At 68.6% G+C, this 87,828-nt stretch carries 124 protein-coding genes; 24 read left to right on the plus strand and 100 right to left on the minus strand.

Annotated elements, in window-relative coordinates:
• The 25 genes from ACFVS9_RS27950 to ACFVS9_RS28070 all read right to left on the minus strand — a co-directional run.
• The coding region (locus tag ACFVS9_RS27950; RefSeq protein ID WP_389936571.1) for a hypothetical protein at window positions 1-267 on the minus strand (267 nt) is incomplete at its 3' end.
• Window positions 264-401, minus strand: coding sequence for a hypothetical protein (locus ACFVS9_RS27955; RefSeq protein WP_389936574.1), 138 nt, complete (start codon window positions 399-401; stop codon window positions 264-266). The genes ACFVS9_RS27950 and ACFVS9_RS27955, both read right to left, overlap by 4 nt.
• Window positions 398-853 carry a hypothetical protein gene (locus ACFVS9_RS27960; RefSeq protein WP_389936577.1) on the minus strand — a complete coding sequence of 152 codons (456 nt, stop codon included), beginning with the start codon at window positions 851-853 and terminating at the stop codon, window positions 398-400. Before ACFVS9_RS27960 ends, ACFVS9_RS27955 begins: the two co-directional genes overlap by 4 nt.
• Window positions 850-987, minus strand: a complete 138-nt coding sequence (locus ACFVS9_RS27965) for a hypothetical protein (RefSeq protein ID WP_389936580.1) — start codon at window positions 985-987, stop codon at window positions 850-852. The genes ACFVS9_RS27960 and ACFVS9_RS27965 overlap by 4 nt, the downstream gene beginning before the upstream one ends.
• Window positions 984-1,259 (minus strand): hypothetical protein, encoded by a 276-nt coding sequence (locus tag ACFVS9_RS27970; protein WP_389936583.1) that lies wholly within the window; start codon window positions 1,257-1,259, stop codon window positions 984-986. The genes ACFVS9_RS27965 and ACFVS9_RS27970 overlap by 4 nt, the downstream gene beginning before the upstream one ends.
• 29 nt (window positions 1,260-1,288) lie before the next feature.
• Window positions 1,289-1,942, minus strand: a complete 654-nt coding sequence (locus ACFVS9_RS27975) for a hypothetical protein (protein ID WP_389936586.1) — start codon at window positions 1,940-1,942, stop codon at window positions 1,289-1,291.
• Between the two features lie 147 nt (window positions 1,943-2,089).
• Window positions 2,090-2,437, minus strand: coding sequence for a hypothetical protein (locus ACFVS9_RS27980; RefSeq protein ID WP_389936589.1), 348 nt, complete (start codon window positions 2,435-2,437; stop codon window positions 2,090-2,092).
• Window positions 2,438-2,622: 185 nt separating this feature from the next.
• A complete protein-coding gene (locus ACFVS9_RS27985) occupies window positions 2,623-2,850 on the minus strand; it encodes a hypothetical protein (protein ID WP_389936592.1) in 228 nt (75 codons plus the stop codon).
• 139 nt (window positions 2,851-2,989) lie between these two features.
• Complete coding sequence (locus ACFVS9_RS27990; protein ID WP_389936595.1) at window positions 2,990-3,529, minus strand: hypothetical protein; 540 nt, start codon at window positions 3,527-3,529, stop codon at window positions 2,990-2,992.
• Window positions 3,530-3,749: 220 nt separating this feature from the next.
• On the minus strand, window positions 3,750-3,977 hold the full coding sequence (locus ACFVS9_RS27995) for a hypothetical protein (protein ID WP_389936597.1): 228 nt from the start codon (window positions 3,975-3,977) through the stop codon (window positions 3,750-3,752).
• A gap of 816 nt (window positions 3,978-4,793) precedes the next feature.
• A complete protein-coding gene (locus ACFVS9_RS28000) occupies window positions 4,794-5,933 on the minus strand; it encodes a hypothetical protein (RefSeq protein WP_389936600.1) in 1,140 nt (379 codons plus the stop codon).
• A complete protein-coding gene (locus ACFVS9_RS28005) occupies window positions 5,933-6,646 on the minus strand; it encodes a ParA family protein (protein ID WP_389936603.1) in 714 nt (237 codons plus the stop codon). Before ACFVS9_RS28005 ends, ACFVS9_RS28000 begins: the two co-directional genes overlap by 1 nt.
• A gap of 223 nt (window positions 6,647-6,869) precedes the next feature.
• The gene (locus ACFVS9_RS28010) at window positions 6,870-7,643 is read right to left on the minus strand and encodes a DciA family protein (RefSeq protein WP_389936606.1); all 774 of its coding nucleotides are present in this window, start codon (window positions 7,641-7,643) and stop codon (window positions 6,870-6,872) included.
• A complete protein-coding gene (locus ACFVS9_RS28015) occupies window positions 7,636-7,872 on the minus strand; it encodes a hypothetical protein (protein ID WP_389936609.1) in 237 nt (78 codons plus the stop codon). The genes ACFVS9_RS28010 and ACFVS9_RS28015 overlap by 8 nt, the downstream gene beginning before the upstream one ends.
• Window positions 7,873-7,884: 12 nt before the next feature.
• Complete coding sequence (locus ACFVS9_RS28020; RefSeq protein ID WP_389936612.1) at window positions 7,885-9,285, minus strand: winged helix-turn-helix domain-containing protein; 1,401 nt, start codon at window positions 9,283-9,285, stop codon at window positions 7,885-7,887.
• 250 nt (window positions 9,286-9,535) lie between these two features.
• Window positions 9,536-9,910 (minus strand): hypothetical protein, encoded by a 375-nt coding sequence (locus tag ACFVS9_RS28025; protein ID WP_389936615.1) that lies wholly within the window; start codon window positions 9,908-9,910, stop codon window positions 9,536-9,538.
• The gene (locus ACFVS9_RS28030) at window positions 9,907-10,197 is read right to left on the minus strand and encodes a hypothetical protein (protein ID WP_389936618.1); all 291 of its coding nucleotides are present in this window, start codon (window positions 10,195-10,197) and stop codon (window positions 9,907-9,909) included. Before ACFVS9_RS28030 ends, ACFVS9_RS28025 begins: the two co-directional genes overlap by 4 nt.
• Before the next feature lie 424 nt (window positions 10,198-10,621).
• Window positions 10,622-10,987, minus strand: coding sequence for a hypothetical protein (locus tag ACFVS9_RS28035; RefSeq protein ID WP_389936620.1), 366 nt, complete (start codon window positions 10,985-10,987; stop codon window positions 10,622-10,624).
• 62 nt (window positions 10,988-11,049) lie between these two features.
• The gene (locus ACFVS9_RS28040) at window positions 11,050-11,472 is read right to left on the minus strand and encodes a hypothetical protein (protein WP_389936622.1); all 423 of its coding nucleotides are present in this window, start codon (window positions 11,470-11,472) and stop codon (window positions 11,050-11,052) included.
• Complete coding sequence (locus ACFVS9_RS28045; protein ID WP_389936625.1) at window positions 11,469-12,332, minus strand: hypothetical protein; 864 nt, start codon at window positions 12,330-12,332, stop codon at window positions 11,469-11,471. Before ACFVS9_RS28045 ends, ACFVS9_RS28040 begins: the two co-directional genes overlap by 4 nt.
• A complete protein-coding gene (locus ACFVS9_RS28050) occupies window positions 12,329-12,676 on the minus strand; it encodes a hypothetical protein (protein ID WP_389936627.1) in 348 nt (115 codons plus the stop codon). The genes ACFVS9_RS28045 and ACFVS9_RS28050 overlap by 4 nt, the downstream gene beginning before the upstream one ends.
• Window positions 12,673-12,816, minus strand: a complete 144-nt coding sequence (locus ACFVS9_RS28055; protein WP_389936630.1) for a hypothetical protein — start codon at window positions 12,814-12,816, stop codon at window positions 12,673-12,675. Before ACFVS9_RS28055 ends, ACFVS9_RS28050 begins: the two co-directional genes overlap by 4 nt.
• 84 nt (window positions 12,817-12,900) lie before the next feature.
• The gene (locus ACFVS9_RS28060; RefSeq protein WP_389936633.1) at window positions 12,901-13,794 is read right to left on the minus strand and encodes a DNA cytosine methyltransferase; all 894 of its coding nucleotides are present in this window, start codon (window positions 13,792-13,794) and stop codon (window positions 12,901-12,903) included.
• Window positions 13,794-14,759: an ATP-binding protein gene (locus tag ACFVS9_RS28065; protein ID WP_389936636.1), complete on the minus strand. Its 966-nt coding sequence runs from the start codon at window positions 14,757-14,759 to the stop codon at window positions 13,794-13,796. The genes ACFVS9_RS28060 and ACFVS9_RS28065 overlap by 1 nt, the downstream gene beginning before the upstream one ends.
• A gap of 84 nt (window positions 14,760-14,843) precedes the next feature.
• Window positions 14,844-15,611 (minus strand): hypothetical protein, encoded by a 768-nt coding sequence (locus tag ACFVS9_RS28070; RefSeq protein ID WP_389936639.1) that lies wholly within the window; start codon window positions 15,609-15,611, stop codon window positions 14,844-14,846.
• 229 nt (window positions 15,612-15,840) lie between these two features.
• Between ACFVS9_RS28070 and ACFVS9_RS28075 the strand changes: the two genes are divergently transcribed.
• Together ACFVS9_RS28075 and ACFVS9_RS28080 are read left to right on the plus strand one after the other, a co-directional pair.
• Window positions 15,841-16,284 carry a hypothetical protein gene (locus ACFVS9_RS28075; protein ID WP_389936642.1) on the plus strand — a complete coding sequence of 148 codons (444 nt, stop codon included), beginning with the start codon at window positions 15,841-15,843 and terminating at the stop codon, window positions 16,282-16,284.
• Window positions 16,285-16,655: 371 nt separating this feature from the next.
• Window positions 16,656-16,859, plus strand: a complete 204-nt coding sequence (locus tag ACFVS9_RS28080) for a DUF6011 domain-containing protein (protein ID WP_389936645.1) — start codon at window positions 16,656-16,658, stop codon at window positions 16,857-16,859.
• Window positions 16,860-16,861: 2 nt separating this feature from the next.
• Here ACFVS9_RS28080 and ACFVS9_RS28085 read toward each other — a convergent pair whose 3' ends face one another.
• The 4 genes from ACFVS9_RS28085 to ACFVS9_RS28100 form a co-directional block, all read right to left on the minus strand.
• Window positions 16,862-17,941: a hypothetical protein gene (locus tag ACFVS9_RS28085; RefSeq protein ID WP_389936648.1), complete on the minus strand. Its 1,080-nt coding sequence runs from the start codon at window positions 17,939-17,941 to the stop codon at window positions 16,862-16,864.
• Window positions 17,938-19,086 carry an integrase gene (locus ACFVS9_RS28090; RefSeq protein ID WP_389936650.1) on the minus strand — a complete coding sequence of 383 codons (1,149 nt, stop codon included), beginning with the start codon at window positions 19,084-19,086 and terminating at the stop codon, window positions 17,938-17,940. Before ACFVS9_RS28090 ends, ACFVS9_RS28085 begins: the two co-directional genes overlap by 4 nt.
• 567 nt (window positions 19,087-19,653) lie before the next feature.
• Window positions 19,654-19,878, minus strand: coding sequence for a hypothetical protein (locus ACFVS9_RS28095; RefSeq protein ID WP_389936653.1), 225 nt, complete (start codon window positions 19,876-19,878; stop codon window positions 19,654-19,656).
• 172 nt (window positions 19,879-20,050) lie between these two features.
• Complete coding sequence (locus ACFVS9_RS28100) at window positions 20,051-20,203, minus strand: hypothetical protein (protein WP_389936656.1); 153 nt, start codon at window positions 20,201-20,203, stop codon at window positions 20,051-20,053.
• Between the two features lie 117 nt (window positions 20,204-20,320).
• Here ACFVS9_RS28100 and ACFVS9_RS28105 point away from each other — a divergent pair, with 117 nt between their 5' ends.
• Both ACFVS9_RS28105 and ACFVS9_RS28110 read left to right on the plus strand, forming a co-directional pair.
• Entirely contained in the window at window positions 20,321-21,037 is a 717-nt protein-coding gene (locus ACFVS9_RS28105) for a hypothetical protein (protein WP_389936659.1), read from the plus strand.
• 11 nt (window positions 21,038-21,048) lie between these two features.
• On the plus strand, window positions 21,049-21,273 hold the full coding sequence (locus ACFVS9_RS28110; protein WP_389936661.1) for a hypothetical protein: 225 nt from the start codon (window positions 21,049-21,051) through the stop codon (window positions 21,271-21,273).
• A gap of 183 nt (window positions 21,274-21,456) precedes the next feature.
• On the opposite strand, the gene ACFVS9_RS28115 is transcribed toward ACFVS9_RS28110, so the two are convergent.
• The 3 genes from ACFVS9_RS28115 to ACFVS9_RS28125 form a co-directional block, all read right to left on the minus strand.
• Window positions 21,457-21,657 (minus strand): hypothetical protein, encoded by a 201-nt coding sequence (locus ACFVS9_RS28115; RefSeq protein WP_389936664.1) that lies wholly within the window; start codon window positions 21,655-21,657, stop codon window positions 21,457-21,459.
• A gap of 20 nt (window positions 21,658-21,677) precedes the next feature.
• Window positions 21,678-21,821 carry a hypothetical protein gene (locus ACFVS9_RS28120; RefSeq protein ID WP_389936667.1) on the minus strand — a complete coding sequence of 48 codons (144 nt, stop codon included), beginning with the start codon at window positions 21,819-21,821 and terminating at the stop codon, window positions 21,678-21,680.
• A gap of 1,472 nt (window positions 21,822-23,293) precedes the next feature.
• Window positions 23,294-23,635, minus strand: coding sequence for a hypothetical protein (locus ACFVS9_RS28125; protein WP_389936670.1), 342 nt, complete (start codon window positions 23,633-23,635; stop codon window positions 23,294-23,296).
• Between the two features lie 41 nt (window positions 23,636-23,676).
• Between ACFVS9_RS28125 and ACFVS9_RS28130 the strand changes: the two genes are divergently transcribed.
• Window positions 23,677-23,808, plus strand: a complete 132-nt coding sequence (locus ACFVS9_RS28130) for a hypothetical protein (protein WP_389936673.1) — start codon at window positions 23,677-23,679, stop codon at window positions 23,806-23,808.
• Between the two features lie 38 nt (window positions 23,809-23,846).
• Here ACFVS9_RS28130 and ACFVS9_RS28135 read toward each other — a convergent pair whose 3' ends face one another.
• The 27 genes from ACFVS9_RS28135 to ACFVS9_RS28265 all read right to left on the minus strand — a co-directional run bounded on the left by ACFVS9_RS28135 (window position 23,847) and on the right by ACFVS9_RS28265 (window position 50,154).
• A complete protein-coding gene (locus ACFVS9_RS28135; protein WP_389936676.1) occupies window positions 23,847-24,137 on the minus strand; it encodes a hypothetical protein in 291 nt (96 codons plus the stop codon).
• Between the two features lie 36 nt (window positions 24,138-24,173).
• Window positions 24,174-24,530: a hypothetical protein gene (locus ACFVS9_RS28140; RefSeq protein ID WP_389936679.1), complete on the minus strand. Its 357-nt coding sequence runs from the start codon at window positions 24,528-24,530 to the stop codon at window positions 24,174-24,176.
• A 46-nt stretch (window positions 24,531-24,576) separates the two neighbouring features.
• Window positions 24,577-25,563 carry a peptidoglycan-binding protein gene (locus ACFVS9_RS28145; protein ID WP_389936915.1) on the minus strand — a complete coding sequence of 329 codons (987 nt, stop codon included), beginning with the start codon at window positions 25,561-25,563 and terminating at the stop codon, window positions 24,577-24,579.
• Between the two features lie 416 nt (window positions 25,564-25,979).
• Window positions 25,980-26,804 (minus strand): hypothetical protein, encoded by an 825-nt coding sequence (locus ACFVS9_RS28150; RefSeq protein ID WP_389936681.1) that lies wholly within the window; start codon window positions 26,802-26,804, stop codon window positions 25,980-25,982.
• Between the two features lie 116 nt (window positions 26,805-26,920).
• Window positions 26,921-27,310: a hypothetical protein gene (locus ACFVS9_RS28155; RefSeq protein WP_389936683.1), complete on the minus strand. Its 390-nt coding sequence runs from the start codon at window positions 27,308-27,310 to the stop codon at window positions 26,921-26,923.
• Between the two features lie 15 nt (window positions 27,311-27,325).
• A complete protein-coding gene (locus ACFVS9_RS28160) occupies window positions 27,326-29,026 on the minus strand; it encodes a hypothetical protein (RefSeq protein WP_389936686.1) in 1,701 nt (566 codons plus the stop codon).
• A gap of 2 nt (window positions 29,027-29,028) precedes the next feature.
• The gene (locus ACFVS9_RS28165; RefSeq protein WP_389936688.1) at window positions 29,029-30,132 is read right to left on the minus strand and encodes a hypothetical protein; all 1,104 of its coding nucleotides are present in this window, start codon (window positions 30,130-30,132) and stop codon (window positions 29,029-29,031) included.
• Window positions 30,129-31,064 carry a hypothetical protein gene (locus ACFVS9_RS28170; RefSeq protein WP_389936691.1) on the minus strand — a complete coding sequence of 312 codons (936 nt, stop codon included), beginning with the start codon at window positions 31,062-31,064 and terminating at the stop codon, window positions 30,129-30,131. The genes ACFVS9_RS28165 and ACFVS9_RS28170 overlap by 4 nt, the downstream gene beginning before the upstream one ends.
• A 13-nt stretch (window positions 31,065-31,077) precedes the next feature.
• On the minus strand, window positions 31,078-31,986 hold the full coding sequence (locus tag ACFVS9_RS28175) for a hypothetical protein (protein ID WP_389936694.1): 909 nt from the start codon (window positions 31,984-31,986) through the stop codon (window positions 31,078-31,080).
• Entirely contained in the window at window positions 31,967-36,898 is a 4,932-nt protein-coding gene (locus ACFVS9_RS28180; RefSeq protein ID WP_389936697.1) for a phage tail tape measure protein, read from the minus strand. The genes ACFVS9_RS28175 and ACFVS9_RS28180 overlap by 20 nt, the downstream gene beginning before the upstream one ends.
• Before the next feature lie 486 nt (window positions 36,899-37,384).
• Window positions 37,385-37,633, minus strand: coding sequence for a hypothetical protein (locus ACFVS9_RS28185; protein WP_389936700.1), 249 nt, complete (start codon window positions 37,631-37,633; stop codon window positions 37,385-37,387).
• A 143-nt stretch (window positions 37,634-37,776) separates the two neighbouring features.
• Complete coding sequence (locus ACFVS9_RS28190; protein ID WP_389936703.1) at window positions 37,777-38,334, minus strand: hypothetical protein; 558 nt, start codon at window positions 38,332-38,334, stop codon at window positions 37,777-37,779.
• 100 nt (window positions 38,335-38,434) lie between these two features.
• Complete coding sequence (locus ACFVS9_RS28195) at window positions 38,435-38,908, minus strand: hypothetical protein (RefSeq protein WP_389936706.1); 474 nt, start codon at window positions 38,906-38,908, stop codon at window positions 38,435-38,437.
• Window positions 38,909-39,037: 129 nt separating this feature from the next.
• The gene (locus ACFVS9_RS28200; RefSeq protein WP_389936709.1) at window positions 39,038-39,487 is read right to left on the minus strand and encodes a hypothetical protein; all 450 of its coding nucleotides are present in this window, start codon (window positions 39,485-39,487) and stop codon (window positions 39,038-39,040) included.
• A complete protein-coding gene (locus ACFVS9_RS28205) occupies window positions 39,484-39,873 on the minus strand; it encodes an HK97 gp10 family phage protein (RefSeq protein WP_389936712.1) in 390 nt (129 codons plus the stop codon). Before ACFVS9_RS28205 ends, ACFVS9_RS28200 begins: the two co-directional genes overlap by 4 nt.
• A 4-nt stretch (window positions 39,874-39,877) precedes the next feature.
• Window positions 39,878-40,315, minus strand: a complete 438-nt coding sequence (locus ACFVS9_RS28210) for a DUF6093 family protein (RefSeq protein ID WP_389936715.1) — start codon at window positions 40,313-40,315, stop codon at window positions 39,878-39,880.
• Window positions 40,315-40,695 (minus strand): hypothetical protein, encoded by a 381-nt coding sequence (locus ACFVS9_RS28215; protein WP_389936718.1) that lies wholly within the window; start codon window positions 40,693-40,695, stop codon window positions 40,315-40,317. Before ACFVS9_RS28215 ends, ACFVS9_RS28210 begins: the two co-directional genes overlap by 1 nt.
• Window positions 40,692-40,967: a hypothetical protein gene (locus ACFVS9_RS28220; RefSeq protein ID WP_389936720.1), complete on the minus strand. Its 276-nt coding sequence runs from the start codon at window positions 40,965-40,967 to the stop codon at window positions 40,692-40,694. Before ACFVS9_RS28220 ends, ACFVS9_RS28215 begins: the two co-directional genes overlap by 4 nt.
• A 313-nt stretch (window positions 40,968-41,280) precedes the next feature.
• Window positions 41,281-42,126: a hypothetical protein gene (locus tag ACFVS9_RS28225; RefSeq protein ID WP_389936723.1), complete on the minus strand. Its 846-nt coding sequence runs from the start codon at window positions 42,124-42,126 to the stop codon at window positions 41,281-41,283.
• Window positions 42,123-42,452 (minus strand): hypothetical protein, encoded by a 330-nt coding sequence (locus ACFVS9_RS28230; RefSeq protein ID WP_389936726.1) that lies wholly within the window; start codon window positions 42,450-42,452, stop codon window positions 42,123-42,125. The genes ACFVS9_RS28225 and ACFVS9_RS28230 overlap by 4 nt, the downstream gene beginning before the upstream one ends.
• Window positions 42,453-42,537: 85 nt before the next feature.
• Window positions 42,538-42,831: a hypothetical protein gene (locus ACFVS9_RS28235; RefSeq protein WP_389936729.1), complete on the minus strand. Its 294-nt coding sequence runs from the start codon at window positions 42,829-42,831 to the stop codon at window positions 42,538-42,540.
• A gap of 5 nt (window positions 42,832-42,836) precedes the next feature.
• Window positions 42,837-43,889, minus strand: coding sequence for a major capsid protein (locus tag ACFVS9_RS28240; RefSeq protein WP_389936732.1), 1,053 nt, complete (start codon window positions 43,887-43,889; stop codon window positions 42,837-42,839).
• Between the two features lie 15 nt (window positions 43,890-43,904).
• A complete protein-coding gene (locus ACFVS9_RS28245) occupies window positions 43,905-44,657 on the minus strand; it encodes a hypothetical protein (protein WP_389936734.1) in 753 nt (250 codons plus the stop codon).
• 109 nt (window positions 44,658-44,766) lie between these two features.
• On the minus strand, window positions 44,767-45,435 hold the full coding sequence (locus ACFVS9_RS28250) for a hypothetical protein (RefSeq protein ID WP_389936737.1): 669 nt from the start codon (window positions 45,433-45,435) through the stop codon (window positions 44,767-44,769).
• 149 nt (window positions 45,436-45,584) lie between these two features.
• The gene (locus ACFVS9_RS28255) at window positions 45,585-47,492 is read right to left on the minus strand and encodes a hypothetical protein (RefSeq protein WP_389936740.1); all 1,908 of its coding nucleotides are present in this window, start codon (window positions 47,490-47,492) and stop codon (window positions 45,585-45,587) included.
• A 567-nt stretch (window positions 47,493-48,059) separates the two neighbouring features.
• On the minus strand, window positions 48,060-49,625 hold the full coding sequence (locus ACFVS9_RS28260; RefSeq protein ID WP_389936743.1) for a terminase large subunit domain-containing protein: 1,566 nt from the start codon (window positions 49,623-49,625) through the stop codon (window positions 48,060-48,062).
• Window positions 49,606-50,154 (minus strand): hypothetical protein, encoded by a 549-nt coding sequence (locus tag ACFVS9_RS28265; RefSeq protein WP_389936745.1) that lies wholly within the window; start codon window positions 50,152-50,154, stop codon window positions 49,606-49,608. The genes ACFVS9_RS28260 and ACFVS9_RS28265 overlap by 20 nt, the downstream gene beginning before the upstream one ends.
• Before the next feature lie 115 nt (window positions 50,155-50,269).
• Here ACFVS9_RS28265 and ACFVS9_RS28270 point away from each other — a divergent pair, with 115 nt between their 5' ends.
• Window positions 50,270-50,980 (plus strand): hypothetical protein, encoded by a 711-nt coding sequence (locus tag ACFVS9_RS28270; protein WP_389936748.1) that lies wholly within the window; start codon window positions 50,270-50,272, stop codon window positions 50,978-50,980.
• Window positions 50,981-51,379: 399 nt separating this feature from the next.
• Here ACFVS9_RS28270 and ACFVS9_RS28275 read toward each other — a convergent pair whose 3' ends face one another.
• The 16 genes from ACFVS9_RS28275 to ACFVS9_RS28350 all read right to left on the minus strand — a co-directional run bounded on the left by ACFVS9_RS28275 (window position 51,380) and on the right by ACFVS9_RS28350 (window position 61,312).
• Entirely contained in the window at window positions 51,380-51,880 is a 501-nt protein-coding gene (locus ACFVS9_RS28275) for a hypothetical protein (RefSeq protein ID WP_389936750.1), read from the minus strand.
• A 91-nt stretch (window positions 51,881-51,971) separates the two neighbouring features.
• Window positions 51,972-52,094 carry a hypothetical protein gene (locus ACFVS9_RS28280; protein ID WP_389936753.1) on the minus strand — a complete coding sequence of 41 codons (123 nt, stop codon included), beginning with the start codon at window positions 52,092-52,094 and terminating at the stop codon, window positions 51,972-51,974.
• Window positions 52,078-54,252, minus strand: a complete 2,175-nt coding sequence (locus ACFVS9_RS28285) for a hypothetical protein (RefSeq protein WP_389936756.1) — start codon at window positions 54,250-54,252, stop codon at window positions 52,078-52,080. The genes ACFVS9_RS28280 and ACFVS9_RS28285 overlap by 17 nt, the downstream gene beginning before the upstream one ends.
• Before the next feature lie 23 nt (window positions 54,253-54,275).
• Window positions 54,276-56,465 carry a hypothetical protein gene (locus ACFVS9_RS28290; protein WP_389936758.1) on the minus strand — a complete coding sequence of 730 codons (2,190 nt, stop codon included), beginning with the start codon at window positions 56,463-56,465 and terminating at the stop codon, window positions 54,276-54,278.
• A gap of 29 nt (window positions 56,466-56,494) precedes the next feature.
• Window positions 56,495-56,701 (minus strand): hypothetical protein, encoded by a 207-nt coding sequence (locus tag ACFVS9_RS28295; protein ID WP_389936761.1) that lies wholly within the window; start codon window positions 56,699-56,701, stop codon window positions 56,495-56,497.
• Entirely contained in the window at window positions 56,701-57,891 is a 1,191-nt protein-coding gene (locus ACFVS9_RS28300) for a hypothetical protein (protein WP_389936764.1), read from the minus strand. The genes ACFVS9_RS28295 and ACFVS9_RS28300 overlap by 1 nt, the downstream gene beginning before the upstream one ends.
• Window positions 57,892-57,918: 27 nt before the next feature.
• Window positions 57,919-58,092 (minus strand): hypothetical protein, encoded by a 174-nt coding sequence (locus ACFVS9_RS28305; protein WP_389936767.1) that lies wholly within the window; start codon window positions 58,090-58,092, stop codon window positions 57,919-57,921.
• Between the two features lie 21 nt (window positions 58,093-58,113).
• Window positions 58,114-58,368: a hypothetical protein gene (locus tag ACFVS9_RS28310; protein ID WP_389936769.1), complete on the minus strand. Its 255-nt coding sequence runs from the start codon at window positions 58,366-58,368 to the stop codon at window positions 58,114-58,116.
• A 212-nt stretch (window positions 58,369-58,580) separates the two neighbouring features.
• Window positions 58,581-58,760: a hypothetical protein gene (locus ACFVS9_RS28315; protein ID WP_389936772.1), complete on the minus strand. Its 180-nt coding sequence runs from the start codon at window positions 58,758-58,760 to the stop codon at window positions 58,581-58,583.
• Between the two features lie 16 nt (window positions 58,761-58,776).
• Window positions 58,777-59,166 (minus strand): hypothetical protein, encoded by a 390-nt coding sequence (locus tag ACFVS9_RS28320; RefSeq protein ID WP_389936775.1) that lies wholly within the window; start codon window positions 59,164-59,166, stop codon window positions 58,777-58,779.
• Window positions 59,163-59,285, minus strand: coding sequence for a hypothetical protein (locus ACFVS9_RS28325; protein ID WP_389936778.1), 123 nt, complete (start codon window positions 59,283-59,285; stop codon window positions 59,163-59,165). The genes ACFVS9_RS28320 and ACFVS9_RS28325 overlap by 4 nt, the downstream gene beginning before the upstream one ends.
• A complete protein-coding gene (locus ACFVS9_RS28330; protein ID WP_389936780.1) occupies window positions 59,285-59,698 on the minus strand; it encodes a hypothetical protein in 414 nt (137 codons plus the stop codon). The genes ACFVS9_RS28325 and ACFVS9_RS28330 overlap by 1 nt, the downstream gene beginning before the upstream one ends.
• Complete coding sequence (locus ACFVS9_RS28335) at window positions 59,695-59,958, minus strand: hypothetical protein (protein ID WP_389936783.1); 264 nt, start codon at window positions 59,956-59,958, stop codon at window positions 59,695-59,697. The genes ACFVS9_RS28330 and ACFVS9_RS28335 overlap by 4 nt, the downstream gene beginning before the upstream one ends.
• Window positions 59,958-60,092, minus strand: a complete 135-nt coding sequence (locus tag ACFVS9_RS28340; RefSeq protein ID WP_389936786.1) for a hypothetical protein — start codon at window positions 60,090-60,092, stop codon at window positions 59,958-59,960. Before ACFVS9_RS28340 ends, ACFVS9_RS28335 begins: the two co-directional genes overlap by 1 nt.
• A 94-nt stretch (window positions 60,093-60,186) precedes the next feature.
• Window positions 60,187-60,381: a helix-turn-helix domain-containing protein gene (locus ACFVS9_RS28345; protein ID WP_389936789.1), complete on the minus strand. Its 195-nt coding sequence runs from the start codon at window positions 60,379-60,381 to the stop codon at window positions 60,187-60,189.
• A 163-nt stretch (window positions 60,382-60,544) separates the two neighbouring features.
• Entirely contained in the window at window positions 60,545-61,312 is a 768-nt protein-coding gene (locus tag ACFVS9_RS28350) for a GntR family transcriptional regulator (RefSeq protein WP_389936792.1), read from the minus strand.
• Window positions 61,313-61,749: 437 nt separating this feature from the next.
• Between ACFVS9_RS28350 and ACFVS9_RS28355 the strand changes: the two genes are divergently transcribed.
• The 7 genes from ACFVS9_RS28355 (at window position 61,750) to ACFVS9_RS28385 (ending at window position 66,665) form a co-directional block, all read left to right on the plus strand.
• Window positions 61,750-61,938 (plus strand): hypothetical protein, encoded by a 189-nt coding sequence (locus tag ACFVS9_RS28355; RefSeq protein WP_389936795.1) that lies wholly within the window; start codon window positions 61,750-61,752, stop codon window positions 61,936-61,938.
• 215 nt (window positions 61,939-62,153) lie between these two features.
• Window positions 62,154-62,291 carry a hypothetical protein gene (locus tag ACFVS9_RS28360; RefSeq protein ID WP_389936798.1) on the plus strand — a complete coding sequence of 46 codons (138 nt, stop codon included), beginning with the start codon at window positions 62,154-62,156 and terminating at the stop codon, window positions 62,289-62,291.
• Window positions 62,288-63,772 carry a hypothetical protein gene (locus tag ACFVS9_RS28365; protein ID WP_389936801.1) on the plus strand — a complete coding sequence of 495 codons (1,485 nt, stop codon included), beginning with the start codon at window positions 62,288-62,290 and terminating at the stop codon, window positions 63,770-63,772. The genes ACFVS9_RS28360 and ACFVS9_RS28365 overlap by 4 nt, the downstream gene beginning before the upstream one ends.
• Before the next feature lie 152 nt (window positions 63,773-63,924).
• Window positions 63,925-65,274 carry a hypothetical protein gene (locus ACFVS9_RS28370; RefSeq protein WP_389936804.1) on the plus strand — a complete coding sequence of 450 codons (1,350 nt, stop codon included), beginning with the start codon at window positions 63,925-63,927 and terminating at the stop codon, window positions 65,272-65,274.
• Between the two features lie 104 nt (window positions 65,275-65,378).
• Window positions 65,379-65,921, plus strand: coding sequence for a hypothetical protein (locus ACFVS9_RS28375; protein ID WP_389936807.1), 543 nt, complete (start codon window positions 65,379-65,381; stop codon window positions 65,919-65,921).
• Between the two features lie 29 nt (window positions 65,922-65,950).
• On the plus strand, window positions 65,951-66,226 hold the full coding sequence (locus tag ACFVS9_RS28380; RefSeq protein ID WP_389936810.1) for a hypothetical protein: 276 nt from the start codon (window positions 65,951-65,953) through the stop codon (window positions 66,224-66,226).
• A gap of 121 nt (window positions 66,227-66,347) precedes the next feature.
• The gene (locus ACFVS9_RS28385) at window positions 66,348-66,665 is read left to right on the plus strand and encodes a hypothetical protein (RefSeq protein WP_389936813.1); all 318 of its coding nucleotides are present in this window, start codon (window positions 66,348-66,350) and stop codon (window positions 66,663-66,665) included.
• Between the two features lie 71 nt (window positions 66,666-66,736).
• Here ACFVS9_RS28385 and ACFVS9_RS28390 read toward each other — a convergent pair whose 3' ends face one another.
• On the minus strand, window positions 66,737-67,132 hold the full coding sequence (locus ACFVS9_RS28390) for a hypothetical protein (protein WP_389936816.1): 396 nt from the start codon (window positions 67,130-67,132) through the stop codon (window positions 66,737-66,739).
• Window positions 67,133-67,543: 411 nt separating this feature from the next.
• On the opposite strand from ACFVS9_RS28390, the gene ACFVS9_RS28395 reads away from it, so the two are divergent.
• The 8 genes from ACFVS9_RS28395 (at window position 67,544) to ACFVS9_RS28430 (ending at window position 73,641) form a co-directional block, all read left to right on the plus strand.
• Window positions 67,544-67,873 (plus strand): hypothetical protein, encoded by a 330-nt coding sequence (locus ACFVS9_RS28395; RefSeq protein ID WP_389936819.1) that lies wholly within the window; start codon window positions 67,544-67,546, stop codon window positions 67,871-67,873.
• 90 nt (window positions 67,874-67,963) lie between these two features.
• Entirely contained in the window at window positions 67,964-69,238 is a 1,275-nt protein-coding gene (locus ACFVS9_RS28400; RefSeq protein ID WP_389936822.1) for a DNA-methyltransferase, read from the plus strand.
• A gap of 64 nt (window positions 69,239-69,302) precedes the next feature.
• Window positions 69,303-70,034 (plus strand): hypothetical protein, encoded by a 732-nt coding sequence (locus ACFVS9_RS28405; protein WP_389936825.1) that lies wholly within the window; start codon window positions 69,303-69,305, stop codon window positions 70,032-70,034.
• Window positions 70,031-70,366 (plus strand): hypothetical protein, encoded by a 336-nt coding sequence (locus tag ACFVS9_RS28410; protein ID WP_389936828.1) that lies wholly within the window; start codon window positions 70,031-70,033, stop codon window positions 70,364-70,366. Before ACFVS9_RS28405 ends, ACFVS9_RS28410 begins: the two co-directional genes overlap by 4 nt.
• Before the next feature lie 123 nt (window positions 70,367-70,489).
• Entirely contained in the window at window positions 70,490-70,714 is a 225-nt protein-coding gene (locus ACFVS9_RS28415; protein WP_389936829.1) for a hypothetical protein, read from the plus strand.
• Complete coding sequence (locus tag ACFVS9_RS28420; RefSeq protein WP_389936832.1) at window positions 70,711-71,172, plus strand: hypothetical protein; 462 nt, start codon at window positions 70,711-70,713, stop codon at window positions 71,170-71,172. The genes ACFVS9_RS28415 and ACFVS9_RS28420 overlap by 4 nt, the downstream gene beginning before the upstream one ends.
• A 462-nt stretch (window positions 71,173-71,634) precedes the next feature.
• Window positions 71,635-72,462 carry a helix-turn-helix domain-containing protein gene (locus ACFVS9_RS28425; protein WP_389936834.1) on the plus strand — a complete coding sequence of 276 codons (828 nt, stop codon included), beginning with the start codon at window positions 71,635-71,637 and terminating at the stop codon, window positions 72,460-72,462.
• A gap of 126 nt (window positions 72,463-72,588) precedes the next feature.
• Complete coding sequence (locus tag ACFVS9_RS28430) at window positions 72,589-73,641, plus strand: PhlD (RefSeq protein WP_389936837.1); 1,053 nt, start codon at window positions 72,589-72,591, stop codon at window positions 73,639-73,641.
• A 30-nt stretch (window positions 73,642-73,671) separates the two neighbouring features.
• Here the strand turns inward: ACFVS9_RS28430 and ACFVS9_RS28435 are convergent, their stop codons facing one another.
• Window positions 73,672-73,848, minus strand: coding sequence for an Arc family DNA-binding protein (locus ACFVS9_RS28435; RefSeq protein WP_389936839.1), 177 nt, complete (start codon window positions 73,846-73,848; stop codon window positions 73,672-73,674).
• Between the two features lie 37 nt (window positions 73,849-73,885).
• Here ACFVS9_RS28435 and ACFVS9_RS28440 point away from each other — a divergent pair, with 37 nt between their 5' ends.
• Both ACFVS9_RS28440 and ACFVS9_RS28445 read left to right on the plus strand, forming a co-directional pair.
• The gene (locus tag ACFVS9_RS28440; protein ID WP_389936842.1) at window positions 73,886-75,121 is read left to right on the plus strand and encodes an RNA-guided endonuclease InsQ/TnpB family protein; all 1,236 of its coding nucleotides are present in this window, start codon (window positions 73,886-73,888) and stop codon (window positions 75,119-75,121) included.
• A gap of 106 nt (window positions 75,122-75,227) precedes the next feature.
• Window positions 75,228-75,725 (plus strand): hypothetical protein, encoded by a 498-nt coding sequence (locus tag ACFVS9_RS28445; protein WP_389936845.1) that lies wholly within the window; start codon window positions 75,228-75,230, stop codon window positions 75,723-75,725.
• A gap of 67 nt (window positions 75,726-75,792) precedes the next feature.
• On the opposite strand, the gene ACFVS9_RS28450 is transcribed toward ACFVS9_RS28445, so the two are convergent.
• From ACFVS9_RS28450 to ACFVS9_RS28470, 5 genes are all read right to left on the minus strand, one after another.
• Complete coding sequence (locus tag ACFVS9_RS28450) at window positions 75,793-76,311, minus strand: hypothetical protein (protein ID WP_389936848.1); 519 nt, start codon at window positions 76,309-76,311, stop codon at window positions 75,793-75,795.
• Window positions 76,312-76,420: 109 nt separating this feature from the next.
• Window positions 76,421-77,248, minus strand: a complete 828-nt coding sequence (locus ACFVS9_RS28455) for a hypothetical protein (protein ID WP_389936851.1) — start codon at window positions 77,246-77,248, stop codon at window positions 76,421-76,423.
• Window positions 77,249-77,267: 19 nt separating this feature from the next.
• Entirely contained in the window at window positions 77,268-77,825 is a 558-nt protein-coding gene (locus ACFVS9_RS28460; RefSeq protein ID WP_389936854.1) for a hypothetical protein, read from the minus strand.
• A 109-nt stretch (window positions 77,826-77,934) separates the two neighbouring features.
• Window positions 77,935-78,273, minus strand: coding sequence for a DUF6233 domain-containing protein (locus ACFVS9_RS28465; protein ID WP_389936856.1), 339 nt, complete (start codon window positions 78,271-78,273; stop codon window positions 77,935-77,937).
• A 2-nt stretch (window positions 78,274-78,275) separates the two neighbouring features.
• Window positions 78,276-78,626, minus strand: a complete 351-nt coding sequence (locus ACFVS9_RS28470) for a hypothetical protein (protein WP_389936858.1) — start codon at window positions 78,624-78,626, stop codon at window positions 78,276-78,278.
• 562 nt (window positions 78,627-79,188) lie between these two features.
• Here ACFVS9_RS28470 and ACFVS9_RS28475 point away from each other — a divergent pair.
• Entirely contained in the window at window positions 79,189-79,821 is a 633-nt protein-coding gene (locus tag ACFVS9_RS28475; RefSeq protein ID WP_389936860.1) for a hypothetical protein, read from the plus strand.
• A gap of 79 nt (window positions 79,822-79,900) precedes the next feature.
• Here ACFVS9_RS28475 and ACFVS9_RS28480 read toward each other — a convergent pair whose 3' ends face one another.
• The 18 genes from ACFVS9_RS28480 to ACFVS9_RS28565 form a co-directional block, all read right to left on the minus strand.
• Window positions 79,901-80,437, minus strand: a complete 537-nt coding sequence (locus ACFVS9_RS28480) for a nuclease-related domain-containing protein (protein WP_389936862.1) — start codon at window positions 80,435-80,437, stop codon at window positions 79,901-79,903.
• A gap of 101 nt (window positions 80,438-80,538) precedes the next feature.
• The gene (locus ACFVS9_RS28485) at window positions 80,539-81,087 is read right to left on the minus strand and encodes a hypothetical protein (RefSeq protein ID WP_389936865.1); all 549 of its coding nucleotides are present in this window, start codon (window positions 81,085-81,087) and stop codon (window positions 80,539-80,541) included.
• On the minus strand, window positions 81,084-81,305 hold the full coding sequence (locus ACFVS9_RS28490) for a hypothetical protein (protein ID WP_389936867.1): 222 nt from the start codon (window positions 81,303-81,305) through the stop codon (window positions 81,084-81,086). The genes ACFVS9_RS28485 and ACFVS9_RS28490 overlap by 4 nt, the downstream gene beginning before the upstream one ends.
• Window positions 81,302-81,520, minus strand: coding sequence for a hypothetical protein (locus tag ACFVS9_RS28495; RefSeq protein ID WP_389936870.1), 219 nt, complete (start codon window positions 81,518-81,520; stop codon window positions 81,302-81,304). Before ACFVS9_RS28495 ends, ACFVS9_RS28490 begins: the two co-directional genes overlap by 4 nt.
• Before the next feature lie 97 nt (window positions 81,521-81,617).
• Window positions 81,618-82,010, minus strand: coding sequence for a response regulator transcription factor (locus ACFVS9_RS28500; protein ID WP_389936873.1), 393 nt, complete (start codon window positions 82,008-82,010; stop codon window positions 81,618-81,620).
• Window positions 82,007-82,240: a hypothetical protein gene (locus ACFVS9_RS28505; RefSeq protein WP_389936876.1), complete on the minus strand. Its 234-nt coding sequence runs from the start codon at window positions 82,238-82,240 to the stop codon at window positions 82,007-82,009. The genes ACFVS9_RS28500 and ACFVS9_RS28505 overlap by 4 nt, the downstream gene beginning before the upstream one ends.
• Window positions 82,241-82,242: 2 nt before the next feature.
• Window positions 82,243-82,683: a hypothetical protein gene (locus ACFVS9_RS28510; protein WP_389936879.1), complete on the minus strand. Its 441-nt coding sequence runs from the start codon at window positions 82,681-82,683 to the stop codon at window positions 82,243-82,245.
• A gap of 2 nt (window positions 82,684-82,685) precedes the next feature.
• Entirely contained in the window at window positions 82,686-83,003 is a 318-nt protein-coding gene (locus tag ACFVS9_RS28515) for a hypothetical protein (RefSeq protein WP_389936883.1), read from the minus strand.
• Window positions 83,004-83,044: 41 nt separating this feature from the next.
• Complete coding sequence (locus ACFVS9_RS28520; RefSeq protein WP_389936886.1) at window positions 83,045-83,224, minus strand: hypothetical protein; 180 nt, start codon at window positions 83,222-83,224, stop codon at window positions 83,045-83,047.
• Between the two features lie 9 nt (window positions 83,225-83,233).
• Entirely contained in the window at window positions 83,234-83,422 is a 189-nt protein-coding gene (locus ACFVS9_RS28525) for a hypothetical protein (RefSeq protein WP_389936889.1), read from the minus strand.
• Window positions 83,423-83,596: 174 nt separating this feature from the next.
• Entirely contained in the window at window positions 83,597-84,136 is a 540-nt protein-coding gene (locus tag ACFVS9_RS28530) for a single-stranded DNA-binding protein (RefSeq protein WP_389936891.1), read from the minus strand.
• Window positions 84,133-85,029, minus strand: a complete 897-nt coding sequence (locus ACFVS9_RS28535; protein ID WP_389936894.1) for a WhiB family transcriptional regulator — start codon at window positions 85,027-85,029, stop codon at window positions 84,133-84,135. Before ACFVS9_RS28535 ends, ACFVS9_RS28530 begins: the two co-directional genes overlap by 4 nt.
• Window positions 85,026-85,775, minus strand: a complete 750-nt coding sequence (locus ACFVS9_RS28540; RefSeq protein ID WP_389936897.1) for a WhiB family transcriptional regulator — start codon at window positions 85,773-85,775, stop codon at window positions 85,026-85,028. The genes ACFVS9_RS28535 and ACFVS9_RS28540 overlap by 4 nt, the downstream gene beginning before the upstream one ends.
• Window positions 85,772-86,305 (minus strand): RusA family crossover junction endodeoxyribonuclease, encoded by a 534-nt coding sequence (locus ACFVS9_RS28545; protein ID WP_389936900.1) that lies wholly within the window; start codon window positions 86,303-86,305, stop codon window positions 85,772-85,774. The genes ACFVS9_RS28540 and ACFVS9_RS28545 overlap by 4 nt, the downstream gene beginning before the upstream one ends.
• On the minus strand, window positions 86,302-86,697 hold the full coding sequence (locus ACFVS9_RS28550) for a hypothetical protein (RefSeq protein WP_389936903.1): 396 nt from the start codon (window positions 86,695-86,697) through the stop codon (window positions 86,302-86,304). The genes ACFVS9_RS28545 and ACFVS9_RS28550 overlap by 4 nt, the downstream gene beginning before the upstream one ends.
• A gap of 210 nt (window positions 86,698-86,907) precedes the next feature.
• Window positions 86,908-87,252, minus strand: a complete 345-nt coding sequence (locus ACFVS9_RS28555; protein WP_389936906.1) for a hypothetical protein — start codon at window positions 87,250-87,252, stop codon at window positions 86,908-86,910.
• On the minus strand, window positions 87,249-87,512 hold the full coding sequence (locus ACFVS9_RS28560) for a hypothetical protein (RefSeq protein WP_389936909.1): 264 nt from the start codon (window positions 87,510-87,512) through the stop codon (window positions 87,249-87,251). The genes ACFVS9_RS28555 and ACFVS9_RS28560 overlap by 4 nt, the downstream gene beginning before the upstream one ends.
• Window positions 87,509-87,828 (minus strand): hypothetical protein (locus ACFVS9_RS28565; protein ID WP_389936912.1); only part of this gene is annotated, 320 nt, incomplete at its 5' end. The genes ACFVS9_RS28565 and ACFVS9_RS28560, both read right to left, overlap by 4 nt.

The following is an 87,828-nucleotide window of genomic DNA, read 5'->3' on the forward strand; positions in this document are numbered from 1 at the left end:
GGGGGTGTGGGCGGTGAAGACCTGCGTGCCGGCGGTGTGGGTGAGGCGGGCGCCGGACGGGAAGCGGATCTGGGCGGTGCCGTTGGGGAGGGGGGTCCAGGCGGTTATGGGGGTGTGGGGGAGGCCTGCGAGTTGGGCTTCGTAGTGGGCGCGTATTTGGGTGTCGGTGATGAACTCGGGGGCGGGGGCTGTCCGGGCGGGGAGGGCGGCGCGCGGGGTGGGCTTGGTGGTGGTCTTGCGCGTGCGGGTCTTCGTGCTGCGGCTCACGGGTGGTCTCCGTCCGGTGGGTCGTGCGGGTCAGTGCTGGTGGTGCCGTGGCCGTGCTGGGAGGCGCAGATCATGGCGAGCGCGATGACTCCCAGCACGGCGGCGATGAGCGCGGGGGCGGTAGGCCAGGTCACGTGGTGGCGGCCCTGCCGGTGTCGTTGAGTTCAGGGGCCAGCCACCGGGCGACTTTCGACCGGGCTTCCATGTCGAGGACCAGGGCTACAGGGCGTCCGTCCTCGTCGATGCAGCCGATGGTGAGGATCTGCTCCTCTTCCGGGGCGGGTTCCATGGCGACGTCGAACCGGGAGACGACGAGCGGGTTCGGGCCCTTCGAGAGCGGTGGCCGGACCGCGCCCCGGCTGAGCTTGTCGGCCATGCGGGCGAGGACGTCGCGGGCCGACTCCCATCCAAGGGCGTCGCGGCCGGAGGCGGCACGGCGTTGTTCGCGGTCTCCTACTGCGTCGATGGCCTCGTGCAGCACCTCGACGCAGTAGGCGTCGACCAGTTCCTCGGGGGTGCTGCCCGCGTTCGCAGCGTCGTTGAAGCTGATCGCGGCGAGCAGGTTGTAGCGGGCGTTCTCGTTCATCGGGTGTTCCTGTCTGTGTCGGTGGTGCTGGGGGCGATGGCTGCGCCGATTGCGGCGCCGATCGCGGCCATGACGATGAGGTAGGCGATCCAGGTGATGGAGCCGAGCAGCAAGATGACGACAGATGTGCTCATCGGGCCGTCTCCCAGGCGTTGTGGGTGGTGGCGACGCGCTGGGCCCAGTCGTAGGCCCGCCAGTCGGTGATCTGGGCGCGGTACCCGGACAGGTAGGCGGCCGAGTAGGTGGTGCCGGAGACGGTGGGGTCGGTCATCCACTCCAGGCGGGCTTCGAGGGTGTCGAGGGAGTCCCCGTCGTGGAGGGCGTCGTAGGCGACGGCCCGGCCGTGGGCGTGGTCGGGGTCGCCCGGGTTGTCGAGGGTGTCGAGGGCGATGGTGAGGATGCTCATGGCGGTGGGGTCCTGTTCCGGGTCGGTGGTCAGGCGGCGGATTCGGCGGCCTGCTCGGCAGCGGCCGTAGCGCGGTCCTGCCCGTCGCAGTACGGGCACGGGGCGGTGATGTCGCGGTGGAACCTGTGTCCGGCGGCGTATCCCTGCTGGCGGCGCAGGCTCAGGTCTTCGAAGGGGATCTCTTTGGTGCCGGTCGTGAGGCTGCCGTGGCCGTGGCAGGTGAGGCAGAAGCCGTTGGCGTCGGTGCAGCCGAAGCGGCGCTCGCGGCTGTCGGCGGTCTGCGCGGCGCGAAGGAGCGCGCCGATGACCTCCGAGGTGGTCGGCGGGCGCTCCCCGAAGACGGGGGTGGTGGTGGCCCAGTTGGAGACGTGCTCGATGTAGTCCGGGACCTCGTGGCCGTCGGCGATCTCCGTGTACGACGGCGGGGTCGGAAGGCTGTCGGACAGGATGCGGATCGCGGTCATGGTCGGGGCGGAGGCGCCGATGATGGCGAGCGAGGTGACCTCGTCGTTGTAGAACGCGTCGGGGATGCCGCCTTCGGCCATGAGGTAGATGGCGGCGGCGACGTCGACGGCGCCGGTGGTTCGGTTGATGAACTGGTCGCCGGTGTGGAGGCCGTCGGTGTGGATGAGGTCGGCGGCGCGGCGCAGGGCAACCCCGGCGGCGAAAGTGGTGGCGGTCATGGGTGTCTCCCGGTTTGGCGGTGGTGGAGGGGGCTGTTCACCCGGCCCCGAGGGGCTACTGCGCACCCTGTGGGTGTGGTGCTCGACTCGGGGCCGGGGTGTTCCCGCCCCTGCCTCCTCGCGAAAGGCAGGGACGAGAGTTGGGGGTCAGTCCTCGACGGGCCGGGGGTGTTCGTCGGCGCAGTCGGGGCACTGGAGGCGGCCGAGGTTGTAGCCGTCGGATTCCTCGGTGACGAGGGCGTCGGGGGCGTCGGCGTCGAAGATGCGGGTGCAGTAGCAGGCCTGGCAGGCGCACTTGCGGATGTCGTTGTGCCGGACGCCGGTGATGCCGGTGATGGCGATCAGGGAGGCCATGAGGGTTTCGTACTCGTTGGCGTTGGCGGTGTTGTCGGCCTGGGCGAGGAGGTAGTCGACGAGGTCCTGCGTGCCGGTGGGGAGGGTGTCGTAGTTGACGGTGGACCGGTTTTGGGTGTGCGTCATCACGGCGTGGCCCATGGCGGACTCCTGGTGTGGGTACTCCGGGAGGGTGTGTGCCGTCCCGTTGTCGGTGAAACCACAGTACCCTTTAACGTCTGGCATACGCAAGACGTTGCGCGGTATTCGGGCATGCAAAAGCCCCCCACCTACGGGCTGGGGGCCCAAGATGAGGGGCAGTCAGGGGTGCGGCCGCAGCCGGCGGGTCAGGTCGCGGCAGGCTTGCGGGCGACGCGATCACCGTGCGCCATGAGGATGTCGGAGTACGACACGTAGACCTTGCGCCGGTAGTGCTCGGTGTACAGCCCGTCCGCTTCGATCCATCCGGCGATGTCATCGAGGGTCACGGGATAGCCGGTCTCGGCGAGCTGCCCTCGCACGTCCTGGAGGGTCATCATGTCGCTGGCAACGGAGTACGGAACGATGACTTGCATGGCCACGGGCGCTCCCGGCGTCGGCTTGGCCGTCGTTCGCAGCTCCGGCGGCCGATACAGGGGTTGGACTCAGAGAGTCCGGTTGTGCTTGTGATGTGCGTGATGTGTGGTGCTAGTAGGTAGACAGCTAAAGGGCCCGTCAGGTTGCACGAACTGACAGGGCACTTTTCGATGCGATGTAGTGGTGCGCCAGCTGCTGGAGCGTCCAGGAGTGGGAGACGCCATCGTCATCTACGCAGTAGTGGTTCACGCAGGACGCCTTCCCCGATTCGTCCCGCCAATACAGGCCGAAGCACCGGCACTGGGGGCAGGGGTGCTTACGGATGACGGCGGTGTCGCCCATGGCGATGGCGTGCTCAAGGCCTTGCCGGTAGATGAGGGCCTCGCGGGCCTGCTGGCGTTCCTCGTCGAGGTCGGCGGTGCGTTCCCGCGCCCATTCGTAGACCCGGTCGACGGACCCGCGGTAGGGGCCGGCAGCAGGGTCGGCGGCCCGGGTGTGCTGCTCGACTTCGGCGACGGCGGCGCGCATGTAGTCGAGGGTGCCGAGGTTGATGGGTGCGGGGGGTTCGGCTTGGGTGGCGGTGCGCCCGGTGGGGTCGGGGCTGCGGCGTTGATGCTGGGTGAACTCCGCCGCGAGGAGGCGGAGCCTGCGTCCTGTGGTGTCGTCGTCTCCCGGCATTGGTGTCCCCGTCCCCTCGATTCCGGCCAGGGGCGCGGTGCGTGACGGTGTGTGAGCCGGGCGCGCGCCGGTGGCCGGAGGTTGTCACTCCGGGTTATTCCGGACGCCTCAGTGTGCCACGATCCGGTCGGTTGTTGAACGGAAAGTTTTAGATGATCAACACTGCGTGGGGGTCCGGATCACGTCTGCCCAGCTCATCCGTGCAATTGCAGGGGCATATTCACAGACTGTTTGGTGCGTTCCGCAGCCCCTCGATCATGCCCGTAAGGTGCTGGAACTCGTCCTGCCCGATGAGACCTTCGGCGAGGGATCCCTCGAGCATGAGGCGGGTGAGGTCCAGGGTGGCCCGGTACGTGTCGGCGGCGGCCGGGTCGGTGAGCGTCATCTGCTGGGCAAGGAACCATGCTTCGGCGGTTTCGGCGAGGCGTTGCTGCGGGGTGTCGGCCACCGTCGCGGGTTCGTCGGATGGCTGGGGTTGTGGGGTGCGCCTGCCGGCCCCGGTCCGCAAAGTGCGCTGCGCGAAGTGAAGGACTTTGCCTGGGGGTCCCGTGATGGTGGGCTCGGGGTGTGCGGGCTCTGCTGCTGAGGGCATGAGGGCGTGGTCCGCTCCCTGGCAGTGGGGAAGGGTTCCTGTGGCCCGTCGGCTCCCTGTCCCCGGGCACAGACCCCCGGGGCGGCTGCCAGTTCCGTTTCCGGGGGAGATCTACTGTGACACCGATTTCACCGGGTGGGTAAGGCGGACCCGAGTTTTGATGCCGTCGTGATCGGGGTGGGGGTATCGTCCCGGCCATTCCGTGCTGTGGCCGGGTGGGGGTGTGAGGAAGCCCCCGGGGTTCGGGGGCCGGAGTTACCGACAACAGCCCGTCGAACCGGCCGGGGGCTCGAGACCTCGCGGGCATACCCGCCAGATGACGGTGATTGTAGGCCGGGGAGTGTCCTACGGGCCAGCGTTTGCCGGGATGTGGTGGTGGCGGTGCGTGTCGGGTGTGGGTGGGGGCAGAGGCGCTGCGATCCCTGGGTGGGGTGTCCTCTGCCCCCGGTGGCCGTCGTCCCGTGCAAGGCGGCGGCAGGACCACTCAAGGCCGCAGGTGGGCGGTGGGGAAGGGGTAGGCCGGGCGGCCACTCGAAGGGGTGAGCGAAAAACCCCGGCATCCTGCCGTTTCCGACCGAAATCCGACCCCTGCAACAAGAGCGGCCCCGCTCCCTCATGGCTGGGGGTGCGGGGCCGTGGTCGTGCTGGGTCAGGCCGGCGGGGGCGGACTGGTCAGTCGCCTGCCGGTGCCCGGCCGAGTTCCTTGTCCATCACCTTGACGAGCTTCCTCGTCAGCATGTGACGGTCGAACTCCCCCATCTGCGCGAGCACCATGTTGAACGTGGCCTCCCAGCCCCCAGGGGGGAGCTGCCAGGTGGCAGCCGGGGGGTGTACTGCGGACTCGTCCGCCACCGCGGGTTCAGAGGCGCGCGTCCCCCGGGGTTCAGGTAGAGAGGGCCCAGCCGGAGTGGCCTTCGGCGTCGGGCTGACCGGATCGGCGGGCCGAGCTTCGACCTGGGGTGCTGCCGGAGCCTGGGTCGGTGAAGGGTCGGCCGGCACGGATGGGGTCTCCTCCGTTTTTACGGCCGTAAAAACAGGGCCGGGAGCCAGAGGCCCGACAGATGCCGCGACTGGCACCTGCTCCTTACGCGCCACCTTGACAGCCTTCCTTGCCGCTGCCGCATCGGCCCGGCCACGCTGCTGCTCCTCCCACCATGCCAGTTGGTCCGCAGAGTCCCACCCGTTGTCCTTGACGAGCTTGCCGAGCTTCCGGGCAGGCTCGAGGGGCATGTCTCGGCGTCGCACAAGGGCCTGCGCCTCGGGGGCGAGACGCAGCAGGATGCGACGCTGGGACACCCAGCCGTCGCCGCGCTCGTAGTGCTTCGCGACAGCCCCCGCGGTCCCGAAGGCCTGCACGAGTGCTTCAACTGCGGTGGCCTCTTCGATCGCGTCAAAGTTTTGCCGGTCGATGTTCTCGGACACAACAGCATCGAGGAACGTTTTCCTTGATGCGGCTACCTCGTCGTTGATGACGCACTCGAGCGCCGGCAGGTCCACGGCTGTCGCACCGCGGAACCGGCGCTCACCGCTGACGATGACGACATCAACGTTCCCGATGACCTCCCTGTGCTCTGGCCACAGGTCCAGGTACGCCTTGCGTGAGACAACAGGCACGGCATGGAGCTGGCGACGCTTGAGGCTTCGGCCGAAGTCCTCGAGTTCCTCCTTCGTGCCGAACTCGGTTCGGGGGTTCACGAGGTTCGGGGCGATGCGGTTCAGGGGTACGCGCAGGAGTCGGCCAGCAGCCTTGGTGTCGATGACGTCGTTGGGTTCTTCCTCGCCGAAGAAGTCATCGAACTCGTCGCGTGCCATCAGAGTGCCGCCTGCTTCTGTCGGCGGATCTGGTGCTCAAGGGCCAGTGCGACGAAGTCCTGTTTGGCTTTGGTGGCCGTGTGGTTGGACTCGTACTGGGTACAGAACCGTCCGTTGACGATGCCGCGGGTGTGCGGCTTGTAGTGGCGAATTGTCGTGTTGTAGAGGTTCCAGCCGCGGCGGTTCACGAGGCTGGTGGTCCGCTCGAGGTCGGCTTGTCCGTCGCGGGGGTCCCAGTTGTTGATGAGGACCCCGTACGGGATCTGGCGGGGGATGAGGACCCGTTCGATGGTCGTCTTGGTGGGCCTGAATGCTGCTCCCTCGGCTTCGAGGGGGACGATGACGTCGTCAGCTACGTCGAGGATGGCGCGCAGGGCGTCACCGACGGTGCCGTCGCCGAGCGGATCGATCGATTCGTCGTTCTCGTCTTCTTCGTTGAGGGGCATGAAGCCGGGGGTGTCGACGATGATGAAGTCGGCTTTGGCGTGTCGGAGCCGGCGTAGTTGGTCGACGTTCTTGCTGGCGTTGACGACGCGGAAGGGTACGGTGCGGCCTTGCTGCTTGACCTTCTCGGCGTGTTCGACGCTGGTGGCCTGGGGGTCTATTGAGACCACGGCTACGGACTGGTCATCGCGGACGATCTCGGCGATGACGGCGGCAAGGTTGACGGAGATGAGGGACTTGCCCACTCCGCCTTTCCTGTTCAAGAGCACGGTGATGTGCGGCATGGTGATGTGGTCTCCGAATACTTCCCGATGTTCCGGTACTCCGGACGAACGGGGAGCAGTCTCTCAGACGAGCAGAGCCGGGTTCGAGAGGCACGGGGGCCGGGTGGTTTTTACGGCCGTAAAAACTCGGAGGCCTGTCCGCAGGGTGGGCGGTGTGGGCTGGAGTCCAGTGCCATATTTTTACGGCCGTAAAAAATCCTGCTGGCTGTCACGCCGCCCCGAAGATGGTCCGCACCGTCTGGTCGCCCGCCCCGTACTTCCGGTCGACGGCAGCCAGTCGTGCCCGCTCGGAGTCCCGGATCGCCGCGGGGACGGTCTCCTCCATGGCGGCAACCGTTGCGGCGAACGCGGCCTCCGGCTCCCGGGCGGCGTCCTGGTCTTGGCGTGCGATGGCCTCGAGGACGTGGGGGTCAACGGTGCGGGGCTCGGGGCGGCGCACCGCGGCGAGCGCGGCCCGGTATCCGGGGGACGCGGTCTCGCGGGTCTTCACTGGGCCTGGGTCAACGTCGGCCGCGGGCGTCACGGCTGCGGGCCGGCTCGGGGATTCCACGCCCGGCAGGGCACCCACAGGCAGGACCCGGATGGAGCGGACGAGGTCGCTGCCCAGCTTGTCGTTGATCTGCTTGCACAGCTGGCCGCCGAGGAGGCGGAGCTGGGTGGCGTACGCGGGCGAGGAGGGGCGGAGGTCGAGACGCCCAGCCCGCGTGTCGTAGTGGGCGGGCTCGACGCGACCGACGTACTGGGGGCACAGGTCGGGCCACTGGGTGAGGAGGTCGCCGCCCTGGACGCCGGTCTGCCAGCCGAGTTCGGTGGTGAGGTTGCCGAGGATGTTGCCGAGGCCTGCGGGGTCGCGGCGTTCGCCGCGGGCGGGTCGGGCGGTGCGGAGCTTCGGCTGGGTGGTGGGTCGGGTCTTCGCTGCGGCGCGGGCGGCTTGGAAGGCGAGGCGGGCCAGGTCGGCACCGGACGCGCGATGCTCAGGCATGCGGAGCCTCCTCCTGCTCCACAGTGGCTTCGTCCCACTGATGGCCGCAGCGTCCGCATTCGCGGTGAAGGCGCGGGTTGGGGGCGAAGCCGATGACCTCGGAAGCACGGCTGTGAATGCACTCCCCGGAGGCCATGTACTCGGTGTAAGCGCCCGTGCTGCCGCACTTGGTGCAGCGGGTCTCGGGTCCGGTGTACGGCGGGTGCATGTTGGTGGGGGCGTTGCTCATGGTGATCTCCTGTCAGAAGGTGGGTGCAAGGGTGGGCGAGGCGTTCAGGCGCAGCAGGGTGAGGGCCTGGTCGACGATGCGGTGGGTCAGCAGCCGGCGGGTGTCGCGGTCGCCGAGGCCCTCGAGAAGGTTCCGTACGTACGTCGGGTCAGCGGCAGCGAACTCGCGGTGCTCGAGGACCTCGTCGCGGGTGAGCGCTTCGATGTCGACGTCCCCCGCGGGGTGTTCGGTGGCACCCTCCACGTCGGCAGGGGCCGGGGCGGCGAGGACGGTCCGGATGTGTCCCATTGCGGCAGCAGCGGTGTTGGTGGCCTGGGCGGGGATGAACGCCGGGGTGTCCCAGCCCTGGTGGCGGATGTGCTCGCGGAGGCGGGAGTCTTCCCACGCGGTGAGCATGGCGTGCCGGGCGGTCTCGGTGGCGTACAGCTGGTGGACGCCCTTGAGGCGGTAGGCGAGCAGCCCGGACGGGCGGTGGGAGTCCACCTCGCCGATGGGCCCGCGCTCTTCGGCGGCGGCCTGGACTTCCTGCCACTGCCAGCCGGCGTCGGCGCAGTGACGGGCGATCCACGAGATGCGGGGTGCGGATGCCCTGGAGAGCCACGGCACGTTCTGGATGAGCTCCTGGGCGAGCTGGTAGCGGCGCCCGACCCGGTTGAGCGTCCTCGGCCCGTTGGTGGCGTTCTTCGGGGTGGGGTGGCTGTGGTCCCCGCTGGCGAGTTTTGTCTCAGAGGGGGGGATAGAACGACCTGTGGAGGAAGACCCAGAAGAACCACCCTCCATTAGGGTGCAACGGCCTTCCCCGGAAACGGGGGTGCGGCGGCGGGGGCGGCGCACCTTCCGGGCGGCCTTCCGGGCGAGCTTCCCGAGAGACTTCCGGGCCTCTTCGGCGGCACCGACCGGGCGGCGTTGCACCCCTTCGCCGATGGTGCGGATCCCGTGTGCCTCGTCGAACGCGGCGGGGATGATGCGCTCGTAGACGGAGGCTTCGTCGCGGCCCTGGACGACACGGCCGCCCTTGGACCGGTAGGCGAGGAGTCCGGCTTCGCGGAGCATTCCGAGGTGGTACTCGACGGTGCGCTCGGACACCTTGAGCTTGCGGGCGAGGTAGGCGATCCCGGGCCGGCACTCCTTGAGGTTGGCGATCTCTTGGGCGAGGAGGAGCGTGGTGACGTTCATGCTGCGGGGCCCGTGGGTGCGGGTGGGGGTGTAGCGCTTCGTCTTGGGGTCGGCGGCCCAGTGGATGGCGGTGAGCCAGGAGTGTCCGTCGGTGGCGATGCGGCCGGTTGTGGTGGTGAGCCACTGGCCTGCGGGGGCGACGAGAAGGCACTGGGTGCCCTGTTCGGCGCAGGACTTTTGCCGCGAAACGCCCTTCTGGGCGTGCTCAAGCTGACAAGCGGTGTGCGCGTACGGCACTATGGACCTGCTTTCACGTTGTGCGGAAAAGCCGAAGGGCCTCTTCGCGGTGAAGGTGGTTCGCGCAGAACCTGTAGTCGCTCGACCTGCTCGGCCTCGGTCGCCAAACCGGATCTGAGAGTCGGGCCTTAGCTCGGTCGCCAAACCGAGCCGTGAAAGTGGGCCGCGCACGGTGTCGCCAAACACCAGCGGCCAGCGGTAGAGGAAGAGCCCCCGCCAAGGGGCCCAGGACCTCCCGCTCAGAACGTCGCTACGTCACCTGATCCCCCTTGCTGGGCGAGGTCTGCCGTGGCCAGTCCGCCACGGAAATCTGAGAACGCTGCCGGAGGGCGCTCGTTTCCTCGGCGCGCTCGCGGGCTACTGCCTGCCTCTCGGCCAGGACAGCTCCGGAGGCGATCCGCTGCGCCGTCTCGGCCAGGCAGTCGACACAGCAGAGTTCGGGCGAGCCCTCGGGGTTGTCGCCGTTCCGGGTGCCGACGGGGAAGAACCACATGCGGCTCTCGGTGTACGTGACGACGCCGATGACGGGTCCTCGGTCGCACTGGCAGTAGTCGACAGCATCGAAGACTGCGCGCAACGGCGGTGCCTGTGTGGGCTGGTGGAGCAGGAGGAGGTTGTCGCTCATCGCTCGCCCTCCGTCCAGCCGTACTTCCAGCACGATGGTGTGCAGTCTTTCGCCTCATGCCACGGCGTCGGCTTCCCGGACAGAAACGACCCGGCGTCGAAGTGCACACCGCGTTCCTGGAGTTCGGCGACCTTCGGGCTCTGCCAGAAGTGGCCACCCCCGTGTCCCTCGTCGGCAGTCCAGCCGGGAGGGATCTTCTTTGTGCAGGGGTGTCCGTTCACCGGGTCAGGCACGGGGCACGGCATGGTTCCGTTGGAGACGGCAGCAGCGCCGTCCCGGGCGGTCACGCGATGAGTGAAGTTGAAGTGACAGGGCCCCTGCGCTGCGTCGGCGGTGTGATCTTCACGCCGGATAGCGGGGTCCTACTGTCATGAGGGGCTGGGCCCCGGGTACTCTTCTGCATGTCGGCGCCTTCGTAGTGGCTGTGTGTCGACCCGGCCCCGCGCCAGATGCGGCAAACATCTGGGTAACCGTGGGGCCATCGACTTGTCTGGGTGCACTTTCCGGCCGGACCTGAATCTGAGTAGCCGTCTGGTGCAAGGCACAGCCTACCTTTCGGGGTGTCCACTTGTCCCCCTCCTTCGCGATCGTGTTGTGGGCCCTGCTTCTTGTCGGTTCATCAGGTCATCGCACGCCCGTACGGGGGCCGAGGCTTGTCCTATACTTTTGCGACAGTAATAACGTGATCTTGCAAGGCTGGCTCGGCACCCCTCAAGACGCCCTGGCCAGCAAAAAGGAAGGTACAGACTCGGCCACCACCGGCCGGATGGGGCGGACTTGGCCCCCGTCCTCACCCGGCGGCGGGTCCTCGGAGGCACGGCGGTTCGCCCGGCCCACAGCAGCAGCCCGGGTGCACTTCGGGCAGCGGCAGCCCAGCAGGTTGTACCGGTACTCGCCGTGCGGCACCCCCTCCCGCCGCACCTTCTGCCCCACCACCCGCGCCTCCGCCAACGCCGCAGCGAACTCCCGGTCGATGCGGGTCTGACGGGTCGGGGTGACACGGTTGATGCCCAACTGGGTGGCAGCGTCACCGAGACGCACACCGTGCCGGATCAGGTCCAGGTACGCGGCCCGCATCGGCTCATCAAAGACGGGCGGCTGACCACGGCCACGAGTGGACCGGCGGGAAGGGGACTGGGTCACGGGTGGCCCCCGTCCCGCACCAAACTGTCCACGGCCGGGGCTTCCGCGTCGGCAGGATGCCGGGGCGGGTGAATGGAGGCGGACCGGCCGGCGAGACGCCCCATGGCCACATACCCGGCCGTCTCCAGCTCGGCGCGGAGCCGGTGCAGGGCCTCCGGTGTCCACGTAGGGCGCACGGACAGCTTCCCGGCCTGGAACCCCACGGGCAGGGCGGCCGCCCACACCGCTTCGACCATGACCGGGTCCCAGTCGGGGAACAGGTCGGCGGGCAGTTTCCGGACGGTGCCGGCGGCTTCGAGGTGTCCGGCGGCGATGAGCCCGGCGAGGTAATCCCCGGAGGTCTGGCACCGGTCGGCGAGGGCCTGGTCGACGGCAGTGACGTCCGGGGTGGCCGCAGGGGCGGTGGGTTGTGTGGTCATGCTGCAGGCTCCAGAACAGGGGTCGGGGCGGCCAGGGCGGCGGCCGGGAACAGGGCGCGAGGGTGAAGCAGGCGGGTCAGGATGCTGGCCCGCCGGGGCCGGCGTCGGGCCCGGGGCTGCGGGACGAGGAGTGCCGCGGGGATACCGGGCGCTATGCGGCGCTGACGGGCCCCATCCGTCGTGGGGGCCGCGGCGACCGGCCACAGCCCGTCCCACACAACCCGGGTCGACGTAGGGATGAGGCCGTGGCGGAGCGCTTCGAGAAGGAGCTCGTCACGGGTCGCGGTCTCCCGATCCAGGCCGAACAGGGAGCACAGGGCGCTGCGGTGCCAGTTGCAGGTCCGCACGTCCATGCTGGCCCGGCGGGCAACTCGCTCGTCGTACAGCTCGACGGCCAGGGCGTCCAGGACGGCGAGCTTCTGCGGGGTGCGGGCGTCGTCAATGTTCCGTACCGGCGGTGCTGCGGGTGCGGTGGCCGTGGTGTCGCCGACTGTCGCGGCGTGCCGGTGGGCGATCAGTGCCCGGTGCCGGGTCAGCGCCAGCTCCCCGCCGAGGATTCCCTCCGGCTCGACGAGGTGCTCCACGCCTGTCTCGTCCACCGTCGTGGTGTTGGCGTACACCCGGCACAGGGCCAGGACCGGGCAGCGGCCACAGATGGCCAGGGCGGCACGCTCCCGGGCCAGACGTACCCGCTGCGGCTCGGCCCCGTCGTCCGTGTACGGGCCCCACGCATTCACAGGCACGTCCGGGTCCCCCGCCGACATCCACGGGTACTCCTCGTCCGGGCCACACCCGCGGAGGTAGTAGTACCGGTCATCCACCAGACGTTGCCGGGCTGCAATCGCGTCGATCCTGCTCATGTCGGGTCCCCCTCGTGCGGGTGGTGCGGGTAGTGCGGTGTGCGGGCCAGTTCTGCGGTGACGATTGCCTCCGCGTCGGCCAGGACCAGGGCGGCCTCCTCGACCGCTTGCTGCTCGGCGACCAGGCGCCGGATGCGGGCCCGGAACGCGTCCATGTCCCGGTGGTCCGCAGCCCGCGTCAGGCGGACCGCGGCCCGCTCCGTGCGGATCGCGTGCTGCAGGCGGCGCAGCTGCCACCACGCGGCGCCCGCCAACGTCAGGGAGCCCACGGCGCCCAGCAGGATCAGGTACATCGGTGTCGCCTCCTCCATGTCGGGGCGCCGGATGGGTGGGATACGGGTCATCGGGGGTACCGGTCGGGGCGGTAGCGGGCGTACTCCTCGGGCAGCGGCGGCATACGGCCTGTCAGATGCCGCCACAGGGCCACACCGAACGGGGCGGCCAGCAGCAGGAACACGACGGCGAAGATGGACACGACGACCACAGCGGGCCTCCCTTAGGGGTGTGGGGAATGGAACGGCCGGCCCCATGGCGGGACCGGCCGGTGGTGCAGTGGGCTGGGCTGGGTTCAGGCGGCGACTGCGAGTGATCGGGTAAGACCGGCCCGTGCGGCAAGAACGCGGAGAGCGGCCTCGACCTGCTGGGGAACAACGCCGTTGCCCAGGGCGTGAAGCTGCTCGCTACGGGTGAGGCCCGGGACGCCGGTGACGTGGCCCGCGGGCAGGCCCATCATCCACTCCACAGCAGCAGTGCTCAGGCGTCCCATAGCGTTGACTGGGTGAGGGGCAGCCCGACCGGCGGCACGCTCCCAGCGTCGGACAGCGGGCTCGTACTTGCCCCAGGCGCCGGCGCTGCTGTCGCACGTTCCGTCAGCAGGTGCTCCACCTCGTCCGCCAGCGTCGGACCATGCCCCCCCGCCTTCCTCTTGTCCGGGTGCTGCGACCCGCCATTCGACCCGAGGTTCGCGGTCGGCGTCTTGAGCAACGGCAAGGAGGATGAGTCGGCGCCGAGGGTGGGGAGCTCCGACGTCCGACGCGCGAAGACACAGCCATTCCGCATCGAACCCGAGGCGGGCAAGGTCGGCGAGGACGGTGTCGAATCCGAGCCGAAGGTGATTCCCGACGTTCTCAAAGACTGCGATGCGGGGTCGTAGTACGCCAAGGGAATGGGCGATGTGGGGCCAGATGTGCCGCTCATCCGCAGTTCCTCTCTTTTCGCCGGCGATGCTGAACGGCTGGCACGGGTAGCCGCCGCAGCAGATGTCCACCGGCTCAACGGCGGACCAGTCGACGGTCTTGATGTCCCCGAGGTTGGGGACCTGGGGCCAGTGGTGGGCGAGGATCTTGTTTGCGCCGGGGTCGATGTCCGACACCCACGCCGTCGTCCCGCCGAACACGCGCTCCACGGCCATGTCGAGACCGCGGTAACCGGAGCAGACCGAACCGATCCGGGGACCGGCCATCAGGCCACGCTCCCGCCAGTGTTGCCGTTCTGCGTGGCCATCCGCATGGCCTTGCCGCGGTCCTGGATGTACGCGCCGAGCGTCGTCGGCTTGCCCTCCGGGTCCATCAGCGGTGCCCCCTCCAGCCGGCGGGCCCGTACCTTCCGCATCAGGGCACCCAGGTCCTCGAACGCCGCGTCCGCGCGGAGCGCCTCCGTGATGAGGTCCTCAATCGGCTCGACCGCGGTCCCGTCCTCCAGCCAGTCCTTAATCTGCTGACCGAACTCGATGCCGGGCTGCTTCACGAACGCGCCGGTCAGTGCACGGGCACGGGATTTCGTGACGTGGAGGTTGTTCTCCCAGTCCAGCGAGCCGACGATGTCGAACTCATACTCCAGACCTTCACGCTGTTCCGGCTTCATGCCGACCTTGCGCGGGACCTGGCGGCCGCGGTCGTTGGTCTCCAGCACGTAGTCCGTCTTCGACCTCATCGTCACGACGACGTGCCCCGGGTACGCGACCAAGGCGTCGACCATGCGGCGCTCCATCGGGCGGGCTTCCTTCCACCCGCCGAAGCTGTTCCCCCCGAACCCCTTCTTCGCCGCGGTGTCGACCTGCTCCAGCATGCCGCCGGAACCGGACCAGAAGTGCGACAGGGAGTCGACGATGACGACGTCGTACCCGGCGGCGCCAGCGGCGGCCAGGGCCTCGACGAGGTCGTCCGGGGAGAAGTACGCCATCTCCAGCACGTCGAACGCGAACTCGTTGGCGTACTTGCGGGCCGAGCCGCGCTCCGTGTCGATGAGGGCGATGCGGGAGCCGAGGGCGGAAGCGATCGTCAGGGCGGTGTACGTCTTCCCGGACCCGGACGGCCCGTCGAGGGCGACGCGGGCCTTCGACTGCTCTTTGGTGGCCGGGGCGAACTGAAAACGGGTGTGCGAGGTCGGGCCGCCCGTGTTGCGGGCAGCCTCGGTGGTCGTAGCCACGAGGTCTCCTATGGGGTTGTTGCGGTGTGCGGCGGGTGCGGGGTCCCAGTTGTCGGTGTCCAGGCCCCACACCCGCCGGGGCGCCTACTCGGCGGCGGTGTCCGGGGCGATGTCGTACTCGGCCAGCAGGTACGCGAGGGCGACCTGCATCGGCGTGATGCCCTCCGCCTTCTCCTTGACCTGCTCGAAGAGGTCGTTGTTCGGGCTGACCTTGAACGGGACCATGTCCGCACCCTTCGGCCAGACCGGGGCGACCGGAGTGAAGTCGCCGGCGAGGAACCGGGTGAAGGCCTCCTCGATCTCCGTGTTCACGTTCTTCCCGGCCTCCGCGACCCGGGCCCGGATCAGGTCCCGGACGGGGCGCGGGATCTGCGGGTTACGGGTCGAACCGGCCGGGAGCAGGGTGTTCTGCCCCGCGGCGTACGGGCCCGTCTCGTACTTCCGCATCAGCCAGTCCGCCGCCACGTGCATCGGCAGGACACCAGTCGCGGCCACCTGCTCCATCAGCGTCTTGTTCGCGCGGACGTTCAGGTTGACCTTGTCCTCAGCGACACCGCGGCGGGCACGGACCGGCTGGTTGAGGGTGAACTCCCCCGCCAGGAACCGGGTGAACGCTTCGTTCACGTCGGCGGTGACAGTGCGGTTGGCTTCTGCGGCGCCGGCCACGATGCGGTCCCGGGCGGTGATCGGAAGCCGAATGGGGAGCTTCTCGTCCTTCCGGGCAGTGACAATCTCGCCTTCCAGCACCGCGAGGGCTTCGTCGACATGGGCGGCGAGGTCGGGAGAGTTGACCTCACGGAGGCGAGCAGATGCGGCAGTGAGGCCGGCGGTGAAGTTGCGGCGGGTGGGCACGGGGCGGGGTCCTCTCGGGGGACGCCCGCTTGTGCGGCTGGTGGGCGGGCGCGTCTTGGGGGCGTTGGCCACGCCAGGTTCCTCCTATCGTATTGCAGACGCCCGCACTGTTAACGGGTATCCGTGCCGGGGCTGTCCCGACACCCAGAACAATACCCGTAAACGTATTGCATAAGCAAGAGCGTTCATGGCATGGTGTTCTCAACACGAAGACGACGCGGGGGACACGATGAAGCACACAGCGACGCAGACCGCCACCAAGACCCTCACCGACCTGTACCGGGCCCTGGACCACCAGCACGTCGTCACCGTGTCCTTCCTCAAGGAAGAGAAGGACGACGCCGGCAAGAAGACCGGCCGCCTCGTCGAGACCGTCCGCAGCCTGGAGCTCTACGAGATCCGCACCACCCGTGACGGCCGCATCGTCTTCGAGGCCATGGACCGGGCGACCGGCGAACCCCGCACCGTCCGGGTCGACCACGTCCTCAGCTACACGGTCCACCGCATGGCGTACGTCCTTGACCGGCCGGCCCCCACCAAGTACGTCCGCCCCACCCCGGCGCCCGTCAACGACGCGCAGGCCCTGTTCTTCTACGAGCTGGCCCGCGACCAGGACGACGCCGACTACACCCCCCGTACCCTCATCCAGACCGATGCCGCGCTTGCCGCATAAGGAGTAGCCCATGCTTGCCGTCTCGGAACGCGTCCCTGGCTACGGCCGCACCCCCGACCAGACCATCTGGCACAAGCCCGCCCCCGGCCACCGGTGCACTGGGGGGTGCGACTTCCACCCCATCGCGTGCAGCGAGGAGGAGGGAATTGTTGCCCCTTCTCCGAACCGGGATGTACCGATCCGACTGGAAGTGAAGAACGAGCGCTGGTGCTCGGAATGCCTCGCCCTCCACTAAGCAGCCTGACCCCGTACACACCGAAGGCCACCCCCCGAACCGGAGGGTGGCCTTCCTTGCGGGCGTACCCGTCAGATAACGGTGATTGTACAAACAGCTGATCCCATCCGCCACCACAACCAGCACACTGGAACCCATGGCCACCGACCGGCACCAACCCCAACTCGACCTCGACGACACCACCACCGGCTACCGGCACCGGTACTGCCGACGCTGCGGGAAGCCCCTCACCGCCCTCGAATCACGTCTGCGGGGCTTCGGCCCCGACTGCGACCCCACCCGGCAACCCCAGGCCGCACCCGCCCGCGACATCGACCAGGACCAGCTCCCCGGCACCTGAACTCAGACCGGTGGCTCCAGCAGCGGCACCACGTCCACGGACCGGCGGATCTGCTCCATCGTCGTCGGCAACGGCTCCCACCCGTACTCCCCGGCCATCACCCAGTTCAACGCTGTGACCCCCCGCGCATACCCCTGCCGCAGGCCCTGAGCGCGCAACGGCAACCCCGCCGGCCCGGCCTTCGACGGCACCAACGACACCCACAACGCCGTCCGCTGCCCCGTCAACGGCACCTGGTCCACCAGGCCCTGCCGAACCTCCAGCCACCGGCGCACCGCCACCCGGGAACCCTCCCGCAGCTCGAACCACTCCACCTCCGGCACCGGCGGCAAGGCGTTCGACGCCTCCAGCACCCGGGTTTCCGTCGCCTCCGACCGGTCGTGACCCTGCCCGGCCAGGATCATTGACACCGTTCGCGGGTGCAGCCCCGTCATCGCCGCGACCTCCGCCGCCCGGTACTCGTCTCGGCGCTGCGACCTGCGGCGCACTCCCACCGCCACCTCACCCGGTGCCAGCTCCGCCAACGACTGCGCGGCCATCTCCCCCGACCGCGGCGCCGCATCCAGCAACACTGCGACCATCGCCAGCACCCGGGCCCGGTCCTCCACCGACAACGCCGTCCCGTCCCGCACCAACGGACCCCGGCCGGCCAGATCCACCATCCCCCGGTACAGGGAGTCCAACGCCCGCCCGCCGACCGTCGCCTTCAGCACCGGCACCTCCAGCTCCGGCAACCGGACCCGCTTCCCCTGCGGCAACACCCGGGCGGCCAGCATCTCCAGACAGTTCCGCACCACCCTCAGCGTCGTCACCGGCAGCGGCTTCCCCAGGTCCTTCTCCCAGTGCCGCAGCTCCCCGGCCGCCGCCAGGTCCCAGAACGGGCGCAGCGCAGCCCACGTGAACAGCTGCTCCGCTGTACGGGAGGACCGTTTTGGCATCTCGTCCCGGCCGACCGCCCGACCGAACATGTCGACGACCATTCGCAGCTGCCGCATCCGCCCCTCCGACACCGAGCCCGCCATGTTGTCGACTACCGCGGACAGCTGTCTGACGGACGGGGTGCTGTACTGCTTGGGGGTCACGTGGGCTCCTCGTGCCGGGCCGCTGCCTTCTTCGCGATCTGGGACAGCGGGTTGCGGTCCCCGGTGCTGTCCTCCTCGTCGATGTACCCGATCAGCGCCTTTGAACGGTCGTCCCACCCGCCGTGCCGGCCAATGTCGACGATGTCCGCCCCTGCGGCCCGCGCGCTCTTGACCAGGCCCCGGCGCAGCGAGTGCGACGTCCACTTTCCGGGAAGGCCGGTGCGGTGGATGGACCGGCTGACGATGTCGGAGGCCCCGTTGATGCTGATCCGCCCGTCCGGGTCCCCGATCGGCTTGCCCTTGCGGTTCATCTCGGCGCCCATGTATCCCCACTGGTCGATCCGTACGAACAGCGGACCCTGGGCGTGCCCTTCATGTGCGAGAGCTTCCACCAGGTCCCGTACAGCGGTGACGGTACACAGGTCCTGGTCCTGCTCGGGGCGCACTTCGACGTTCTGCCACTTTTTCCGCTTCTTCCGGTACACCCGCACGGTGAACCCGCCGTCGGGAAGGTCGGTGAAGCTGGCCGGCCAGTTCAGTGGGGCGAGCTCGCTGCCACGGGAGGCGATGGCGTGCCCAAGGAGCATGAGCGCGGCGTCGCGTTTCCCGACGAGGGCTGTCCGGTCAAGGTGGGACAGGGCTTCGGCGAGGACGGACCGGTCGGCGGCCGTCGCCTTCTTCGGTGCGGCCGCCGGGTCCTGGGCTTCGGACAGCTCCCGCCGGTACCCGGCGACGACCTTGCGGGCGCCCATGGTGTCCGGCGGCTTGTATCCGGCCGCCCGGTGGGAGGAGCGGATCGACGTGATGATGCGGTCCATCGTTGCCGGGCCGTACGGCCGCCCGGTTCGCTTCCGTGGGGTGCGCTTGAGGTACGACAGGTACGCGGTGACGGTCTGTGGAGCAGCGGGGAGGACCCGGCGGCCCACCTGCTCGCACCAGGCGGCGAACTGCTTCATGTCGCCCTCGTACGCCCGGCTGGTGTCCTTCGGGATGCCCGCCCGTACGTCTTCCTCGGCCTCGGGCGGCAGCCACGCGTCGGGGTCTTCCTCCGCCAGCGGAACGGCCGGGGCCCGGTCCTCAGGGATGGCGGGGAGCCGGTCACCTTCTACCAACTCCGCGTCCACCACGTCGTCGTGCTCGCTCATCGCTTCTGCCGCCGCCAGGCGGCCTCCTGCTGCGCACGTACTGGAGACAGAGGGCAGCCTGTGTCGCAGACCACCTCCTCGCACAGGGGGCAGCATGCATCATCGAGCGCAGACTCGACCCGGCTGGCGGTCTCCAGGATGTCAACCCGATCCCGCTCATCCTGGACCTGTTCAGCGACGACTCGAAGCGTCGCAGAGACCACCCCTTGGGTGTAGGTGTCCACGAATCTCAGGGCGTCCTCCATGGGGACACCATGCCTCTTGATGCGCGGACTCCAAACGGGATGAGCGATCCACTCTGCAAGCTCGTCGTGCGTCACTCGCCCTCCTCGGGCCCGCTCAAATCTGCTCTCGGATCTTGACTCCATAGAAGGAACATTATCAACAGTGATCAGCATCACTGCCCCTGCTGGGGATCGGCACGGCGTGGGGAGTTGCATATGAGCTTATCGAGAACCAGCGCGAGTGGTGCCTCCCAACTTAGGAGGCGGTCAGGAGGTGTTCGAGCCGTTCGATTCTGCTGTGAGAGCGATCCTAAGGATCGGGCCGTTTCGCGACGACTGACGCTCAGGGCCCTAGGAGCTTGAGCTCAGCGGGTTCCATGCCGGGGTCCTCGTCCGCGTTGTCCAGCCAGCTGTCCAGATCCTGCTGGCAGAGCATCGTGGTGCCGCCGTGGTGATGCGTGATCCGGGCGGCCGGGGCGTTCGGGCAGTCCGGTTGGCGCTGGCCATTGGCGTCGTAGATGGTGATGCCGTCGTAGATCTGGCACCAGCCGAGGGGAAGAGCGCTCATTGCTCCAGCGTGGCACGGGGTCGACAAAACGCTGCCCCTGCTTCCCGTTGCCAGGCCCGCTTCTCCCGCGCCCGCTGCGTCTTCTTCGACCACGACCGGTCCGGGCAGTCCACCCCCGCCGGGCCACGGCAGTACGGGCACCACGGCGACGACCAGGCGCCCATCATCCGCGTCACGGGTACAGCAGTCGGGACAGCGGTGCGTGTCGGGCGCCGGGTTCGTGCGGGCGTTCCGGTCGCGCGGCCGGCGGGGGTTCGTCCGTGGCCGACGGTTCGGTGTCGGGGGCGGGTGCCTCGGCATCGCGGGGGTCCAGATTGGTGCTCATAAGTCAAGGGTGCGCCTGGTGGCGGGAGTTGTTGCCCCCGAACCATCGAAACAGCTTCCGTGAATCTATGGATTCATGCCAACGCTTCATGTAACGTTGGCATCGATACAGCAATCCATGAAAGGAATCATGCACCCGTACATCTACGCCGTCCTCACCAGCACCGACGGCGGTGCCACCTGGGCCACCACCACCACCGACGTAGACACCGACGGCTACACCGACCCCGCCAAGCTCGCCTCCGACACCCTCGACAGCCACTACCGCGACGCCCTCCTCGGCCCCACCATCCAGCCCGTCCCCCTCCTCTCTGTCCACGTCTACGACGGCCCCACCATCACCGCCCCCGCCATCTCCACCGCCACCATCGGCGAAGAACGCCAGTGGCAGGCCACCGGACGCCTCCTCGCCGAAATCGCCGCCGACCTCCGCCACTTCGAGGACGAGAAGAAGACCCTCGACACCCAGCTCCTCAGCACCCAGACCGCCATCGGCAACGTCCGCACCCGCCTGGAGAACGTCACCAGGTCCGCCGTACGGATGGGCATGCCGCAGATCGACATCGCGCACGCCTCCGGCCGCAGCCGCGAGTGGGTCCGCAAGACCGGAAACCTGCCGGAGGAGTCGGAACAAGGACAGAAGGAAGCCCTGCAGAAGGCCGTCCAGACGGCGGGCGGTACGTGGAACACCCGCCGCGCAGCGAACGCCCTGTCCGAGGCTGGCCACATGGTCACCGACAAGCGTGCCCGCCAGCTCCTGCGCGACCTTGCCGCTGCCGAAGTCATCAGCAAGACCGACCCCAACACCGCCACCTACCGGACCACCGAGCAGTGAGGGGCACGACCATGGACGATCTCTCCCGGGCCCTGGTGCGAAACTTCATCCGCTACACCGCGATCCCATGCACCCTGGGCCTGGCAGCCATGGCCGCCATCGTCCTGCCGGGGCCTGGTGAAGACCTCGGGATGACACGGCTGCTCGTTGGCTGCTCCATGCTGATCCTCTTCCCGGCAGGGGCGGCATGGCTTCTGCCTCGGTTGGAGAGCCAGCCCGCACAACGGCACCAGTAGCCGCACAGCGCGATGCCCCGGCCAGAGCAAGTGGCCGGGGCATCGCCGTGTCAGCCTACGTGTTGCTGGTTGCTTGTTACGACGGGCCGAAGTGAGCAGGTCAGGGGTGCACGGCAGCAGCCGAAGGGCTGAGCAAGATCACGTTATTACTGTCGCAAAAGTATAGGACAAGCCCCCGGGCGGTCAGTCCTCCGAAGGCTCCTCCCCCGGGTCACCACCACCCTCCGGCGGCGGATACACGTACCCCACCGCCAACGCGTCCGCCTCCAACACCAGCCGGAACTGCGGACCCGGGTCGTACTCCGTCTCCCCGTCCCACAACAGCGGGCCCAGCTTGATGACCATGTCGGTCGGGTCGTCGGCGTTCACCGCGACGTACATCATGGGCTCTGCCGCGAGTCCTCCTAGAAATAGGTGATGATGATGGCGATCCCGCCGCCACCCGTACCGCCTGCACCGGACGCGTTGCCGTTCAGGGCGGCACCTCCGCCGCCGCCTCCACCGCCGTACCGGGCACCCGCCGCACCGGACTGAGCTGCGGTGGTCACCGACGCAGCCCCACCCCCGCCCCCACCACCGGAAAGCCCGGAGTCAGCTGCCACGTCGGCGGGCGAAGTGGCAGCCGCATTGTCGACTGTCCCCCCGGATCCGGAGACCACGGCCGAGTTCGTCCCGCCGTTCCCCCCGCTGCCAGGGGCGTTCCCCGACGTGATGCCGCCGCCGGACCCGCCGGACGCCGCACCGAGAACCCCCGGGTTGCCATTCGTGCCCGCCGCCCCGGTCGTGGAAGCCGCGCCGCCGGTAGCGCCGAGCGTTGTACCAGCACCGGATGATCCGGCTGTGCCGTTGGACGCTGTCCCACCGCCGCCTCCGGTCGTCGTTCCGACACGGGCGTACGGGCCGAACGTCGTCGGGCCGCCGGGTCCTCCCGTGCCGCCGTTGGTGTCGTCGGTGGCGACCGCGGTACCACCGGCACCTCCTCCTCCCACGGTGACGGGGACGGTGGTAGTGAGGAGCACTCCCTGGAGAGTGGCGTGGTACGCGGCCCCACCGCCTGCCCCTCCCCCACCGCAGCGGACGGTACCTGCCGCTCCACGACGCCCGGATCCGCCGCCTGCCCCGCCGGCGACCAAGTGAACGAGGACGGCTACGGCCCCTGCGGGTTTGGTCCAGGTGCCGGAGGCGGTGAAAATCTGCACGTCCGGGGGTGGTTGGTTGGTGCCAGCCGGGCCGGTACTGCCTGTCGCCCCGGTCGCGCCGGTTGCCCCCTGAGGCCCTTGCACCCCCTGTGGTCCTGCTTCCCCAGTAGGGCCGGTCAGCCCGGTCGGGCCCTGCGGCCCCGTTTCACCTGCCGGCCCAGGTGCACCCGGGGAGCCATTTGTACCAGGAGCGCCGGTGTCACCCTTCGGCCCTGCGGGGCCTTGAGATCCGGCGGTTCCGGTGTCGCCCTTGGCCCCAGCAGGACCGGTCGCGCCAGGCGACCCTGCCGGCCCGGGGTCTCCCTGAGGGCCGGTCGCCCCCTGCGGTCCCTCCGGCCCGGTCGCACCGGCCACTCCCGGCGCCCCGTCGGCGCCGACGGCTCCCGGGAGCCCCTGCGGGCCAGGATCGCCCTCCGGGCCCGCCGCGCCAGGCGGCCCAACCGGCCCTACGGGGCCCGGCACGTACACGATGGTGCTGCCCCCGGTGGGCGCGTCCCCAAGGTCAACCCGCAGGTCCCCCACCCAGTACGGGCCGCCCGCATCCGGGACGACGATGTACGTCATCACTGGGATACCGTCGAGAGCCCTTCCCTCCATGACCGCCCACACCGTGTCCCCTGCCGCAGCCTCGATTCCCAAGTTCGGGGTGAGCTGCGCCGACCAAGTGCCGTCCTCATGCGGTTTCACAGTGACCGGGCGCACGATCTGCGACTGGTCCCCCGCCACGTAGCCGACCGCAGTGGTGCCGGTGATGTCAACCAGGGTGATCCTGACCTCGGTGCGCTGCGGGGCTCCGCCAACCTGCTTACCCGTGACCGTCGTCATGGCGTCTCTTCCCTGCTGCCGGTGCCGTCGTGGGTCTTGCGGGGGTGCTGGGCGGCCCACACCATCCACGTCCGCTGGGCGATCAGCGCCGCAACGAACATCAAGACCGCGGTGCGGGCGTAGCGCAGGATCGTGGCGGGCGTGCCGTCCAGGCCAGTGAACGTTACGACGATCGTGTACAAGCCCAGCAGCCCAATCGCCCCGGTGAACAGCATCAGATGCCAGCCCATGGCCGTCCTCCGCCACGGGGCGAGGACGTGATACGTCACGATGAACACGGCCGCGAAAAGGGCGACCAGACCACTGGCCGCCAGGTTCAAGATCTGCGCAATGCTCACGCCGATCTCCCCTCAATGGATGCGCGGAACCGCGCTGCGAAATGGTTCTCTTGCCGGATCTGCCGCAGCGCACCGGCAGCCTCGGACACGGCAGACTGCCGCTCCTCGGCCTCCTTCTGGTCTGCCTGAGCCCGTCGCAGCGCGGACTCGGCAGCCTCCTGCCCATCAGGTGAGGTGGACGGCCAGCGCAATCGGCTCAGCCATTTCAGGGTCACCGGACGTCCACCTCCGAATCCTCCTCAAGCCCCATCCGCGGCAGCGCCTGCAAAGCGTGCGCCGACGTCCGGGACAGCTCCAGCAGTTCCTGGGTCTGGGCCCGCTCCGATGTCCGCGCAGCTTCGGACACGGTGTGGGCCTCCCTCCAGGTGTCGCGCTCTTTCAGCAGGTCGTCGTAGGTCCGTCGCGGCACCAGCTTGCCGGTCAGGACCATGAGGACGACGAGGGTGAGGAGTGCGACGGCGCCCCCCTGGGTGATGTTGATCCCCATCAGGTCAGAGGGCACGGGTCATCTCCTCTCGGTAATCGCACGCTCAGGTACTCAGCGCGGCAGGATCGCCTTGGCGGCACCGGCCGGCACGGGTGCCACGATCTGGGTGCGGTCCCACATGGCAACGACCGCGGCGGCCACGGATAGGACGACGGCCTGCTGTTCAGCAGACCAGTCCAGGCCGAAGCCGACGGCGAGGGCGACTGCGGCCTGGATGAGACCGACGAGTGCGGCGCCGGCACCGTCGGACGCCATGACGGCGAGGGCCAGGCCGACCGCCGCGGCGGCGACCGCGTTGATGACGGCCTGCTGCTCGCCAGACACCTCGATGCCGAACGCGGCGACGAGCTTGACGATGACAGCCACGAGACCGAGGAGCGCGGCAGGCTCCCGACCGAGGATCTTCACGATGGTTCTCCTTGCAGGGGTAGAGGTGGAGCAGAGGGGGTTGCAGTCAGGACTTGGGGACCTTGAGGGCATCCCAAGACGCCTTGCCAGGGATGCCGTCCGCCGCGGTACCCGTGTAGCCCAGCTTTCGTTGGTACGCGGCGTAGGACGCCTTGTCCTTGTTGGTCCAGTTCGGTCCGGGTCCGGTGGCATACTTCCCGCAACCCTCGGCGACGAGGCGGCGCCCCATGGCTGTGACGATCGGGCTGTGGCGGCCGCCGTGAAAGAAGCTGGCGCCGGGGAACGGTTCCAGCGGCTGCGCGGACGGCTTGGCTGGCGTTGTGGCCGTGGCGCCCGAGATCTTCAGCCTCTGCCCGACCGTCAGCTTGTCGGCGTCCTTGAGGCTGTTCAGCTTCACGAGCGCGGCCACCGTCGTCTTGTGCGCGGCCGCGATGGCGGAGAGCGTGTCGCCCTTCTTCACCGTGTACGTGGCGCTCGAAGGTTTGGTCGCCGAAGACCCGCCGTCGTCGTCCGTACCGCTGGCGGCCTTGCCGGGAACGATGCTGGTGTCGATGGCGCCCGGATCCCAGTGGTCGTTTCCGGGGACGTGGCAGTGCCCGAAGTGGCCACCCTTACTCTGCCACGTTGTCCGGTTCCGGCTGGTGGCTGCCGACGCGGTGGCCGCAGGCTGCCCTGCTGGCCACACGTCCGGGACACCGTGCGCGCGGGCCGCGGCGATCAGCTTGCGGTAGTTCGGCTTGGCCGCCGGGTCGAAGCCCTTCGTCCACGGCGACGCGGCCTTCCCCAGGACCTCGACCTGAATGTTGACCTTGCCCTCGCGGTTCGTGCGGCGGGCCCCGTCGTTCTTCAGGGCGCGGCCGGACGACGTCAGGGGCCCGAACTGGCCGAGCTGGTCGGTTACCGGGTCGTAGATGACCTGCGGCTCGGCGCCGACACGGATCAGGTACGCGGCGATCGACGTGAAGTACGAGCCGCCGGCCGGGGACTCGGTGGTGTGCCAGGTGACCCGCGGCGGGTTGCCGGGGGTGTCCATGGCGCCGCCGATGGACTGACTGCCGAACCGGGCGGCGTCGGAGATGTAGGCGGGGCCGGACGCGCCGCGCGGCAAGTCTCCTGCCCCGTAGCTCTCGGTTGACTTCGTCTGGACGAACTGTCCGTTCTCCGGCGCGAGGTCCCCGCCCTTGTTCCGGGACTTCGGCAGCGGATCGGGGTCGTAGACCCGGTACTCGGCGGCGTCCGTGGGAACGTACACGTCGAGGTCACCATCGTCGCGCAGGACCATGAACGCACCGGCGAGGCGGGGGTGCTCGAGGACGTGGCGCTCGGAGTCGTCGAGGGCGGCGATGGCGCGGACCTCGCCGACGTGCGCCTGATCGCAGGTTCCGTAGTAGGTGGTGGTCGACTGGAGGGTGTCGGGGTCGATGTGGTCGACCGCGACATGGAAGGAGGTCACAGGATGACTCCGTCTCGGCGGGGCTGCACGACGTCGATCTCGTCGCGGAGGGTCAGGTAAGTGGAGAGGCGGAGCCGGCCGTCGCCGTGGTCGCCCCACGCGCTTCCCCAGGACTGGCGAAAGCGCAGGACGGTGTTGGCGTAGTCGATGGCGCCGTCGTTGAGGGCGATGTCCTCGAGGGCGGTGATACAGATTTCGTGGCCGCCCTCAAGCGGACTGGTGGCCCAGTTGGGGTCGGCGTCGATGAACCCGTACGCGTCCGGCTCGGACATGGCTGCGCGCCAGGGGAGGCCCATGAGGACGGGCCCGGTCTGGAGGAGGGTGCAGAGCTGGGCGCCGGTGGTGGCGTGCCCGTACTGGTCGATCAGGCCGCGGTCACGCATGGCCTTGGCGACGCCGAGGCCGGACGAGCCGACGTCCTGGGTGGGCCAGGCTGCTTCGTCCCACTGGTCGCAGGTGGTGGCGTCCGCGTACAGGCCGATCGCGAAGTGCTCGGCCATCGCCGCGTCGGTGAGGTTGAGGGCGGCGGCGAGGGCCTGTTCGGGGGTGAGGAGGATGGACAGGAGGGTGGTGGCTGCGTTGCCGGTGCAGGAGGCCAGCGCGTCCACGTCCTGGTCGAGGCCGTACGCCTGCGCGGTGCTGATGCCCTGGGAGATCAGCCCGGTCTGGCTGAGGACGGGGACGCGGGGCTCCCACGCGGTGGCGCGCAGGGGCTGCCCGTCGTACGGCCGGCGGTAGGCGAGGCTGCGCGGGTCGAGGACCTGGTGTCGGCCGAGGCGCGGCGTGGTCTCATACGTGCGGATCGTGAGATCGGTGGGCACTCGCCCGTGCTCCTGCACTCCCCGCGCCCAGAGCTGATGGCTGATCTGCTGTGCCGGCCGTAGCCGGGTGGCAGTCCCTCGGGGATGGTGCGTGGGCGGAGGGTCGCCCGTTGATCTCAGGGTATGGGGTCGGGCTCGGGTTGCTGCCCCTGCTCTCCCTCGGCCGGTTCCTCGGCCGGTTCCTCGGCCGGTGGGTCTGGCGGGGCAGGATCGTCCTCCACCGGCACGTCCCGCGGTTGTGCCTCCTGGACGACGGTCAGCATTTCGGCAAGCGGGCCGCTGGGTTCCCAGGTCAGCACCCGGGCAATCTTGTCTGCCGGATACAGGACCTTGAGGCGCGCCTCGACCGCCTCGCCGATCGCGGCAACGTCCTGGTCTTCCAGCGTGTTGCACAGGTCTATGGACAGGGGTAGCGCGAGGTAGGTGTCGGCGCCGTTGACTCGCCAGCTCAGGACGGCTGGAGCGTTGTAGGACACCTGGATGGGAGGTGGATCAGAGATAGGCATGCCGGTTTCCTTCCGTCAGGCTTCGCGGTACCAGCCCTGGATGGTGAAGGTGCTGGTATTGGACAAGTTGGTGCCGCGGTACTGAATGTCGCTGGCGCTTCGGAGCTGGTCGATTTCGGTGCCGCTCCCGGTCGGGTTGATGTTGGCGATGCCAGTTCCGCCGGTGGCCGAGTTGCCGCCCGCGAGGATTCCTCCGGCGTACAGGGGGAGGTACTGGCGGATGTCGCCGGCGCCTCGATAGGGAGTGGAGGGCAGGGTGACGGTGATGCCCGTGTTGCCAGACCCGGCGGCGGAGCAGGCGACGTAAATGTGGACGTATACCAACTTGCCGATCTTGTAGTAGTGGCCGATTCGGGTGGAGTAGGTGGCGCTGCCGCCGTTGGTGACGACTGGGGTGTAGCTGGTGAACGTGGTGTTGGCGACGGAGAGCTGGTCTGCGCTGACCGTTCCAGCGGCCGTCACATTGCCTCCGGCTGACACGCTGAACCGGTCGACGGCGTTGAGCTGGGCGCGGATCAGGTTGCCGGTGTGCCCGGTTGCGGCGGACACGTAGATGCCGCTGTTCGAGGAGGCTGGGGGTGAAACGGACAGGCGCCCGTTGGCCAGCTGGGCGTGCCCGAGGAGCACGGTGAGGAACGTGTTGCTGGCGGCGTCCTCGCTGTCGATGTATGAGATGCGGGCGGCGTCGTCGTCGGCCATGACCTCGCCGCCACGGAAAATGCTCGGATTCGAGTACCTGACTCGCCGGGTCCACGTCCGGTTTCCGCCACTCGTCGTTCCCATGGTGGTCAGCCATCGCCAGTCAGTGATGCCTGCGTCTGAGAACAGGCCGGACGCGATCTGCAGGTTGGGGAGCGCGTCGTTGCCGCTGCCGTAGACCACTCCTGCGGTCGCTCCAGCACTGTCCACGAATCCGAAAGCCGGCGTGTACTGGTGGGTTTCGATGACGGCTTTCCAGCCACTGGCGCCGGTTGCGATGACCGCACCGTTGGCAATGTCGACGAGCCCCCCGGTGCCGTTGTCGGAGTGGAACTCGGCTCCGTTGATGACACCCCCGGTGATCGTCTTCCCGGTGATCGCGTCGGCTTTCAGGGCGACCGCATCGACAGACCCGGCGGCGAGCTTGGCCGTCGTGACTGCGTTCGCGAAAACCTTCGGTGTGGTGATCGCGTTGTCCGCGATGAGCGTTCCGGTGATCTCCCCTATTCCGATCTCCCCTGCCACCGGTTTCGGGGTGTACGGGCCGACCGTCGTTGTGGCTGGGGAGGCTGCCCCGGACGTGTTGCGGGCCAGGAGCGCCACGTACAGGGGGGTGGTGGAGGGGATGTAGACGATGCCGCCCTGCGCGGTCTCGATTGTCGCTTTCAGCGTGTCGGCGGTCGGGGAGAATCCGGCCGCGGGCGAGGCGTGTACCTCGACGCGCGCCCAGTCCATGGGGATGATCGCCCCGTTCGCGAAAGCGCCAGCCCACCCCACGGAAACCCCGCCGAGGGCAGGCGCCGCGGTGGGAGTGGCCGGGGCGGGCGGGGCTGCACCATTGACGATGTTCACGGCGGTGGTGCCGTCGCCCTGCTGCCCCAGGATGCCGCGCAACGACCCGGCACCGTCCTTGACCTGCAACGCAGTATTGTCCAGGGATGCGGAGGACAGTCGGGCGGACCGTTCTACAGTCTCAAGGCGCTTTTTCAGGGCGGCGAGTTCACGGCCGATATCCATGGTCAGACTCCTGCATAGGTGTAGGCATCGGCGGGCTTGAGATCGATGACGGCCTGCGGGCCGCCCGTGGCCTGGGCGCGGATCGTCCAACCGGTGATGCGCCGCCAGCCGACGTAGTCGACCCATGCGTTGTGGACGCGGACGTACACGTCGTCGCCGATCTGCCACGACCCGAAGCGGGCGGCGGATGTGTCACGGATGGTGATCTGGTCGACGGATCCCAGTACCTGGCGGCGTTTCTGCTCTGCCGCGGTCAGGGATGCCAAGGTGTCGTTGGCTTTGATCTCGGGGAAGTCAGCGACGTGCTCAAGGCGGAGGCGGCCGTTACGGACGGCGGAGATCTGCCTGCGTTTCGCGGACCCGTCACCTGCACCCATCCCGATGACGACCTGTGCGTAGTCGTCGCCGGAGAACGGCACCTCGGGGTCCTCGATGATGTTCGTGCCCGAGGAGAACGTGATGTCGGTGCGCCGGGCGCCGAGCCGCGGCCACCCGAGACGGACCCGGCGCACCGTGGTCGTTTTTGCACTGTCCCACGCGGTGGTGCACGTGTAGTCGGGGGTCGCTTCCCCTGACACCAGGTCATCGACCATGTCGCCGATCGACTGGGACTCCCACCAGTTCGACTCGTGCCGCTCCGCGGGCGTCCCGATCGTCGATGTGGACGTGGTCGAGTCGACGACGATGTCCAGGTTGCCGTCGGCGATGGACTGGGCGTAGGCCCACGCGTCGCGGATGACCTGGCAGCGGTCCGCGTTGACCCAGGGGCCGCGGCCGCCGAGCTGCCCGTCGAGGTCGAAGCGTTTCTGGAGGTACGACGACCAGCCGGCTGCTTCGATCTGGAAGACGTCGCCTTGGGGGCGGACGTCCCAGATGATGCCGCCCCACCGGAGCTGGCCGGCGGACTCGACGTAGATGAGGGTGGTGCCCGGGTCCATGAGCGTCGGGTTCTGTGACACCAGGCGGGGCGACAGGCTCCCGGTGAGGGAGCCGGGGCCGTTGAGTTCGTCGCCGTACTCCAGATCCTGCACGGGCAGCGCAAGGGCCTGCCAGGCGCCGGTCAGGGCGTGCTGGGTGAGGATCCGGTCCGGGATGGGGGCGGTCACCGGGGCGCCTCGAAAAACTCGACGTCGGCTTTGAGGGTGGTGGAGGCGTCCACGGCGACGGTGCCCGTGTTCCCTGTGGTGCCGGTGGCCTGGGCCCGGAGGAGCTGGGTGGTGCCGCGGTACGCGTCGGTGATGATCAGGGTGTCGGCGACGAACACGGTGGCCCGGCGGATCGCGGTCTGGTTGTCGTCGAGGATGACGGGCTGCAAGGACAGGGAAGCACCGAACGTGGCACGGAGGCTCCCGATGAAATTCGCGACGCTGTACTTCAGCTGGGCGATGTCGACGCTGATGACGGCGGTACTGGCCCAGGACGGAATGGGGATGTTCCAGCCGGCGGCGGTGGAGAAGTACGCGTAGGAACCGTTGGCGTTGCTGATGCCGGTGGAGGTGGTGGTGGGTGACTGGATCCACTGAGTGCGTTCCCGGCGGGGGTTCGCAATCACCCTGATGTCCTTGATCATGGCGTTGGTGATCGTGGACGTTGATGCGGGGATGTCGATGCGGGCCAGCGGGATGCCGGTACGCCCGTCGGGGATCGCCGTCGCGGACGAGGACACGTTCGAGATGACCTGGAAGTAGTTGACCTGCCCGGTGGCGGGGTCGATGTTCCCCTCGTACTCCTTGTCCTCGACACGCAGGATCAGCATGTCGGAGCGGGCAGAACCCCCCGTTGCGGCGATCGGCACGCTCACCGCGCCGATGTTGCACACCGAGTACGTGCCCTGGTAGGCGTTGACGCGGCCACGCACGACTCCGGACCCGTCACTAACCTGGACGCTGCTGCCGGGGGTGGAAAGCTGGGTGACCTTGAGGTCAGTGCCTTGCGTGATGCCTTCCGCGCCGCGGGCCAGGTCACGGACGAGCATGCGGAACTGCTGGGCTGGGTGCGTGGCGCCGTCGGTGAGGATCGGCCGGGGGAACAGTGCCATGGTGGCGTCTCCTTCAGAGGGCGGTGTAGGCGTCGCGCCAGGTCAGGCGCATGCGGGCGGCGTTCGTGTTGTCGAACCCGGTCCAGCGCATCTCGGACTGGCCCGGCGGCAGGGAGAACAGGTCGATACGGGAGGACGGGGCGAGGAGAGTGGACGCGTTCCCGCCGTTCTCCCTGGTCACCGTCCAGTAGCCGGGCCGGGTATCGATCTCGATCCACTGGCCAGCTGTCAGGCTCAGCGTCGGGAAGGACAGCTGACGCCCGGACTGCACGTGGGTGACGGTGACGGTCGCGACGGGGCCGGTGATCCGGATGATGGGCCAGGCGTTCCCGGTGCCCAGGTTGTACGCCCACCCGGGCCGGTTGGCGGCGACCGTCCCGGACTGCACGTAGATCGGGGCGACGACGGGGGCTGCGAACCCACCACCGGTGAGCCAACCCAACGGAATTTCAGTGGTGGTCAGCGCATCGGCGTAGAACGTTGGGTCGGTGGCCACGAACTCGAGGTCAAGGGGCACGTAGCCGTGGATGACCCGCGCATATTCGGGCTCTTCCATGCGCAGGCGCCCATGCAGCCGTTTCACCGGCCGCCCAGGTCGCTTCAGGCGAAGGGGCATCGTGGCACCACCCACCAGCCGCACTGCCGGGTCATCCGCAGCGGTCTGTAGGGCGGCGACCAGGTCATGGCAGGCCGCCGGATTCCCCGGTATACGGATCGCGGCATCGAACTGGACGGTCCGTGGGGCGTAATAGTCGGGGCCAGCGAATGCCCCGTCCCTCGACGGCTGGTCGGTGTCGTTGTCGCGGACGCCCGGCCGCCCCAGCCCGGTCGTCTCCATGACCTGGATGGGAGTGCCAGCGCCCATCAGGACACCGCCCAGGTCGTACTGCCAGTCCGTGAGCTCAAGCGGTGGCACGGGCATTCACCCCTCCCCTGCGTGCACGCCGGACACTGCGTCCGACCTGCGATCCGATGTCGGAGGCGGATGCCCCGGTGCGTACGGCGGTGACGGTGACGTGGGTGTCGCCGCCCTCGCGGACGACGACGACCTGCCGGGTCGCGGACATGTCAGTGAGGCCCACCCCGAACCGCCCGGCAACATCCCGCAGGACATTCGTGGCGGCGCGGCGTTTGTTCGCCCCGAGGGGGATGAAAGCCTCCCCGCCGGTCTCCGGCTCCGCGAAGGTGACGGCGCCACCGCGGGTGGCGTAGATGCCTTCCCGGATTCCGCCGTTGGCGTAGGACAAGCCCTTGTTGGCGCGGGCCAGGTCGGCAAGGAACTGGGTGGCCCGCGCCCCAAGGCTGCTCTTGATCTGGGCGGTGGCCTTGTTCGCGATGGTCAGGATGTCGTCCTCACCGATACCGGTGGTGTCCGCGACCGCGTGCAAGCCCGTCTTGGACGTCTTCACCGCGGCGATGATGGCGACGAGCTGCCCCAGCTCATCCCCCGACAGGGTTTTCGTGGCGTTCTTCGCCGCGGTGTCCGCGGACGCAGCCTTGAACTTGTTCCCCACGGCTTCCGCGGCGAGCTTCTGCGCGGCTTCGTCGCCCTGCCCGGCCAGCTGCGTGGCCAGGTCCCCGTACCCCATGGACGCGAGCTTCGCGAGATTCGCCTGGAACGCCGTGCTGGTCTTGTTCGACGCGTTGAGCTGCTGCGTGTAGTCCGCCAGCGTCGCCTTCGCGAGAGGACCGAGTTTCCGCAGGTTCGCGACGATGTCGTTGAACTGCTTGTTCGATGCCTTCGCGAGCGCGGCAATCAGCTGGGCGCCCTCTTCGCCAAGGTCTCGCAGCTGATCAATGACATCGGAGCCGCCGCGGGAGGCCACCTTCGCCAGGTTGCGTTCGTACGTGGCGTTCGCCGCCACCGACGTCTTGAGGGTTTTCTGCCAGTCGGACAAGGAGAACGTTTTCTTGTACTGGGCTTCAGCCTTCCGGGCGGCGTCCGTGGCTGTGGCCAGGGTGCGGCGAGCCTTCGCGACCCGGTTCTCCGCGGCCACCATCTGGGCACCGGTGTGCTTCTTGCGGCGCACGGCTGCGAGTGCCGCCTCCGCCGCCCGGAGACTGTCGACCGCGTTCTTCTGCGCCCGGATCTTCTTGTTGTAGGTGTCCTTGTCGATCGGCTGATGCGAGTCGGAGTACGCGGACTGAACGAATGACGTGTCGCGGCGCATCCCGGTCGGGGTGTAGGAGAACCCGCCGGAGTCGAATGCGACGACGGCCCCGTCGGCGTGCCACTGCACGGACTTGGGGTCGCCTCCGAGGCGGCGGATCGTCTCCTCGGTAATGGCCCTCGAGCGGCCCCGCTTCGACGGAGAGAGGGGGATGTACGCCTCCCCGCCGGTCTCCTCCTCGGCCCAGACCCGCCACGCGCCAGCAGGCGCAATCTGCGCGGTGTGGTTCTCGCGGCGGCCGCCCCGGTTGGTGCCGCCGTCGGCGTAGTAGTCGACGAGACCGCCGTTCGCCTGGGCGAGCTGCGTGCCGTGCGATCCGGTGCGGCGGGCTTCCTGGGCGGCGCCCGACCCGGTGATCCGGTAGTGGGTGGTGATCGTGATCGTTTTGTCGGACAGGCTGTCGCGGGCGGACTTGACGGCCTGGAGGCCGGAGATGGCACTGCCGGTGACGGCGGTGACCTTGACCTTCCCGTTGGGGAGAGTTTCGACCTTGTAGCCGAGGCTCTGCAGGAGGCTGATGGCGTCGGCGGTCAGGGCTTTGACTGTGACGGTTTTGCCCTTGGGTGTGTCCTTGAGCTTCGCGATGACGCTGTCGAGACCGTCGATCGCACCCTGGGTCCTGGCATCGACGGTGACGGTCTTCCCGTTCGTCTCGCCCATTTTCGTGATGAGGAGGTCGAGCTCGGCGCGGGCCGCCTTCGTCGGGGCGGTGATCTTGTATTCGCGGGTGCCGGGAATCAGCTGAATCTTGTAGCCGATGTCCTCGAGCTCCTTCTTCGCCTCCGTGCCCAGCGCCTCGACCTTCACGGTCTTCTTGTCCGGGAACCGCTCGAACTCCGCCTGCACCCCCAACAGCTCGGCAAGGGCGGTGTCGACGCCTTCGGTCTGCAGGAGGATCGACACTCGGCCGGGGATGAGACCCATGGCGTCCGCGACGCCGGCCGCCTGGGCTGCGCTCAACCCGTACTGCTGCCCCAGCTTGACGGCCGAGTCCCGGGCGTTCTGCATTTCCTTCGTCGCGGCAGCCACCGACTGGGGGACGGTTTTGCCCTGCGACTGGGCGAAGTCAAACGCGGCCACCGACGCGGACGCGGAACTGTCGGCGATCGTGTCGAGGGTCGAGAACAGCTGCTGCCCGTTTTTCGTGGTGGTGTCCAGGGCCCCGTTCGCGCCGATGAGAGCCTTGCCCCACCCGTCCGCTTTGGTGACACCGTCAGCCATCGCGTCGTTCGCCTGGCTGATCGCCTGATTCACCCGGGCCTGAGCCGCCTGTAGCGACACGGATCCACCGGACAGCAGGTCCAGGGCATCACGCAGGGCGCGGGTGCGGGAGTCAGCGTCCGCTGTCTTGTCCGCGAGGGCGGCAACCGCGTCCTTCAGGCGGTCGTACGCCGTGGCCGTCCCCGCCGTTTTGACAGCCGAGTCGAGGTCCTTCGCGGACTTGCGGGCCTTGTCCATGTCGCCGGACATGCCGCGCAGAGCTTCCGCAGCCTCCTTGTAGACCTTCGCCTTCGGGGCGTCCGAGTCGAACTGCGCCTGGTCGCCGAGGTACTCCATCTTGGACGCGAGCTGCTCAACGGCGTCACCGCCCTTGAGGTAGGCCTCCGTGAGGTCTTTCAGGGGCACACCGGCAGTGGCGAGGACAGACCCCAGTTTCGCCCCGGATCCCGCGAGCTTCTGCGTCTGGAGTTGCTGGGCAACCTGGGCGCGGATGCTGTCATCGACCGCCCCGTTCGATTTCCGCAGTGCGGACGTCAGCCCGTCGACCGCCGCCTCGTGCTCGGCTGCAGCCGCGGCAGCGTTCTGCTGCCGGGACGCGAGCATGCCCAGGCCGACGGTGGCTGCCGCGAGGGCCACACCCCACGGGCCGCCCATGACGCCCATCAGCCCACCCATCGCGGACCGAAGCCCGGAACCGGCCGCGGCCGTAACCCCGCGCAGCGCCCCGGTGAAACCACCGGCCTGACCGGCGGCGGTACGGAACGCTGACCCCATCGCCCCGATCGCGGGGACACGAGTCTGCAGGACAGCTACCGCCGCCCCGTACCGGGTGAGGGACTGACCGGCCGCACTGGCGAGGGTGCGCTGGACGGCCATCTGCTGATTCAGGGACCGGTAGGCGCCGGTGAGGCGTCCTCCGACCTGACCGGCCAGGTTCTGGGCCACAGGGCCGACACGGCGCATGAGGAGCATGGCCAGGACCGCGGACTGGACGGGGCCGGGCAGGGATGCGAATCCTGACACTAGGCCACCAACGAGGTGCCCGATCGGGCCGAGGACACCGGAGAGGGCGGACACGGCGCTCGCCGCAGCATCGAGGGTGAACACGACGATGTCGAGGGTGCTCGCGACACCGTTCCCTTCGCCGGCGACGTCGCTGAGAGCGGCAACGACAGGTTCAGCGCCCTTGGCGAGGTTCGTCAGCACATCGACGACCATCTGGCCGACGGACAGGAGGACGTGGAGGGCGGATGCCGCCGCGTCCCCTCCGATCTCCTTGAACGGTTTGAGGGCGCCGGCGGCGGCGTTCCCGATGTCGTTGAACGTGCTGCGTGCAGCTGCTTTGGCGTCGGGGCCGAACAGGGTGGCGGCGTCGTTGATGTACCGGAAGAAGCCTTCGATCTTCGGTGTGGCGTCGGAGATCCAGCCGGTGACGCCACGGATCATGTACTCCAGGCCGGGTGCCATGCCCGTGTACAGGGCGAGACCTGCCTGCTCCGATTTGGCTTTGAGCTGGACCATCGCACCGGCGAGGCCCTTGCCCTTCGCCTCGGCGATCTCGGAGGCGGCCCCGGTTGTCGACACGGCCCGCATCAGCGCGTCGAAACTGTCGACGCCCTGGTGGGCAAGGGCAATGGCGCCGGACATGGCCGGCTTGCCCATCGACTTCTTGACCGCCTCCGCGAAGTCCTTCTGCGACATTTTGTGCTGGGCTTCGGACAGGCCCTCGATGACGTGCCGCAGACCGAGGAAACGGCCCTGCGCGTCCCACGCCTCGATGCCCATGTCGGCGAGGCCTTCACGCATCTGCTTCGTGGGGGCGGCGAGGTTCGCCATCATGCCGCGCAGCGTCGTACCCGCGGTTTGGCCGAGGATGCCGGCCTTGCCGAGCATGCCGACCGCGGACGCGGCTTCCTGCATGTTCACGCCCAGCCCGTGGGCGACGGGCCCGGCGTACTTCATGGCGTAGTAGATGTCGATGATGTCGCCGGACGCGTTGTTCGCGGTCGCGGCGAGCGTGTCTGCGGCTTTCCCTGCCTGGTCGGCGCCCATCCCGAACTGGTCCATCATGTCGCCGAGGTACCGGGCGGAGTCGGCGGCGGACACGTTCGCTGCGGACGCCAGGGTCAGGGACGCCCGGGTGGCGGTGATCGCCTGATCGGTGCGGAAGCCGGCCTTGGCGAGCTCCACCATCGACTCTGCGGCACCAGCGGCGGTTGCCGCGGGGAGTGTCAGGTCACCGCCGAGCTGGTTCGCGGTCGCGGCGGCCCGCTGCATCTGAATCGCGGTCGCCGAGGTGACAGCCCCGAACGTGTTCATCGACTGCTGGTACTCGTTGCCGTGCTTGAGCATCCCGCCGAATCCCATGACGAGGGCCCCGCCGGACATGAGGGCGGCCAGCCCGGTCAGCTGGTGGCGGAGCCGACCAGACTCGGACGTCATCTGCCGCAGGCTGCGTGTCCCGCCGGCACCGACGGACCGCACGTGGGTGGAGGCCCGCTGTGCGGCGTTCGCGAGACGCAGCAGGTCCCGGACCGCGGTGTCGATCTGCCCCGACATGCGGGCGAGCTGACGGCCGGTGGTGCGGGAGTTGCCGCCGAGGGTGTTGACGTGCCGGTTCGCGGTGCGGGCGGCGTCCCCGTACCGGTTGAGCTGACGCCCGGCGGTGCGGGCGTTGTTCCCGAACGTGTTGAGGTGTCGGCCGGCGGAACGGGCGGCGCTGCCGAGGGTCCGGATGTGGCGGGAGGCGGTCTGGGATGCCTGGCCGAGCTCCCGGACCTCCGCCTTCGCGGTGCGGGCGTGGGTGCCGAGCGTCCGGGCGTGCTTCGACGCCGATTTGAGGGACTGCGCCAGGTCGTTGCCGTGCCCGCGCAGGTCAACCGAGAGGTTCCAGTTCGCCACCGGTTCCGCCCTCCCTCTCAGTGCTGCTCAGTCGTCGTTGGTGATGCCGTGTCGTCCGGCAAGTTCGCGCTGCACGCGGAGTGCGGCGGCTGCTGCTGCGGGGATCAGCCCGACCTTGACGCCATGCGTGTCGACACCGTCGCGGGCCAGCTGATCCTGTTTGTCTGCGACGACCTGACAGCCGACGCAGCGCTGAACGGTGACGGCGTAGGCGTCCTCTTCGCCGGGCCCGCCGTGGTCCCAGTCGTCGTACCGGGTGTTGCACTGCGGGCACACGGTCCGCTGGTACTCCAGGTACGCCTTGGCTTTGGCGCGGTCCCGGGACGTCCAGGTGCCATCGCCGATGCCCCGGAACTGGGAGTGAGGGATGCCCCACCGGTCACAGAGGGCGAGCTCGTCACGGAGACGCTCATCCCGAGTCAGCCTTTTCCCAGGTCCATGCGCGCGGTCTCCTGGACGTTCCACGCAGCGTTGAACAGGGCATTGGCCTCGGCTTCGGACCAGGTGTCGAGGTACTCGCGGGCGTCGTCAACGGTCATGCCGTCCGCCGACGACTTAGCGATCAGCTCGGGGGCGAGCGACTCGACGTTGAGGTCGTGTCCGTCCTCGGCCTGCTCCTCGGTGGCAGGGTGGGCCTTCTTCAGCGCCTCGAACTCCAGGCGGGACAGGGCCCGGAAACGGAGCACGATCGCCACTTCATCGAAGGCGGCCTGCGCTTCCGCCAGGTCCTGCTCGGCGCGGGCCACCGCAACCGGGCCGGTCGTGTCGCCAGGCCGGTCTTCCGCTTCGGCCCTGATGCGGCGCAGCGCGTACCGGGCGGACTCCAGGGTCGCCTTGGCGTCGACGTCGTCGCAGATCGTCAGCGCGACGGTGGGCCGGGTTCGGTTGCGAAGCCGGTCTCGCTGGGCTGCCCAGTGGGCGTCCTTGGCTACGGCGGCAGCCGGCGGGGCGGGTGCAGTGGCGGGCTTGGTGGGCATGTGATGGTCCTCCGTCTGAGGGGAAGGGGACCCGGCCGGGCGCCGAACGGCGCCCCTTCCCGAACGCTGTCGGGCCCGGCCGGGAGCTGAGAGGGGCAGATCACGGGCCGGTGGGCACAGCCGCGTTGAGGAGGGGCCGGTCCGTGATGGCGAAAGCGACGACGATCTTCGCGGCCTCGTTGTCGAGGGTGATCGCGGCAGAGTTCGAGGACACCGTGACCGGGAAGACGTCCATCCCGGCCGCGCCGGCGGTCTTGCCCTTGCGGCAGTTGACGATGAACCCGGTGGTGCCCTTGGCGAGCTCCGTCTCGATGTCGTCGAGGGTGTTGTCCTCGTAGAACGTGATGGACGAGTCGGAGGCGGAGTCGTCGCCGCCGATCTTCGACACGAACGTGGACGCCATGTCGGGCGTCTCGATCATCTGGTTTTCCAGGGAGAACCCGTCGACTGCGGCGATCTGGCGGCTGTAGTCGGTGGCGCCTTCCAGCTCGACGGCTGTCGGCATGTATCCCGGATCGGCGATCGTCTCGACGAAGAGGATCTTCGAGATGCCCTTGCGCTGGAACCTGGCCATGATGGGGCCCCTTTTCCCGGGGCTCCGCCGGTGGCGTGCGGCCCCTAAAACAAACGTGTGTGGGAATCGGCCACGAGGTGGCACGTCCGCGCTGGGGCCGCCGCGGTGCGGTAAAAGACCTGACCGGGGTCAGGCGGGGGTCAGGTCGAACCTGAACCGCTGTACGTAACTGATGATCCCATCGGCGGGGTCATTCGTTCCCCCCGGTTCGGTTTCCAGGGTCCGGCTCATGACGCTGACGCCGGGCAGGATGAGCGGGTGGAGCCACAGGCCGGTGCCCGGATCGCGGCTGAGGAAGGCTTCGCGCGCCTTGTCGGCCATCCATTCCACCTGCTCCGGGTCACCGTTGCTGCCTGGTTTGGCCGGGTCCGGTCCGGACACGGATGTGACCTGGTACACGGGTGACAGGTCGTCGTTCATGTCGGCCAGGGGCGGACCGTCGAGGGCGGTGTCGAGGGAGTCCAGCAGGTAGTAGTTCTGCGGTGCGCCAGTGGGTTTGCGGCCGCGGCCAACGGGCCGGTTGCTGGCCGAGGCGAGCAGGGCGGCCAGGGCGATGGTGACGGGCCGTCTTGCAATCATCGGAGTACCTCCGCGACGGCGTACCGCATCTCCATCATCAGCGTCGCCCCGATGTAGTCAATGGCGGGCCCAACGTGCGGGAACGGCGGCTGATGGTAGGTGCGGCCAATGCTGTCGGTCATGCCCATGTACCCGAACTCGAGGCGGCGTCCCTGCGGGGCGTTCGTGCCGATGGTGCACGAGGCCCCGTATGGCAGGCGTCGAGTCGTCGTCTCCCACGAGTTGCGGTACGCGCCCGTGATGACGTTCGGCCCAGGCCGGCCGGACGCGTTACCGCGGATACGGGCCCGCCCGAGCTCCCCGGTATGACGGACGGCCCGCTGGATCGCGGGGCCGATCTGGGTGCGGGCCCGGTCGAGGCGGTCTGCGAGTTCGTCAGGGGTCACGGGGTCACCTCGCCTGCATCTGATCGATGGGGGTGATGCGTACGACCTCGACGGTTCCGGCTCGACCGGGGTCGGTGGCAATCCATGACCGGCCGATCAGTGCGGTGCGCTGGGTGTCGTGAACGCCGACGACGGTGACCATCGCGTCCTTCGGAGCAATGGGCGCGGACAGAGGGGTGAGGAGTCGGTAGCGGGATGTGGTCTCTGTTACCCACGGCTGGTTTTGGTTCGGGGTGGAGGTGATCTCGGCCTGCGCGGAGGATCCCTGGACCGCCCCCGGCCCTTCGTAGAGGACGTCGCTGTTGGGGTACTCCAGCTGGCCGGTTTCGTCGTTGAGGACGGGCTCGCCGGTTGCGGGCAGCTCGATGCGAACGGTGTCGATGAGGAGGTTGCCGCCGATCCAGCTGACGACTCCCGCGAGGGCGGTGTCGAGTCCGGCCATCACGTTCTCCCCTGCGCCCAGTCGGCGAGCTGCCGCAGCATGGCCACGGTCAGTTCGTGGCGGCCGCCGTCGAGGTCGTCACGCTCCAGCGCGGCGCGTTCGAGGGCAGCAGGGTCGATGTTCTGGAGGAACGCGGCCACCAGATCGCCGTCAGCCTGCTCGGGGGCAGCGACCGCGACGTGGGCGAGCCCTTCGAAGTCCAAGCCCTGGTGCGGGGCGGTGTGGAGCACGAGGAGCGGGGCGGCGCCGACCTGATGCTGGAGGCTGTATCCCTGGAGAGACCGGCTGACGTCGGTGCCGTCGATCGCGACCTTGGCTGCGACGCCGTCGGCAGTAATGCGGACGTGGCGGGGCTGGTCGGCCATGCTGGGGGCGGTCATACCGGGGCCCCTTCCTTGCACAGGCCACAGGCGCAGGCAGCGGCGTCGGCTTCACCGCTTTCCCTCCACAGCGCATACCGCTCTGCGGCCAGACGGTCAGCGTCGCCGCCTCGCACTGTTCCGTCGAGGGCGATCCCGATGGCGCCTCTCAGCCCCATGAGTTCGCCGTGCAACTGTGCGCCAGCGAAAGGCGTGAGGGCCTCCTCACGCGCTTCGAAGTGCGTCAGGCGGCGGTGGTACTCGCGCAGAAGCGAGTCGATAGTCGCGCTCATGCGGCATCACCGCCACGACGAGCTCGGCGCGCATGCCTGTCGATCTCGTGGACGAGCGGTACGTACGCTTCGCCTTCGCTGTTGCTGAACATGAGTACGTGCCGCACGCCGACAGGCTCGTAGCTGGCGCCGCACCACTGGCAGCGGCGACCGATTCCTGGCACCTTGGGTGCCGCGTGCCGTCCTCGGCGGTGCAGGTGTCGCATACGGAGCGCATAGCACCGTGAGTAGACAGCGGTGAAAGCGGTGTACAGCCCACCGCCCTCCCGTTTGAAGCTTGGGAGGAAGCGGTACGCCAGCGCCAGGGCGGGGTTCATGCCGGGTCTCCGGATTCGATGTCGGTGCGGCCGTTGAGGTCGGGGCGGGGTATCCAAGACCGGATGCACCCGTGGTGGGCGGCGGGGTACATGGAGGCGTCATCAATGCTGCGGATCGTGCCGTCCGCGTGATCGGTGTCGGGATGATTCACGAACCCGCATTCGGGTCCGTCCACGCACTGCATCCACTCGGCGTCCAGCTCCCACCGTGAGGTGTTCACCGCACCTGTGTTCGCCGCGACAACGCCCTGCCACGACAACGCGGACCGGGCCCACGCTTCGACAGGGTGCCGGGACTGGTCGGCGTAGATGACCGTGCCCAACGGATGCTCGGCGGCCAGGCGCAGGATGTCGATGCCCTGGTGGTTCCGACCAGCGGCGACCTCGCGGGTGTCGTTCTGTGCGGTACGGGCGAACGCCTGAGCGCGGCGGACGGTCTCCTGGATGCGACGGATCAGGTCGGCGTAGAACACCGCGGTGATCGGGGTGACTGCCGCCTGATGATCGACGGTCCACTGAAACAGGGTCAGGTCCCGGTTGGTGCGACGTAGGGCCTGGAGTGCGCCGTCGCGGTAGGCGGCGGGAAGGTCGATGGCAGCCCATTTCTCGGCAAACGCGCGGGCGTCACGGTCGAACTGGGCGACCTGCCGGTTGAACGCGTTGACCGCGGTACGGATGCGGAGGGTGCTGCCGCGGCCGGGGCGGATTCGTTCCAGGGTCCGCAGCAGGGCATCCTGGGCGGCGGTGATGCGGGACCATTCGCGGGCCAGGCGTTGGGAGGACAGCAGGATCAGGGCGAGAAGTTCCTCGCGGGTCTCCCTGTCCTGGACGGGGGTCGTCATCGGCGGGGCCGCTCGACGAGCTGGATGATGCCGAACCCGTCGCCTGTGTCCTCGTCGGCCGGGTCGTCGGGTGCGGGGGGCTCCCCCGCGATCAGGGCGGCGAGCTGGCGTTCGTAGGCCTTGATGGACTCCGTATACGACACGGACACCACTCCGGACACGTTGACCGTGGACGGCTGGCCGCGCAGGGCGGCGAGACGGCTGCGCACGACTGAGATGGCGACGGCCCGCGCGGATCGGAGCTGGGTGTACCGCTGCTCCAGGTCTGCCAGGTCGGTGTCCTTGCCGAGCTCGTCGAGGAGCCAGGTCTGTACGGCGGCGTCCACCAGGTCCTCCTGTCGGGGGCGGGAAGGGGTGCAGGTGCGGGCCCGGCTCTTGGCGCCCCACCAGGGGGCCGGGCCCGCACGCCGCTTACTGACCGCCGGTGCCCTCAGCGGCGGTCGTCCGGCCCCGGGCCGGCTTACGGGCCGCGGTCTTGCGTGCGGCCGGCTTGGTGTCCTCGGAGTCGCCACCCTCGGTGGGAGTCTCGTCCTTGGACGTGGTGTCGGCTTCGGTCTTGCCGACGGGCGTTTCCCCGTCCTCCCATGCGTTCGGGTTGGTGACCAGCGCCGCGAGGTGCGGTGCCGGTTCCTCGCCGGGGTGCAGGATGACGGTCCGGTGGCGTTCCGGGTCGCGTACGTACACGGCCTTGCTGAGCTTGGCCATGACGGTCACGCCCCGAGGACGGTCGCGGAGATGTGGATGTCCGGGACGTACAGGACGGGCATGCCGATCGCGGCACCACGGGTGTAGATCTGGACCGGGTCGTCTTCGACCTTGGTGACGACGACGATGCCGGGGGCCTCGGCGCGGGTGAGTGCCGGGTTGGTGCCGGAGGTGAACTTCATGGACTCGCGGGTGACGCCGTACTGGGTCTGTCCCCACTCGGCGGCCGGAACGTTCGGCACCATGATCCACTTGTTGTCCGGGAGGACACGCTGGTAGACGTCGTCGTTCCAGACCTGGACGTCGTACGTGACGATCGGCGGGAGCCCGTAGCGGGCTCGTACCGTGTCGACCTCGTTCGGCGCGAGCGTCGCCGTCGGCGTTCCGCCCACGGTGGACGACCCGTAGTACGCGGCCCGGTACTCGGCGTTCGACGCGAGGAGGGCACGGGCCCGGCGGGACGTGATGATCTCGCGCGGGGCCGGCGCGCCGCCGTCGACGAGGTAGTCCATCCAGGCCCGCTCGTCGGACAGGGGGGTGGCGTCCGGGTCGTCCCACAGGACGGCCGCGGTCGGCATGTTCTCCGCCGGGACGTTCCAGTTGACGTCCAGGCCGAGGCCCGGAAGGTTGACCGCACCGGTGGCCAGGAGCTGGCCGGCGGCGAGTTCCTGCGAGGTCCTGATGGACTCGACGTGACGCTCCACGTCGGAGTACAGCAGGTCGATGTACTGCTGCGTGTCCTGGCCGTGGCCGACGTCGAGGAGGATCTGGTCCATCTCGGAGACGGCGAGGGTCTGGCCGAGGGCGGGCAGCATGCCCTCGTTCACGACACGCTCGGCCTGGCGCTTCGCCATGGCCGTCGGTGCGTCGTACGCCCGGAACTTTGCGGCGTTGACGCGGCGCTTCGCGGACGTGGTACGGAACTTGATGCCCTGAACTGCAGTCTCGGGCAGCACTTCCTGGGTGAGCCGGTAGTTCGCGGGGGTGTCGATCTGCCGGGCGAACACGGTCAGGTCGGTGTCATTGGTGTCCTGCAGAAGGAGCTCAAGGGCTTCCATCGTGGTCTCCTCCTTCTACCGGTAGTGGATGTTGACGCCGGGGGCCGTCGCGGTGACGTTCGCCGGGTCGAGGGGGACAGGGAGCTTCGCCGCGAAGACTTCGCCGTGCCACAGCAGGGCACCGGCGGCCTTCGTCGAAGCGGGGTTGAAGCTGATCTCCGAGACGAGGAACCCGGCGAGGACCTGGGTGCCGTCGGAGGCGATGTCGGTTCCGCCGGCGGTGGTCGTGGCGACCGTGACGGACGGGGTGGTGCCGCCGGTCAGGTTGGCGCCGGACGCGGTCATCTGGGCGACGTTGTCACCCGTGTACTGGCCGGCGAACGTGACGGTGACCGGGGTGCCCGGGTGGGGGCCGCCTGCGGTGGCGACGTCTCCGGGGTTGATGTTCGACAGGTTCTCGAGAGCTGTCTTCACCTGCGCCGCGGTCGCGTTGTACGGGATTGCGGCGGTGGTCTGCCCGGAGAACGTCAGCGTGTACGTGCCGCCGGTGGGGGTGCCGGTGACGGTGACGGTCTGAACCTCGCTGGTCGTACCACCGTAGGGGCCGTACAGCCCGGACGCGGTGATCTTTCCGAGCGGGATGCCGGACTTCATGACCGTGCGGCCCTGAAGCAACGGGTTCGCTGACACGGTGTAGTGGGTCTCGGCACTGAACTTGGTCAGGTCGAGGGTGACGGTGTTGGTGTCCTGGACTCCTACCAGGGACGCGAGCCACGGCCGGTCGGCGGTGACGCTGTCCGTGTAGGAGTAGGGCTGGAAGTCGTTCACGACTGCCTCTCCTCATGAAAGCGATACGGCTGGCAACGGCACCCGCAGGTGCACGTCCACGAGGAGGAGGGCGTGGTCCCAACCCCAGCCAGTGGCCAGGAAGGCTGTGTCAGGCGGCGGGCTTGTGGCCGCGGAGTCGGGCCATTTCACGGCCGCGGTCTCCGGGCTTGCCGGTGGGGGTCTGCCGTGCGGGGGGTCCGCCTGCGGGTGCACCGCCAGGGGCCGGGGGGAGCTGCAGGCTGGCCGGGTCGACCTGACGGACACCGAAGAGTTCCGGGCGTCGGCTCTTCAGCGCTTCTGCTGCTGCGGTGACGTCGTCGTCCGTGGCGTCGTTGTCGACGCGCAGGAGAGCAGTGGCGTCGTCAAGGTCGGCGCCGGTTGCTCCTAGTCCTACGAGAGTCGCCCGACGGGTCGCCGTGGTGACCAGGGCTGCCGCCAGGGTCTCCTTCTCGGCCAGACGCCGTTCACGCTCTTCGAGTTCCTGAGCGCGGCGCTCCGTCTCCGAAAGTTGAGCCTGCTCGGCAGCCTTCTGCGCGGCAACGTAGTCCCGGAGGCCATTGACGTCGTCGAAGCCAAGGTCGGCGGCGAGACGCTGGTTCCCGTTGCGGCGCCCGGAGTCCTTCTCGGCGGTCAGCTTCTGCTCAAGCCAGTCGGAGCGGACGATGAGTTCGCCGTCTGCAGGGCCGGGGCGAGTAGCCGGGGGCTTGGGCTTGGGAAGGTTCGCCGGGTCGTCACTCGGGGGGTCTACCGGCGGGTCACCACCGTCGTTGTAGAACACGCCGAGGGCGGTCACACCGGCGTACGGGTGCAACCACGCCGAGTGGATGGCGGGGACGCGGTGGTGCTGCGTGGGGCGACGCATAAGCGCAAGTCCTCCCGAACTTGTTCCAGGCCCCGCGCCTTGATCCAAGGAAAGCATGGGTTTGGTCATTCGTTGCCCCCGGTCCCCTGCCGCCCCTGTACGGGCAGGTCTTCGGCGTCCTCTTCTTCGCCGGCGTCGGCGACCGGGGGGAAGTTCGGGGCGGGTGCGGTCGCGGTCTCGTCGGGGGCTTCCAGGCCGAGAAAGTGGGCTACGGCTTCCGGGTTGCCGAGGGCGTCGGCGAGGAAGCGGGCCTTTTCGAACTGGCGGGACTGGATTTGTGCGATTTCCGCTTCGACGTCGTCGATGGGGAACCCGGCGTCGGTGAGCATCCGCACCCCCGTCTCCAGGGACAGGACACCCTTCTCTACCCCGTTGGAGACCTGGTCGAGGACTGCGGCCCTGTCGGTGGGGGTGTACGGGCCGCGGATGAGGAGGGCATCCTGCGGTGTGACGCCTGCCCAGTCGGGGTGCTGGCCTGCCATGTTCAGGCGCTGGGCGAACTTCAGAATGAGGCTTTCCTTGTGCTCGCGAGCCAGGCGCATGCTGCCGATGAGGGAGTCCAGTGGGCCGAGGCTGATCTGCATGGCGAAACCGGACGGCACTTCGGACGGGGACAGAGTGCCGAGGGATACGGCGGGCAGCCGCACGATGGTCGACGCCCGGTCCTTGAGGTCGGCGACGTGGTTGCGGAGCTCGGCCAGGGCGCTGGACGTATCAACAGCGGTGAGCTTCCCGGCGTCCCCCAGCTTGAAGACCATGCCGGGGCTCGCGGCGAGTTCCTGCCGCGGGTCGGTGACCCCGGACACGGCAAGCATCGGCAGGCCTGTCGTCGCCGATGCTCGCGCGGAGTCGGTATCGGACCCGGCGAGCTCGTCGAAGACCTGCAGCGCCTTCGCGAGGGACGACTGCCCCCAGTGCTCCTCTGCGGGCGGCACCGTGTTGGGGACGTGGATGACCGGGATGAAGTCGATGAGGAGGTCGAGGTGGTCAAGGACTTCGCCGTCGGACCGGGTTGCGTAGGTGGCGGTGTCCAGGGGTAGCGAGTCGACGTCGATGTTGCCCTTGAGGTCGCCGATGACCCATGTGGCATCGGTGAGGTAGCACGTGAAGTAGGAGGGTTCGTCGTTCCACGCGTACTGGCGTGCGATGGCCCCGGAGGCGGGTTCGATGAGGTCGCCGGGGGTCAGGGCGGGCCCTGGGGGGTCGATGGTGTCGTCGGCGTCCGCAGCGGGTTCCGGGGCTGGCGGGAGGGCGCGCACGGCACGGGTGCCGGTCTCGTCGACCCCGGTAACGGTCAGGGGCCGAATCCAGTCCAGCTCGTAGGTGATGCGCCGCAGCCGGGCCTCGAGTCCGCGCTTCGGGTCGGCGGGGAGCTCCCAGGCGAAGTGGACGCGGCGCGGGTACTCGCCGCCGTCGTCGTCCTCCCCGATGACGGGGAAGTAGAACCCGGGGTCGGTGACGCGCAGGGTTGGCCGCTTCTTCGCCGGGTCCCACGCCATGCGGTAGACGCCGTCCCCGAGGGCGACGGTCTTTCGTTCGCACTGCTGGAGCCGCATGGGCAGGAGTTCGGCTTTCGCCCAGTCCCTCAGGAGGTCCTGGACGCGCTCCGCCATGGCACCCGAAGCCGCCCCGGGCTCCCCTGCCGCAGTCTGTTCCGCGCCGGGGACCACGATCTTCTGTTCGCGGCCCAGGACGTTCGCGACGAGCGTGTCGATGAACATGCTGGGGTCGCCGAACTCGCGCCGGTCACGCGCGCTGGCCCCGTCTACGACTTCGGCGATCTCGGCGGCTTGGTTGTGGTCGTAGGCGGACAGCAGCTTGTACGCGGCGAGGCGCCGCTCGTCCTCTGCGGGGACCCACATGGCCTGTGCTTCGGGGAACGCCCTGCGGTTGGGCATGCCCATCGCATCGGAGTAGACGGGCTTGTAGTTCAGCCAGCTCCACGCATGGATGGCGATCTGCCTGAGACCCACCAGATACCCCTCTGTGCCAGGCCCCGCGCCATGTGATCAGCGTACGGGCGTGGACGCCGGGTGTTGCCCCTGCCTCAAGCAGACGGCGGCATATACCTGACCGCGATCTTCTTCGGGGGAAATTCGCCAGAGTTCCAGACGGTGGCCCGCGGGTGGCTTATCGTCAGCATTGCGTGACCAAGGAGTCAGCATGCGTACACCCTCCCTACGGAGAGGGGGTGATATGAGCATGGCTGGACGACGCCGACGGCCGCGACAATGGAAAACCCCGAGCTGGGGGATTATCAGGGCGCTGGTGATCTCAGTTGGCTGGCACCTTCTGAGTCACTTCTTCAGCGACTGAGCCCCCTGCTCAGGGCTTCGTCCGGGGCCTCAGGGCGGCATTCGCCGTCTTGGGGCCCCTCTCCATGTGGCCGCCTCAGCGCACGAAGTAGTGCGCTAGGTTGGCCTGGGTTCCAATGTACAGATCACGATCGGTCTCTGTACCCCTTTCCGAACGTTTCCGGTACCAAAAATGGATTCACCACTTCACATTTTCCGGTTGCCAGCGGTCGCCATTTCCGGTTGTCATCTACGTCCTGCCAGTCTCTGATCGCTGTAGGAACTGCTGCCCACCGCTGTTGTCGCCGGGTTGGCGAGTTCAGTGAGCGCGTGGACGAGTGCGTCTAGGCGGTCTGGTGAGTCCATGCCGGGTACCCAGGTGACCATCTGTGATTCGAGGGCCGGGAGCTCTGCGGTGTGGTGGACGAGGTTCGTCTCGTAGAGCTGGGCGATGGGCTCGGCGCGCAGCCGTTTACCCTTCTTCGCTGTGACGTCCACGATCCTTGGCATGGGATGACCTTCGGTGCGCCCTTGGCGTTCGAGTTCGTTCCAGGCCTGGATGACGTTCTGGCGGGCCATGTCGCCGCCGTAGTTCGTCTCGACGACGATGGCGTCTGCCTGCAGTTCGAGGGCGAGGAGGCAGGTTTCGCGGCCGCGGGCTTCGGCGCTGTGGCTGCCGGTGCGGTCGGCGAGGACGTAGTAGTGGCCGTCGGTGGAGCGGCCGGCGGCGACGATGCCGGATTCGTCGTGTCCGGGGGTGTCGCCTCCGGCGGGGTCGAGGGCGACGACGACGCGGGTGAGGTCGACGGCGCGGAACGCGATGGGGTTGATGCGGTTGTCCGTGATCCACGCCCATTGCCAGACGCCGCCTTCGAGGGGGCGGGGCTGCTGTTGGTAGAGGGCCCACCAGACGCGTTCGCCGACGGCTCGTTTGGTGCGGGCGAGCTCTTCCTCGTCGTACTGCTCGGGCCAGAGAGCTTCGCCGGGTTGCCGTCCGAGTGGGTCTGTGTCGGACAGGGCGAGGGCGGGCAGGTCGATGAGGGTCCAGTTCTCGGGTTCGGTGTCGAGGATCTGCCCGGACAGGTCCAGTTCATGCCAACGCGTATTAATGAGAACAATGGAGGCACCGGGGGCGCGTCGGGTGTAGAACACGGACCGGTACCAGTCCCAGACGCGTTGGCGCTGGGCGGGGCTGTTCGCGTCGTCGGAGCCTTTGAACGGGTCATCGATCACACCAAGTGAAAATCCCTTGCCAGTAAGTGACCCTCCGACACCGGCCGTGACCATGCCGCCGCGGACGGATGACCCGCGGGGAGCCTCGAGGTCGAACCGGTTCGCGGCCCGGGATGCCGGGTCGAGACGGACACCAAGGGTGTCGCCGTACAGGCGTAGCTGGTCGCGAACCCACCGGCCGTGGTCGTCGGCGAGCTCCGCACCGTAGGAGGCCAGCATCACTCGGGCGGTCGGGTTGCGCCGCAGGTACCAGAGGGGGCCCCACCGCGAAGCGCGCTGGCTCTTCCCGTGCCTCGGAGGGCAGGTGATCATCACCTGCATCCGTTCCCCTGCTGCGATCCGCCGGAACACGTCATCGATCATGTCGAGGTGCGGGGCCTGCTTCTCGCGGCCTTCGGTCAGGACGGATGCGAGGGCGCCCGGGGAGCGGTCCATGGCCATCTGCCGTTCCACCCAGGCCAGGCGGAGGCGGACGTCGGGGCTCGCTTGTGCGGCGATGCGGCGGCGATCGGCGATGGGCAGGGTTCGGTAGTGCTGGAGCAGCGTGTCCTCGAGGAGGTCATCCGTTGGTGTTGCCACCAGCGTCCTCCTGCTCGCCAGGCACCGTGGGGGTGATCTGACCGGCGTAACTCATGAGGGTGTGCAGTTCGTCCAGGGACCCGTTTCCGAGGGGTACTGCACCGCCGTCGGGGCCAGAGAGTTCGGTGCGCTGCGGCATGTCGAGGCCGTTGAGCTTGGCCCGCCGGTCCATGAGCTTGAGGATGGTGTCGACGGCCTTGAGGTCGATCTCCTCGCCGACGATCTCGCGTTCCTTGTCGAAGATGGGGCTGGGGGTGGTGGCCTTGTCCCAGACGGCTTCGAGGAGGGAGTCGAGGCGTTCATTCTCCTGCTGCCGGTACACGGATGCCTCAGCCTTTTCGGCGTCGCGTGCTTCTTCGAGGGCGCGGATGAGGTCTTTGGAGGCGCCTTGGACGCTGGAGTAGCCGAGGCAGGTGGGGGATTCGGGGCCGGTGATGCGGGGGTCGTCGTAGCGGATGCCTTCGCGGCGGTAGGCGATGAGCTTGGCGCGCCGACTGGTGATGGCGGCCTGGGTGGCTTTGGAGTTCATGGCGGTGGGGCTCCCGCTGTGTCGTTGTTCCGGTTAGGCCCCGCGCCTGTTACCGATGATCCCCGATGCGGGGCTTCTCCTTCCCCCTGCCTGGTGGTGGTGTCATCCTGCGCGCATGAGGCGTATGCGCGGGGTGGGGATGGTTGTGGCGGCGTTGGCGGCCGCGGTGACGGTGTCGGGGTGCGGGAGTGATGGGGGCGGGGATGCGGGGGCGAAGGCGTCCTCGAGCCCTTCGGTGTCTGTGTCGCCGACTCCGGAGCCTGTGCCGACGGTTGAGGAGCCGGTGTACGCGGCCGGCCCGGAGGGTGACATCGACCGGTTGGCGGACGAGAAGGGCTGGGCTGTTGATGAGTTGTATTCGTCGGCGTCGGATTTCGTGGCGGACATCTGCGAGTCGCTGCCGGAGAGCGCGGTGGACGGGATGTCCCGGCCTCAGTGGCTGGCGGAGTCGGGGAATCTTGACGGGGCAGGGGCGGACATTCTGAAGGCCGGCGTTCCGAAGCTGTGCCCGAAGTGGACGAAGACCTTGAACCAGGCGGTGTCTGGGGACTATGAGCGTTGGTTCGGGAACGGGACGTATCTGGTGTCGTCGAAGCCGCCGACTGACGAGCAGTTGGCGGAGGACGAGGACACGGTGACGATCCCGCCGGGCACGTACCGGGCGAAGGGCAGCATGAAGGATTGCTACTGGGAGCGGACGTCGGAGTCGGGGGAGATCATCGACAACGGTTTCGCGACGTCGGCCCGGGTGATCACGGTGACGATTCGGTCGTCGGACGGTCAGTTCACGTCGGAGCGTTGCGAGGTGTGGAAGCCGGTGCAGTGACGGCGGGTTCATGCGGAAGGCCCCGGCCGGGGGGATTCGGTCGGGGCCTTCCGCTGTCCTGCGGTGGGGCGGGGGGTCTGTGGCACGGCCCGGTTGGCGGGCTCCTGGGCGCGGGGACGTCGAGGAAGTCCGTTGTCCGGGCCGTGCAGTTCTAGCGTGGCGCACGATTGGGGGTTTGTCCGGGCTGCCCTTCCCTCGGGTCCTCCCCCCGTGTGCCGGCCTGCACGGTCAGTGCGGTGGCCAGAGTTCGGGGCTTTGGTCCCTTCAGTCCTCGCCGCGACGACTCCTTGCGGAGGTGGTAGCGGAGGGGGCTGTGGTGGTCGAGGACGTTGGGGTCGAGGATGGCGATGAGGAGCCGCCCGTCGGGGAGACGGGCGGTCACCGTGTTCGGGCTGGGCGTCACGGCAGCTCGTTCCGGGTGTTGGCGATGATGCCGCGGGTGTTGGCGTGGATGCTGCGCTGATCGACGGTGATGTTCCCGTTGTAGTGGTGGTGGACGGGTGCCGGCGCGGCCTGGGCGACTTCCTTGGCGCTCTTCATCAGGCTTTTGAGGGCGAGGACGGGGAGCGTGAGGGCGGCGGGGACGCCTACGACGCACCCGCAGACCCAGGCGATGACGGTGGGGTCGGCCTGGCCGGAGCCCCAGAGGACGGCCGTTGTTGATGCGCCGAGAACGCCCACGAGGACGCTGCTGGTGAGGATGGTGGTGTTGAGGTCGACGGCGCGTTGGGTCATGGGGGGCCGGCCGGGCTGGGGTACAGGTTGGGCGTCGCCGATGGTGGGGAGCTTGCTGTCGTCGCGGTGGAAGGTCGGGATGCGGGTGGCGTCGTTGATGGCTGCGCGAAACTGCTGGATTTGCGCGTCGATCTGCACCTGGGTGTCGGGCTGGGTGGGGTTCATCGTGGGGTCCTTACGCGGCAAGGGGCAGGGGCTGTGGACGCAGAGAGCCCCCGGGTACGACCCGGGGGCTCTCCTTGGTCGCTCGGTTGGGTCAGTCGTCGTCCGGCTGATTGCGGGACATTTCGTTGAAGTAGATGGCGGCGAAGCGCACGGCTGAGTCCTCGCTGAGGCCGGCCTTCTTCAGGCCGACGATCAGCTCAGCCATGTGGAGCATCGCTTCGTCCATGTGCGTCATCTTCAGGTCCGGGAACTCGTCCGGCTGCATCAGGAACCTCACCGGTAGGGGCCGCGTAGGTTCCATCATCGCCCCTCAGGAGCTTGTTCTGCAGGCCAAGTTTGACGCACAGGTCACGGAAGGTTCGGTCGGATTTTTCGTAGCCGGCCCGGACCATCAGGGGGTAGATCTCGGACGGCTTGGCGGGCCGACCGTGGGTCGCGAAGAGGGTCACGGCGAGGTTGTCGTTGGAGACCGGCTTTGGTGTCGCGGCAGCCATTTCAATGGCGGCTGCTTGCTGGGCGGCGCGCTCGAGGGCGTCTTCGTCGATGAGGGCTTCGGTCAGGCGGGGGATGTCGGCGGGTTTCCCGGAGGAGGGCGGGGTGATCGGGTCGCCGTCGTCGTCGGTCATGCGGCCGAGGAGGAGGCTGTAGGGGGCGGGCTTGTCCCAGGAGGTGTAGAGCTCCCAGACGGATTCGTGCATGCGGTCGGCGGTGACGTTGCCGTGGGCGTCGCCGCGGAGGTTCGGGATGATGCGGGCCCAGCGCTGGGTCCAGGCGAGGCCCATGGCGCGGGCGGTGACGTCGTCCATGTCGGGGCGAATGGGGGAGAGCTCGCGGGCGGCGTCCATGAAGAGGTTCTGCATCCGCGTGTAGTCGTCGGAGCCTTCGGTGAACGCTTCGGCCATGGTGGCGTAGGCCTTGGCGGGGGTCGGCTGGAAGGGGCCCTTCGTCGTGGACATGTAGGCGACGGTGCCAGGGTCGGTGAAGATCGCCATGTCGGGGGCGCCGGCGTCAGGGAACAGCATGCTGAGCTCGGACGAGTTGTTGGTGCGGAGCCCGATACGGCCGGGGGTGAGTTCGTCCATGGTGCCGGTGATGTACTCACGGGTGGCGCGGAGCCCGGTGTTGGAGACGCGGACGTTGACGGAGCGGCCCTCTTCGATGATGAAGTCGATGCCTTCGAGGACGTCGTCGGGCATCGACTTCGTCTCGTCGACGCGGATGTGGATGGCGGGGATGTCGGGGCGTGCGGGCAGGTTGTCGACGTCCTCGTCCTCGAGGAGGTCGGCGTACTCGGTTTTGCGGGCGGCGATGGCGGCCCTGGCTGCCTGGATGACGAGGCGGCACTCGTCTTCGGTGGTGGCCGGCCAGTCGATGAGGGGGCGGCCGATGCCGTACCGCAGGTACGGGTTCACGAACACCGCGGACATTTTCGCGGAGGTATCGAGGTCGATGACGATCGCGTCGACGCAGCGGACCAGGCCGAGGCCAAGGGTCTTCATCAGAGCGGTCTTCCCGGAGCCCTGGGCGCCGATCGCGATGAAGCCTTCGTCCTTGAGGTTCAGGCCAGCTTCGGTTCCGTTGCCGATGACGCCGAAGCCGACGGGCCGGTTGATGGTGGTGGGGGTGAGCTTCGGGTAGGGGATGGCGCCGCGCATCATGTTCTTCCGTGTGATTGCGAGGAAGACGACGTTGCGGGGGATGTCGGGGCCGCCGGCGTTGAAGGACACGCCGCCGCCCTTGGGGAGGTGGAGGGCGCCGGCGAGGGCGGCTTCGTAGCCGCGGAGCGCGTCGATGTTCAGGTGCGCCGGGAGGGTGACCTTGATGGTTTCGCCGGCGCCGCTCCCCCACTTGTCGACGACCGGGTCGGCGACGGCCCCTTCGATGCCGCAGACCTCTTCGATGAGGCGCGCCCAGGAGCTCTGGGCGCCTTTGATCTGCTCGCCGTGTTCGAGGCGCCGGTCGAGTTCCTTCTCGGCTGCTTTTGTGTCCTCGCCCCACCGGTCCATGCCGATGTTCGCTGCGGCGCCGGTTGCCCAGATCGCACCGCCGAAGCACATGGTGAGGAGGGTGGGGCCGGTGGCGAGGGCGTAGGAGACCCAGCCTGTTGTGGCGAGCCAGGACGCGGCGCGGGCGACCTGGACGCGGCGCCAGGAGCCGCGGGCCTTCTCGTACATGACTGCGGCACCGGTGCAGAGGGCTCCGGCTCCTGCTCCGGCTTCCCAGGGGATGTCGGCGAGGGGTGCGACGAGGGCGGATGCGAGGGCGAGTTCGCTGCCCCATGCGACGAGCCGCCCGGGGGTGACGGCGTCCCTTGAGAAGTCCCATCGCTTCGGCTTGTCGGTGAGCGTCACCGGTAGTTCTGCAGTGGACATGATGTTCCTCCTTCCTGGTGTGGTTACTCGGACGATCCCCGACCGGCGGCGACGTCCCATTTGCGTTCAGCGCGGGCGCCCTTGCCGTTGCGCCCCTTGGCGTTCAGGCGCAGTTCACGCTGGTGGGCTTTCTGGGCGGCTTTGATGGCCTTCATCAGCTCTTCGGAGACGCGCCGGACCTGCCCGGCGGTACGCAGGACGGTGTCATCGACGATGTTTTCGGTGGGCCAGGTCTTCGTCATGCGCCGGTAGAGCTTGTTGATCGAGTCGGCGACGACTTCGACGCCGACTGCTGATCCGGCGACTTCGGACAGGACGGTGACCATGTGGCCGCGGCCGAAGCCCTTCATGAGGTTGACGAGCTTGCGTGTGCTGGCGTCGGAGGCGGGGACGAGCTTGCTGCCGCCCTTCTGGTTGACGCCGGAGGCGTTGCCTGAGGGCAGGGCAAGACGGGCAGCGTGTGCGGAGGCGATGGCGGCGCGGAGCTTCGCGGCGTCGAGCGTCCCGGGGGCGTTGCGGATGTTCCACCGCTCCTCCCCGATCCGCGGGTCGAGGACACGGATGATGTCCGCGCGGTGGGCCTGGACGAAGACGACCATGATGCTTTCCGACATGACGCCTGCGGTGCGGGCGGCGACGGCAGCGTTGTTCAGGTGCTTGATGACCGAGGGGTGGAGGGGGGCGGTCTTCGCGAGGGCGCGGCCGGCTTCCTGCACGGCGATCGACAGGTTCTTGCACATGTTCGGGATGCCGGTGAGCTCGATGATGTGGTCGGCCATGTCGGCGTCGTCGTCGCTGTGGAGGCCGTGGGCGAGCTGGTCGGCCATGGCGCGGAGGATTGCGTAGGCCACCGAGGTGCGGAAGTCGATCTGCCGCGCGATGGCGGTGCCCGGTGTGCTGGTGCCGGCGGGGGCGGACTGGATCGCGGGGTAGTTCACTGGGGTGCTCCTCGGGTTCTCGGCTGCGGCCGCGAGGGCGAGCAGCTGGTCTTCGTTGTGCAGCGCAAGGTCGATGTGGTGGTTGTGCTGGCGGATGACTTCGGTTTTCACCCTGTGGGGGTCTCCGGTGTTGCCGTCGCGTGCCGCCTGCTGGGCTGCTGCTTTTCCGGCGGCTACGGCTTGGCGGCGGCGCTTCTTCTCGCGCTGTTGTCGGACGAGAGCGATCCGGTCCTCGTCGATGACCTCGACGTCGATGATGTCGCTGGGAGGGTTGTGGGGCTTGGGGGGCAGTCCGTCGTCGACGATTTCCGCGTCGATGATGCCGTCGCCGTTGGTGCTGCCTCCGCCCTTCGGGGTCTTGGGGACGAGGGCGTCGCGGGCTGTGGACGACGTAGCGCCGGCGCCCTTCCCGCCCTTCGTTGTGTTCTTGTCCTTGCTACCTCGACCAGTCCAGGGCCGGTCGCTGGGCGGCTGCTTGCTGCGGCCTTTCAGCTTCTGGCCGCTCTTCGATCCGTCCTTCGTGTCCTTGGTGCCGTCGCTGTTCTTGGGTGCCTTCGGGTTCTTCCCGCTCCTGCCCTTCGGGTCGGTGGCACCCTTCCGGTCGGTACGGTCGCGCTTGCTGTTCTTCGGGGCCTTGTTCGTTTTGTCGTTGTTCTTGAACTTGTCGGCGAGGCCCTTCCCGAGCTTGCTGAGCTTGTCGGCAACCGGGTCTTTCACCTTCGGCTTGCGGTGGCCTCCCGGCCCTGTGGTGCCGTTCCCGCGTCCGTTCGGGGTGTGGTTCCGGCCGCCACCGGGGGTGTTCCTGCTGCCGGTATTCCGGGCGCCGTTCCCGCGGTCGCTGTTGCGTGGGCTGCGGGAGGGGCTGCCTGTGCTGGCACTGTTCCGGTTGGTGTTGTCGTCGTGCTCGCGGCGCCTGCTGCGCCACATCACGGCGGCGGCCAGGGCGGGGCCGGCGACGCCTCCGACGATGGCGCCGACGGGGCCTGCGACGAGGAATCCGACGCCGATCGCCGCCGTTTCACCGCTCACGCTGTGTGACAGCGCCGCATATCCGTTTCGCAACGAATTATCCGTGTTGCCCTGAGATCGGTTCGGGGCGGGGCGGGGCGGGGCAGCGTTTCGGGGCTGCTGAACGACCACAAGAGGGCCCTGGGCGCCGTTCTCGCTTCCGCCCCGCCCCGCCCCGCCGCCCATGCTGTCACCCAACGTGAACGATGAGGGGGTCGTCGAGTCGGGCTCGACCGAGGTGATTGTCTCTGCGCTCACGTCCTGCATTTCCTTTCAGCGGGTTGCGGTTGGGTGGTCTAGAGCGGCTTGCCGGGACGGTCCGGGTCCTCGTAGGGGTATCGGCGGGGCAGGTCGTCGATGTGCCGGAGGGCTGCGGCGAGCTCCTCCTGGACCTGGCGCATGTTGAGGTCCTCGTGCGGGTCGTCGGTGGCCAGCAGGACTGCGGGCCCGGTGATCCGGATGTCGGGGCTGGTGAACTGAGACGGGGTCAGGGTGGGGTTCATCAGTCGTCACTTCCGTTGCGGGACTTCTCGAAGGCGGCGTGCATTTCGTTGTAGAGCTCGCGGAGGGTCTGGTCGGTCTCGCCGTATCCGAGCTCGCGCCACTTCTTGATGAAGGCCCGTTGGGAGGGCTGGCCGAGGTCGGCGTAGATGCGGAAGGCGCGGGCCTTGCGCTCGGCGTCGGTCGCTGCGGGGTTCGAACGCGGCTGCGGCTTGTCGTCGTGCGGCTCGGCTGCGTCTTCGGCTTGGCCGGAGGGTGCGGCTCCGGAAACCGCGCTGGTGGGAGGGGTGGCGACGGGCGGAGGAGCCGCGTCCACATTGTGGGGTCCGATGTTCGACCGCACTCCCTGCATGACGGCGACTTCGAAGTGGCCGCCTCCAAGCTGCATGCCCTTCTCGAAGGCGATTCGGTCGACGAGGTGCGCTTCGGTCATCTGCCGCTCGAAGCCTTCCAGGCCGTGGAGGGCGGCTCGGCCGGACCGAACGAGGGCACGCTTGTACTGGCGCCCGGTCATGAGCTTGGGCTTGCCAACCGAGTTCAGGTCGACGAACCGGTCGGCGGCATTGCTGCGGCTGATGGCTTCGGCGTCGGCGCCGCGGGAGCCGATGCCGAGTTTCGATTCGAGGCGCTTGAGGCGGTCGCGCCATGCTCGGGCGAGGAGCCCGTCGGCCTTGATCTCGACCTTGCCGAGTTTCGCTTCGAGGCCGAGGAGCTTGTGGAGGCCGTAGGCGAGCATGACGGGGCCGACGATGCGGACGAGGGCAGTGCCGGCGTCCTCACCTTCGAAGCGGACGACTTCGATGGCGCCGACGGCCTGGGCGAGGACGAGGACGTACGCGGCGCGGGTGGCGCCCTTGTCAGTGAATGCCCAGGCGTACACGGACAGGCCGAGGACGATCGCTTCGAGGACGAGGCCGACGGTCATGTGCCAGGGGGCGTCCATGTGGAGGCGCTGTTCGGCGAATCGGGCGCTGGTGTTGGTGGAGAGGGCGAGGCCGGCGATGACGACGAGGCCCATTCCGAGGAAGCCGATAGCGTTGCGGCGGTTCTTGGGGTCGGTGGCTTTCCGGCTGGCGCGGGCCTGGGCCTTCTTGGCGGCTCGGTAGCCGAAGGTGAGGGTGGTGAGGCCGAGAAGGGCGGCCCATGCCTGCACGGGCACCTGCTCGACCGCGGTCTGCACTGTGGAGAGCATGGGCGGTGTCCTTCCGGGGTTGGGGGGTTAGTTGCGGGTGTCGCGGAAGGCGGCCGGGGTGTCGCCGCCTCCGTGGGTCTGGATGATGTGGTGGGCGTTGTAGGCGGCGGCTTCGACCTGGTCGTCGAGGGTGGGGTTGGTGAGTGCGGCGGTCAGGGTGTCGATGAGGTGCTGGGCGGCTTCGCCGGGGGTCTGTGTCATGTCGGGGTGTCCTTCGGGTGGTCAGGCGGCGGGGGCGAGGAGCTTGTGGAGCCGGTTGGTGGAGGCCTGGGCGGGCTCGGGCCCGTCGTCAACGTGGTGGTTGCAGAACTGGCAGCGGGAGAGGGCGGCGGGGGTCTCGACGGCGCAGAACCAGCAGGTGCGGGCGCGATCGCCGATGTGCTGGTCGACGCGGCGGAGGTTGTCGTAGGTCTCGTGGTCGGCGGTTGTCCAGGTGGTGGGGTCGGCGTGGGTCTGGCGGAATTCGGCGGCGGTCATGGGGTGCCTTTCTCGTCGTTGAGTGGCGGAGTGGGTGCGGGGGCCGGTGGTCCCGGGCCCCCGCGGGTGGTCAGACTTCGTCGAGAGGGATGCGGGTGGTGGTCTGCTCGTCGTCGCCGTTGTGGCGGCCGGTGGTGGTCATGGAGGGTCCTTTCGGGGTAGGTGCGGGGGTCCGGTCTGTGGGCTCGGCCGGACCCCTGCGGGTGGGGTGGTCAGTCGCCGTAGTCCTCGGGGAGCCCGTGGCGGCGCAGATGCTCGCCCTCGTAGTCGTTGCGGCCGACCGCGGCGAACGTGGCGCGGGCGTCGTTGACCTCGGCGTCGGTCATCTGGGGTGCGGTCTTGTTCGCCCAGCTCTTGCCGGTGAGGTTGGGCCAGCGGTCTGCAGATCCCATGAACGGTCCTTTCGGGTCAGTGGCTGCTGATGGCTGCGGATGCTTCGGATGCGGGCTGGTGGACGTCGGTGTCGGTCAGGGCGTAGAGGGTGATCTCCCCGTGGTGCTGGGTGTCCTTCTGCTGGTGAAGGGGGAGGTGGCGGAGGGCCGGGTTGGTGTCCGGGTTGGTGGCGGTGGCCACCAGCTGGGCGAGGGCGGTCACCAGGTCGGCGCCGGCGGATCCGGCGGTGGTCGCGATGAGGGTCTGGGTGGCGTCGAGGTTCAGGCGGCCAGCGCGGATGGCGGTCTGGGCTTCGCGGATCCCGGTGAGGATCGAGCTGATGCCGGGGATCCAGTCGAGGCCGGTCAGGTCGTCGAGGACGTCGTCGAGGTCGGTGGTGGCGGTCAGGGCCGCGGGGGCGTTCACTTCTCGCCTCGGGCGGCCCGTGCCGCTTCGGCCGCTGCGGCGGCGCGTTGGGCTTCGGCGATCCGCTGGGCGGCCATGGCGTCTGCTGCCTGCTGCTCGGCGTGCGGGTTGTCGGCCATCACAGGTCCCCGTCCCATTCGCCGGTGACCATCTGCTCGTACGCGGCGAGGGAGGCTTCGGCGTCCTGCGAGTCGAATACGTCGGCGAGGTACGACTGGGGGTCGATGTCGTCGAAGTGGGCTTCGATCGCGGCGATGAGCAGCGGGTCGAGTTCGGGGCCGGGGGCGCTACGGCCGGCGAGGTAGTCGGCGGGCATCGTCAGGGCGAACCCGGTGACGACGCTGGTTGCGTCTCCGAGCTCCTCGGTGGCGCGCGGGTTGAGGATCGCCTCACCGGCGAACTGGCCGTCGATGGTTCTGACGGTGACGCGGACGATGGCGGTCTGGTTCGGGTTGGCGAGGATGTCGGCCCCGTTGAGCTGCTGGAGCTCGGTGACGAGACGGAGCGCGGCTTCGAGGTTCTTGTCCATCACGCGGCCTCCGCCCTCGGCTCGGGCTGCGACAGCATCACGGCCAGCTGCTCCGCGGTGACACCGAGCTGCTCAAGGATGCGGATGAGGCCGTCCTCGGTGATGTCGACGCTGTAGCACTGGGTGTGCGCGTCAGCGGCGTGCATGGGGATGGGGGCGACGATGAGGCGGGTGCCGGGCTCTCCGTGGCGGACGCCGTCGCTGTTGAGGTCGATGAGGCGACCCATGAACACGTCGATGGGGGTGAGGGGCCGGTTCGGCATCACGCGACCGCCTTCGTGTCGCGGGGACGGCTGGTCGGCGCGGGGCGGCCCTGTACGCGGCGCAGCGCCTCGTCCATGTCGTTGCCCGGGGTGGTGGGTGCGGTGTGTCCGGTGATGCGGCTACGCTGATTCACGCGGATCTCCTCCTGGTTCAGCAGGTGGTTGGTTCTGTTCAAAGGCCTCGGCCACTGGCGGTTGCGTCGCTGGTGTTCGGGGCCTTTTGCCGTGTCAGGCGACGGCGGTCTGGCTGAGGTAGTTGTCGACGGCCGCCTTCGGGATGCGGAGTCCGCGTCGGCGGGCCGTTCCCGTCCCGAGAAGGTGGCCGTCAAGCTGCTTCTCCCTGACCAGCCTTCGAACGGTCTGGGGGTGAAGCCGCAGGATGCGCGCTACCTCGATCGCGTTCAGCAGGTCTCCGTCGTTCATGGGAATCTCCTTCCAGCGCGAGAGAGGCAACTCCCCTAGGGGAGTTCGTTAGCTCCATTGAAGCCCAGTCCCCTATGGGAGTCAAGCGCGCAGAGCGAACACGCCCCCTGAACGCAAAGAAGCCCCTGTCAGCAGGTGCTGACAGGGGCTCAAGGCGACCGATCTAGTCGGTGAAGTCGTACTCCATGACGAAGCGGGAGGCGTCAAGCAGCATGTCGTTGACCTCAACGATGCGTCCCGACTCGTCCGCGGCTGTGCGCACGATATGCATCACTGGAGTGCCGGCTCCCATGCCTAGCCGTGCCGCCTCGTCGGGGCTTGGCATCCGCGACCGAAGTTCCTCTCTGAATCGCTTGGGCTCGTGACCAAGGTCGGCAAGGCGGGCATAGATCCCGCCGGGCCCGGTGTCGACCTGGACGATGGGCGACCCGGCGACAACGTCCATCGGAAGGTAGGAAACGGCCGCCATGACGGGTACCCCCTCAACCGTGTAGATCCGGGCGCGCTTGCACACTGTGGCGTCGCCAGAAAGGCCCATGGTGCGGGCAATCTCGGTCGGCGGGGAAATCTCCTCAGGTTCTTCGTTCAGGGGGATCATCGGCCGGTCGTGAACATCGACGGACCACATGGACTGTCCGCCACCCCAGAGCTCTTTGGAGAGCCTCTTGGTCGCATTGCGGCGGATCGGCTCGAAGGAGCGGACGAAGAAGCCCTTGCCGTGGCGGCTCTCGAGGACACCCTGGTCCCGAAGGGAGACGAGCGCGTTGCGAGCGGTCATCTTGGACACGCCGTGGCGTTCCTTGAGTTCCATTTCGCTGGGCACTTTCTGGCCAGGCTCCAGCACCCCGTCGAGGATCTGGGCGCGCAACTCCGCAGCAATCCGCTGGAAAGCGGGCTGCTCACGATCGCTTGGCGTCTTCTCGCCTGGCAAGAAATCCTCCTCGTAGCTTGTCTAGGGGACCACGCTAACGCCCCATCTGATGTCTCGCTCAGGGGGCCTTCCCCTACTCGACAGGGGTAGCGTGACACACTCCCCTAGGGGAGCTTAGGATAGACCTGGCCGTGCAGTCACCCCCGCCTCCCCAAAGCTGACGAATGGGAGGGATGGTCAGTGCTCCTGCATAGGCTGTGACGGTCGACCGGTTCATCAGGCCGGCCGACCGCCCTTATAGCCGCCGACCTGCGAAGACAAGCGGCTACGTGACAGACCGACCTAGAGAGAGCGGAGCTGCCGTTGCTGACCCTACCCACAAACTTTGAGGACATCGAAGTTTCGGCACTGGGAGATCTCCAGTGACCGCCAAGTCTTCGTTGCCGCCGTTCGTAACCTTCGCAACCGGCGCCGATCTCCTGATGAGTCTCGGCCTGGTGAGCAGCATCACCGTCGAAGGCTTGCGGTACATCTCACGCAACGAGGACTGGCCCTTCGGTCCGGACCGACCGTACGAGTACGGCCACATCGGCAACGCCAAGACCATGGCGACTGCGCCGTTCCTGGAGTACTTCCGCAGCGGTCCACCCCGAGGCGGCAGGGGCAGACGCCCCAAGACTTCGTGACCCGGTTATCTGGCCAGCCACGGCTTGGCCCAGAAACGCGCAGACGGCCGGAGAGTTCGCAGCTCCTACCGGCCGTCCAAGCGCAACAGCGGCTCACAACCGCTGCATCAGACACTCGCTCTGTTGAAAGCTGAGGTCCCCATGAGGGTACCGCTAGTAGTGCACATCGCCGCAAGCGCACGCTCCGTGATCCTCCGTACGGCGGGGGTGACCGCATGAGCATCAAGCACTCATTCCGCCGCATCCGGCCGTCCGAGTTCGTCATCCGCGGGAAATGGTTCGACTTCACCGGAGTCGACGCGCAGAAGCTAATCGAGCAGGCAGCAAAGTCGTTCCGGGGGGCAGGGCAGTGAGCCTTAACCCGGAAGTCCGCCGCGGCGGCAACCTGCCGTTCGGCATGGTCGCGTCCTGCTGGATGTGCGACCCCCGCTACAGCACGAACGCCCGGACCCTCTACGCCATCCTCGTGACGTACGCCGACACTCAGGGCCGCACCACCGCCAAGGGGAAGCCGTACCGCCCGGAGCTGGCCGCACAGATGGGCGTCTCCGTGTCCACCGTCGACCGCACGTTGGTCGAGATGGAGGTCGCCGGCATGGTCGTCATCGAGGAGCGCGTCGACCCGGCGAACCCGACCCACAACGACTCCAACGTCTACCACCTGCAGGACTACCCGCTGATGTACGCGGGGAACGGCGAGTGGAAGGACCCGCTTGGCCGGGGCGTCAAGGCTGCTGACGTGGCAAAGGAGCTGATCGAGAAGCGTCGGGCGGAGAAGCGCGCCCAGGGCATTGCGCGGAAGGGGGGCGTCCCCAAGGGCGTCAACCCGAAGAAGGTCAGGGAGCAGCGTCAGTCCGCTGAACAGGGAGAGGGCGAGGAGGGGAGTAGCAGCACCCATGCTGCCGGTTCAGGCAGCACCCATGCTGCTACTCCCGCAGCACCCGTGCTGCGCAATGTCTATAGCCCTGTCCAGACCCCTTCTCGAGAGAAAGACGTCTTGCTGGACGGCCGTAGGCCCTCCTCAGGTAGTAGGGACCTGGGGCCTGTGGAAAACAGCGGCTCCGCCGCGTCCGGCAAGACGAGCTCCTCCCCCAACCAGCACGACGACACCCGCGGGCCAGCTCGAGGACAGAAGAGCGGCAGCAAGAAGGAAGGGCGGAAGTACACGGCCGCCGAGTGGGCGCAGATCCACGCCGTCAGGGCGCTTCTCCCCCAGGCGATCCGTGAGGGCCTGCCGCTCGCCTCAAGCCTGTCGGACGCGATCCTGAAGGCGATGGCGGAGGGGCGCACCGTTGAGCAGATGGGCGACCGGATCATGTACCGGTGGGTGAACCACGGATTCGCCGACAAGCTCCACACGGACGAGCAGCTGCGCACTCCTGTTGGTGCTGCTGTTGCGATGGTCCGCCCGTTGCGCCGTGGTGACCGGTTCGCGTGCCCGGATCTACGGTGCGAGAACGGGGCGAGCCTGGACACCGGGGAGGCCTGTCGGCTGTGTGCGGAGCGGATCGCGGACTGGAAGGCGGAGCGGGCCCGGGAGTGCGGCCAGAAGCGGCCCACGGGCGCGAACACGCCTCCTGTGGGCGCCGGTTCGTCCGACGCTGCGCTGCCGCCTCAGCGGGCCGTACAAGGCGCCCCGGCGGTGCGCACCGAGCAGGACTGGCGGGCGCTGGCTGCTGCTGAGGAAGAGGCCCGCCGGAAGACCGAGTGCGACGGCCGTGACGGCATGTGCGGCAACAAGCTCGTCCCCGGCCAGATGCTCTGTCGTCGGTGCGCCGAAGACGCCGCGGAGCAGCACGGCCTCGAGAACGCGGGCGTTCCCGCCCCGTTCTGACACCCTGCACCGGGCTGGCCTTCGCGGGTCGGCCCGGTGATCGTCGTGGAGTAGCTCGAACTCGTGGCCGATCCCCCTTCCTCGCTTTCGGTTCCGTACCTCGTATCCGGAATCGCGTGGAATCATGAACTGCCGACAACACGGGGGAGAACATGGCACAGATCGGGCTCGAGCTTTACACGGACATCCCTGAAGAGGTAGCCGCCATCAAGGCCTACTGGCGCCTCGCCGAGGACGGTGAGACGTGGGAGCAGACCGTCGCAGGAGTCCGGGCCGCGTTCGATCTCAAGCCCCAAGAGCTGACACGACTTGTACAGGCCGGCGCCACCGCGGCCATCATCGATCTCGTGTGCGCCGATTGCGGTGGTTCCACCGATGTCGCAAACCGGACAGAGTTTGCGTCCTTGATCCGGCAGGGCAACATCGTTTGCAGCACCTGCCAGCTTGCTGCTCAGCAGGAACGCGAAGAAGCTCAACGGCAGGCCGCCAGGCAGCGCAGAAACGCCCTCCTGCAACGCTTTCCGGTCCGCAGGGTAGACGCCTTGACCGTCGACGGCTTCTCGCTGTTCCAGGCAGTCGCGCTGCACGCCATGTTCAGCGACCCCGCCGTCGAGGACGCCGGCCTGACCACCCCGACCAGCATCTGGCCCAAGGATCGCCGGTGGGCCCCCGACAACCGCCTGTATGACTTTGAGCGACGCCTGCTCAATGCCGAGCACCGGACGGTGGCCGTCCACCCTGACTCGCACCCGGATGCTTTCGTCTGGAAGGACGATGCCCCAGACGGCTCGTACTACCTCGGGCAGGCCAGCTACTACCTGTACGGCCCCGAGGATGACCTGAGCTCCCGGTCGCCGCGGCTCCTGCACGAACTGAACCAGACCTTCCGCGAAGGCCCCTGGCCCTCGCAGTGGCACGAGCAGTGGCGTGATCTGTGGGACGAGCTGGCACTGTCCTACGCCTCGTCCTACCTCGACATGAAGCTGGGCGAGCACAACCTTGAGATGAAGCAGGGAGAGGGCACCCTGACGGCCCTTGCCGACGCCCTGGCAACGTTCAGCCTCGGCCAGGTTTTCAACTTCATCTACCGGGCAACGAAGGACTCGGCCGCCTACTACCTGCGTGGCGGCGTAAACAAGCGGCAGGCAGCGAACAGCACGGTCGGCCGGATTAGCGCTGCCGCGGACAGGGCGCGGGCCAACGAGTGGGAGATCAAATCGTTCGGCAGGCCCTGGACCCTGCCGCTCTCCGCGATCGGAGAGACGTTCTTCAGTAAGGTCATGTGGCAGGCGGACATGATGCCAGTGGCCAGGCGGGACGCGATCGTTCCTCCGCACGCGGCTACGCCGCAGCCCTCCTCGCTTCCGCAGCAAGCGCAGGGCTCCCCCGACGTTGCCGCTGAGTGGCCCGCAGAGCCGTCGGATGACGACATCACTGACTGCTCCGGGTGCGGCCGTCAGATTCACGGCGAAGGCCTCTGCAAGCAGTGCCAGTCTGTGTAGCAGCATGCCCTGTCGTCGGCGCACCGCCCCCAGCCCGATCCGGGCTGGGGGCGTTGTTGTGCAATGCCCGGACAAGGCAGGTCACAGGCGACAAGACTGGCCGCATGACCGATGAAGACGTACCAACCGGCCTTCTCCTCCCCTATGAACCGGGCACCCAGTGGAGGTTCACTTCAAGGGAGCGCAGGGTCACCCATACCCATGAGCTTGCACTGCGTTACGACCCAACCGGGGTCGGTGAAGCAGACGACTACCTTGCCGACGAGATCACCGCCGACACTCTGTGGCGGCGGTGGGCCAAGCAGTACGCCGACGCAGACCACCAACGCCACCCCGACCAGTGCCGGCGCGGCGAAGTCCGCATCGACTGGACCGTTACCTCACCCGGCGGGACCTTCGAGGCCGCCCCCCACACCGGCGCCAACGAGGACTTCCTCACGTACTACACCCACCCCACGAACCCCGACACCGGGGAGCGCCTGAACTGGCTGCGCCTGCCTGTCGTCGATCTCGGCTGGCATGCGACCGCGAATGACCGCAGCGGCTTCATCCAGCAGGTCACCGGGTGGAAGCCGTCCCCGTTGCAGCCCACGATGGACGTCCGCCAGATCGGGGCCGCCGCCGGCCTGTACGTCCCGCCCCTGTAGACCGCCCCCGCAAGAGAGAGCGTGACACCATGACGAAGCCGAGATTGTCCGCCGAGGAGCACCAGCAGCTCGGGTTGCGCCTGGCCGCGATCCGGGATGAGCTCCTCCACCTGGGCACCGACCTGATGAACGCCTACCCCAAGTACGGGCCCGAAGCCGTGCCGGCCCGCAGGCTGACCGCGGCCTATGAGGCGGTCGACCAGGCGCGCTGCGAGCTCGACAACCTCATGTTCCGGGAGCACCCCAGGCAGGGCGAGACGACGTTCTACTACCCGCAGACCGAGGACCGCGCCTACCGGCGCTGACCACTGCGTCCCTGTGCCCCCGGACCGGCCCTGGTCCGGGGCACAGCCGTATTCCGCCCCGCCTTGTCGGTGCCCGCTGCCACACTGGGCGCAGACACCCCCGCCCCAAGGAGAGCCGGCCGTGGACCAGGACCGCACGCAGGACACCAGCCGCTGTACGGCCGCGCACGCCGAGGACCCCGCCCAGTGCATCGGCCCCCATGACGCCGTGACGATCCTCGACGGTGTCGGCGGCGCCGCACCCGGATGCGAGTTCCACGGGGCGCGCATGCTGGCCTCCATCGACGGGGCCCGGGTCGAGCCCGGCAGTGTGCTGGGGGCGGCAACTCGAGTGCTCGCAGCCGCGGACGGCATCCGACCGTTCTGCTGGTACACGAACGCCCCGCGGACGAGGCCGGAGCAGTTGTCTCGAGCGGAAAACCGGGCTGCCGCCAGGTAGGCGTCCCGCACCAGCAGTGAGCCCCCGACCGGATAGTCGTGGGCTTTGTCGTGTCCGGGTGCTGCGTCCGGTTAGAGGTCGAGGACGGCCCAGGTGTGGCGTCCGTCGGGCCCGGTGTCGGTGCCGCAGCTGGTGACCGTCTGGTGGGCGGTGATGCGGTGCAGGACGTCCTCGTCGTCCTCGTCGTCCGCAGCAACCGTGGTGTCCCGGGTGGTCGAGGTGGCGTGGGAGAGGGCCAGAATGCACACCTGCCGGTCCTGATCCGACACGTGGACCGTGACCCGTGTGCCGGCGTCGGCGACCGCCGTGTCGACGAGGAGCGTCACCACGGCCTCCACCGTGGCCAGCACGTCGGGGGCGGGCCGGTACTCCCACTTCGCCAACTGCCCCAGCACCAGCCTCCGGGCTTTCCCCGTGGCCCATGGGGCGGACTCCAGCACCCAGTTCGCACCGCGTCGGTTCGCCATTGTTACCCCACGCCTTCCCGACCGGGACAGGGCCCTGCCGGGGCCGGCGGGTACGCCCGCAGCCAGGACGTCGGGGAGCAGCGTCTCCGGGCGGGGAGGCGACAAGGGGCGCTTTGGCGGGGGCGGGGTCTTCGGCGGGTAGTCCGGCGTGTGCTCGGTCGTCGCGGTCATCTGCTGCTCCCCGGGGTGCGGGCCGGAGGGTGTCGACCCTGGGTCAGATCGTAGGCCTGGCCGCGGGGGTGGGGTGGGGGTTCGGCGGGATGAGGTGACGAACGACATCACCTCGAACCATTTTACGTCTGGCTTAAGCAATACGTTTACGGGTATGATGGGCGCCTGCCTACCCGGGCGGGGGGAGCAAACGGCCAAAGCCGCGTCACCCTGAAAAGGCCCCCGCCCCAGGAGCTGCTCATGACCCTCCCGCCCGTAGTTACCGTCCAGGCCACCGAGTACGAGGTATCGATCCTCCTCGAAGGCGACATCAACCGGAGTCCCTTCGTGATCGCCGTGCAGTACAGGGGCGGGGGCATGTGGGCCGTCACCCGGCACGGCGCCTGCCTCGGGTCGGATGGCGAGTGGTCGCGGGAGCCCATCCCCTCGGAGCGCGACGACGCCTGGCTGGAAACCCGCCGCTTCGACCTTGACACCGCCCTGCGCCTCGCCCGAGAGGCCGCCCCGCACGTCGCCGTCAACGGCCGCACAGTGCTCGACGCGTACCGCCGGGCCCACGACATCACCTGACCACACGACAGGGCGGCCCCCTGCCTGCCTGTAACAAGCGGGCGGCCGCCCCACCCCAGCATCACACCCCACACACCAGGAGGAACACCGATGGCCGAGTACTACCGCGACGAGCAGGTAACCCTGCACCTTGGCAACTGCCTCGACATCCTCGCCACCCTGCCCGACGCCTCGGTCGACGCGGTCATCACCGACCCCCCGTATGAGATCGGCGTAGCCGGCCAGGCGTGGGACTCCACCGGCATCGCGTACAGCGTCCCCATGTGGGCCGAGTGCCTCCGCGTTCTCAAGCCCGGCGGGCACCTGCTCAGCTTCGGCGCCCCGCGCACCTACCACCGCATGGTCGTCGCTGCCGAAGACGCCGGGTTCCGAATCATCGACCAGCTGGACTGGGTCTACACCCACGGCAAGCCGAAGGGCGTCGACCTTGCGCGGGCCATAGACCGGCACCGCGATGACCGTGAGCAGGTCCTGCAGGTCACCGCGTGGCTGAAGCAGGCCCGCGACACCGCCGGGTGGACCAACCGGCAGATCGACGTCCTGTTCGGGTTCTCCGGCATGGGCGGCCTGTGGACCACCCAGGGCAAAGCCGCGATCATCCCCACCAACGAGCAGTGGGCGAACCTTCAGGACGCCCTCGGCTTCGACGACACCAGCATCCTTCCGCTCGTCACCGAGCTCAACGACCGCAAGCGCACCGTCGGAGAGGCATTCGCGCAGCGAGAGGTCATCAGCCGGAAGCAGGGCGCCGCCCACACAGCCGGCCTGTACGGGGCGATGTCCGAAGACCGCATCAAGTCACGCGCTGCATCCGAGAACGCCCGCCGGTGGGAGGGCTGGAACACCCGGCTGAAACCGGCGCACGACCCGATCCTCCTCGCCCGCAAGTCCACCGGCTACGACAGCCTCGTCGGCGGCCTCCTCCGTCACGGTGTCGGCGGCCTCAACGTCACGGGCTGCCCGGCCGACGGGGGCGGCTACCCGACGAACATCCTCCTCGGCCACGCCTGCCCGCCCGGTGGGTGCCTGCCCGGCTGCCCCGTCCGCGAGACCGGCGACGCAGCCCGCAGCTTTCCCGTGTTCCGGCTGGAGTCCCGCACCCCCAACCGTGAGCGCGTCGAGGTCGACGGGGTCCGGCACGACACCCCGAAACCCCTTGCCCTGATGCGGTACCTGGTTCGCCTCGTCACCCCGCCCGGCGGCACCGCACTGGACCCATTTGCCGGGTCGTCGACCACCCTGCTCGCCGCCCGCGACGAGGGCATGCACGCGATCGGGATCGAGCAGCACGAACCGTATGCCCGCCTGTCCGCGGCCCGACTGTCCGAGCCGTACAGCGTCGGCCTGTTTGACACCTCCGCCTAACCCACCCCACCCGCCGGCCCGGGGCACGTACCGCCCCGGGCTGCTCACACCACAGGAGCACCCGATGACCCACACCACACCCGCCGACCAGCTCCGCGCCGCCGCCGAGGACACGGCCGAGTGCGGCGACCAGCTCACCGAGTGGACGTGCACCCTCCCGCCCGGACCTCACCCGAACTGGCGGCACGTCGACAGCAACGCCGGGGCGTGGTGGGACCAGTCCCGCATCGCGCCGCACAGCAACCGGCCCGCCTCGTGCCCGTCCCCGGAGACGCACAACTGGGGATGCGGCTGCCCCACCGACCAGGCCCCCGCCGCGAAGCGCGTCGAGGCCGAGCACGTCCTGTACGACGCGCTCACAAAGGGCACCCGGCACGCGCAGGTGCGGCAGCACATCATCGACGCCTACAGGGCCGCCGTGATCGACGAGCACACGCACGCCGCCCCGCCCGCGCCCGCCGTCGACCGGGCCCCGGCCTGCATCTGCGGGCACCCAGCACAGCAGCACTTCGAGGACGTCTGCCAGGTCTGCGACTGCGGCGACTACCTGGTGCCCGAGGCGGCACGGGAGATGATCGCCCACCTGCGCGCCGCCGTGCTCGCGACGCAGGACGGACGCCGGGCCACGGTCCTGAACGAGCGGGCGGACTACTTCGAAGGCGTGCTCCGCAATGCCGCCGACCCGGGCAGCGATCCCCGGTACTGGTCCGCGATCAGCGACGTCATCAGGGGCCTTCGCCAGCAGGCCGCCGAGGCGCAGCAGCCCACCCCCGCCCCGGCCGAGGAGACGAAGTGACACAGCAGCCGGACACCCTTCTCTTCGACGGCACGAACGCCAGCGTCCTGGCCGTCATGCGCTTCGTGGACGCCGGACGCACTACCACCATCATCGACATCCACGCCGACACCGACCCGGCCAAGACCCACATCGCGTTCCCGACGCCCAACGGCCGAGTCCGGGTGACCGCAGGCGACGTGATCACGCGCGGACCGGACGGTTCGTACTCCGCTCGCCCGATGAAGCCGCCCACGCACCTGCCGAAGGGCACGAACGCCGAGGACTGTCCCGCCTGCAAGGGCACGAACCCGCCGTACCCGTTCCTCTGCCCCGGACCGCCCGCCCCGTGACCCCAACCCATGCCGTCCTGCACGTGGCCCTGTGCACCGCCCTCGGGACCACAGCCACCCTCCTGCTCCACCACGGGCGGCACAGGCCCGGACACGGGCACACAGACACCCGGAAGGACCACCGTGGACCAGCACCAGCGCCGCGCCCGCGTCATCAACATGCGCAAGGCCCGCCCCCTCCGCCCCACCACCGACCCCAACCCCGACACCCCCTGCACCGCCACCGCACCGCACACCGACGGTGGGACCTACACCTGCACCCTCACCGGCACCCACACGCCCCACTTCGACGAGAAGCGCAGCGTCCACTGGCTCCCCGACGACGACACCACCGAGGGGGCCCGGTGACCACCCAGCCCGACCGCCTCCACCACCTCCTCGACCGGGCACGACGCGGCGTCCTCCTCCCCGCCGAAGCGGAGCAGCTGGCCGCACTCGTCGGGGAAGTGGAGAAGTCCGCCGCGATCAACGCCGAAGTCGACGCGCAGGCTGACGAGCAGCTGAACGGTGCGCGCGAGGTCGCCCAGTACTACAAGGCTGTGGCTGAGAAGGCCCAGGCGTGGGGCGAGCAGCACCGCGACCGCGCCAACAGGTACCGGACCCGCACCGAAGCCGTCCGCACCGAGCTGTCCGCCCTCAACAGCGAGACCGCCGGGCTGAACCCCTACGCCATGGCAGGCCGCCGTGACGCCGTCTCCCGCATCCGGGCTGCGCTCCAGTTGGTCAGCCACGACACCCCCGTCCCCGACGACCCGCGCGTCACCGAGCTGGAGGCCGAGGTCGCCCGGCTCACGCCCACCACCTGACCTCACGGGCCGCCCGGACCACCACCCGGGCGGCCACACGAAAGCCCCGTGCCAGGCGGGGGGCGCACCAGCACGGGGCAGTAATCGGGGGTTGAAATGCAGGAATAGCGGTGGGAATACCAGAGGCCTAGACCCGTGCTGCGAAACACTCCGCCCCTGAATGACGGAATTCGGGCCGTACGCGTTCTAGCATCCCCACCACTGTTCCAGTCCTGTAACGGGATTCCGCTGCGAGAGACCACACCCGAACACACGGTAAAGGTTTGGCCAGGAATCCCGTCGGTGGTACAACGCCCCCACCAGCCAGCAGACCAGCAGGCGTTGCCCCACGACCACCATCATGCCGCCCTGACACCACGTAAAGTCATGCCTGCGCTTTATCGTCATCAACCATGCACAAAAAAGACCGCGCACGATCCATGGCACACACCATGACAACCGCACGGGGGGAATTCACCGAACATGCACAGCGCCCGCAAAGCCGCACTGAAGAAGCTCCTCGAAGAACGCCGCGGCCTGATCGACCCCACCACCCACAAACTCCCCCCATACATCCCCGGCCCCGGACGCCGGCCCGGCCTCACACAGCAGCAAGTCGCTGACCTGTGCAACGTGTCCCTCGGCGCCTACCGCAACCTGGAGTCCGGGTCCACCGCCGCCGACGTGCACCTCCTGCGCCGCGTAGCAGCGCTCCTCTGCCTCAACGAGCAGGAGTGGATCGCGGTCTGCCGGTACGCGGGCATCGGTGACCCCCCGGGCCCCCTGACCCCCGCCTCGGGGAAAGAAGTGCCCGGCGTGTGGCAGAAAGTCGTGGACGGGCAGATTTACCCTGCGTACGTCACCGACGCGTCCTGGGACCTCATCGCGTGCAACACCCTTTTTGCCCAGCTGTTCCCGCAGGGGCGTCTCCCACGGAACGTCATGCGGTGGATGATGCTTGACCCGGTCGGCCGGCAGATGCTCACCGACTGGCACACGGCGTGGGCGCCCCTCGTCCTCCCCCAGCTCGAGGCCGCCCTTGCCGCCCGGCCCGACGACGAAACACTGCAACGCCTCGAGCGGGATGTCCTCGCCGACCCCGACTGCGCCCCCATCTACAAGGCGGGCGGGGCGTACATTCACCCCGACGGTGACGAACGCCCCATCCTCCACGCCGTCGAAGGGCCGGGCTGGGTCACGATGTGCGCGGCCGGGCCCCTGACCGCCCCGGGGTCCCGGCACATCACCCTGATTTTTCACCCCGGGGAGCAGCGCGCTCACGAGCGGACACCACCTCTCCGCGCCCGGTAAAGCTCTGGCCAGCACAAACCAACCACACGTGCTGTTACCGGGACAGGGGGAATCATCCGCCCCCTGTCCCGTAGCGTGTGGTCAGCCCCACCCTGCCGCCGCACCAGATGACCGCCGGAGGATGTCGTGCCTGCCTACATAGCCCGCCCCGTGACCGTGTTCCCGGCCCACAAGGTCACCACCGGCGAGATCATCGACGACATTCGGCACCACCACCCCGACCACCCCAGGCTCCGCTCCCTGCCCCGCATCCTCGCCAACATGGGCGTCCAGACCAGGTATTTCACCCGCCCGTTGGACTCGCCGACCGTCGCCGGGACCGCTGGCATCGGAGACCGGGCCGCCGCAGCGTTCGGGGACGCCCTCGACCTCGCCGAACAGGCCTGCCGCCAGATCCTCACCCTGCACCACCTTGAGCCGGCGAACATCGACACCATCATCACCACGCACTCCACCGGGTTCTCCGTCCCCAATCTGGACATTCACCTGATGGATCGCCTAGGGCTTCGCCCCCACACCCGGCGCATCGCACTGACCACCATGGCCTGCGCCGGCGGCATCCAAGCGATGATCCGGGCCGTCGACATGACCACCGCCCGCCCCGGCACCACAACGCTCGTCGTCGCCGCGGAAACCATCTCCGCCATCTACAACCACGCCGACAACCAGATCGAGCACATGATCTACAAGGCGCTCTTCGGGGACTCCGCGGCCGCCACGATCGTCACCGACCAGCCCCACGGCCCCAGCATCCGCATCGGTGGCCCCCACGACACGTACGAACACGTCCTTCCGAACAGCCTCCCCCGCTACGCCGGCCGCGCCGACGAGTCGGGCTTCCACTTCGACAGCACGAAGGAAGCCCTCACCGCCGCGGACGATGTGCTGCCCGCCCTCCTGGACTGGCTCGGCCCGCACACCCTCGTCGACTGGGCGGCCATCCACCCCGGCAGCCTCCGCATCATCACCGACACTGCACGTGCCCTCGGCCTCGACGACCACGACACCCGGCACAGCACCGACACATTGGCCGACGAAGGCAACCTCGGCGGGCCCTCCGTCCTCCGGGTCCTCGAACGCACCCACGACGACCCGCCGCACAACGGGGCCCACGGTCTCCTCGTCGCCTACGGGCCGGGCTTCAATACCGCGGCCATCCGCGGTGTATGGGCTGGTTGACGAGATCCCCGACCTTCGGCGCTCATACCCTCAGGGTCGGGGTGGGCGTTGGTCTCTAGGTAGCGCTGCGGCGTCTTCCTTCGTGGCGAGAAGAGCGGCCTCAAGCAGGTGTACGACCTCAGAGTTGAGGGACCGGCGGTCGACCTCTGACTGAATGACCAGCCGGGCGTGCACGTCGTCGGGGAGCCTCAGCGTAATCCGAATCATGACACCATAATAGTGTCACTTCAGGTAGAATTGCAGCATGCAGCTTCGGTACAACTTCCGCTTGTACCCGACGACCGGTCAGCGTTTCGCGTTGGCGAGGACATTCGGGTGTGCGCGGGTGGTCTACAACGACGCCCTCCGGGCTCGCGAGACCGCCCGCTCGACAGGCGCACCGTTCCCGAAAGTAGGCGAACTGTCGAAGCTACTGATCACCGAAGCGAAGAAGACCCCCGAGCGCGCATGGCTTGGCGAGGTCTCCGCCGTGGCACTCCAGCAGTCCCTGCGGGACTTGGATATGGCGTACCGGAACTTCTACGACGGCCTGAAGGGCAAGCGCCCAAAGATGGGCGCCCCCCGGTACAAATCGAAGCGGGACACCCGGCAGGCCGTCCGGTTCACCACCAACGCCTACTGGAAGATCACCTCGGGCAGCAAGCTGCGCCTACCAAAGATTGGCGACGTACCGGTGAAGTGGTCGCGTGCCCTGCCCTCGACGCCTTCCTCGGTGACGGTGGTCAAGGACAGCGCGGGCCGGTACTTCGCGTCGTTCGTTGTCGAGACGGATGCCTCCGAGGTGCTGCCGGAAACGACGCCCGAGGTCGGCATTGATCTCGGGCTCGGCCACTTTGCCGTCCTGTCGGACGGTCGGAAAATCGACAGCCCGCGCTTCCTGCGCCGCGCCGAGAAGCGGCTAAAGAAGGCGCAGCGGGCCCTCTCCCGCAAGGAAAAGGGCTCAAAGAACAGGGGCAAGGCCAGGACCCGCGTCGCACGGGAACATGCCCGTGTCTCAGACGCCCGCCGTGAGTTCCACCACCAGCTCTCTACCAAGTTGATCCGCGAGAACCAAGCGGTCGCTGTGGAGGACCTGGCGGTCAAGGGACTCGCTCGCACACGCCTAGCCAAGTCCGTGCACGACGCCGGATGGTCGACGTTCGTGAGCATGCTGGAGTACAAGGCCGCACGGTACGGGCGAACCTTCATCCGGATCGGGCGCTTCGAGCCGACCTCCCAGGTCTGTTCGGCGTGCGGCGTGAAGGACGGCCCGAAGCCCCTAGGTGTCCGCGTGTGGACGTGCGGGGCGTGCGGAGTAGTCCTGGATCGAGACATCAACGCGGCGATTAACGTCGCCAAGGCGGCCGGACTGGCCGTGTCAGCCCGTGGAGCGCAGGTAAGACCGGTACTCGTACCGGCACCGCGCAACGAAGCGGGAACCCACCCGAAGCGACCTGCTGCCCTAGTGCAGTGGGAGCAGGCGGGAATCCCCGGCCTTTAGGCCGGAGAGGATGTCAAGGGCCCGGGTTCAACACGGCAGCCATCCGCGGCACCTGGCAGACCTGACCGGGGGCAGCAAACCGGGCCGGCGAGCACAGCATGGAGACATGAGCCCTTCCCCGCGCGCATCCGAGTCCAACCTCGTCGCCCACGCCCGCCGCGAACTCCGCCTCCTCGGCGAAGACCGCGACACCATCCGCGGCATCTGCCGAGTCGTCCAGGCCTTCGCCGACATGGGCCACAGCGGCAGCAGCGCCCACGCCGCCACCCAGTACCTCGAACGCCTCCTGCGGTTCCAGCCCCTCACCGACCTGACCGACGACCCCGCCGAGTGGATCGACCGGCACGCCGAAGGCATGACGCAGACCCCGCTGTGGCAGTCCTGCCGGAACTCCGAGGCGTTCTCCACCGACGGCGGGAAGACGTACTACCTCCTGTCCGAGCAGCAAGCAGCCGGCGACATCGCCACCACGCCGCTTCACCACACCAAGGCGCTCCCGCAGGGAGCCGAGACGGGCGTCGCCGTCCACGCGACCGGCGACCCGTCCGTGCTCGGTGCCGAGATCGGCCGGGCAGTGCGCCGAGCTCGCCGCGACGGCATCTGACGCGCCCAACGCACAACAACGCCCCCGCCCGGCCGTCAGGCCAAGCGGGGGCGTAGCTGTGTGGCGGTCAGGCTCCGGCGGCGGCCTCCACGGTCCGACGGTGCTTGGCGACCAGCTTGTTTACCGTGGACTGGTCGAGGCCGAGCGTCCGGGCTGCGGCCGACTGGTTGCCGCCGGAGTAGGCGACGACCTCGGCGACGGCTGCGGCACGCCGGGTGGCGGACTGCTGTGCCGTCTCCTCGTCCTTCTTCCAGTCCTCAATGGCTTTGATGGCTTTGAGGGCGCGGGAGGGGAGAATGCCGTCCTGGTTGATGATGTTGGCCATCTCGTCGGCTACGGCGGGGATCAGCTTGCCGTCGTCGTCGAGGGCGTCGGGGAACCAGTCGCCGTCCGTGATGGCGCTGCGCCCGAGGAGGATCTGCACCTCCTCCTCGCTTTCGGTGATGACGAAAGAGTTGGCGTGTGCGTTGCCCTCGATGATCTGGTGACCTTCCATGTGGACGAAGTCGCCAGCGGAGTTGAGGGCGAGGAGCCCGTCGCGGGAGGCGTAGAAGTCGATGATGTCGGTGCCGGTGATGGGTCGCATGGTGGTCCTCCCCGTTGGTGGGAGGCTGTTCGCCTCCCGACACCCATAACTATGGCACCCCTCCCATTACTTGTCAATGGGAGGGGTGCCGTAGGTAATGTCGGTACGGTCAGAAGTCAGGCTGGTCGCTGGCAAACCTCCCATCGACCCGCGCAGCACTCCGCCGGCCGCGACCAGGGCGGTGCGCCTGCAGCGCCTGCACCTGGTCCGCGGCATACAGCGACTCCCCGCCACGGCCCGATGCCCGGCCAGCAGCAGTGACACCCCAGCGGGACAGCTGCTTGCGGGCGCTCCCGGACGCCGACGGGCCCTCGAAGCCCAGGAACTCGGCGACCTTGCTGACCGGCCACAACTCCCGGTCCCGGCTGAGGAACGCGTCGATCGTCTCCGGGCGCCACTGCGGCTTGCTCAACACGTACCGGTCCGGCTCCGGGAGGAAGCCCGTGCCGCGCAGGGTGTCCCACGCCTTGATGTCCATCGGCTGGCCGGCGTCCCGCATCCAGGCCAGGACGCCATCGCGGGTCAGGTACCGGTCAGCGGCTGCGGCATCAGCGGACGGTACCCGGTCGGTCGCCGGGCCGACCCTCGACTTCACACCCGCGATCGGGTAGGCGGCCAGCGGCAGGGCGCCGGCCTCACGCTCCAGCCAGTCCGCTGCGGTCGTCGGCGAGCCGGCGGGGATGAGGCCGAAGTTCCGGATGGTTGCCACGTGCGGCTCGGCGGCGAGCTTGTCGGCCTCCGGGCCGTCCCCGTGGATGAGGCGGAAGTTGGGGTTGTCGCCCTTCGTCTGCCCGGTGGCGCAGACAACGCCCAGGGGCTGGTGGCCGGGGCAGGCGTGGATGGCTTCGGCGAGCGCGCGGGCCTTCGGGGTAAGGGTGTCGAGGTCAACGTCCTCGAGCGGGCCGCCCTTGCGGAGATGGAGCTTCACAGTAGTCATGGGGCGCGTTCCCTTCGAGTCAGGCGGCGAGCTGGGTGCGGAGCTGCGTGGCGAGGTCGAGGACGTCGTCGATGGTGACCTGGCGGATGTCGCCGCGGTAGGAGGTGCGGAGCTGGCCGTCCTCGCGGGCCTGCGGGTCGTCCGCCCACTCGGCGTCCGGAGTGTCGGAGATGACGATGACCGTCGACGCGAGGGCGTTCACGCAGTGGAGGCGGTCACCCTCGTCGGCGATGGCGTTCAGCTTGTCGGCGATCAGCGGCACCCAGCTGCGGACCGTGATCACGTTGGCGCCAGTGCGCTTGTCGATGCGCCGCTTGATGACGGGTGTGAGCGTCTGCGGGGTGTCGCCCTTGTACATGGCCGGCAGGGTGATGCTGGCGGTGAGGTCGAGCGTCATGGTGGCCTTCCTGGTGCGGCGGGCGCCGATGGCGATGCGGCGGGCGAGGGAGACGGTGTCGATGACCCAGCGGCCGGCGGTCTTGACGGCGGCGATGACGCCGCGGCGGGCCCAGGTGCGGATGGTGGCGGCGGTGACGCCGGCCTGGGTGGCGGCTGCGGTGGTGGTGATGGTGGTCATCGGGTCCCCCTCGGTTCGATGACTCCATAATGCCTCACGATGAGGCGTTATGGCAAGAGGGGTCACCAGAAAAATGACGAGCAATCAGAAAGGCCAGCTCAAAGGCCCGCTACCCCGACACCAGCCCCGTGTCCGGCCGACAGATCTCACACGGCTCGATGTCCGGCTCCGCCAGGGCGATCATCGCCTCCTCGCGGTTGATGAACCCACCATCCATCGGATACAGGGTGCAGTCCCCGCGGTGCAGCAGAGCCGTCGCGTTCGACCGCTGCGGCTGGATTTTCCACCGCAACGCCGCATGCGCAGCCTCCCGACGCCGCCGCTCCTGCTCCTCCTGGATCTCCAGCTCCCGGATCCGGTTCTTCACCTGGACCACCTGGTACTCCAGCCAGTCCAGCAGCGCCCGGTTTTTCTCCAGCGGGGACGGTTCCCCGCCCTGCCCGGTCACAGCTAGGCCCCGGCCGCCGGCTCGTGCGCGTGCTTCAAGGCGCTGCGGGCGTCGATCCGGTTCGGGCCGTCCAGCGTCGCCCAGTACGGGTGGGCGACGATCAGCGTCGTCAGCTCCAGGATCCGCACCCGGAACCCGGCGACCTGGGCGGCCTGCTCCGGCGTGTACCCGGGGCTGTCTGTCTTGGCGGGCCGGTAGTCGCTGTGCAGCTGCTTCGGGCCTTCCCACCCGGGCATGGGCTCCGCGGACCACGGCAGGGTGCGGGCGAAGGTGTCACGCTCGGCCTGCACCTGAGTGAGGGCGGCCTGGGCGTCGAGGAGGTCCTGGGGGAAGTCGAAAGCAGTCTTGGGCACACCCGGATGCTACGTCTGTTCGAATCCGGGAAGCGAACGGCGCACCGCACCACCCACCAGGGTCACCCACCCGCCAAAACCCACCCCACCCCCACCAACCCCTGCCAAACTGTGCACGGCCCCGCCGCAGACGACGGCCCGGCCACCAGGGGGCAAACCATGACATGCGGGAACTGCGGCGCAGCAGCCACCCAAAGCCCGGACGGATCCTGGATGTGCTCCAACCAGTGCGGCTGGTCCTCCCACGCCCCTGCCCCCGCCATAGAGCCTGAGATCACCACGACCCGGTGCCGCGGCTGTGACGCCGAAGTCCACGGCCTCGACGGCAGGTACGCGTGCGGGCTGTGCGGCTGGTCCAACCACTGGGCGGAAGGACACCGCCCGCTCCCAGGGCCACCACCCGTTCCGGGTGCCTTGTACGAGTAGGTACACGGCGGCCCGTTACGCGCTCGCGCGTGACCAGCACGGCGGTGATCGTTGAGCGACCTGGAATGCGCGTGGGTACCCCCCATCTCGCCGCAGTTGTGTTGCACAACGCACAACTTCGCTAGAGTAAGGACTTGTGAAAACCGCACCCGGACCACTCCTCAAAGTCCTGACCGACCTCTGGTCCCACGCCCAGACCAAGAACCCTGAACTTCCCACAGTGCGGATCGGCATCATCACCAGCGCACCCCCAGTCAGCCACGAAGCCATCCGCTGGGACGACCCCGAAGGCCGCGCCCCTCTCCTCGCGATCAGCCGCGACACCCTGCGCTCAGGCCACACCGAAGTCCTTGAGCTTGTGCTCCACGAAGCCGCACACCTCCTCTGTTGGCGCCGAGGGCTCATCGACACCGTCACCCGAGGCGTCTACCACAACGCCCGGTACCTGCGCGCAGCCAAAGAGGTTGGCCTCGAATGGCCAGCAGGAGCCACACGCACACCAGGGCGCGGATTCTTCAACCCCAGACTCGCAGCGAGCACCAAGGAGGAATACCAGAGCGACCTTCGCGCACTCGCCGACGTCCTGCCGCTGGTGCTCCCGCACCTCGACCTGCCTGACCCGCACCGCAACAGAACCCCTTCCCGGATGACGCTGGTCTGCCAATGCCCCGAACCGCGCCGCTTCCAGATCTCCCCGTCTGTTGCCAAGCAGGGCCCGATCGTCTGTGGAGTCTGCCGAGCGGACTTTGCCGACCCTCCCAGCTCCTGAACGCACGGAAGCGGCCCGTCGTTCTGGGGGGAACGACGGGCCGCTCATGCGTACACAGGGACGGTACACACCCGGGCTGTCACCTGTACGGCGAAAGGACCGCTGTCACCCTGGCGTCCAGGGCTTGCGCCCGGTGCCGGTCCGGGAGGGCCTGCACCGCCTGCTGCAACCGCGGCACCACCTCGCCGGCCCCCAACACCCACACCGTGCCGCCCGACACCGGGACCTCAAGCCCGCCAGGGGCCACCGGGGACCCGTGGACGACGATCAGCGGCACAACGACCACACCCGGCGGCAGGTCGAGAGCAGCCTCGACGAGCCGCGCGTACCGGGCGACGGCCTCGACCTGGTCGTGCCGGTCATCCCCGCAGTGCACCCGCCCGCCGATCAGCATCGTGGGCCGGCCGCGGTGCCACGTCTTCGTGTCCGCGACAACAACCGCGGTCCCGCACGGGGAGACGAGAACGTGGTCGACGTTGAAGCGGCGCCCGGACAACCGGAGGTCGTGCCGGATGTGCCAGCCGGCCCGGGACAGCGGGGCGAGCAGACGGGCCGTGGCCGCCTCCCCTGCGGCCCCGTGCTCCCACCGTGCCGCCACCGCGTCCGCCTGTCGCATCCCCGGGGTTCGGACCCCGCACAGCCACAGCACACCCCGCCACCCACGACGAGACCGACGCCGTATCGCCCGCGCCCGCGAGGCCGCAGAGTTCCGGAACCTCACTGGCCAGCCTCCCGCCACCAGCGCAGCCCATCCGGCTCACCGCGCTCAGGATCGCTGTCGCACTCGGCCAGGTGTCGGGAGTACGCCGCCACCCTGTCCGCCGCATACTCGCGCTGCACCGTGGTCATCTTCTTCGTGACCCACGACCACTTGCCCTCCAGCCACACCGTGAACCACGCCCCATTCTCCGGGGTGTCGTCCTCGCCCTCCTCTTCGTGCTCGGCGATTTCCCGGACCATGTCCTGCTCCCAGTCCGCCGGTACATGCACGGGCACGTTGTCGCTGCGGCACGCCTGGTCGACGATGCCGCGACACTGCCAGCAGTACCAGCCCACCTGAACCAGAGCCGCAGGCGCTTTCTCCGTAGGGGCCTCCTCGATGTTCAGGAGGTAGTCGATGCCCTCAACGGTCGTCCACACGTCCGCGTGCTCGGGGTACAGCTGGAACGTCTCAGCACGCTCCCGCAGCACCTCCTCGGTCAGGCCAGTGGACGCGATGAGTTCGGCCCGCTGGGCCTGCAACTCGTCCGGGGTCTTCTCGGTCATGCTGCGTTCTCCTTCGGGTTCCAGGTGTCGGGTCCGGGGATGGTGACCACCCGGCGGCCGCGGTGGCGTTTGGGCCAGTGGTCACGGCTGATGTGCGGGGCGGGGATGGCGACGCGATGGGATCCGTCGCATTCGGGGCGGCCGTGCGTCCAGTACCGGCCGGTGGGGGTGATGGCGGGGCGGCCACCGCAGTGCGGGCACCGGCGGCGGACGGTCACCGTGCTGCTCCTCGTCGTGTACGGCGAGCCTGCCTGCGGTCGACCTGCGCCTCGACCACCGTGGCGATCAGCACGATGAGCGCGGAGATTGCGAGCGTCGCCCATATTGGCGGGTCCTGCCGGTCCGTGGCTGCGTCCCATACGAGGCGGGCGACGATGCCGCCGGCGGTGGCGACGGTGATGAGGGCGATGAGTCCGCGGTGCTTGTAGAGCATGGGGTGCCTCCAAGGCGTGATGTGACGGTGGGTGAGGGGCGTCAGGTCTCGGCCCGACGGCGGTGTCGAAGATGTCCGATTCAAGGAAAGATCACGGTCACGCAGCGTTTGCCTTAGCGGTCTTCCGGACGGACTTCTTCTCCCGTCGGTACGCCCGCTCCCCGTCCCAACAGGCCTCGCACGGCTCCTCGCCCCGCCGCACGTGCGCAGCAAACCCGGCATGGTCCCCGTGCCGGCGGGGCTTCACGTCCAACACCCCTAGCTGGCAGGCCAGGAACACGGCATTCATGATGTTCCGGGCCCGGAGGGCGGTGATGATGACTTGCTGGTGGTAGTGGACGGTGCCAACGGCCAGGTGCATGGCCTTCGCGGTCTCAGGGATAGACAGCCCGTTTGCGGCGTGGCGGAGGACTTCCTGCTGTCGAGGGCTCAGGGAGACCGAGGGCCCGCCACCCGAAGGCGACGGGCCCAACGAGACAGAGGCGGTCACTGGCGCGCGCCTGCCGTCTCGATAACCTCCAGCTGCTGTACCGCCGGGAGGTGGTGCAGGAACTGGGCGTCGCCGTATGCCTCATGCTTGGCGGCGAGGGCGTCTTCCTCGGTGGTGGCCGTGAACGCGATCCAGGTGGCGGTGCACCAGGGATCCTCGGGGTGGAACCGGTGGAGACGTCCGTGGGAGAAGCACCAGGCGAACATGATCGCTGCGGGCTGGTCGGGCATGGTCAGCTCTCCTTCGTGGCAGCCGACTGCTGCGTCCTGGTGTCCTCGATGGCCAGGCAGGCGCGGAGATCGTTAGCGATTGCCGTGTACAACTCGCGGTCATCAGCCCGGAGCTCGTTCTCAGCGAACTCCTTCAGCCATGCGGCAAGCCCGCCCACCCGGTCGAGGACGGCTTCGAGCTTCGTGATCCGGTCCAGGAGGTACGGGACGTCCCCACGGGCACGGGCGATGAAATCGGCGTTGCAGTACGTCTGCCCGTCGCAGTGCTCACCGGTCAGCGTGGCGACGATCCCGTCGTGGACGCTGGCCTCGCCGGAGCCGGGAACGAACCGTGGGCGGGCCTCGATGGTGTACGTGCCAGCCCCGTCGTAGCCGGTGCCCCACGGTTCGGGGGTGGCGGCCTCGTGCCGGGCACGGATCTCTTCGGTACGGGCGTCGAACATGGTCAGCTCTCCTTCGGGGCGGTAAGGGCGTCGGCGCAGCCGCAGCGGATCCCGCCGAGGTGCGTCGGAGGTTCGGCGGGAACGGTCCGAATGTTGGGGCAGGTGTCCGGGAACCTGGAGCACACCAGGTCTGTTCCGGTTGTGGCGTTGCGCAGGCGCGCCTCCAGCTCGGTGACACGGGCGCGGAGCCGGTCGACCTCGGCCAGCAGCACCGCGAGGTGCCCGCTGATCACGGGGGCTGCACGGTCGGACATCAGCTCCAGCAGATCCAGCGTGCGGATCTCCTGCTCGCGGTCCGGGGTCAGCGGGGTGTCGGTCATGGTGGGGCCTTCCGGGGTTGGAACGGGCGGGGAGGGGGTGCTCACGCGGCATCACGCCGGCTGTGGCTCTTCGGGTCGCCGGTCCACGTCCAGCCGTCGATGGCCTCCTCCAGGACCAGCCGGTGTGCGAGCTGTTCGGCCGGCGTCCACGGGGTGTGGTCGGCCTGCCCGTACGTGCCGTCGGGGATGCCTTCGTTGATGAGGCGCTGCAGGGGGCTCATGGCGGGCTCCTAAGCGACGCGGACGGTGTACTGGCGGGCGGTGTACGTCCACCCGTACTCGGCCCAGTAGTCGGCGTCCTGCGTGGCGATCTCGGTGAGGAGGTTGGCCTTGATGGCTTCGACCTGGTCGTTGGTGACGGTGCGGGTGGCCCCGGGGACGGTGTAGCCGTGGGGGTCGATGAGGCGCAGTTCGGGCATGTGGTGTCCCTTTCGGGTACTCCGGCCCACGTGGTGTGGGTGGTTGTCGGCATGCCCACAGTACCCGTTAACGTATGGCATAGGCAAGACACAATGCGGCATTGGGTAACCCCGGACAGCACGAAGGGCCCGACCCCACCCGGGACCGGGCCCTGCACGTGCGCTGCTCCTGCGTCAGAAGGGCGGCTCGTCAACGGCGTTGCCACCCTGGCCGCCACCCTGCTGACCCCAACCCCCGCCCGCCGGCTGCTGCGTACCCGGGGTGCCAGACGCCCACGGATCCTCCACCGACGCTGCACCCTGCTGCTGACGAGCCTGCTGATACGCCTGCTGCCCCTGGCCACCCTTGCCCTTCACCCGAGTCACCTTCGCCGTCGCGGACTTCAGACTCGGGCCGACCTCCTCGACACCCAACTCGTACACCGTGCGCTTCACCCCCTCACGGTCCTCGTACGACCGCTGCTTCAGCCGGCCCTGCACGATGACCCGCATGCCGCGGGTCAACGACTCGGCCACGTGCTCCGCCGCCTCACGCCACACCGAGCACGACAGGAACAAGCCCTCCCCGTCCTTCCACTCGTTCGTCTGCCTGTCGAACACCCGCGGTGTCGACGCCACACGGAACTTCGCAACCGCCGCGCCGCCCGGGGTGAACCGGAGCTCCGGATCGTCCACCAAATTCCCGATGATCGTCACTACGGTCTCGCCGCTCATGCTGCACTCCTCATGTCGTTCTGCGTCAGCGACTTGCTGCGCATAGTGGTCATCTGCTGGTACGCCCGGCGCACCGACTCGCGGTTGATCCCGAGGTCCAAAGCGATCTGCCGCAGAGGAACCCCCTCGCCGTCGTGGCGGGCCCGAATCTCCCGTCCCGCCATCTCGATCACGTCACCAACGGTCAGGCCCGCACCGGACTCCCGGCGCACCCTCGTCTCAGCGGCCTGGAGCCGCTTCACGGCATCCTCCGCACCCTTCCGGGACACCCGCGGCAGGGCCGCGTCCCGCTGCGCCAACACCCGCAAACAGGCACTGACGACGTTCTGCGAGGTGTTCATCGTCCGGGCGATCTGCTCATGCGACCGGCCGATTCGCTCCAGCTCCCGCAACGTCAGCGACGACTCCTCCAGAATCCGTTCCACTGCCGACGGAGCCGTAGCACGCTCGCCGGCCGCAGGAACCAACATGCGGAACGCCTGATACACAGCCCTGCGGGTGGCCTGTAGCCGGGCCGCAGCCTCCTCCACCGGCATCTCCCGCTTGACCAACCACACCAGCAAGTCGGCGCCCCGCATGGTCGCAATGCCGCGAGAGGAAGCGTTGTCGATACGGCGTGACTGGAACGGGCTCAACTCCCCCTCAGGGCGCACCGAGAGCAGCTGCTCCCTTTCGGCAGGGGTGAATCCACCACAGATCGCATCCCGGTCGTTCCTGCGCAGAGCATCATCAAGGCACACCTCCCGGACGGGACACCCAACGCAAACAGCCTTCGCTTCGGCGATATGGGCATCAGACGCATCCGGGTCAGGGAAGAACAGGTCCGCGTCCGCGGCACTACACGCTGCAGCGACACGCCAGTCCGCCATCTGATCGACCACCGTGACGCTCATGCCGCCTCCTCCATGTCCCGCTGAACCAGACCCACCCGGGCGGCAACACCAGAAGACGACACCCGCGTCCGAAGCGGGCCACCCACCTCCGCGTACGCCTCACCCGTCACAACCCGCGAGATCATCCGCCGGGTCACCGGGTAATCCCGGCTGATCTCCTCATCCGTCGCACCCGCCGCAGACCGATTCCGGATCCGCAGCACCTGGTCGTCCGTCAGCAGCACCCGCGGCACCAGAGCCAGCTCAGCCGGGAACTCCACGCCACGCTCGGCACACCTCTTCCGCATCTGGCACACGAACTTCGACGTGGCCCGCTGCCCCAGGTCGTACAGCACGTCGAAATCCGTGTAGCTCATGCCCTGCCGGACCCCAACCGCAATGGCCGCCAACCGGTCAGCCGAACTCAGCCCCTTCGACTCCCCAGCGAGATAGGCCTCCACCGCGTCATCGAGCCCCTCGGCTCCGCTCAGGAGGCGACGCCGCTCCCTCCGGTCCAGGCCACCGAACACCCCGAACTCCTCGCCGGCGTCCAGAGCCGCCTGCAGGCACTGCGCCCGGACCGGGCACTTGGCGCACAGCCGCTTCGCCGCTGCGGTCTTCTGCTCGGCTTCCCCACCACCGACGGTCGGGAAGAACAGGTCCGCGTCAGCGGTCTTGCACAGGCCGCGGTACCGCCAGTCGCCGCTCTCACGGCTTGATACGGCAAATGTCGTACTACGGCGTCGGGGGAGGGTTCGGGTGGTCATGACGGGTCTCCTGTCAGGGTGTAGAGGCGGATGATGGCGCCGGGCTGGTCGAGGGCGTCGGGGTGTTCGCCGGGGAAGGCCTTGGTGGCGGTGACGCGGATGATGCGGGAGTCGTCGACGACTCCGCCGCCGTCCGCAATGCCGTCGAAGGTGGAGCGGATGAGCTTGTCCACGTCCCCGCTGTGCCGGGTGGTGGGCCATGTGCGCTTGCGCTTGGGGGCGCTGGCGGGCTTGAGGACGGTGAAGACGATGTCGGCTTCGAGGGGTCCGTCCAGGGGCTGTACGCCACCGAGGGGGTAGCCGCCGTACTGCTTGATGTGGGCGGCGGTCATGGCGTTCGCGGTTGCGGCGGTGACGAGGGCTCGCCAGGGTTTGACGCGTTTGGACTGTTCGACGAGGACTGCGGATACCCGGCCGGAGGCGGCGTTGAGGCGGTGTCCGGCATAGCGTTTCGAGCCCTGAGGTGCTGGCCGGCCGTGGACGACGATGGTGAGGCGGTGCGTCCGTACGAGGTCGGGGGCGGTGGTCACCAGGTCACCCCTGTCTGCTGGACGGTCACCGCGTTGAGGGCGTCCGCTGTGGGGGTCCAGAAGCCAAGGGCTCCCCTTGCGGTGACGGGTTCGGGGAGGACTGCGACGTCGTCGAGGGTCCAGTGGTAGGCCTGCTGGAATCCCCAGGGGCTGCAGCAGGTGCCGTCGTCGGACCAGTGGCAGCCGGTGATGGTGGCGACGCCGACGATTGCGCCGTATACGCCGAAGTTCGGACCGTAGATCTTGGCGTTCTTGTCGAGCTGGGCTCCGGCGTGGATGAGGATCCGGGTGCCGTGGTGTCGGGCGGGGAGCTTCCAGGTGCGGTTTTCGACCCGCTTGTCCTGGTGGACGATCGCCCCTGCCCAGGGCTGTCGAATGGTGAGGGCTTTCATGCTGCGTACTCCTGTACGGGTATGGGGCCGTGGCGTCCGGCGCGGAGGTAGGTGGCGTGTCCTGGGGTGTGGCCGAGGTGGACGGCGAGGCAGTACCGACACCTGTAGGTGTGGAAGTGGGGTCCGCCTTCGCCGCGTATTTGTCGGGCTCGGCGTCGGGCACTGCGCCGGCTGGGGAAGGCCCGTTTGCCGAGGCAGGACACTTCGTACTCAGTCGCCACGGGTTTGGGTGATGGCGATGGTGAGGGGGATGGCTCCGTCGGCGTTGGGGGCGCAGCGGGTCCATTGGCCGTTGTTGAGGTGGGCGTGCCAGTGGTGGGCGCGGTCGACGTACATGTGGTCGGGGAGGAGGCTGTTGGCCTCGGCGACGAAGGCGTCCGGGTTGTGGTGGCCGATGCGGGTGAGGTTGCCGTCCCAGTTGCGGAGGCCGGGGTGGGCGGTCCAGGGCCGGCCGAGCTGGTTGTCGCCGTGCTGGGCGAGGACGCGGGCGTTCTCGCTGGCCTGGATGACGGCGGCACCGAGGATGACGAGGTACGTCTGGTCGATGGTGGTCATGACGCGACTGCCGTGGGGCCGGTGCCGCGCGGGTGGCTGCACTTGCCGGTGAGGCACGGCTGGGCTCGGCGGGTCCACTCATCACGCCCGATGAGCTCGTGTCGCCAGCCCGTGGCGGCTTCCTTACGTCGGTCGGCGATGCGAGGGGTGAACTCCTTGTGGGCGTCCTCGGCGAGCAGTCCTACGTATTCGGCGTGGACGGAGCCGGTGACGCAGCCTTCGGGGTTGACGCGGATCCAGAACTGTCGGTTCGTGCTCACGGCTGGGGGTGCTCCTTCATGGGCTCGGTGGTGGCGGTGAGGCTGGCGTCGATGTCGTCTCGGGACAGCTGCTGGGTGTCTTCGGCGGTGGCGGCGGCCTGGTGGAGGGTGAGGATGCGGGCCTGGCCGTGGGGGTCGGTGCAGAGGGCGGCGGCTGCTTCGGCCTGCTCGAGTTCGCGGCCGTTGGTGACGGTGGCGGTGTGGTGGGCGCCTTGGGGGCAGGGGGTGTGGGCGGTGAAGACCTGCGTGCCGGCGGTGTGGGTGAGGCGGGCGCCGGACGGGAAGCGGATCTGGGCGGTGCCGTTGGGGAGGGGGG

The sequence above is a fragment of the Streptomyces sp. NPDC058008 genome (genome assembly GCF_042886395.1).
Taxonomy (GTDB): domain Bacteria; phylum Actinomycetota; class Actinomycetes; order Streptomycetales; family Streptomycetaceae; genus Streptomyces.

Coding starts and splice junctions, on each gene's coding strand:
- ACFVS9_RS27960 (WP_389936577.1), bottom strand. CDS start 853: ATGAACGAGAACGCCCGCTACAACCTGCTCGCCGCGATCAGCTTCAAC.
- ACFVS9_RS27965 (WP_389936580.1), bottom strand. CDS start 987: ATGAGCACATCTGTCGTCATCTTGCTGCTCGGCTCCATCACCTGGATC.
- ACFVS9_RS27970 (WP_389936583.1), bottom strand. CDS start 1,259: ATGAGCATCCTCACCATCGCCCTCGACACCCTCGACAACCCGGGCGAC.
- ACFVS9_RS27975 (WP_389936586.1), bottom strand. CDS start 1,942: ATGACCGCCACCACTTTCGCCGCCGGGGTTGCCCTGCGCCGCGCCGCC.
- ACFVS9_RS27980 (WP_389936589.1), bottom strand. CDS start 2,437: ATGGGCCACGCCGTGATGACGCACACCCAAAACCGGTCCACCGTCAAC.
- ACFVS9_RS27985 (WP_389936592.1), bottom strand. CDS start 2,850: ATGCAAGTCATCGTTCCGTACTCCGTTGCCAGCGACATGATGACCCTC.
- ACFVS9_RS27990 (WP_389936595.1), bottom strand. CDS start 3,529: ATGCCGGGAGACGACGACACCACAGGACGCAGGCTCCGCCTCCTCGCG.
- ACFVS9_RS28000 (WP_389936600.1), bottom strand. CDS start 5,933: ATGGCACGCGACGAGTTCGATGACTTCTTCGGCGAGGAAGAACCCAAC.
- ACFVS9_RS28010 (WP_389936606.1), bottom strand. CDS start 7,643: ATGCCTGAGCATCGCGCGTCCGGTGCCGACCTGGCCCGCCTCGCCTTC.
- ACFVS9_RS28015 (WP_389936609.1), bottom strand. CDS start 7,872: ATGAGCAACGCCCCCACCAACATGCACCCGCCGTACACCGGACCCGAG.
- ACFVS9_RS28025 (WP_389936615.1), bottom strand. CDS start 9,910: ATGAGCGACAACCTCCTCCTGCTCCACCAGCCCACACAGGCACCGCCG.
- ACFVS9_RS28035 (WP_389936620.1), bottom strand. CDS start 10,987: ATGCGGGCCGCGTACCTGGACCTGATCCGGCACGGTGTGCGTCTCGGT.
- ACFVS9_RS28040 (WP_389936622.1), bottom strand. CDS start 11,472: ATGACCACACAACCCACCGCCCCTGCGGCCACCCCGGACGTCACTGCC.
- ACFVS9_RS28045 (WP_389936625.1), bottom strand. CDS start 12,332: ATGAGCAGGATCGACGCGATTGCAGCCCGGCAACGTCTGGTGGATGAC.
- ACFVS9_RS28050 (WP_389936627.1), bottom strand. CDS start 12,676: ATGACCCGTATCCCACCCATCCGGCGCCCCGACATGGAGGAGGCGACA.
- ACFVS9_RS28060 (WP_389936633.1), bottom strand. CDS start 13,794: ATGGCCGGTCCCCGGATCGGTTCGGTCTGCTCCGGTTACCGCGGTCTC.
- ACFVS9_RS28075 (WP_389936642.1), top strand. CDS start 15,841: ATGAAGCACACAGCGACGCAGACCGCCACCAAGACCCTCACCGACCTG.
- ACFVS9_RS28080 (WP_389936645.1), top strand. CDS start 16,656: ATGGCCACCGACCGGCACCAACCCCAACTCGACCTCGACGACACCACC.
- ACFVS9_RS28090 (WP_389936650.1), bottom strand. CDS start 19,086: ATGAGCGAGCACGACGACGTGGTGGACGCGGAGTTGGTAGAAGGTGAC.
- ACFVS9_RS28095 (WP_389936653.1), bottom strand. CDS start 19,878: ATGAGCGCTCTTCCCCTCGGCTGGTGCCAGATCTACGACGGCATCACC.
- ACFVS9_RS28100 (WP_389936656.1), bottom strand. CDS start 20,203: ATGAGCACCAATCTGGACCCCCGCGATGCCGAGGCACCCGCCCCCGAC.
- ACFVS9_RS28105 (WP_389936659.1), top strand. CDS start 20,321: ATGAAAGGAATCATGCACCCGTACATCTACGCCGTCCTCACCAGCACC.
- ACFVS9_RS28110 (WP_389936661.1), top strand. CDS start 21,049: ATGGACGATCTCTCCCGGGCCCTGGTGCGAAACTTCATCCGCTACACC.
- ACFVS9_RS28115 (WP_389936664.1), bottom strand. CDS start 21,657: ATGATGTACGTCGCGGTGAACGCCGACGACCCGACCGACATGGTCATC.
- ACFVS9_RS28130 (WP_389936673.1), top strand. CDS start 23,677: ATGGTTCTCTTGCCGGATCTGCCGCAGCGCACCGGCAGCCTCGGACAC.
- ACFVS9_RS28145 (WP_389936915.1), bottom strand. CDS start 25,563: ATGGACACCCCCGGCAACCCGCCGCGGGTCACCTGGCACACCACCGAG.
- ACFVS9_RS28155 (WP_389936683.1), bottom strand. CDS start 27,310: ATGCCTATCTCTGATCCACCTCCCATCCAGGTGTCCTACAACGCTCCA.
- ACFVS9_RS28160 (WP_389936686.1), bottom strand. CDS start 29,026: ATGGATATCGGCCGTGAACTCGCCGCCCTGAAAAAGCGCCTTGAGACT.
- ACFVS9_RS28170 (WP_389936691.1), bottom strand. CDS start 31,064: ATGGCACTGTTCCCCCGGCCGATCCTCACCGACGGCGCCACGCACCCA.
- ACFVS9_RS28175 (WP_389936694.1), bottom strand. CDS start 31,986: ATGCCCGTGCCACCGCTTGAGCTCACGGACTGGCAGTACGACCTGGGC.
- ACFVS9_RS28180 (WP_389936697.1), bottom strand. CDS start 36,898: ATGACGTCCGAGTCTGGTCGGCTCCGCCACCAGCTGACCGGGCTGGCC.
- ACFVS9_RS28190 (WP_389936703.1), bottom strand. CDS start 38,334: ATGCCCACCAAGCCCGCCACTGCACCCGCCCCGCCGGCTGCCGCCGTA.
- ACFVS9_RS28195 (WP_389936706.1), bottom strand. CDS start 38,908: ATGGCCAGGTTCCAGCGCAAGGGCATCTCGAAGATCCTCTTCGTCGAG.
- ACFVS9_RS28200 (WP_389936709.1), bottom strand. CDS start 39,487: ATGATTGCAAGACGGCCCGTCACCATCGCCCTGGCCGCCCTGCTCGCC.
- ACFVS9_RS28210 (WP_389936715.1), bottom strand. CDS start 40,315: ATGGCCGGACTCGACACCGCCCTCGCGGGAGTCGTCAGCTGGATCGGC.
- ACFVS9_RS28215 (WP_389936718.1), bottom strand. CDS start 40,695: ATGACCGCCCCCAGCATGGCCGACCAGCCCCGCCACGTCCGCATTACT.
- ACFVS9_RS28220 (WP_389936720.1), bottom strand. CDS start 40,967: ATGAGCGCGACTATCGACTCGCTTCTGCGCGAGTACCACCGCCGCCTG.
- ACFVS9_RS28225 (WP_389936723.1), bottom strand. CDS start 42,126: ATGACGACCCCCGTCCAGGACAGGGAGACCCGCGAGGAACTTCTCGCC.
- ACFVS9_RS28235 (WP_389936729.1), bottom strand. CDS start 42,831: ATGGCCAAGCTCAGCAAGGCCGTGTACGTACGCGACCCGGAACGCCAC.
- ACFVS9_RS28240 (WP_389936732.1), bottom strand. CDS start 43,889: ATGGAAGCCCTTGAGCTCCTTCTGCAGGACACCAATGACACCGACCTG.
- ACFVS9_RS28265 (WP_389936745.1), bottom strand. CDS start 50,154: ATGAACTCCAAAGCCACCCAGGCCGCCATCACCAGTCGGCGCGCCAAG.
- ACFVS9_RS28270 (WP_389936748.1), top strand. CDS start 50,270: ATGAGGCGTATGCGCGGGGTGGGGATGGTTGTGGCGGCGTTGGCGGCC.
- ACFVS9_RS28275 (WP_389936750.1), bottom strand. CDS start 51,880: ATGAACCCCACCCAGCCCGACACCCAGGTGCAGATCGACGCGCAAATC.
- ACFVS9_RS28280 (WP_389936753.1), bottom strand. CDS start 52,094: ATGCTCCACATGGCTGAGCTGATCGTCGGCCTGAAGAAGGCCGGCCTC.
- ACFVS9_RS28285 (WP_389936756.1), bottom strand. CDS start 54,252: ATGTCCACTGCAGAACTACCGGTGACGCTCACCGACAAGCCGAAGCGA.
- ACFVS9_RS28290 (WP_389936758.1), bottom strand. CDS start 56,465: ATGCAGGACGTGAGCGCAGAGACAATCACCTCGGTCGAGCCCGACTCG.
- ACFVS9_RS28295 (WP_389936761.1), bottom strand. CDS start 56,701: ATGAACCCCACCCTGACCCCGTCTCAGTTCACCAGCCCCGACATCCGG.
- ACFVS9_RS28300 (WP_389936764.1), bottom strand. CDS start 57,891: ATGCTCTCCACAGTGCAGACCGCGGTCGAGCAGGTGCCCGTGCAGGCA.
- ACFVS9_RS28305 (WP_389936767.1), bottom strand. CDS start 58,092: ATGACACAGACCCCCGGCGAAGCCGCCCAGCACCTCATCGACACCCTG.
- ACFVS9_RS28310 (WP_389936769.1), bottom strand. CDS start 58,368: ATGACCGCCGCCGAATTCCGCCAGACCCACGCCGACCCCACCACCTGG.
- ACFVS9_RS28315 (WP_389936772.1), bottom strand. CDS start 58,760: ATGGGATCTGCAGACCGCTGGCCCAACCTCACCGGCAAGAGCTGGGCG.
- ACFVS9_RS28325 (WP_389936778.1), bottom strand. CDS start 59,285: ATGGCCGACAACCCGCACGCCGAGCAGCAGGCAGCAGACGCCATGGCC.
- ACFVS9_RS28335 (WP_389936783.1), bottom strand. CDS start 59,958: ATGCCGAACCGGCCCCTCACCCCCATCGACGTGTTCATGGGTCGCCTC.
- ACFVS9_RS28345 (WP_389936789.1), bottom strand. CDS start 60,381: ATGAACGACGGAGACCTGCTGAACGCGATCGAGGTAGCGCGCATCCTG.
- ACFVS9_RS28360 (WP_389936798.1), top strand. CDS start 62,154: ATGAGCATCAAGCACTCATTCCGCCGCATCCGGCCGTCCGAGTTCGTC.
- ACFVS9_RS28370 (WP_389936804.1), top strand. CDS start 63,925: ATGGCACAGATCGGGCTCGAGCTTTACACGGACATCCCTGAAGAGGTA.
- ACFVS9_RS28375 (WP_389936807.1), top strand. CDS start 65,379: ATGACCGATGAAGACGTACCAACCGGCCTTCTCCTCCCCTATGAACCG.
- ACFVS9_RS28380 (WP_389936810.1), top strand. CDS start 65,951: ATGACGAAGCCGAGATTGTCCGCCGAGGAGCACCAGCAGCTCGGGTTG.
- ACFVS9_RS28390 (WP_389936816.1), bottom strand. CDS start 67,132: ATGGCGAACCGACGCGGTGCGAACTGGGTGCTGGAGTCCGCCCCATGG.
- ACFVS9_RS28395 (WP_389936819.1), top strand. CDS start 67,544: ATGACCCTCCCGCCCGTAGTTACCGTCCAGGCCACCGAGTACGAGGTA.
- ACFVS9_RS28400 (WP_389936822.1), top strand. CDS start 67,964: ATGGCCGAGTACTACCGCGACGAGCAGGTAACCCTGCACCTTGGCAAC.
- ACFVS9_RS28405 (WP_389936825.1), top strand. CDS start 69,303: ATGACCCACACCACACCCGCCGACCAGCTCCGCGCCGCCGCCGAGGAC.
- ACFVS9_RS28425 (WP_389936834.1), top strand. CDS start 71,635: ATGCACAGCGCCCGCAAAGCCGCACTGAAGAAGCTCCTCGAAGAACGC.
- ACFVS9_RS28435 (WP_389936839.1), bottom strand. CDS start 73,848: ATGATTCGGATTACGCTGAGGCTCCCCGACGACGTGCACGCCCGGCTG.
- ACFVS9_RS28440 (WP_389936842.1), top strand. CDS start 73,886: ATGCAGCTTCGGTACAACTTCCGCTTGTACCCGACGACCGGTCAGCGT.
- ACFVS9_RS28445 (WP_389936845.1), top strand. CDS start 75,228: ATGAGCCCTTCCCCGCGCGCATCCGAGTCCAACCTCGTCGCCCACGCC.
- ACFVS9_RS28450 (WP_389936848.1), bottom strand. CDS start 76,311: ATGCGACCCATCACCGGCACCGACATCATCGACTTCTACGCCTCCCGC.
- ACFVS9_RS28455 (WP_389936851.1), bottom strand. CDS start 77,248: ATGACTACTGTGAAGCTCCATCTCCGCAAGGGCGGCCCGCTCGAGGAC.
- ACFVS9_RS28460 (WP_389936854.1), bottom strand. CDS start 77,825: ATGACCACCATCACCACCACCGCAGCCGCCACCCAGGCCGGCGTCACC.
- ACFVS9_RS28480 (WP_389936862.1), bottom strand. CDS start 80,437: ATGCGACAGGCGGACGCGGTGGCGGCACGGTGGGAGCACGGGGCCGCA.
- ACFVS9_RS28485 (WP_389936865.1), bottom strand. CDS start 81,087: ATGACCGAGAAGACCCCGGACGAGTTGCAGGCCCAGCGGGCCGAACTC.
- ACFVS9_RS28495 (WP_389936870.1), bottom strand. CDS start 81,520: ATGCTCTACAAGCACCGCGGACTCATCGCCCTCATCACCGTCGCCACC.
- ACFVS9_RS28505 (WP_389936876.1), bottom strand. CDS start 82,240: ATGCCCGACCAGCCCGCAGCGATCATGTTCGCCTGGTGCTTCTCCCAC.
- ACFVS9_RS28510 (WP_389936879.1), bottom strand. CDS start 82,683: ATGTTCGACGCCCGTACCGAAGAGATCCGTGCCCGGCACGAGGCCGCC.
- ACFVS9_RS28515 (WP_389936883.1), bottom strand. CDS start 83,003: ATGACCGACACCCCGCTGACCCCGGACCGCGAGCAGGAGATCCGCACG.
- ACFVS9_RS28520 (WP_389936886.1), bottom strand. CDS start 83,224: ATGAGCCCCCTGCAGCGCCTCATCAACGAAGGCATCCCCGACGGCACG.
- ACFVS9_RS28525 (WP_389936889.1), bottom strand. CDS start 83,422: ATGCCCGAACTGCGCCTCATCGACCCCCACGGCTACACCGTCCCCGGG.
- ACFVS9_RS28530 (WP_389936891.1), bottom strand. CDS start 84,136: ATGAGCGGCGAGACCGTAGTGACGATCATCGGGAATTTGGTGGACGAT.
- ACFVS9_RS28535 (WP_389936894.1), bottom strand. CDS start 85,029: ATGAGCGTCACGGTGGTCGATCAGATGGCGGACTGGCGTGTCGCTGCA.
- ACFVS9_RS28540 (WP_389936897.1), bottom strand. CDS start 85,775: ATGACCACCCGAACCCTCCCCCGACGCCGTAGTACGACATTTGCCGTA.
- ACFVS9_RS28550 (WP_389936903.1), bottom strand. CDS start 86,697: ATGAAAGCCCTCACCATTCGACAGCCCTGGGCAGGGGCGATCGTCCAC.
- ACFVS9_RS28555 (WP_389936906.1), bottom strand. CDS start 87,252: ATGACCACCATCGACCAGACGTACCTCGTCATCCTCGGTGCCGCCGTC.